The following is a 115,343-nucleotide window of genomic DNA, read 5'->3' on the forward strand; positions in this document are numbered from 1 at the left end:
ATCAGCGCGCTCTCAACAACCACCCAAATCATGGCACAGCCGACGCCCGCGACAAAACGCCAAGCCAACCAACTCCAGAATCCAATCATCAGGCCAAGGCCGGCACAGCCAGCGGCAAAAATGAAGGAGGCCAGATAATAGCTGCGGTTAAAGCCAATGCGCTTAATGACATACCCTGTCAGCAATGTACCGACAAGGTTGCCGGTAAAATAGGATGAGCTGACAACGCCTACCTGCCATGTGGACATGTGTTCCTGGGCGAGCCAAAGCGGCACGAGTGTATTTAACACCGCAATCGCCAGAGTCAACAAAAGCAGGCCAGACAGCAAAAGCATGACAGGCTGGGTATACGTGGACATGAATTAAAACCGTGAGGAAGTTCAAATTTCATGCGCATCATGCCACCGCCAAAAACATTGTCAATGGGTGAAAATACGCGATATCCCAGCGGCGGTATTATCGATTTATATTACTCATTCATAACGCTAATGCTGAAGAGATGATTAGTCTCATCTGATTGTTTTTATTGAACTAACACAAATTTCATACGCTTCGTTCAGTCGAAAAATTTCATGGTCACAGCAAACTCATATTTCCCGTCTATGCTTTCAGAGCAATGCATCGCGTCTGATCGATTTCAGACGTACCACTGACTCTCGAAAGGAGAAGAGGATGACCAAACCGTATGTTCGTCTTGATAAAAATGATGCTGCCGTTTTGCTTGTTGATCACCAGGCTGGTTTACTTTCCCTTGTACGGGATATCGAACCCGATAAGTTTAAAAATAACGTGCTGGCGCTGGGTGACCTGGCTAAGTATTTCAACTTACCAACTATTCTTACCACCAGTTTTGAAACCGGTCCTAACGGCCCATTAGTTCCAGAACTGAAAGCACAATTCCCCGATACACCTTACATTGCTCGCCCGGGAAATATTAACGCCTGGGATAACGAAGATTTTGTAAAAGCTGTCAAAGCGACAGGTAAAAAACAGTTAATTATTGCCGGTGTGGTAACCGAAGTTTGCGTGGCATTCCCGGCGCTTTCAGCCATTGAAGAAGGGTTTGACGTCTTTGTCGTGACTGACGCGTCAGGGACCTTTAATGAAATTACCCGGCATTCGGCATGGGATCGCTTGTCGCAAGCTGGTGCGCAATTGATGACATGGTTCGGCGTGGCGTGCGAGCTGCATCGCGACTGGCGTAATGATATTGAAGGACTGGCGACGTTGTTCTCTAACCACATTCCTGATTATCGTAATTTGATGACCAGTTATGACACGTTAACGAAGCAGAAATAAAAGAGAACCGGGGCCGAAACCCCGGTTGTTATGATTAGCTTGCGACGGCCATCCCCACGGTCATATGCAAACCATAGAATACGCCGCGACCGATTAATTCCCCTGCCAGAAGCAGAATGAATGATACAGAAAGTAGCGGAACCGCAGGCTGATAACCTTTTAGCTGTGGTGCAATCCACAAGCACAGGGCAACGGCCAAAAGCACGATCCGCCAGGACATCAGCGCACCATAGTCCGGCACCAGCGCTGCGGCCTGCTGCACAGAACTATGAATAGTCGCCAGCTCTGCGCCCTGCATCACTGACACCACGCCACTCACTACCAGTGCCAGTACAGAAATTGCTGGCAGCAGACGCATCGCCCAGCCATCGACGCCAGCCAGACTCAACAACAGGTAACCCAGTAACGGGCCGCCCATAAACATCGTCAGGAAGAAGCCCATCGGCGTCCAGATGCTGTACCAGGTCGGAACGGTATCAATGCTGTTATACACACGCACCATCATCCAGACAAAGATGACGCCAAGAACCATCGTCACTATCAGCCACAGCGTACGCAATGCCGGTGACAGCTTTTTCAGCATTGCCAGCAACCAGCCGATGCCGCCTACGGCAAAAAAGATCGAACCGCTGGCGATTTCGTTACTGAGTGCTGAAGCCCCTACCCGGTTGAGCGAGTTAAAAGCGCGCATTGGTGAACCAAGATGGAGCATAGAGGCGATAAAGCCAATGCCCATCAGCACCCATAAACCAAACATGCAGGCGATAACACGCTGCTGGGCTTCTGCTCGCAGGTCGCCTTTGAGCAGCGCCAAAGCCAGAACGATAAAACCACCTGCTACACATTGCCCGAAGACCGTGAAGATCATCAGCGGCCATTCATGCCATCCACTTCCCATCTCACACCTCCTTCGGGTTTGCCAGATAGCCAGTGGTATCCCCGGTCGGGCGGCTATTGGCATTGGGTTTGATCACAATATTCGGTTTGGTAAAGTGAGCTCGCGGCAACGGCGCAACGGCCGCCAGATCGCCATGTTTTTTACGCAGCTCGTCGATAGGGCCGAAATCCAGCGCCCGCAGCGGACAAGATTCAACACAGATCGGCTTTTTACCCTCCGCAACACGGTCATAACAACCATCGCATTTGGTCATATGGCCTTTCGTTTCGTTATATTGCGGTGCGCCATACGGGCAAGCCATATGGCAGTAGCGGCAGCCAATGCACACATCTTCATCGACCACAACAAAACCATCTTCACGTTTATGCATCGCACCGCTCGGGCAGACTTTAGTACAAGCCGGATCTTCGCAGTGGTTACATGAAATCGACAGATAGTAGGCAAACACGTTCTGGTGCCAGACACCGTTATCTTCCTGCCAGTCGCCGCCAGCATATTCATAAATGCGGCGGAAGCTGACTTCTGGCGTCAAATCTTTGTAGTCTTTACAGGCCAGCTCGCAGGTTTTGCAACCGGTGCAACGGCTGGAATCAATAAAAAATCCATACTGGGTTGTCATCGGTTACTCCTTACACCTTTTCAACCTGAACAAGGTTTGTATGTGACGGATTCCCCTTAGCGAGAGGAGACGGACGTTGAGTGGTCAGTACGTTAATACAACCACCCTTATCGACACGTTTTGCATCCGGGTCATACCAGGCACCTTCACCCAGTGCGACCACACCCGGCATCATTCGTGGCGTCACTTTCGCCTCAATATGAACCTCACCACGATCGTTAAAGATCCTGACTTTATCGCCGTTGTGGATACCGCGTTTTTGGGCATCAAGCGGGTTGATCCACATTTCCTGACGGCAAGCCGCTTTCAGCACATCAACGTTGCCGTAAGTTGAGTGAACGCGAGATTTATAGTGGAAACCTGTAAGCTGCAGCGGATACTGTTTGTTCAGCGGATCCTGATAACTTTCAAAGCCCGGCGTGTAGATCGGCAGTGGATCGATCACATCGCCTTCAGGCAATTCCCAGGTAGCGGCAATGTCAGCCAGCGCCTGCGAATAAATCTCAATTTTGCCCGATGGCGTAGTCAGTGGGTTTGCCTGCGGATCTTCACGGAAGGCTTTATAAGCAACGTGATGCCCTTGTGGGTCGCGCTTTTTAAAGATCCCCTGCTTGCGGAACTCTTCAAACGTTGGCAGTTCAGGAATCGCTTCCCGCGACTGGGCATACAGATGCCGCATCCACTCTTCCTGGGTACGGCCTTCAGTAAACTGTTGCTCAACGCCAAGACGTTTTGCCAGTTCGCTGGTCATTTCATAGATGGTCTTACATTCAAAGCGCGGTTTAATCACCTGATCGTTGAAAATCACGTAAGACATATTCCCGCAGGATGCATCCAGCGCAAAGTCCATCTGTTCGGAAGCGGTGCAGTCAGGCAGCAGGATGTCAGCATATTTCGCCGATGAGGTCATGTGGCAGTCGATAACCACAATCAGCTCGCACTTCTTATCATCCTGAAGGATTTCATGGGTACGGTTGATTTCAGAATGCTGGTTAATCAGGCAGTTACCGGCATAGTTCCAGATCATTTTGATCGGCACATCCAGCTTATCTTTCCCGCGTACACCATCACGCAGCGCCGTCATTTCCGGGCCACGTTCAATGGCATCGGTCCACATAAACATCGAAATGCTGGTCTGGATCGGGTTTTCCAAGGTCGGCATACGGACAAACGGTAAGCTGTATGAACCTTCACGCGCGCCGCTGTTGCCTCCGTTAATACCAACGTTACCGGTCAGAATCGCCAGCATCGAGATAGCACGGGTTGCGATTTCACCGTTAGCGTGACGCTGCGGGCCCCATCCCTGGCTGATAAACGCCGGTTTGGTACTACCGATTTCACGAGCCAATTTGATGATTTTGTCTGCCGGAACACCAGTGATTTGCGAGGCCCATTCCGGCGTTTTAGCCACGCCATCTGGCCCTTCACCCAGAATATAAGCTTTATAGTGGCCATTTTTCGGCGCACTGGCTGGCAGGGTTTTCTCATCGTAGCCAACGCAATATTTATCGAGGAATGCCTGATCCACCAGGTTTTCAGTGATCATGACGTACGCCAGACCGTTAACCAGTGCGGCATCTGTTCCCGGACGAATAGGGATCCACTCATCTTCGCGCCCGGCACCGGTGTCGGTATAGCGCGGATCGATGATGATCATGCGGGCATTAGATTTCTGGCGTGCCTGTTCAAGATAGTAAGTCACCCCACCGCCACTCATTCGCGTTTCGCCAGGGTTATTACCAAACAGCACTACCAGCTTACTGTTTTCGATATCCGACGGGCTGTTGCCATCTGCCCAGCCGCCGTAGGTATAGTTCAAACCTTCCGCAATTTGCGCGGAGGAGTAGTCGCCGTAATGGTTCAGATAGCCGCCGCAGCAGTTCATCAGCCGCGCGACCAGGGTATTTCCCGGCGGCCAGGAGCGGGTCATGGTGCCGCCCAGCGTACCGGTGCCATAGTTCAGATAGATAGACTCGTTGCCGTACTCTTTGATCAGGCGCTGCATATTGGTCGCGATGATGTCGTAGGCTTCTTCCCAGCTAATGCGCTCGAATTTGCCTTCACCGCGCGCCCCGACTCGTTTCATCGGATATTTCAGGCGGTCCGGATTGTAGACACGGCGACGCATGGAACGCCCACGCAGGCAGGCGCGAACCTGGTGCAGGCCGTCGTAATTGTCATCGCCGGTATTGTCCGTTTCGACATATTTGATTTCACCGTCCACGACGTGCATACGTAGCGGGCAGCGACTACCACAGTTAACTGTACAGGCGCTCCAGATAACCTTTTCGTCTGATTTTGTTGGAATGGCGCTATCGACAGCGTGCGCAATCCGACTAAAAGGTAATGTTAATGCGCTGCTGGCCATTGCCAGGCCGCCGATCGCTGTCGTTTTTACCAAACCACGGCGACTCACCTCAGCAGCCAATACCGCATCAGGGATTTTCGTTTTCATAATGGCTCACTCAAGCTTGCTCACGATTGATTCCAGTAACAAACCGTATTGTGTAATTATTTCTATAGCAGTTCGCTATATAGGCTTGTATACATCGAATAATTTGAAAATCAAAGAGATAGGTAGATTTTCACTCGAAAGTAGTATTACGTGTAAGTGAGGAGTAATTATTGTTCGGTATCAAAGGGAGACAAAAAAAGCGCCCGCAGGCGCTTTTTAGATTCAGAAAAATTGGGTATTAGCCAATATATTCCAGTCCGTTCATATACGGACGCAGAACTTCTGGTACTTCAATACGACCATCAGCCTGCTGATAGTTTTCCATTACTGCAACCAGCGTACGACCAACAGCCAGACCAGAACCGTTCAGGGTATGAACCAGACGGGTTTTCTTGTCCGACTTGCTGCGGCAACGTGCCTGCATACGACGTGCCTGGAAATCCCAAACGTTGGAGCAGGAAGAGATCTCACGGTAGGTGTTCTGTGCCGGGATCCATACTTCCAGGTCGTAAGTTTTGCAAGCGCCAAAGCCCATGTCGCCAGTGCAAAGGATGATTTTACGGTACGGCAGGCCCAGCAACTGCAGGACTTTTTCTGCATGACCAGTCATCTCTTCCAGCGCCGCCATTGAGTCTTCTGGGCGCACGATCTGCACCATTTCAACTTTGTCGAACTGGTGCATACGGATCAGACCACGGGTGTCACGACCATATGAACCGGCTTCAGAACGGAAGCATGGGGTGTGGGCGGTCATCTTAATTGGCAGATCATCTTCATCGATGATTTCACCGCGCACCAGGTTAGTCAGCGGAACTTCTGCCGTTGGGATCAGCGCATAGTTACTGGTGTCTGCTTCTTCTTCCAGCGGACGAGTATGGAACAGATCGCCAGCAAATTTCGGCAGTTGACCCGTACCGTACAGCGTGTCCTGGTTAACCAGGTACGGAACATAGTTCTCACTGTAGCCATGCTGTTCGGTATGCAGATCCAGCATAAACTGCGACAGTGCGCGGTGCATGCGAGCAATCTGCCCTTTCATTACCACAAAGCGGGAACCAGTCAGCTTAACTGCAGCTGCAAAGTCGAGGCCAGAGTGCATTTCACCCAGCGTCACGTGGTCACGAACTTCAAAGTCAAACTCACGCGGGGTACCCCAGCGGCTGACTTCAACGTTGTCATTTTCGTCTTTACCTACCGGCACTTCATCTGCAGGCAGGTTAGGGATGGTCAGCGCGATATCGCGAATTTCAGCCTGTAAAGCATCCAGCTCGGCTTTTGCTGCATCCAGCTCTTCGCCCAGTTTGTTCACTTCCAGACGTAAAGGCTCGATATCTTCCCCGCGCGCTTTCGCCTGGCCAATGGATTTCGATCGGGAGTTACGCTCCGCTTGCAGGTTTTCCGTTTTGACCTGCAATACTTTACGACGCTCTTCAAGAGCGCCCAGCTTATCTACATCCAGCTTAAAGCCCCGGCGTGCCAGTTTTTCAGCGACTGCGTCTGGCTCATTACGCAGCAGATTGGGATCGAGCATGCTTATCCTGTGCTTATCGAATTAAATGGGAGATGTGGCCACAGCCTGCGACCACAGGGATACAGTAACAACATTACCGCAACGATAACATTAACGGTAGCGTTTTATGGGGCTATTTTGATCCTGTTCAGCCAGCCAGGCGAGCTTTTCGCCAATCTTGCCTTCAAGGCCCCTGTTTGTCGGGAAATAATAGCGTGTTTGTGCTATTTCCGGCGGGAAGTAAACCTCACCGGCAGCATAAGCGTTTGCTTCATCATGAGCGTAACGATATTCCTGCCCGTAGCCCATTTCCTTCATTAATTTCGTCGGCGCATTACGCAAATGAACCGGCACGTCATAATCCGGGCGTTCGCGAGCATCGGCCAGCGCGGCTTTAAACGCAGTGTAGACAGCGTTGCTTTTTGGCGCGCAGGCCAGGTAAACAATCGCCTGAGCAATGGCGCGTTCACCTTCCGCCGGGCCAACGCGAGTAAAGCAATCCCAGGCCGCAATTGCCACCTGCATCGCCCGTGGATCGGCATTACCGACGTCTTCAGACGCAATCGCCAGACAGCGACGCGCGACATATAACGGATCGCCACCAGCGGTAATAATTCGCGCATACCAGTACAGCGCCGCATCGGGTGCGCTACCACGTACCGACTTATGCAGTGCGGAAATCAGATCGTAAAAGCGATCGCCTTTGTTATCAAAGCGGGCGCTACGTTCACCGGCGATTTCGGTCAGTAATTCAGGCTTCAGGACCCGCTTACCGCTATCATCGACTTCGGCCATATCCGCCATCATTTCCAGCGTATTTAACGCCCGGCGCGCGTCGCCATTCACCAGTTCAGCAATGGCGCGTCGTGTTTCATCTGGCAGAACAATATCCTGACCACCATAGCCACGGGTTTTGTCTTCCATCGCCTGAGTTAGTACTTGCTCAATATCCTCTGTACTCAGGGATTTCAACAGATAGACACGGGCACGGGAAAGCAGTGCCGAATTAAGCTCAAACGACGGGTTTTCAGTGGTTGCGCCAATAAAAGTGATGGTGCCGTCTTCAATATGTGGCAGAAATGCATCCTGCTGGCTTTTGTTGAAACGGTGAACTTCGTCAACAAAAAGAATAGTGCGGCGACCTGCATTGCGGTTTTGCCGGGCGCGCTCGATCGCCTCGCGAATCTCTTTCACGCCAGAGGTGACGGCAGAAATACGTTCCACATCAGCGTTCGCATAGCGGGCAATCACTTCAGCGAGAGTTGTTTTGCCGGTACCCGGCGGCCCCCAGAGGATCATAGAATGTAAATGCCCGGCTTCGATAGCGCGCGGCAACGGCTTCCCCGCAGCCAGCAAATGTTGCTGGCCGATATACTGTGCTAAATTTTCTGGCCGCATACGCGCGGCCAGAGGTTGAAAAGTATTATCCGAAAAATCGAGCGACAGATTGCTCACTCAGGTGCCTCTACTTACGTTGATCATCTACCGTGACGCCTTGCGGCGGGGTGAAGGTAAATTTCGCTGCATCCACAGCCCCATTTTGCTGGGATTTCAGTTGATAACTGCTGCGCTGATCGTCCTGCTCCACCGCGCTAAACTGATGGATTGTGCCATCACGTCCCACGTTAATGGTGAACTGCTTCAGATTGCCATTGCTGGCTTTCGGCGTCAGGACAAAGTCATCGCCATTCTGTTTGATATTGTACTGCTGCCAGTCGCTGGACTGGTTGCGGGCAATCAGCATAAACGGCGTATTACCGGTGGCATCTTTCAGCCAGGTTGCCGTAGCTTGCTCAACGAACGGGTTATAGAACCACAGTGTTTTACCGTCAGAAACCAGAATGCTTTCATCAGGTTGTGTCATATGCCAGTTGAATAAGTTTGGACGTTTCACCCACAGATCGCCCTGACCTTCCTGCACCGCCGCGCCGCTACCGTCAGTCACTTTTTGTGTGAAGCTGGCGTGGAAGCTGCTGACTTTATCCAGGCGGCTTTTCAGATCGCTTGCGGCATCAGCCCAAACGCTGCTTGCTACTAAGCTTGAGAGTAATGCACAGGTGATGGCAATTTTTTTCATCATTATTCCTCAAATTACGTCACTCCCGATCGGGAGTTCCCTCTACTCTCTATTCCAGGCTAATAATCAGCTTGAGGAAAGAAGAAAATACTGAATTTTCAGTTGATAGAGTGCCGGATGCGACGCTACCGCGCCTTATCCGGCATACGATGCATTAGTTAGTCAAACGGCGGTGGGGCCAGCACTTCACGATTACCGTTGTGCCCCTGTTCGCTGACAATCCCCTGCGCTTCCATCTGTTCGATAATACGCGCTGCACGGTTATAACCAATGCGGAACTGACGCTGTACGCCAGAAATTGACGCTTTGCGTTTTTCAGTGACAAACTGCACCGCCTGATCGAACAACGGATCCAGTTCTTCAGCGCCATCGAAACCACCCGCACCACCTTCGCTTTCGCTGTCGGAGGTGATGCCATCAACATACTGTGGGCGACCACGCGCTTTCCAGTCCTGCACCACGGCATGAACTTCCTGATCGCGAACAAAAGCACCATGGACACGTACCGGCAACGTGGAGTTCGGCCCAGAGTAGAGCATATCCCCCATACCCAGCAGTGATTCCGCGCCAGCCTGATCAAGAATGGTACGTGAGTCAATCTTACTGGATACGGTAAAGGCGATACGGGTCGGAATATTCGCTTTAATCAGACCAGTAATAACATCAACCGATGGACGCTGAGTTGCCAGTACGAGGTGGATACCCGCGGCACGGGCTTTTTGCGCCAGACGTGCTATCAGCTCTTCCACTTTTTTACCTACCGTCATCATCAGGTCGGCAAATTCGTCAACCAACACCACAATGTATGGTTCTTTTTTCAGCACCGGATGCTGGGCATCCATACTGTCACCCGGCTTCCAGTACGGGTCTGGAATCGGACGCATCATGCGATCGGCTTCAGCAATTTTTTCGTTATAACCCGCCAGATTACGCACACCCAGCGCAGACATCAGTTTATACCGACGCTCCATCTCGTTAACACACCAGCGCAGCGCGTTGGCGGCATCTTTCATATCAGTAACGACTTCCGTTAACAGATGCGGAATGCCTTCATAAACCGAAAGCTCCAGCATTTTCGGGTCGATCATGATGAAACGCACATCTTCTGGCTGTGCTTTATAAAGCATGCTCAGGATCATCGCGTTCACACCGACAGATTTACCGGAACCGGTAGTCCCCGCAACCAACAAGTGCGGCATTTTCGCCAGATCGGCAACCACCGGCTCACCGGCGATATCTTTACCCAGCACCACGGTTAATGGCGACGGATTATCGCGGAATTTGGCGTTATCCAAAACTTCGCGCAGATAAACGGTTTGTCGTTTTTTATTCGGTAACTCCAGACCTACATAGGGTTTGCCAGGAATAACTTCAACGACACGCACCGCCACCGTCGAAAGTGAACGGGCAAGGTCCCGTGACAAGTTAGAAATGCGCGCCGCTTTTACGCCCGGTGCCAGGTTCAATTCAAAGCGAGTGATAACCGGCCCCGGAGAGTAATTGACGACATCGGCTTTAATACGGAAATCAGCCAGACGCGCTTCCACCAGGCGAGCCATTTGTTCAAGCGCAAAGGTATCTACCGGCTCCACTTCGCTCGGCGGCGGTGTCAGCAAATCCAGAGAAGGCAGCGGCGTCGTCGGTTTATGCAACGGACGGCTGTCGCCATTACGCATCAACAGCGGATGAAGCAGGGTATCCTGCGGTTGTGGCGCAACTGGCTGTTGTGGCTGCTGATACTGCTGCTGCGGCGCAACCGGTTGTTGCGGCTGCTGATATTGCTGCTGTGGCGCAACCGGTTGTTGCGGCTGCTGATATTGTGGCTGCGGCGCAACCGGCTGTTGTGGCTGCTGATACTGCGGCTGCGGCGGAACTGGTTGTTGCGGCTGCTGATATTGCTGCTGCGGTGCAACCGGTTGTTGCGGCTGCTGTACAGGTTCAACAATTGGCGTAAACAACGGTTCGTGTGGACCATCATCCAGCAACGCTTTCATTGGCGAAAATTCAAAATCATCCAGCGAGAACGGATTCGCCCCAGCCGGTTGTTCGCCGGAATAACGTTGTTGTTGAGTTTGCGCAAACTGACGAGCCAGTTCAGCCTCTGCCGCAGCATCTGCATCTTCTGCGTTTACGGGCACATCATGTTGATACTGTTCGCCATAGCGTTGCTGCTGTGTCTGGGCGAACTGACGTGCCAGTTCATCCTGCTGCATCGCATCGATTTCATCATCGTTGTACTGATCGCCAGAATCGTACTGATTGCGCTGGGCTTCACGGGCTTTTTCTTCCGCCGCACGCTGTGAGGGCAGCTTAATACCGTAAGACGCCAGTTCACGACGAGTTGGCACGCGGATACGTTTCGGTCGTGGCAACTGCGGACCAATCCCCTCTTTGACCTGAGGACGCGGTCCACCGCTATTTGCCAGACTGAAGACTGGCGCGGCAACGGTTGCGGCAGCCCCCGTCGCCAGTGTCGCTTTTTTCACGCCAGATGCCAGCGGGGAAACAGCGGCAGCGGCTTCTACTGGAGGTACTGCTGCAACAGAAGGTGCTTTCAGCGAAGATTTGATCGGTTCTGGTTCTTTAACCGGTTCTGGAATCGGTTGATACCAGGCCGCAAGTTGTTCACGTTCACGGGCTCGCTTCTCTTCAACTTCTTCAAAGTAGTAAAGCGGCGGACGCGCGGGTTTTGTCTCTTCTACAACGGGTTCAGGCTCCACAACAGGCTGCTGTTCAACGGGTTGCGGCTGTTGGTACAACGGCTCCTGAGCGGCTGGCTGCTGATAAGTTTGCTCAGTCTGGTATGTAGACTGTGGAGCAAAAGTGGATTGCTGCTCTTCGGCTTGCCAGGCGTTACCTGCCACCGGTTGTTCTGGCGCAGGGGCATAATACGGCTGTTGCGCAGGTTGTTCAGCTGCAGGTGCATAATACGGCTGCTGCGGCTGTACTGGTTGTTGCAGCGGCTCATTATATTGCACTGCAGGCTGCGCATATTGTGACTGCTGTGGGTAACCTTCCGGTGCAGGAGCAATAACCGGCTCTCCCGTTTGTGGACCCGGTACAGGCTGCCAGGCTACTGTAGGTTGCGCAGGTGGAACATCAACAGAGGCAACAGGCGGCGTCTGAGTCACAGGTTCAACCGGCGCAGCCCAGCTTTGTGTCGCCGTGGTAGCAGCAGCTGCTACAGCGACAGGTTCGGTAATTGGCGCACCGTTTAATAATGGATCGTATTCGTCATATTCTGGCTGCGTTGCACGATTGCCCGAAAATAGGACGTCGTCCGGGTCGGCAGCCACACCGCGTGCAGTGTAGGTAATCTCTTCGTCATCATCCATCCGCTTACCGGAGAACAACGCAGCGTCTGTTTGCCGCCCCATCGGATTAATGAATTTTTCCGCCAACCGTTTACGACGCGCTAGCGCGCCGCGAAGAATACGGGCACGGCGTGATTCATGCTGTTTGCCGTGATTTTCATCTTCATACTCTTCGTCGTCTTCATACTCATCTTCATCGACCCAGGTATCATCGCGACGGGTACGATTACTGGCGAAGGTGAGAATGTTTAAAATCCAGCCGCCGAGTTTTTCAGCAATGGTCACCCATGACCAACCGGTGAACAACGTCAGGCCCGCTGCCCAAACGCAGAGCAGCGCAATAGTTCCCCCGCTACTGTGTAGCAGTGGTTGTAGCGTAGTGCTTAGTAAGCTGCCAATGACGCCACCGGAGGCAAAATACCAGATATCGTCAGCGTTGATTGCCGCCAGACCACAGGAGGTAAGGATGAGCGCCAAAACGCCAATGATGCGTAGCGAAACGGCAAAATAATCAATGTATTCGTCGCTGGACTGATGACGCCAGGCAAACCAACAACCGCCGACAATAATGACGGGAATGGTGTAAGCCATCACGCCAAAAATAAAGAACAGCGTATCTGCCAACCACGCACCGGGCATCCCACCTAAATTATGGATAGGTTCATGCCAGGCCGTTTGCGACCAGCTGGGGTCCGAAGGGTTAAAGCTTAGTAAGGCAGCCATCAACCAGACGGCAAACAGGACAATAAGGATCAGCAACGCCTCCAGAAGGCGGCGGCCGCTACTTAACTTTGTCAATGTGACTTCTTTGTCTTCAATGTATTCCTGGCTCAAGAAAGGCTCTCCAGGTTACAGGCTTTTCCTGCCCGATGCTAAAACGGACAACAGTACCAGGTTACCCCAGTACTGTTGCTGTATGGATTAACAGGAGTGTAATCAAAATACGCCGATTTTGCACCTGTTCCGTGTTAGCGCGTCTTAATAACCAGACGATTACTCTGCTTGACTTCTTCCATAACAACGTATGTCCGTGTGTCATTGACGCCAGGCAGACGCAGCAGGGTTTCCCCCAGCAACTTACGGTAGGCTGACATATCCGGCACGCGTGTTTTCAACAGGTAGTCGAAATCACCGGATACTAAATGACACTCCTGAATTTCTTCAAGTTTTTGTACAGCGGTATTGAATTGTTCAAACACATCCGGTGCGCCACGATTCAGAGTAATCTCAACGAATACCAGAAGTGATGCATCCAGATAATGGGGGTTAAGCAGCGCCGTATAGCCCTGAATAAACCCTTGTCTTTCCAGCCGACGCACACGCTCAAGGCACGGCGTTGGGGAAAGTCCCACACGTTTAGAAAGCTCGACGTTAGAAATACGCCCATCCTTTTGCAACTCATTAAGAATGTTACGATCGATACGGTCGAGATCTTTGCCAGGGCGCTTCTTGCTATCTACCATTATTATTGTCTCTCTGTATTCCTTCCCTACTCCTGTCTGACCCTGAAACATCACTGTTCAGAGTCGCTACCCGTCACGATAGACCGAAATCATGAAGATTCACGGCGCGCAATGCCTGGGTCTACGGTGAGAAGACCGTTGCCTTGTGGCAGCTATCGACATCACGAATGGCGTCTGTCCACGCCATACGTAGATTTCACTAGCACGGTAAACATGGTATTTACATGCATGGTTATGCGCATATAAGAATACTGTTTTTTTTCTTCCTCGAATGTTTTCGCAAAACACCAGGGGATTGTCAAAGCAAAACATCGATTTTTAGTACAACATGCCAGATATTCATTAACAGGGGCGTTTATTCATCATTTAATCGGCTTATAAAGCGGGAAATTTAAGTAGCAGAGGTGATAATGACGGGAGAATTTGACCTGCTTATCGATGCTGCCGATTGCACAAATTGTTAACAAAATCGTCATACTCTTTTTTTACGTCTGTAAATTCCCTACAATCCTGCCCATTGTCTGCCAACAACTATGGGGATCTCATGGGCACGACCAAACACAGTAAACTGCTTATCCTGGGTTCAGGCCCGGCGGGATACACCGCTGCTGTCTACGCGGCGCGCGCCAACCTGCAACCTGTGCTGATTACCGGCATGGAAAAAGGCGGCCAACTGACCACCACCACGGAAGTGGAAAACTGGCCTGGCGATCCAAACGATCTGACCGGTCCGTTATTAATGGAGCGCATGCACGAACATGCCACCAAGTTTGAAACTGAGATCATTTTTGATCATATCAACAAGGTGGATCTGCAAAACCGTCCGTTCCGTCTGAATGGCGATAACGGCGAATACACTTGCGACGCGCTGATTATTGCCACCGGAGCTTCTGCACGCTATCTCGGCCTGCCCTCTGAAGAAGCCTTTAAAGGCCGTGGGGTTTCTGCTTGTGCAACCTGCGACGGTTTCTTCTATCGCAACCAGAAAGTTGCGGTCATCGGCGGCGGCAATACCGCGGTTGAAGAGGCGCTGTATCTGTCTAACATCGCTTCGGAAGTGCATCTGATTCACCGCCGTGACGGTTTCCGCGCGGAAAAAATCCTCATTAAGCGCCTGATGGATAAAGTGGAGAACGGCAACATCATTCTGCACACCAACCGTACGCTGGAAGAAGTGACCGGCGATCAAATGGGTGTCACTGGCGTTCGTCTGCGCGATACGCAAAACAGCGATAACATCGAGTCACTCGACGTTGCCGGTCTGTTTGTTGCTATCGGTCACAGCCCGAATACTGCGATTTTCGAAGGGCAGCTGGAACTGGAAAACGGCTACATCAAAGTACAGTCGGGTATTCATGGTAATGCCACCCAGACCAGCATTCCTGGCGTCTTTGCCGCAGGCGACGTGATGGATCACATTTATCGCCAGGCCATTACTTCGGCCGGTACAGGCTGCATGGCAGCACTTGATGCGGAACGCTACCTCGATGGTTTAGCTGACGCAAAATAATTTTACAAATCAGTAACAAAAGTAAAGAAGGCGACACCATGCGACTATGGGTCGCCTTTATTTTTTCCCCGTTGTAACATTGCTCTGCAAATAATTCTGATAACTCACCTGCTAAGCGTGCAATGAATAAATCTCGTCAAAAAGAGTTAACCCGCTGGTTAAAACAGCAAAGCGTCATCTCCCAACGTTGGCTGAATATTTCTCGTCTGCTGGGCTTTGTGAGCGGCATATTGATCATTGCCCAGGCCTGGTTCATGGCGCGAATTCTGCAACATATGATTATGGAGAATATTCCCCGTGAAGCCCTGCTGCTTCCCTTTACGTTACTGGTTCTGACCTTTGTACTGCGCGCATGGGTGGTCTGGTTACGCGAACGGGTGGGTTATCACGCCGGGCAGCATATCCGCTTTGCCATCCGCCGTCAGGTTCTCGACCGTCTGCAACAAGCAGGGCCAGCGTGGATTCAGGGTAAACCTGCGGGGAGCTGGGCGACGCTGGTACTCGAGCAAATTGACGATATGCATGATTACTATGCACGCTATCTGCCGCAAATGGCGCTGGCAGTGTCGGTGCCGTTGCTGATTGTGGTGGCAATCTTCCCCTCTAACTGGGCTGCGGCGCTCATTCTGCTGGGCACTGCACCGTTAATTCCGTTGTTTATGGCGCTGGTTGGAATGGGGGCTGCCGATGCTAACCGACGTAACTTTCTCGCTCTTGCTCGCTTAAGTGGGCATTTCCTCGATCGCCTGCGCGGCATGGAAACATTGCGTATTTTTGGTCGTGGTGAAGCTGAAATTGAAAGTATTCGTTCTGCTTCGGAAGATTTCCGCCAACGGACAATGGAAGTGCTACGGCTGGCGTTTTTATCCTCCGGCATTCTCGAATTTTTTACCTCGCTGTCAATTGCTCTGGTGGCGGTCTACTTTGGTTTTTCCTATCTCGGCGAGCTGGATTTTGGTCACTACGATACCGGTGTGACGCTGGCTGCGGGTTTTCTGGCCCTGATCCTTGCGCCAGAGTTTTTCCAGCCATTACGCGATCTCGGTACGTTTTATCATGCTAAAGCCCAGGCTGTTGGCGCAGCTGACAGTCTGAAAACGTTTATGGAAACCCCGCTCGCCCATCCGCAACGTGGTGAGGCGGAATTAGCATCGACCGATCCGGTGACCATTGAGGCCGAGGAGCTGTTTATCACGTCGCCGGAAGGTAAAACGCTGGCCGGACCGCTGAACTTTACTTTGCCAGCAGGCCAACGTGCGGTGTTGGTTGGTCGCAGCGGTTCAGGTAAAAGCTCACTGCTGAACGCGCTTTCTGGTTTTCTCTCATATCAGGGATCGCTACGAATCAACGGGATAGAATTACGCGATTTATCACCAGAATCATGGCGTAAACATCTCTCCTGGGTTGGGCAAAACCCACAATTACCGGCAGCAACATTGCGGGATAACGTACTACTGGCGCGACCTGATGCCAGCGAACAAGAATTACAAGCAGCGCTGGATAACGCCTGGGTCAGCGAGTTTCTACCGCTCCTCCCACAAGGCGTTGATACGCCTGTTGGCGACCAGGCTGCCCGCCTTTCCGTGGGGCAGGCGCAGCGCGTGGCGGTGGCCCGTGCGTTACTAAATCCCTGTTCGCTATTACTGTTGGATGAACCCGCTGCCAGCCTTGATGCTCACAGTGAACAGCGCGTAATGGAGGCGCTGAATGCCGCCTCTCTGCGCCAGACAACGTTAATGGTCACCCACCAGTTAGAAGATCTTGCTGACTGGGATGTCATTTGGGTTATGCAGGATGGCCGGATTATTGAGCAAGGACGTTACGCGGAATTAAGTGTGGCTGGTGGCCCATTCGCCACATTACTGGCCCATCGTCAGGAGGAGATTTAAATGCGCGCTTTGCTACCCTATCTGGCACTGTATAAACGTCATAAATGGATGTTAAGTCTTGGTATTGTGCTGGCAATTGTGACGCTGCTCGCCAGTATCGGTCTGTTGACACTTTCCGGCTGGTTCCTCTCGGCCTCAGCGGTTGCGGGGGTTGCCGGACTGTACAGCTTCAACTATATGCTACCCGCTGCGGGCGTGCGTGGCGCAGCAATCACCCGTACTGCCGGGCGCTATTTTGAACGTCTGGTAAGTCACGACGCGACTTTCCGCGTGTTGCAGCATCTGCGCATTTACACCTTCAGCAAATTGCTGCCCCTCTCCCCTGCCGGACTGGCGCGCTATCGTCAGGGCGAATTGCTCAATCGCGTGGTGGCGGATGTTGATACGCTCGATCATCTTTACCTGCGCGTTATCTCGCCGCTGGTGGGCGCTTTTGTGGTGATTATGGTGGTGACAATCGGGTTAAGTTTCCTTGATTTCACCCTCGCCTTTACGCTGGGCGGCATTATGTTACTGACGCTTTTCCTGATGCCACCGCTGTTTTATCGTGCGGGAAAAAGCACCGGGCAAAATCTGACTCATCTTCGCGGACAGTATCGCCAACAACTGACGGCCTGGCTGCAAGGGCAAGCTGAGCTGACCATTTTTGGTGCCAGCGATCGTTATCGCACGCAACTAGAGAATACAGAAATTCAATGGCTGGAAGCGCAACGCCGTCAATCTGAACTGACCGCATTGTCGCAAGCGATAATGCTGCTCATTGGCGCGTTAGCGGTGATCCTGATGCTGTGGATGGCGTCTGGCGGCGTTGGCGGCAATGCTCAACCCGGCGCGTTAATTGCCCTGTTTGTCTTCTGCGCGTTAGCCGCGTTTGAAGCACTGGCACCAGTAACGGGTGCATTTCAGCATCTGGGGCAAGTCATTGCCTCTGCCGTACGTATCTCTGACTTAACGGATCAAAAACCGGAGGTCACCTTTCCTGATACCCAAACTCGTGTTGCCGATCGCGTTTCGCTGACGTTACGGGATGTTCAGTTCACTTATCCGGAGCAATCTCAACAGGCACTTAAAGGGATTTCTCTTCAGGTAAACGCCGGGGAACATATAGCGATTCTCGGGCGAACCGGATGCGGCAAATCAACACTGTTACAACAGCTGACCCGCGCATGGGACCCGCAACAGGGCGAGATTTTGCTTAACGATAGCCCCATAGCCAGCCTGAATGAAGCGGCTCTACGACAGACCATCAGCGTTGTTCCTCAGCGAGTGCATCTGTTTAGCGCCACGCTGCGTGATAATCTTTTACTCGCCTCGCCTGGCAGTAGTGATGAGGCTCTGTCGGAGATCTTGCGTCGCGTTGGCCTGGAAAAGCTGCTCGAGGATGCAGGTCTCAACAGTTGGTTAGGTGAAGGCGGACGCCAGCTCTCCGGTGGTGAACTGCGCCGTCTGGCTATCGCCCGTGCGCTGTTACATGATGCGCCACTGGTGTTGCTGGATGAACCTACCGAAGGCTTAGATGCCACAACCGAAAGCCAGATCCTTGAATTGCTTGCAGAAATGATGCGTGAGAAAACGGTGTTAATGGTCACCCATCGACTTCGCGGACTCTCTCGTTTCCAACAAATAATAGTGATGGACAACGGGCAAATTATTGAGCAAGGTACTCACGCAGAACTGCTTGCCAGACAGGGGCGTTATTACCAGTTCAAGCAGGGTTTGTAAGCTATTATTGAACGATCCGACTTGCGTGGAGTTTTGCGGTCATGCGCCTGGTTCAGCTTTCTCGCCATTCAATAGCCTTCCCTTCCCCGGAAGGCGCATTACGTGAGCCTAACGGCCTGCTGGCACTTGGGGGCGATCTTAGCCCTGCGCGCCTGTTAATGGCTTACCAGCGTGGTATTTTTCCGTGGTTTTCTCCAGGCGACCCCATCCTCTGGTGGTCGCCCGATCCCCGCGCGGTGCTATGGCCAGAATCACTGCATATCAGCCGTAGTATGAAGCGATTTCATAAACGCTCGCCCTATCGTGTCACGATGAATTACGCTTTTGGTCAGGTCATTGAAGGCTGTGCCAGCGATCGCGAAGAAGGAACCTGGATCACGCGTGGCGTGGTCGAAGCCTACCATCGCCTTCACGAACTCGGCCATGCCCACTCCATTGAAGTCTGGCGTGAAGATGAGCTTGTCGGCGGTATGTACGGCGTGGCCCAGGGAACGCTATTTTGTGGCGAGTCCATGTTCAGCCGGATGGAAAATGCGTCTAAAACGGCGCTTCTGGTATTCTGTGAGGAATTTATCGGTCATGGCGGTAAGCTTATCGACTGCCAGGTCCTTAACGATCACACAGCATCGCTTGGTGCCTGCGAAATTCCCCGCCGGGATTACCTTAATTATCTCAATCAAATGCGCCTCGGACGATTGCCGAATAATTTCTGGGTACCACGATGCTTGTTTTCACCACAAGAATGAATGTTTTCGGCACATTTCTCCCCAGAGTGTTATAATTGCGGTCGCAGAGTTGGTTACGCTCATTACCCCGCTGCCGATAAGGAATTTTTCGCGTCAGGTAACGCCCATCGTTTATCTCACCGCTCCCTTATACGTTGCGCTTTTGGTGCGGCTTAGCCGTGTGTTTTCGGAGTAATGTGCCGAACCTGTTTGTTGCGATTTAGCGCGCAAATCTTTACTTATTTACAGAACTTCGGCATTATCTTGCCGGTTCAAATTACGGTAGTGATACCCCAGAGGATTAGATGGCCAAAGAAGACAATATTGAAATGCAAGGTACCGTTCTTGAAACGTTGCCTAATACCATGTTCCGCGTAGAGTTAGAAAACGGTCACGTGGTTACTGCACACATCTCCGGTAAAATGCGCAAAAACTACATCCGCATCCTGACGGGCGACAAAGTGACTGTTGAACTGACCCCGTACGACCTGAGCAAAGGCCGCATTGTCTTCCGTAGTCGCTGATTGTTTTACCGCCTGATGGGCGAAGAGAAAGAACGAGTAAAAGGTCGGTTTAACCGGCCTTTTTATTTTGTGATATGTATGAAGTACTTTGGAAGTATAAGTCCGTAACTTGTCTCGATGTAGATATACTGCACAACTTGTTTACAGTATGAGCAAACAATAATTATCATTAAAATTCTTCTTGACCGTTTTACTCCAACTCCCTATAGTAGCGCCCCGTTGCCACCCATGAGGTTTGGTAGCAAAACAATTTGGTGAGGTGTCCGAGTGGCTGAAGGAGCACGCCTGGAAAGTGTGTATACGGCAACGTATCGGGGGTTCGAATCCCCCCCTCACCGCCATATTTAAAGAAGAGCTCGTACGAAAGTGCGAGCTTTTTTTTCGCATTTTATCTGTCTGTACGGCAGTGAACATGGTGGGCGGGTGGAGTATGTTACCTGTGAATTTCTAAGCTGCCTGTACGGCAGTGAACTCAAATACTACACGTTTAGCCCGTTGTTAATAAAGCAAAACCATCCCATTCTCCTGCAGCACCCTTTTTTATCCTTACCTTCCCGCAGCACTAATTATCAACAACTTACCATCATCATTAAAAAAAGGGTCTGAACCTCCTCCACCCCATAAACAAAAAGTCCGTAACCTCTTTCGAGATTACGGACTTGACCAACCTACCTAACAATCAGATTAATGCGCTGCTTCCGCCTTGTGCTTTTGTGCACTCTGGAATCCGTAAGTCAGCTCATTTTTCTCTTTATCCAGCGCGACGGTGACCTGACCGCCGTCCACCAGCGAACCAAACAGCAGTTCGTTGGCGAGCGGTTTTTTCAGGTTGTCCTGGATGACACGCGCCATCGGACGAGCGCCCATTGCCCGGTCGTAACCTTTCTCGGCCAGCCAGTTACGCGCTTCCTGGCTCACTTCCAGAGAAACACCTTTCTGATCCAGCTGAACCTGCAACTCGACGATGAATTTATCCACCACCTGATGGATCACGTCGGTTGACAGATGATCAAACCAGATAATGTTGTCGAGACGGTTACGGAATTCCGGTGTAAAGATCTTCTTGATCTCTTCCATCGCATCGGTGCTGTTATCCTGGTGGATAAGACCAATGGATTTGCGCTCAGTTTCCCGTACCCCGGCGTTGGTGGTCATCACCAGCACCACGTTACGGAAGTCTGCTTTGCGTCCGTTGTTATCGGTCAGCGTACCGTTATCCATCACCTGCAACAGAATATTGAACACGTCCGGGTGCGCTTTCTCGATTTCGTCCAGCAGCAGCACCGCATGTGGATGCTTGATGACCGCATCAGTCAGCAAACCGCCCTGATCAAAACCAACGTATCCCGGAGGCGCACCAATAAGACGGCTGACGGTATGGCGTTCCATATACTCGGACATATCAAAGCGCAGAAGCTCAATGCCCAAAGCTTTCGAAAGCTGTACCGTCACCTCTGTTTTCCCGACCCCGGTAGGGCCGGCAAACAGGAACGAACCAACCGGTTTATGTTCGTGACCTAAACCTGCACGCGCCATCTTAATGGCTTCAGTCAGCGCCTCAATGGCTTTATCCTGACCGAAGACCAGCATTTTCAAGCGATCGCCGAGGTTTTTCAGGGTATCACGATCACTCTGAGAAACACTCTTCTCTGGAATGCGTGCAATACGGGCCACCACGGACTCAATATCCGCCACATTAACGGTTTTCTTGCGTTTGCTTACCGGCATCAGGCGTGCGCGAGCGCCCGCTTCGTCGATAACATCAATGGCTTTATCCGGCAGATGACGATCGTTAATGTATTTCACCGCCAGCTCTACCGCCGCACGCACCGCTTTTGCGGTATAACGCACGTCGTGGTGCGCTTCATACTTCGGTTTCAGGCCATTGATGATTTGAACAGTTTCTTCGATCGACGGTTCAGTAATATCAATTTTCTGGAAGCGACGCGCCAGAGCACGGTCTTTCTCGAAAATGTTGCTGAACTCCTGATAGGTTGTCGAACCAATTACACGAATTTTACCGCTGGAGAGCAACGGTTTGATTAGGTTAGCCGCATCGACCTGACCACCAGACGCTGCACCCGCACCGATAATGGTGTGGATCTCATCAATAAACAGGATGCTGTTAGTGTCCTGCTCCAGCTGCTTGAGCAACGCTTTAAAACGTTTTTCAAAGTCGCCGCGATATTTTGTGCCCGCTAACAGAGAACCGATATCGAGAGAGTAAATCGTACAGTCAGCCATCACTTCCGGCACATCGCCCTGAACAATTCGCCAGGCAAGACCTTCCGCAATCGCGGTTTTACCGACACCAGATTCCCCCACCAGCAGCGGGTTGTTTTTACGGCGACGGCAGAGAACCTGAATAGCACGCTCCAGCTCCTTCTCACGACCAATCAGTGGGTCGATTCCGCCCACGCGCGCAAGCTGATTCAGGTTCGTCGTGAAATTCTCCATACGTTCCTCCCCACCAGCTTGTTCTTCGCTGTTTGGCTGGCTGCCAGGATCAGAAGACTGTGTCGGCTCGTCTTTACGCGTGCCATGAGAGATAAAGTTCACCACATCGAGACGGCTGACTTCATGTTTACGCAACAGATATGCCGCCTGCGACTCCTGTTCGCTAAAGATAGCGACCAGAACGTTTGCACCGGTAACCTCATTGCGACCGGAGGACTGGACATGGAAGACCGCACGTTGCAGTACACGCTGAAAACTCAGCGTCGGCTGTGTGTCGCGCTCCTCTTCACTGGCAGGCAGAACGGGTGTGGTTTGTTCAATAAAGGCTTCCAGTTCCTGACGGAGCGCAACCAAATCCACAGAACACGCTTCCAGCGCCTCCCGGGCAGATGGGTTACTGAGCAGCGCCAGTAACAAGTGCTCGACGGTCATAAACTCATGACGGTGCTCGCGCGCTCTGGCGAAAGCCATATTTAAACTGAGTTCCAGTTCTTGATTGAGCATAGGCACCTCCCCCAATTTTTATGCCTGCATTCAGGCTTTTTCTAGCGTACACAGCAATGGATGCTCATTCTCCCTCGCGTACTTGTTCACCATCGCCACTTTGGTTTCTGCAACCTCGGCGGTAAAGACTCCGCAAATGGCCTTCCCCTGGTAGTGAACAGCGAGCATCAATTGCGTTGCACGTTCTACATCATAAGAAAAGAATTTTTGTAACACGTCAATAACAAACTCCATCGGAGTGTAATCATCATTGACTAATATCACTTTATACATAGATGGCGGTTTTAGCGCGTCGCGAACTTTTTCTTCCGCCAGTTGATCAAAGTCCAGCCAGTCGTTCGTTTTACCCATTGTCAGTTATCATCTTCGGTTACGGTTATCGGCAGAACGCCCTGCCGCTGACAAGAGCTTATTTGCCTGACCAATCTACTCCACATGATAGATAACTATCATCTATCGTTGGCATCAGCGACATCTGTCACATTCCTGTCAATAGCGTTAACTGCTTCAAATTTTTGATTCATACCTGCCCCTTGTCCCCTGTCAAATGCTTGACGGCTCGCCCTAATTCTCTAAATTGTATTTCTAGAGTTGGCGAGGTTTTGAACAGCCCCCTCTCTGACCCCGGTTTATTCCATCTTACTTGTATAAGATTTGCGAAGGATGTCGAAGCATGGAAAAGGGTACTGTTAAGTGGTTCAACAATGCCAAAGGGTTTGGTTTCATCTGCCCTGAAGGCGGCGGCGAAGATATTTTCGCTCATTATTCCACCATTCAGATGGATGGTTACAGAACGCTAAAAGCTGGACAATCCGTTCAGTTTGATGTCCACCAGGGGCCAAAAGGCAATCACGCCAGTGTTATTGTGCCCGTCGAAGTAGAAGCGGCAGTCGCATAGCTCTTCTGTCTCATTGTGTACATCCTAAAGGCAAAATGCCAGCCCGATCGGCTGGCATTTTTATCTCAAAAATTACTCTCGTGCCAGAGCATCTACTGGATCCAGTCGTGCCGCATTTCGTGCGGGTAACCAGCCAAATAAAATCCCGGTGACCGTCGAGCAGAGAAACGCCAGCAGCAGCGCCAACGGTGAAAAACCAATCTCCCAGCCGGGTAAGAAAAGCTGCAAGGTGAAAGCAATTAACAGTGACAGTGTTATTCCCAACGCGCCACCGACCAGGCAAACCAGTACGGCTTCGATCAGGAACTGTTGCAAAACATCGCTTGCTCGCGCACCTACAGCCATGCGAATGCCAATTTCCCGCGTCCGCTCGGTCACTGACACCAGCATAATATTCATTACACCAATACCGCCCACCACCAGCGAAATCACCGCCACCAGCGTCAGAAACAGTTGTAAAGTACGTGTGGTCTTTTCAACAGTTTTCAAGACGCCGTCCATGTTCCAGGTAAAGAAATCCTTCTTTCCGTGGCGCAGTGAAAGTAAACGCGTGAGTTGCTGTTCCGCCTCGGCGCTGTCAAATCCTTCTTTCACCCTGACAGTAATGGAGTTAAGCCACGACTGGCCCATAACTCGCCCGGACATCGTGCTGTAAGGTAGCCAGACACGCAGCACTTTACTGCTACCAAACATCGACTGTTTTTCTTCCGCCACACCAATGACTCTGGCGGGCATATTGCCGACCAGAATCACCTCGCCAACCACATCTGCTTTATGGGGGAAAAGCTGGCGGCGAGTATTACTGTCGAGAACCACGACCTGCGCACGACCGTTCAGCTGCTCCTGATTAAAGGTGTTTCCTTCACTGAAGGTCATGCCATAGACATTAAAATAATCGCCGCTCACGCCATTGGCACTGGCAGCAACATCAACATTGTTATAACGCAGGCGCAGGTTTTGCGAGACGGCAGGTGTGGCTGAGGCGACCCACGGTTGTTTTTGGATGGCGATTAAGTCGTCGTACTTCAGCGCCTGCTGATATTGCGGATCGTCATCGCCAAAATCTTTCCCGGGATAGACATCAATAGTATTCGTACCAATAGAACGAATATCCGCCAGCACCATTTGTTTGGCGGCGTCACCCACCACGACAATGGAAACCACCGACGCAATACCGATAATAATCCCCAGCATGGTCAGTAAAGTACGCATTTTATTCGCTGCCAGCGCCCGCCATGCCATCGTCAGCGCCTCGTTAAAACCGCTGACAAACTGCCGCCAGCCAGACACCGTGTTGACAACAGGTTCCGTCCCGCCAGTAACATTCACTTTTTCAATGGCGGGAGGATTGCGCACAATTTCGCCGTCGCGAATTTCGATCACCCGCTCGGCCTGAGCAGCGACCTGCGGATCGTGGGTGACGATAATCACCGTATGCCCACGATCGCGCAGCTGATGCAGGATCGCCATCACCTCTTCGCCAGAATGGCTGTCCAGTGCGCCGGTTGGTTCATCGGCAAGAATTACCTGACCACCGTTCATCAATGCCCGCGCGATGCTGACGCGCTGTTGCTGACCACCCGAAAGCTGTGCCGGATAATACTCTGTACGGTCTTCCAGCCCCAGCCGTTGCAGCAACTCCTGGGCACGAAGCAGTCGCTGTTTCCGCTCAAGACCAGCATAGACGGCGGGTACTTCAACGTTCTGCTCGGCGGTTAAATGCGAAAGCAAATGGTAACGCTGGAAAATAAAGCCGAAATGCTCGCGGCGCAGTTGCGCCAGCGCATCGGCGTCCAGCGTGGCAACATCCTGACCGGCGACGCGATAGGTGCCGCTGGTGGCCTTATCCAGACAGCCGAGAATATTCATCAGGGTCGATTTACCGGAACCCGAAGCGCCAACAATCGCGACCATCTCACCCGCATAAATATCGAGGCTGATGCCCTTCAGCACCTCAACCTGCTCATCACCGGCAGGATAGCTGCGACGAATATCCTTTAATTCGAGCAAAGGCGTCATTGTGCAGCTCCTGGTTTGGCCTCACCAATCACCACTTCATCGCCCGCTTCAAGCCCTTTGACAATCTCAACATCGGTATCGTTACGTGCGCCAATCGTCACTTCACGCTCGCGTGTTTCACCATTACGCAACAATTTGACTTTATAACGATTATCGCCAACCGGATCGCCTAACGCCGACAGAGGGATCGTCAGCACATTTTTCACATCGGTGAGCTGAATATGCACTTGCGCAGTCATATCCAGCCGCAGCAAACCATTGGGGTTGGGGACTTCAAAACGGGCGTAATAGAAAATAGCGTCGTTAACCTTTTCCGGCGTCGGTAGTACATCCTTGATTTGCCCCTCGTAGCGCGTCAGTGGATCGCCAAGCACCGTAAACCAGGCTTTTTGCCCCGGCTTCAGGTGGATTACATCCGCTTCAGAAACCTGCGCTTTTACCAGCATGGCGCTCATATCTGCCAGCGTCAGAATGTTCGGTGCTTGTTGTGCGGCAATCACCGTCTGGCCTTGCAGAGTGGTGATTTGCGTGACTTCCCCGGCCATCGGGGCAACGATGCGAGTGTAATCGAGATTGGTTTTAGCCGTATCGAGAGAAGCCTGATTGCGCTTGATTTGCGCGTCAATGGTGCCAATTTGCGCCTGTTTCACAGCCATCTCCGTCGCGGCGGTGTCGAGATCCTGCTGTGAAACAGCCTTCGTTTGTGCCAGACGTTGCTGACGGGAATACGTCACCCGCGCCAGTTTCAGCTCCGCTTCCGCCTGCTGCCGCTGCGCACGTAGCTCCATCAGCGTTGCTTCGACCTCCTTAATCTGGTTTTCAGCCTGTTCAGGATCAATAACCCCTAAAAGCTGGTCTTTTTTTACTTTATCGCCAATCGCCACCGACAGAGTTTTCAACTGACCGCTGACCTGCGCGCCCACATCAACCTTACGCAGCGCGTCCAGCTTTCCGGTCGCCAGCACGCTTTGCTGTAAATCACCGGGGCGCACAATCAGCGTCTGATAAGTCGGCACGGGTGCGTTAAGAATTCTCCATAACGTAATCAGTCCGGCGATGACTATCACCAGCGCAATAACGTAACGCTTCTTCACGGTTTTCCGCTTTTTCATAAATTTTCTGAATACTCCATATGCCAATCCGGGTCATTAACTTCAACGAAATATCAACAAAACCCTAAAATTTACGTTAGTAATCACACTATTGATGTTTGGTTAAGATACGCAATGGTGAAATCGACGCCATGTATAACCATTGATTTCATGAATATGTCGCAGCTAACTGAACGGACCTTTACGCCATCTGAATCTCTCAGCAGCCTGTCACTTTTTCTTAGTCTGGCACGTGGACAGTGTCGGCCGGGTAAATTCTGGCATCGCCGTAGTTTTCGCCAGAAATTTTTGCTGCGCTCGTTGATTATGCCGCGTTTAAGCGTTGAGTGGATGAACGAACTTTCCCACTGGCCTAATCTCAATGTATTGTTAACGCGCCAGCCGCGACTGCCTGTGCGTCTGCATCGCCCTTACCTTGCGGCGAATCTTAGCCGTAAGCAATTGCTGGAGGCGTTACGTTACCATTATGCGTTACTCCGCGAATGTATGTCGGCGGAAGAATTCAGCTTATATTTGAATACCCCCGGGCTGCAACTGGCGAAGCTGGAAGGCAAAAACGGCGAGCAGTTCACGCTTGAGCTGACCATGATGATCTCAATGGATAAAGAAGGTGACAGCACAATCCTGTTCCGCAACAGCGAAGGTATTCCTCTGGCAGAGATCACGTTTACCCTGTGTGAATATCAGGGGAAAAGAACGATGTTTATTGGCGGACTGCAAGGCGCAAAATGGGAAATTCCACATCAGGAAATCCAGAATGCGACGAAAGCCTGCCACGGGCTATTTCCCAAACGCCTCGTGATGGAAGCGGCCTGTCTGTTTGCCCAACGTTTGCAGGTAGAGCAGATTATTGCCGTCAGCAATGAAACGCATATTTACCGCAGCCTGCGTTATCGCGATAAAGAAGGCAAGATCCACGCTGATTACAACGCTTTCTGGGAATCGGTTGGCGGCGTATGTGATGCTGAACGCCATTACCGCCTTCCAGCACAGATAGCACGAAAAGAGATTGCCGAAATCGCCAGTAAAAAACGGGCTGAATACCGTCGGCGCTATGAGATGCTCGACGCTATTCAGCCACAAATGGCCACGATGTTTCGCGGTTAATCCGCGCGACCGCGCGCCAGCCACAGCACGCGTGAGAACATTTTTTTCAGCAGCGTCGGTACGGAGTCCACACCACGACGTCCTGCCTCCATTGCCACTTCAATGGCAAGATCGGGTTTGGAAGAGCGATGGATCGCTTTCGAGATAATTTTGCGTAGATTCATCGGTACATTTTCCGGGATTTGCGCCATGCGGTGGAACACATCGGAAAATCCCTGGCGATACATAAAATGTTCCATATCCAGCGCCGGTAACGCCGTTAAATGTTCTCGTTCGGCTTCCCGATCGTTATTCAACAGGCTGCGTACCGTAGCGGCATATTTCTTCCCTGCTTCATCGCCATCGACCAGTACATGCCATTCAATCCCCATTCGGCGGGCAAATTTAACCAGTGGCTTTAGCCCGGACTGGGCAAACTCAATGACCTTGATCCCTTCGGCATCAAAATGATGTCCGCACTGACGCGCCAGTTCATTGATAACCCAGGTTTCCGTTTCCCCTTCCACCAGCAACCAGCAGCGTGCAAACAGCGATGACGGACGGTTAAAACGAATGTGAAAGGATATGCGTCGGCTATCTTCGGTACTCAAGCCACTCGGCCCCAGACGCCAGGCGGCAACGCGCGAGGACTCACGTACCAGTCGGCAAACATGCTCTACCGGCGTTAACGAAAGCAACTCACCCGAGTTGGTGGTGGCAATGCGCTGCAATGGCAGAAGATTCAACAGATGCCAGGCAACTGAAAGCATAATGGGGTGTAAACGGGTTTCTGGATCTTCGATCAGCAACAATGGACGGGCGTCTTTATCCAGTCGCAATGTGCCTTTTGCCTGCAACAAAGTAGCAAATAGGCCGAGCAAAATAACCCGATACGAGCGCCCACCAGGTCGGTCAATCATCCGGTTGATGATATCCAGATAGCGCCAGCTTCGTTGCTCATTGCTGGCTCGCCGCCGCATTAAACGATATCGCGCCTGTCCGGCCCCCTGCTCAGAGAAATAATGCTCAAGCAGCTGTACCATTGCGGAAAGTCCCTGACGAATCTGCCCATCAGAGAGATTTTGCGGATGTGAGGATAACTCACGGGCGAGGAAATCGAGCTGGCGCGCGGTGACTTCCACATTAGGGACATTTGGCACCGTGCCGTTACGAATACGGCGCATAAAACGGGCATCACGCAAGCGCAGCACCGGCATTAAACGCACCAGATGGCGTGCCTGATCGTTAATATCCTCGACATCAATCGGATGTCCGTCTTTATCGAGAAAACTGCGCAGTGTCATCACGCTGCCGTCTTCCGCACTCTCCCCTTCCAGACGATAAAAAATACGGTGATAGCCATCGGTGCATGGCGTCCAGCACGCTTCCAGCGGCCGATAACGGCGAACCCGATGTCGGCCTGGCAGCGATTCGCGGAAGGTCAAAATAATATGCAGATGATGTTCTCGCCCGTTGATATCTCCCGGCGGGAACCAGAAATCGTCGCGCTCAAAATGGTAGAGATCTGATTCTGGCGATAGCAGCAGAGTTAAGGCGTCCAGCAAGCTGGATTTACCCCACGCGTTCTCCCCAATCAGGACGTTGTTTTGTTCCAGCATCAACGACAAACGGTTGATACCGCGAAAACCCACAATTTCAACGCGCTCAAGAATCATATCCCCTCCAGAAATATGTGACTTATCCTTTACGCTGGCAGTATAACGGGAAAGGCCTTGCTAATACGTGATGACATCACATTTAAGCATGGCAAATGTCTGAAAAATGAGCGAATAATCGCGTTATACTCCCTCTTGCTGATAAGTCTGCAAAAACAACAAAATCAAATAATTAGCATGATAAATTATTTTTTATTACGCCTAAAGGATTAAATCTTTTGCGTGCACTACACTGTCAATCAGACAAATGACTATATGGGGCAACCCGCTGTTGCCCTAAATCAAATTTACTGGATTTATTTATCTGGTGAATGACTCGCCTTCGTTTTTAAAATAGCCGCGCATTATTTCCGTCGTCACTTTTTTACGACGACCCTATAAAACGACCATATTTTTCACAGGGTCAATTTTTAATTGTGGTGGATATGTTCAGAAAATTAGCAGCTGAATGTTTTGGTACTTTCTGGCTTGTTTTTGGTGGCTGTGGTAGTGCTGTACTGGCCGCAGGCTTCCCGGAATTAGGCATTGGTTTTGCCGGCGTGGCGTTGGCGTTCGGTCTGACCGTTCTGACGATGGCCTTTGCTGTTGGTCATATTTCTGGTGGTCATTTTAACCCGGCGGTCACTATTGGTTTATGGGCTGGCGGACGTTTTCCGGCAAAAGAAGTCGTTGGCTACGTAATTGCCCAGGTTGTCGGCGGTATTGTTGCAGCGGCGCTGCTGTATTTAATTGCCAGTGGTAAAACGGGTTTTGACGCGGCAGCCAGCGGTTTTGCTTCTAACGGTTATGGCGAGCATTCACCAGGCGGTTATTCCATGCTTTCCGCGCTGGTAGTTGAACTGGTATTGAGTGCAGGTTTCCTGTTGGTGATCCACGGCGCAACCGACAAATTCGCGCCGGCAGGTTTTGCGCCGATCGCTATTGGTCTGGCCTTAACCCTGATTCACTTAATTAGTATTCCGGTGACTAACACTTCTGTTAACCCGGCGCGCAGCACCGCGGTTGCTATCTTCCAGGGCGGCTGGGCATTAGAACAACTGTGGTTCTTCTGGGTGGTGCCAATTGTCGGCGGCATTATCGGTGGTCTGATTTACCGGACCCTGCTGGAAAAGCGTGATTAATTAACGCAGAAGGCCTGGCGTAATGTCAGGCCTTTTTTTAAGATGTTGTTATATGTTGATTCATCATCTTGTTGCGCTCCTTTCATGAGCTAAGCAACATATTGCCACTGGCGCAAGGAGCGCGCAGGGGGCGGCCAATCGCCGCCGCCCCCTGCACCCCCGGGCTCTGGCGAACAAAATCGCCGCTGCGCGGTGCCCTCGACTTATCCCTTACGGCTACCGGGTCGGGCGCGAGGTAACATCCCTGTAAAACGCGCCCTCAGCCCACATCCATGTGGGCTGCCCCGGCCTTCAGGGAACGCCTCGGCGATTTTGACGCCACCAACATCGGTGCAGTTTGTAATTAAAGCGCAAGAATATCTTTAAATGAAAACGAATACTCTACTGCTCCTTATGCATAACATTTCCTTTTAATTGCAACTTTACTCGTCCTTCCGCTTTCAGTAGTGTGTCATCGCGCATTTCGACTTCATCTTTGCAAGGACTGGGTTTTCATGTTTTCTGGGCTGTTAATCATTCTGGTTCCCCTGATTGTGGGTTACCTCATTCCGCTTCGCCAACAAGCTGCGTTAAAAGTTATTAATCAGCTATTAAGCTGGATGGTTTACCTTATTCTCTTTTTTATGGGTATCAGTCTGGCGTTTCTCGATAACCTCGCCAGTAACCTGTTGGCGATTCTGCATTATTCTGCCGTCAGTATTACCGTTATTTTACTGTGTAATATTGCCGCCCTGATGTGGCTGGAGCGAGGCCTGCCGTGGCGCAACCACCATCAGCAAGAAAAACTCCCGTCGCGTATTGCGATGGCGCTGGAGTCGCTAAAACTGTGCGGCGTAGTAGTGATTGGTTTTGCCATTGGTCTAAGTGGACTGGCTTTCTTACAACACGCGACCGAAGCCAGTGAATACACGTTAATTTTGCTACTTTTCCTCGTTGGTATTCAGTTGCGCAATAATGGCATGACCTTAAAGCAGATTGTCCTTAATCGCCGGGGAATGATTGTCGCCGTGGTGGTGGTTGTCAGTTCATTAATTGGTGGTTTAATTAACGCCTTTATTCTTGATCTCCCCATCAATACCGCGCTGGCAATGGCCTCCGGTTTCGGCTGGTATTCTCTTTCCGGTATTTTATTGACCGAATCTTTTGGTCCGGTAATCGGGAGCGCGGCGTTTTTTAATGATCTGGCCCGTGAACTGATTGCTATTATGTTGATCCCTGGGCTGATTCGCCGCAGCCGCTCTACTGCACTGGGCTTATGCGGTGCCACATCAATGGATTTCACCCTGCCCGTTCTTCAACGTACTGGCGGGCTGGATATGGTCCCGGCGGCAATTGTTCACGGTTTTATTCTTAGCCTGTTAGTGCCGATCCTCATCGCCTTTTTCTCTGCGTAATACCTCTCTGGCGGTAGATCCCTGCCGCCAAAATTGCGCTAAATCAATCTCCCTTAAAGTTGCATGAAAAATCCCTTTTATCCCCGCGTTAAGCGTCTTAACCTTAAACATGTATATTAAATATAACTTTAAAAGGTGTGATCATGTTTTGTGTGCAATGTGAACAAACTATCCGTACTCCGGCAGGAAACGGCTGCTCATACGCGCAGGGGATGTGTGGTAAAACGGCGGAAACTTCTGACCTTCAGGATTTACTCATCGCGGCGCTGCAAGGGCTTTCTGCCTGGGCGGTAAAAGCGCGTGAATACGGCATCATCAACCACGATGTTGACAGCTTCGCGCCACGTGCCTTTTTCTCAACCCTGACCAACGTTAACTTCGATTCTCCGCGTATTGTCGGCTACGCTCGTGAAGCGATTGCCCTGCGCGAGGCGCTGAAAGCGCAATGCCTGGCTGTAGATGCCAACGCGCGCGTCGATAACCCGATGGCTGACCTGCAACTGGTGAGCGACGATCTCGGCGAGCTGCAACGTCAGGCAGCAGAATTTACCCCTAACAAAGATAAAGCGGCGATTGGCGAAAACATTCTCGGCCTGCGTCTGCTGTGCCTGTATGGCCTGAAAGGTGCGGCGGCCTATATGGAACACGCGCATGTTCTCGGTCAATACGACAACGATATTTATGCCCAGTACCATAAAATCATGGCGTGGCTGGGGACCTGGCCTGCCGATATGAACGCGCTTCTTGAGTGTTCAATGGAAATCGGCCAGATGAACTTCAAAGTGATGAGCATTCTGGATGCAGGCGAAACCGGTAAATACGGTCACCCGACGCCAACCCAGGTCAACGTCAAAGCGACGGCGGGTAAATGCATTCTGATTTCCGGTCACGATCTCAAAGATCTCTACAACCTGCTGGAACAGACCGAAGGCACGGGCGTTAATGTCTACACCCACGGCGAAATGCTGCCTGCGCATGGCTACCCGGAGCTGCGTAAATTCAAGCATCTGGTCGGTAACTACGGCAGCGGCTGGCAGAATCAGCAAGTGGAGTTCGCTCGTTTCCCTGGCCCCATCGTGATGACCTCGAACTGCATCATCGACCCAACCGTAGGCGCTTATGACGATCGTATCTGGACCCGCAGCATTGTTGGCTGGCCTGGCGTGCGTCATCTGGACGGTGATGATTTCTCTGCGGTTATCACCCAGGCGCAACAGATGGCAGGCTTCCCGTACAGCGAAATTCCGCACCTTATCACCGTGGGTTTTGGTCGCCAGACGCTGCTTGGCGCTGCTGATACGCTGATTGATCTGGTGAGCCGTGAAAAACTGCGTCATATCTTCCTGCTTGGTGGCTGTGACGGCGCACGCGGCGAGCGCCACTACTTCACCGATTTCGCCACCAGCGTGCCGGATGACTGCCTGATCCTGACCCTCGCCTGTGGTAAATATCGCTTTAACAAACTTGAGTTTGGCGATATCGAAGGTCTGCCGCGTCTGGTAGATGCAGGTCAATGTAACGATGCTTACTCAGCGATTATTCTGGCTGTCACTCTGGCAGAGAAACTGGGCTGCGGTGTCAACGATCTGCCGCTGTCGCTGGTGCTCTCCTGGTTTGAACAGAAAGCGATCGTCATTCTGCTGACGCTGCTTTCTCTGGGCGTGAAAAATATCGTCACCGGCCCGACTGCACCTGGTTTCCTGACACCAGACCTGCTGGCGGTGCTGAACGAGAAATTCGGCCTGCGTTCTATCACCACTGTTGAAGAAGACATGAAGCAACTGTTGAGCGCGTAAGGAGTTTGTCGATGACGATGCCAACGAATCAATGCCCGTGGCGGATGCAGGTTCATCACATTACGCAAGAAACGCCGGATGTGTGGACGATTTCCCTGATTTGCCACGATTACTACCCATATCGCGCCGGGCAATATGCACTGGTCAGCGTGCGAAACTCAGCGGAAACGCTGCGTGCTTACACCATTTCCTCCACGCCAGGCGTGAGTGAATATATCACCCTGACCGTGCGGCGGATTGATGACGGTGTCGGCTCCCAGTGGCTGACGCGCGATGTAAAACGCGGTGATTATCTCTGGCTTTCGGACGCGATGGGGGAATTTACCTGCGACGATAAAGCAGAAGATAAATTCCTGTTGCTGGCGGCAGGCTGCGGCGTCACGCCGATTATGTCGATGCGTCGCTGGCTTGCGAAGAACCGTCCACAGGCCGATGTGCGGGTGATCTACAACGTGCGTACGCCGCAGGATGTTATTTTCGCCGATGAGTGGCGTAACTATCCGGTAACGCTGGTGGCAGAAAATAACGTTACCGAAGGCTTTATCGCTGGTCGTCTCACTCGCGAACTGCTGGCAGGTGTACCTGACTTAGCTTCACGTACCGTGATGACCTGCGGCCCGGCTCCGTATATGGATTGGGTAGAGCAGGAAGTGAAAGCGCTCGGCGTGACGCGTTTCTTTAAAGAGAAATTCTTCACCCCAGTAGCAGAAGCGGCGACCAGCGGTCTGAAATTCACCAAACTGCAACCGGCACGAGAATTTTACGCCCCGGTTGGCACCACGCTACTGGAGGCGCTGGAAAGCAATAACGTTCCGGTTGTCGCTGCCTGCCGTGCGGGTGTTTGCGGCTGCTGTAAGACAAAAGTGGTTTCCGGTGAATATACGGTGAGCAGCACAATGACGCTGACCGACGCCGAAATCGCTGAAGGTTACGTACTGGCCTGCTCCTGCCATCCGCAGGGGGATTTGGTTCTCGCATAATCGCCTTATGCCCGATGATATTCCTTTCATCGGGCTATTTAACCGTTAGTGCCTCCTTTCTCTCCCATCCCTTCCCCCTCCGTCAGATGAACTAAACTTGTTACCGTTATCACATTCAGGAGATGGAGAACCATGAAACAAACGGTTGCAGCTTATATCGCCAAAACACTCGAATCGGCAGGGGTGAAACGCATCTGGGGAGTCACAGGCGACTCTCTGAACGGTCTTAGTGACAGTCTTAATCGCATGGGCACCATCGAGTGGATGTCCACCCGCCACGAAGAAGTGGCGGCCTTTGCCGCTGGCGCTGAAGCACAACTTAGCGGAGAACTGGCGGTCTGCGCCGGATCGTGCGGCCCCGGCAACCTGCACTTAATCAACGGCCTGTTCGATTGCCACCGCAATCACGTTCCGGTACTGGCGATTGCCGCTCATATTCCCTCCAGCGAAATTGGCAGCGGCTATTTCCAGGAAACCCACCCACAAGAGCTATTCCGCGAATGTAGTCACTATTGCGAGCTGGTTTCCAGCCCGGAGCAGATCCCACAAGTACTGGCGATTGCCATGCGCAAAGCGGTGCTTAACCGTGGCGTTTCGGTTGTCGTGTTACCAGGCGACGTGGCGTTAAAACCTGCGCCAGAAGGGGCAACCATGCACTGGTATCATGCGCCACAACCAGTCGTGACGCCGGAAGAAGAAGAGTTACGCAAACTGGCGCAACTGCTGCGTTATTCCAGCAATATCGCCCTGATGTGTGGCAGCGGCTGCGCGGGGGCGCATAAAGAGTTAGTTGAGTTTGCCGGGAAAATTAAAGCGCCTATTGTTCATGCCCTGCGCGGTAAAGAACATGTCGAATACGATAATCCGTATGATGTTGGAATGACCGGGTTAATCGGCTTCTCGTCAGGTTTCCATACCATGATGAACGCCGACACGTTAGTGCTACTCGGCACGCAATTTCCCTACCGCGCCTTCTACCCGACCGATGCCAAAATCATTCAGATTGATATCAACCCAGCCAGCATCGGCGCTCACAGCAAGGTGGATATGGCACTGGTCGGCGATATCAAGTCGACTCTGCGTGCATTGCTTCCATTGGTGGAAGAAAAAGCCGATCGCAAGTTTCTGGATAAAGCGCTGGAAGATTACCGCGACGCCCGCAAAGGGCTGGACGATTTAGCTAAACCGAGCGAGAAAGCCATTCACCCGCAATATCTGGCGCAGCAAATTAGTCATTTTGCCGCCGATGACGCTATTTTCACCTGTGACGTTGGTACGCCAACGGTGTGGGCGGCACGTTATCTAAAAATGAACGGCAAGCGTCGCCTGTTAGGTTCGTTTAACCACGGTTCGATGGCTAACGCCATGCCGCAGGCGCTGGGTGCGCAGGCGACAGAGCCAGAACGTCAGGTGGTCGCCATGTGCGGCGATGGCGGTTTTAGCATGTTGATGGGCGATTTCCTCTCAGTAGTGCAGATGAAACTGCCAGTGAAAATTGTCGTCTTTAACAACAGCGTGCTGGGCTTTGTGGCGATGGAGATGAAAGCTGGTGGCTATTTGACTGACGGCACCGAACTACACGACACAAACTTTGCCCGCATTGCCGAAGCGTGCGGCATTACGGGTATCCGTGTAGAAAAAGCGTCTGAAGTTGATGAAGCCCTGCAACGCGCCTTCTCCATCGACGGTCCGGTGTTGGTGGATGTGGTGGTCGCCAAAGAAGAGTTAGCCATTCCACCGCAGATCAAACTCGAACAGGCCAAAGGTTTCAGCCTGTATATGCTGCGCGCAATCATCAGCGGACGCGGTGATGAAGTGATCGAACTGGCGAAAACAAACTGGCTAAGGTAAAAAGGGTGGCATTTCCCGTCATAATAAGGACATGCCATGATTGATTTACGCAGTGATACCGTTACCCGACCAAGCCGCGCCATGCTCGAAGCGATGATGGCCGCCCCGGTTGGGGACGACGTTTACGGAGACGACCCTACCGTTAATGCTCTGCAGGACTACGCAGCAGAGCTTTCCGGTAAAGAAGCCGCCATTTTTCTGCCTACCGGCACTCAGGCCAACCTGGTCGCTCTGCTCAGTCACTGCGAACGCGGCGAAGAGTATATTGTCGGTCAGGCCGCGCATAACTATCTGTTTGAAGCCGGTGGCGCGGCGGTGCTGGGCAGTATTCAACCGCAACCCATAGACGCGGCTGCCGACGGCACGCTACCGCTGGATAAAGTGGCGATGAAAATCAAACCCGACGATATCCATTTCGCCCGCACCAAATTACTCAGTCTGGAAAACACCCACAACGGCAAAGTGTTGCCGCGGGAATACCTGAAAGAAGCATGGGAATTTACCCGCGAGCGCAATCTGGCGCTGCATGTTGACGGTGCGCGCATCTTTAATGCCGTGGTGGCTTACGGCTGCGAACTGAAAGAGATCACGCAATATTGTGATTCGTTCACCATTTGCCTGTCGAAAGGTCTTGGGACGCCAGTCGGTTCATTACTCGTCGGTAATCGTGATTACATTAAACGTGCCATTCGCTGGCGGAAAATGACAGGTGGCGGGATGCGCCAGTCCGGCATTCTGGCTGCCGCCGGGATATATGCCCTGAAAAATAACGTTGCGCGCTTGCAGGAAGACCACGACAACGCTGCCTGGATGGCGGAGCAGCTGCGTGAAGCAGGCGCGGATGTGATGCGTCAGGACACCAATATGCTGTTTGTTCGCGTCGGGGAAGAAAATGCTGCCGCGTTAGGCGAATACATGAAAGCGAGAAACGTGCTGATTAACGCCTCGCCGATTGTCCGCCTGGTGACGCATCTTGACGTCTCGCGCGAACAACTGGCGGAAGTCGCCGCCCACTGGCGTGCATTCCTGGCGCGTTAAGGAGAGAGACGTGCCGCAACGCATTTTAGTTCTCGGTGCCAGTGGCTACATTGGTCAGCATCTGGTGCGCACACTCAGCCAGCAAGGGCATCAGATCCTGGCGGCGGCACGTCATGTCGACAGGCTTGCAAAGCTGCAACTGGCAAACGTCAGTTGCCATAAAGTCGATCTCAGCTGGCCGGATAACCTACCGGCCCTGTTGCAGGATATCGATACGGTCTATTTTCTGGTGCACAGCATGGGCGAAGGCGGCGATTTTATCGCTCAGGAGCGCCAGGTGGCTCTCAACGTCCGCGATGCGCTACGTGAAGTACCAGTTAAGCAATTAATCTTTCTTAGTTCGTTGCAGGCCCCGCCACATGAGCAGTCGGATCATCTGCGTGCTCGTCAGGCTACGGCGGACATTCTGCGTGAAGCGAATGTACCCGTGACCGAACTGCGGGCCGGAATTATCGTTGGCGCAGGTTCCGCGGCGTTCGAAGTCATGCGCGATATGGTCTACAACCTGCCAGTCTTAACGCCTCCGCGCTGGGTTCGTTCACGCACCACGCCCATTGCGCTGGAAAACTTGCTGCACTATCTGGTTGCGTTGTTAGATCATCCGGCCAGCGAACACCGCATCTTCGAAGCCGCCGGACCAGAGGTGCTCAGTTATCAGCAACAGTTTGAACATTTTATGGCGGTGAGCGGTAAGCGCCGCTGGTTGATCCCCATCCCCCTCCCCACCCGCTGGATTTCGGTGTGGTTTCTCAATGTGATTACTTCCGTACCGCCCACCACCGCCAGGGCGTTGATTCAGGGGCTGAAACACGATCTGCTGGCGGATGATACCGCGCTACGTGCACTCATCCCACAACGGCTGATCGCTTTCGATGACGCGGTACGTAGCACGTTGAAAGAGGAGGAAAAACTGGTCAACTCCAGCGACTGGGGCTACGACGCTCAGGCCTTTGCCCGCTGGCGACCGGAGTACGGTTATTTTGCCAAACAGGCGGGGTTTACCGTTAAAACGTCCGCCAGCCTTGCTGCTTTATGGCAGGTAGTGAACCAAATCGGCGGTAAAGAGCGTTATTTCTTTGGCAATATTTTGTGGCAGACACGGGCGTTGATGGACCGCGCGATCGGTCATAAGCTGGCGAAAGGCCGCCCGGAGCGCGAATATTTACAGACTGGCGATGCGGTGGATAGCTGGAAAGTGATTGTCGTTGAACCGGAAAAACAACTTACGTTGTTATTTGGCATGAAAGCGCCGGGGCTGGGACGACTGTGTTTTAGCCTGGAAGATAAAGGCGACTATCGTACTATCGATGTCCGCGCTTTCTGGCATCCGCACGGTATGCCGGGGCTGTTTTACTGGTTATTGATGATCCCCGCGCATCTGTTTATTTTTCGCGGAATGGCAAAACAAATCGCCAGACTGGCAGAACAAAGCACAGATTAATCGACAAAACCTGCGTTATTCTTTCATGTTTCCCATTGCATCATGGGGGAAATCACGGAAGAATGCGCACGTTATTTTCTCAACAACAGTGGATTGATATGAAGGTACTGGTTACCGGCGCCACCAGCGGCTTAGGTCGAAACGCGGTAGAGTTTTTATGCCAGAAAGGCATCAGCGTGCGAGCGACCGGTCGCAACGAGGCAATGGGCAAATTGCTGGAAAAAATGGGCGCAGAGTTTGTTCCGGCGGATCTGACCGAGCTGGTTTCATCACAAGCTAAAGTGATGCTCGCGGGCATTGATACGCTGTGGCACTGCTCCAGCTTTACCTCACCCTGGGGGACACAACAGGCTTTCGATCTGGCTAACGTTCGCGCCACTCGCCGCCTGGGTGAATGGGCTGTCGCCTGGGGTGTGCGTAACTTTATTCATATCTCTTCCCCCTCCCTGTACTTCGATTATCACCACCATCGCGATATTAAAGAAGATTTTCGCCCTCACCGCTTCGCCAACGAGTTTGCCCGCAGCAAAGCAGCCAGCGAAGAAGTGATCAATATGCTTTCGCAGGCGAATCCACAAACGCGCTTTACTATTCTGCGCCCACAAAGTCTGTTCGGACCGCACGATAAAGTCTTTATTCCCCGTCTGGCGCATATGATGCACCACTACGGCAGTATTCTGTTACCGCATGGCGGCAGTGCGCTGGTCGATATGACCTACTATGAAAATGCCGTGCACGCAATGTGGCTGGCAAGCCAGGAAGCCTGCGATAAGCTACCTTCCGGGCGTGTGTACAACATCACCAACGGCGAGCATCGCACACTGCGCAGCATCGTGCAGAAGCTGATCGACGAGTTGAATATTGACTGTCGTATTCGTTCCGTCCCCTACCCGATGCTGGATATGATCGCCCGCAGCATGGAGCGTTTAGGCCGCAAGTCAGCAAAAGAGCCGCCGCTGACCCACTACGGCGTCTCCAAGTTGAATTTTGACTTTACGCTGGATATTACGCGTGCGCAGGAAGAGTTAGGTTATCAGCCGGTCATCACCCTGGATGAAGGTATCGAGAAAACTGCCGCCTGGCTACGCGACCACGGAAAACTGCCGCGCTAATCCTGCCCGTATTTCTCCAGCAATGCTTCGGCAATCGCCTGAGTTTCTGCATCCGCTTCGCCGTTATATAACGTCGGGCGGAAATGCATCTGGAATGCCATAATCACGCGCCGCTGCTCGCGCGGTGTCATATCAGGTTTAACGTCATAACCGTAGCGCGCCAAAAGCTCCAGCAATGACGCGGTATCTACCGGTGTGTGCGGCGCGCGCCCGGCAAGGTAAAAGTTAACCCGCTGCGCATCCGGCCAGGCACCAATCCCCTGCTGCGCCAGTTGCTGCCAGGGAAATAATGGCCCCGGATCGTCTTTGCGCTGCGGTGCGATATCCGCATGTGCCACTACGTTTTCCGGCTTGATGTGATAACGGGCAATAATATCTTTCGCCAGTGGAATAAGCGCCTGAATCTGTGCCGGTTCAAACGGGGCAAAATATTTCACTCCGGCCGATTTTTGCCAGCCACGGTTTTCCAGCTCAATGCCAATAGAGGTGTCGTTAAGGCGCGTTGCCCCGCGCCAGGCGCTAATCCCCGCATGCCAGGCCAGTTCTTGTTCCGGCACCAGTTGCCAGATGCGCGGTTTACCGTTGTATCGCGGTGGTACCGCAGGGACCAGATAATGCGAGCTGACCTGCTTATCGGTCAGTGTCGCCAGCGAGCTATCAAAATCATCTGCGGTGTAGTGGATCACCAGCACTTTAATGCGCGGATACGCCGCCTGCGCCTGGCGTCGGGTATCAAGCTGATATCCCTCTTTCTCGACAATGCCTTTTTCGCCTGCACACCCTGCCAATAACAGAGCGGCAGCGACCAGCCAGAAGAATCTTCTCATCGACGCGTTTTCACCGCCGTACCGCTGACGCTAACCATCAGCATACTGCCGTTTTGCCCGACCGTTTCGTAGTCGATATCAATACCGACGACGGCATCGGCCCCCAGCGCCCGCGCCTGGGAGCCTAATTCCTCAAAGGCGATCTCCCGTGCTTTACGCAGTTCTTTTTCATACGCACCGGAACGTCCGCCAACGATATCGCGGATACCGGCAAAGAAATCACGGAAAATATTGGCACCTAAAATCGCTTCGCCGGTCACCACACCGCAATATTCAACGATGGTCTGGCCTTCCAGAGTTGGGGTTGTAGAAAATTGCATGATCGATCTCCTTGTTTGCTAAGCCTTCGATCTCAAAAGCATTATCAGACTGATACGCTATTATTGAAAGGATATCATTATTATCGTAGAACGCTTTCAGAGCGATCGCTTATAAGGAAATCATTATGCGCTACAGCAAATTGACAATGCTTATCCCCTGCGCACTGCTCCTCAGTGCCTGCACCACAGTCACTCCAGCTTATAAAGATAACGGCACACGCAGTGGTCCTTGCGTTGAAGGAGGCCCGGATAACGTGGCCCAGCAATTTTATGACTACCGCATTTTGCACCGCAGCAACGACATCACCGCCTTGCGCCCTTATCTGAGCGACAAACTGGCGACACTGCTTAGCGATGCCTCCCGGGATAATAACCATCGGGAACTACTGACCAACGATCCATTCTCCAGTCGAACCACCTTGCCAGATAGCGCCCACGTTGCCAGTGCATCGACTATCCCTAATCGTGATGCCCGTAACATTCCATTGCGCGTGGATCTCAAACAGGGTGACCAGGGTTGGCAGGATGAAGTGTTAATGATTCAGGAAGGCCAGTGTTGGGTCATCGACGATGTGCGTTACTTAGGCGGTAGCGTTCATGCCACGGCGGGTACGCTCCGTCAGTCCATCGAGAATCGCTAACGCCTTGATCAACCAATAAACCCCGTAAATTGTCCGGCATTTCGTGAGGAATGCCGACATTTATGCTCGCCGACCACCGCCCCCGTTATTTTGTGCTATGTTTATTGAATAATGCGCTTTGCTTTTAACTTTTAAAGCAGAAATATTGCATAATTATTCTGTCAAAGGTACTATCTTCGACCTCAATAGCTATCAGACTGCCAGTATACGAGTGTCAATGAGTATTCAATTAAACGGCATTAATTGCTTCTACGGCGCGCATCAGGCGCTGTTCGATATCACGCTGGATTGCCCACAGGGCGAAACGCTGGTGTTACTTGGCCCCAGCGGCGCGGGTAAAAGCTCGCTGCTGCGTGTACTCAATCTGCTTGAGATGCCGCGCTCCGGTACGCTCAACATTGCAGGCAACCATTTCGATTTCACCAAAACACCCTCTGACAAAGCGATTCGCGATTTGCGTCGTAACGTTGGCATGGTGTTTCAGCAATACAACCTGTGGCCGCATCTGACCGTGCAGCAAAACCTGATTGAAGCGCCCTGCCGTGTACTGGGGTTGAGTAAAGATCAGGCGCTGGCCCGTGCAGAAAAACTGCTGGAACGTCTGCGTCTCAAACCTTATAGCGATCGTTACCCGCTGCATCTTTCTGGTGGTCAGCAGCAGCGTGTTGCTATTGCCCGTGCGTTGATGATGGAACCGCAGGTACTGCTGTTCGATGAACCGACCGCCGCACTGGACCCGGAAATTACGGCACAAATCGTCAGCATCATTCGTGAGCTGGCAGAAACGAATATTACCCAGGTGATCGTCACCCACGAAGTTGAAGTGGCGCGTAAAACCGCCAGCCGAGTGGTGTATATGGAAAATGGTCATATCGTAGAACAAGGCGACGCGAGCTGCTTTACCGAGCCGCAAACCGAAGCATTTAAAAACTATCTCTCTCACTAAGATTCGGGATAACAACAATGAAAAAAGTTCTGATTGCCGCGTTAATTGCAGGTTTTAGTCTTTCCGCCACAGCTGCCGAAACCATTCGTTTTGCTACCGAAGCCTCCTATCCTCCGTTTGAATCGATTGATGCAAACAACCAGATCGTTGGTTTTGACGTCGACCTGGCACAAGCGCTGTGTAAAGAGATTGATGCAACCTGCACTTTCTCTAACCAGGCGTTTGACAGCCTGATCCCAAGCCTGAAATTCCGTCGCGTAGAAGCCGTGATGGCGGGCATGGATATCACTCCGGAGCGTGAAAAGCAGGTGCTGTTTACCACCCCGTACTATGACAACTCTGCCCTGTTTGTGGGTCAGCAAGGCAAATACACCAGTGTTGATCAGCTGAAAGGCAAAAAAGTCGGCGTACAGAACGGGACGACACACCAGAAATTCATTATGGATAAGCACCCGGAAATCACTACCGTTCCGTATGACAGCTACCAGAACGCAAAACTGGATCTGCAAAACGGGCGTATCGACGGCGTCTTCGGTGACACCGCAGTGGTCACTGAGTGGCTGAAAGATAACCCGAAACTGGCGGCGGTGGGCGACAAAGTGACCGATAAAGATTACTTCGGCACTGGCCTCGGCATCGCGGTACGTCAGGGCAACACTGAGCTGCAGCAGAAACTCAACACTGCGCTGGAAAAAGTGAAGAAAGATGGCACTTACGAAACCATCTACAACAAATGGTTCCAGAAGTAATTCCTGATGAATGAATTTTTTCCTTTAGCAAGCGCCGCCGGGATGACCGTCGGCCTTGCCGTTTGTGCATTGATTGTCGGGCTGGCGCTGGCGATGTTCTTTGCGGTATGGGAGTCGGCAAAATGGCGTCCTGTCGCGTGGGCAGGTTCAGCGCTGGTAACCATTCTGCGTGGCCTGCCAGAAATTCTGGTGGTGCTGTTTATCTATTTTGGCTCCTCGCAGCTGCTGCTGACGCTTTCGGATGGCTTCACTATCAATCTTGGGTTCGTGCAGATCCCAGTGCAGATGGACATTGAGAACTTCGACGTTAGCCCGTTCCTTTGTGGTGTCATCGCTCTGTCACTGCTGTATGCCGCCTATGCCTCGCAAACGCTTCGGGGCGCGTTGAAAGCGGTGCCGGTGGGTCAGTGGGAGTCTGGTCAGGCGCTGGGGCTGTCGAAATCGGCTATCTTTTTCCGTCTGGTGATGCCGCAGATGTGGCGTCATGCGCTGCCTGGCCTCGGTAACCAGTGGCTGGTGCTGCTGAAAGATACCGCGCTGGTCAGTTTGATTAGTGTGAATGATTTAATGCTGCAAACAAAAAGCATCGCTACTCGTACCCAGGAACCATTTACCTGGTACATTGTGGCGGCGGCGATTTACCTGGTGATCACCCTGCTCAGTCAGTACATTCTCAAACGCATTGACCTGCGCGCGACACGTTTTGAGCGGAGGCCCAGCTAATGTTTGAGTATTTACCCGAACTGATGAAAGGGCTACACACCAGCCTGACGCTAACCGTTGCCTCGCTGATTGTGGCACTGATTCTGGCATTGATTTTTACCATCATCCTGACGCTGAAAACGCCGGTGCTGGTGTGGCTGGTGCGGGGTTATATCACGCTGTTTACCGGTACGCCGCTGCTGGTGCAGATCTTCCTGATTTATTACGGGCCGGGCCAGTTTCCGACTTTGCAGGAGTATCCGGCACTGTGGCATTTGTTGTCAGAACCGTGGTTATGTGCGCTGATTGCGTTGTCGCTGAATAGTGCGGCGTATACCACGCAGCTGTTTTACGGTGCAATTCGTGCGATCCCGGAAGGTCAGTGGCAGTCCTGTAGCGCCCTGGGAATGAGCAAAAAAGATACGCTGGCGATCCTGCTGCCGTATGCCTTTAAACGCTCGCTCTCTTCTTATTCCAACGAAGTGGTGCTGGTATTCAAAAGTACCTCTCTGGCATACACCATTACGCTGATGGAAGTGATGGGATACAGCCAGTTGTTGTACGGACGCACCTACGATGTAATGGTGTTCGGTGCGGCAGGGATTATTTACCTGGTCGTTAACGGCCTGCTGACGCTGATGATGCGTCTGATCGAGCGCAAAGCGCTGGCATTCGAACGGCGAAATTAATGTGGCTGCGTACATTCGCCGGGGGGTTTTGTAGGTCTGATAAGACGCGCCAGCGTCGCATCAGACATCAGCACGGTGCCTGTGCCGGATGCGGCGGGGACGCCTTATCCGGCCTACATAGTGCATAAATTCTTATAATGAAGACGGACAACCCACTAAGTTGTCCGTCTTTTTTATTTCATTTAAATTATTTAATCATGTTTATTGCATATAAATTCACTTGATGGCATTGTTATCCCATGCCGCAGACACGGCCAAAAATCATAAGATTGACAGACGGGAGTTCCATCATGAAAAAGTTAGTTCTTGCCGCTTTACTTGCTTCCTTTACTTTCGGTGCTTCTGCCGCAGAGAAAATCAATTTTGGCGTTTCAGCCACCTATCCACCCTTTGAATCTATAGGTGCTAATAATGAGATTGTCGGCTTTGATATCGATCTGGCAAAAGCCTTGTGCAAACAAATGCAGGCAGAATGTACTTTTACTAATCACGCGTTCGACAGCCTGATCCCGTCCCTGAAATTCAGAAAATATGACGCCGTAATCTCCGGTATGGATATCACCCCGGAGCGTAGCAAACAGGTATCGTTTACCACGCCCTACTATGAAAACTCAGCCGTCGTGATTGCCAAAAAAGATACCTACAAAACGTTTGCCGATCTGAAAGGCAAACGTATTGGGATGGAAAACGGTACTACGCACCAGAAATATATTCAGGATCAGCACCCGGAAGTGAAAACTGTCTCTTATGACAGTTATCAGAATGCCTTTATCGATCTGAAAAATGGTCGTATTGATGGGGTATTTGGTGACACAGCGGTGGTAAACGAATGGCTGAAAACCAATCCACAACTTGGTGTTGCTACTGAGAAAGTGACCGATCCGCAATATTTTGGCACCGGCCTGGGCATCGCTGTACGTCCGGATAACAAAGCCCTGCTGGAAAAACTGAATAACGCGCTGGCAGCAATTAAAGCTGACGGTACTTATCAAAAAATCAGTGACCAGTGGTTCCCACAGTAAGATTCAGAAAGCCGCAACCGCGGCTTGAGACTGATGACAAAGGTAAAATTGCCTGATGCGCTACGCTTATCAGGCCTACATGGCCCATGCAATGTATTGAATTTGCACGCTTTTGTAGGCCGGATAAGGCGTTTACGCCGCATCCGGCATAAACAACGCGCACTTTGTCAGCAATCTGAAGCCGCACATGCGGCTTTTTTATTGCTTCACCAGCAGCGTCAGCACTTCATAGTGCGCGGTATGCGGGAACATATCGAAAAGCTGCACCCGTTCAATACGAAACCCAGGCAGTTCGCGGATATCTTTCGCCATAGTTTGGGCGTTACAGCTGGAGTAGATGATAAAACGCGGTGCCATCGTTGAGAGATAATCACACAGCGGTTTACCAATGCCGCGGCGCGGCGGGTTAACCAGCACCAGCTCCGGCACATCCCCCTGAGCGGTGGCAAACTGAGTGGAGTCCAGCGCCTGAAATTGCAAACGCGTTAAGCCCAGTTCAGCGGCTGACTGCTTTGCACAGGCAATGGCCTCTGATGCAATTTCGATCCCGGTTAACTGCATGTCAGGCGTCGCGCAGTGTAAACCAAAGCCCCCCACACCGCAGAACAGATCCCACATATGTTTAACCGGCAGCTGTCGTACCCAGTCGCGCGCGGTGGCGTACAACTGGCTGGCGACCGCCGGATTAGTCTGGAAGAAACTTTGCGGACGGATCCACAGCGGTACGTCATTAAAACGCTCCGCCAGTGCCTGTTGTTCGGTCAGGTAGATCTCCGTCTCCCCTTCCATAATCGCCATATGTACCGGCTGAATATTGACGGTAATAACTTTCAGCTGCGGTAGTTGTTCGTGTAACCACGGCAGCGCCTTACGCAGTTGCGCCAGCTTGGTATCAGAACGCAGTACAAAGCGCAGCATCATGCCTCCATCACTCTGGCTTTCAGTCAGCAGAATGTATTTCAGTTCGCCACGCTTACGCGCCACGTTGTAGGGCGTTAACCCCGCTCGGGCGATAAACGGTTTTAGCGCCGCAAAAACGGGCGCAAATGAGGCAGGATAAAGCGGGCAGTCACAAAGGTCTTCTGGTGTGCCATCGCGATGCAGCATACCGAGCAGTGGTTTTTCAACGCTACCACTCACCACCATTTTGGCTTTATTACGAAACCCTTGTTCCGGGCCTGACACCGGCGCGCACCATTCCTCAACCGGAAAGTCGGCGAGCAGATTTTTAAGATCGGCGGTTTTAGCGGAGAGTTGCTCTGGAATCGGCTGCATTATCCACTGACAGGAACGACAGCGACCCGCGTCGTAAAGTGCGCACTGCATACATTGACCTTCACATCATCAGGGGCGACGATTATACACATTATTGCAACTGGAAGAACCGCCGACTGGTCGAGGGAACGAACAGCAGCATCAGGATGAGCATATCCGGCAGCTTCTGCAGCATCAGGCTATGGAAGATTTCACGTTTTGATTCACCGGGAATGCTGAACAGCTCCGGATAACCGTACCCCAGCGAAGCCGCCCACAAGTAACTTGCGGCGGTGATTTGTGTCAGCAGATATAGCCAGCGCGCCCAGCGACGCCCTTTCACCAGTGAAAACGCACACCAGATCTCAATGAAAACCAGCACCAGACTGCTTAAAAAGACCAGCGTTAAACTCCAGGTTTGTACGCTGCGATGAATGAACTCGCCAATACCGCGCACGCCCAGCGTATTGAAAATCATCAGCACGTCGAGGCCACGGATCATAATAATGGCGAGCGCCGCCACCTGCACCAGCGCAGGCACATTCAGGCGAGCATGAGATGAAGATGTTTTCTTAAAAAATCCCAACGTTTCGTCTTCCATGAAAACAATGCCGCGACATGCGCGGCATTATGTAGCCAGGTTGGCAAATTTTAGTGTCTTCAGCCACGTCTTGCACGCTGGATGTCGCGTATCCGCTGTTTTTCTGCGCGAGCCATCAGATACCAGGCGATAAATCCGACAATTCCGACCGCGCCGAGGATCAATGTTGCCAGGGCGTTGATTTCCGGATTCACCCCCATCCGCACGCTGGAAAAGACCAGCATCGGTAACGTGGTGGCTCCCGGCCCGGAAACAAAGCTGGCGATCACCAGATCATCAAGCGACAAAGTAAAAGCCAGTAACCAGCCAGAAATGATCGCGGGCATGATCATCGGTAGCGTAATGACGAAAAACACTTTCAGCGGCGTCGCACCGAGATCCATCGCTGCTTCTTCTATCGAGCGATCCAGTTCCCGCAATCTTGAAGAAATAACGACCGCCACATAAGCCGTACAAAAAGTGACATGCGCCAGCCAGATGGTGAGCATACCGCGGTCCGCAGGCCAGCCAATGGCATGAGCAAGCGCGACGAATAATAACAACAGCGACAAGCCCGTGATGACATCTGGCATTACCAGCGGCGCGGTGATCATAAAGGCAAAGCCATTTGATCCGCGAAACCTGCCAAAGCGCACCAGCACCACCGCCGCAATAGTTCCGAGGATCGCCGCCGCCGTCGCCGCACAGGCCGCAATTGTCAGACTTAAACCAACCGCACTCATCATCGCGTCATCGCGCAATAACTCACCATACCAGCGCGTTGACCAGCCGGCCCACACCGTCACCAGCTTCGAGCTGTTAAACGAATAGATAACCAGCATCAGCATTGGCGCGTAGAGAAAGGTAAAGCCCAGCAGCAAAATCACAATCCGCCAGGGCGAACGAACTACCGGTAAATTATTCATCCGTGTTCTCCCACGCTTTTTTGCTGGTGTTTGTGGAACCACATTATCGGCACAATTAGCAGCAGCAACATGATGATCGCTACCGCCGAGGCCACCGGCCAGTCGCGGTTATTGAAAAACTCTTGCCATAGCACGCGCCCGATCATGATGCTGTCCGGGCCACCGAGCAGTTCCGGGATCACAAACTCGCCCACAGCCGGGATAAACACCAGCATCGATCCGGCAATAATCCCACCTTTAGTCAGCGGCACGATCACAGTAAAGAACGTTTTCAGCGGTCGTGCACCGAGATCCAGCGCTGCTTCCACCAGCGAATAATCAATACGAATCAACGCGGTATAAATCGGCAGTACCATAAACGGCACGTAAGCGTAAACAATGCCGATATAAACGGCCAGATTGGTATGCAGAATGGTCAGCGGTTGATCGATAACCCCCAGCCACAGCAGAAAATTATTCAGCACACCGTTGTTTTTTAATATTCCCATCCAGGCATAAACGCGGATCAGAAACGAGGTCCACGACGGCAGGATCACCAGTAGTAATAAAATATTACGGGTCGAAGGCTTACTGTGCGCCACCGCCCACGCCAGCGGATAGCCGATCAGTAAACAGCAAAATGTCGAAATCGCAGCCACCTGTAGCGACTGGAGATAAGCATCGAAATAGAGCGGATCGTCGGTCAGTTGCAGAAAATTACCGAGATTAAGAGTGATGGACAGTTGCCCGTCAGCCCACTCCATCAGTTCGGTATAAGGTGGAATAGCGCGCGCCATCTCCGCCAGGCTTATTTTAAAGACAATCAGAAATGGCAGCAGAAACAGCAAGATCAACCAGATATATGGCAACGCAATGACCAGTTTGCGCCCATGCTTCATTTGCAGCTGCGACAACCACAGCTTAAATCCGCCCGGCGGTTTCGACTGGGCAGCAGGTTCAAGTGTACTCATCTTTGCTCCTTAAACCGTCAGCACCACACAGCTGTCCACTTCCCAGCACAAACGCACTTCGTCGCCCCAGGTCGGTAACCCTTTACGATGACGATGGGCGTTTTGTAGCTGGGCGCTAATCATCTGCCCACTTTTCAGACGAACGTGATACACCGAAAGATCGCCGAGATAGGCAATGTGTATCACCTCCCCCACCGCGAAGTTACAACCATTGGCGGGCGGCTCTTCGCAAAGCATGATTTTTTCCGGGCGCAGCGCCACATGTACCGGCACGTTATCGACCACCGAGGCATCCGCGTCGACTTTCAGTGGATGCACCAGCCCCGGCGAATCAAGCACCAGGCCATCTTCCTGACGCTCTTTGAGTACGCCTTCAAAGACGTTTACCGAGCCAATAAATTCGGCGCTATAGCGGGTAGTCGGATGCTCGTAGATCTCTTCCGGTTCGCCAATCTGGACAAATTTCCCACGATTCATAATGGCGATGCGCCCCGCCATGGTCATCGCCTCTTCCTGATCGTGGGTGACCATCACACAAGTCACACCGACGCGCTCCAGAATATCCACCACTTCAAGCTGCATCCTGTCACGCAGCTTTTTATCCAGCGCGCCCATCGGCTCATCGAGCAGTAATAGTTTCGGGCGCTTCGCAAGGCTTCGGGCCAGGGCCACACGTTGTCGCTGACCACCGGAAAGCTGATGCGGTTTGCGTTTGGCGAACTCCTGCATATGCACCAGGCCGAGCATCTCATTGACCCGGCTGGCAATTTCCGCTTTCGGTAGTTTGTCCTGTTTCAGGCCAAAAGCGATGTTCTGTTCCACGGTCATATGCGGAAACAGCGCGTAAGACTGAAACATCATATTGATGGGGCGCAGGTAAGGCGGAACCTGTGACAAATCGACGCCATCAAGCATTATCTGTCCGGCAGAAGGTTGTTCGAAACCTGCCAGCATACGCAGCAGCGTGGACTTGCCACAGCCGGATGCGCCCAGCAGCGCGAAGATTTCACCTTTGTAGATGGTCAGGCTGACATCATCCACCGCATGTTGACCATCGTAGGATTTGGTCAGGTTGCGGATTTCTAATAGCGGCGTCAGCGCCTTACGGGTTTTCGCCTGCGGGCGAGGGATAGCGTCATTCACGGCTGCTCTCCGGCATTGAATGTGTGCAAGCGCACCATAATGGTGCGAATTGCCGGCGGGTGTGGTGCGCCCCTCCGGCATCTACGACTGCGGATTATTTTCCGCTCTTCACTTTGGTCCACGCGCGGGTGCGCACACGGTCGATTTTCGGATCCTGCACTTTCAGAGTGAACAGCTTCGCACGAACATCCGCAGGCGGATAAATACCTGGGTTCTCACGGACTTCCGCACTCACCAGCGGCGTGGCTGCTTTATTGGCGTTGGCATAGAACACATGGTCGGAAATATGCGCTACTACATCCGGGCGCAGCAGGTAATTCAGGAACTGATAGGCTTCGTCTTTGTTTTTGGCATCCGCAGGCATGGCGAATACATCAAAGAACGCCATCGCCCCTTCTTTTGGAATCGAGAACGAGACATTCACGCCATTCTTCGCTTCCTTCGCGCGGTTTGACGCCTGCCAGACATCACCTGCCCAGCCGATAGCGACGCAAATATCGCCGTTTGCCAGGTCGTTAATGTATTGAGATGAATGGAAATAACGAATGTTCGGGCGCAGCTTTAACAGCAGATCTGTTGCCGGTCCGGTGTAATCATCCGCTTTAGTGCTGTTGGGATCTTTGCCGAGATAATTCAACACGGTAGCAAAAACTTCTTCTGGCGCATCCAGGAAAGAGACACCGCAGCTTTTCAGTTTTTCCAGATTTTCAGGTTTGAGGATCAAGTCCCAGCTATCGACGGGCGCGTTTTCGCCCAGCACCGCTTTAACTTTATCAACGTTATAGCCAATCCCGGTCGTCGCCCACATATAGGGCATAGCAAATTTATTGTCGGGATCGTGTTTGGCGACCAGCTTCAGCAGTTCCGGGTCGAGATTCTTCCACTCCGGCAATTTGCTTTTGTCCAGCGGCTGGAAAACTCCCGCAGTCAACTGGCGCTCCAGAAAGCTGGCAGATGGAACCACCAGATCAAAGCCGGTACTCCCGGCCATTAATTTGCCTTCCAGTACTTCGTTAGAGTCGAAAACATCGTAGACGACTTTAATACCGGTTTCTTTTTCAAAATTGGCCACCGTGTCCGGGGCGATATAATCAGACCAGTTATAAATGTGGAGTGTTTTTTGTTCAGCCGCGAGCGTGCCGACAGAGACGGCCATCAGAGCACCCGCAACCAGACCCGATAGCCATTTTTTATTTAAGGCGGTCATATCTCTTTCCTTCTGAAAGTTCGTTAACAAACGAACAAAAGTTGTCACACTGAAAGATATGCAATAAACGTGCATATTTTTTATCGGCGCGGTGTAAGAAAAGAGAACTTTCTCCCGGCCAGCACTGCTCGCTATATAAAAGCATCGCAAGAATAACTTTAGCCAGGGTTTGAGACTATAGCTCGGATTAAAAAACGGTATTTAACAAATTTTTATGCATATTTGCTCTATGTGATAAAGCCAAATCGACACAAGAGAAGTGAAATAATCTTTAAGAAAAGGTTAAAAACAGCAGATAATTTTGCAGCGCGCAGCCACTGCACCAGCGACTGCGTGCTCGAAAGGAGTTATCAGTGGAGGAAATAGTTTTCGGTAACGTTGTTTTGCCCTTCATCATCAGTCGGTAACAGCAGTTGATGGGCATTAGCTTCAAGAATGACCATCGAAATCTGCTCTTCGCTCTGACGCACGAACCATGCAAACTGCTCATAGGTTACGCCCTGCATAACGGATAAAGACTGGCAAACCACCAGCTTTGGCAGATTATCATCCTGCATATCAAGAAATGCTTTCACGGTCAGCGAACTGGCATTGATGGCAGATAAATCCGCCGCCAGCGGCAATACGGCTGAAGGTCGGACTTCCGCCATGGCAGAAAACAGGATCGTGTTATCGATCAGATCGATTTTGGCATCAAAGACACCGTCGAAATTCTGCATATGGGGCAGATGCAGAGCCTGACAGTTATCACATTCAAAAAAACTCATCCCCAGGTCATCGAGCCATTGACGCAGCGTATCCAGACCAGGAACGACCAGCGATGTCATAATTTTGTACAACCTCTTTCGATAAAAAGACCGGCACAGCTTACGCAAAAAGCGCAGGCAAAACCATGATCAGTAATGTGATTGCGACTAACCACCCGTTTTCAGGCAATATTCTGTCGTAGCGTGGCGTTCGATCCAGCGGATCATTTTACCCGCGATGTCGATACCGGTGGTTTTTTCTATTCCTTCCAGCCCCGGCGACGCATTCACCTCCATCACCAACGGCCCGCGATTAGCACGCAGAATATCCACACCAGCAACGTCCAGCGCCATCGTTCGCGCGGCTTTTATCGCGATTTCACGCTCCTGTGGTGTGATACTGGCGACGCTTGCCGCGCCGCCACGATGCAAATTGGAACGAAAATCGCCCTCTTTCGCCCGCCGTTCAATCGCAGCGACCACTTCATCGCCAACAACCAGACAGCGGATATCGCACCCTTGCGCCTCTTTGATATATTCCTGCACCAGAATATGCGCGTTCAGACCGCGGAAAGCGTCAATCACGCTTTCCGCCGCCTGACGCGTCTCCGCCAGCACGACGCCAATTCCCTGCGTGCCTTCAACCAACTTGACCACCAGCGGCGCACCACCGACCATGTCGATTAAATCGCTGGTATCATCCGGCGAATGCGCAATGCCCGTGACAGGCAGGTCGATGCCCTGACGCGCCAGCAGTTGCATGGAACGCAATTTGTCACGCGCCCGGGCAATGGCGACCGACTCATTGAGCGGATAGCTCCCCAGCATCTCGAACTGGCGCAGTGCCGCCGTCCCATAAAAGGTAATGGCGGTGCCAATACGCGGGATCACTGCGTCAAAATGGGGTAACTTGCGGCCTTTGTAGTGAATAGAAGACGCCGCAGGATTTATGTTCATGTAGCAAGAAAGCGGATCAAGAATTTCAACCAGGTGACCGCGCTGTATAGCGGCTTCACGCAGCCGCTTACACGAATAGAGCGTTCCATCCCGGGACAATATGGCAATTTTCACCCTGCACCTCTCTGTCAGACCTGGTCAAAAGCCCGCGTATCATACATCGACGTGGCGGTTTTAGCGCGTCGCCCAACCCTGTTTGTGCAAATAATCCAGAATAAATGGGCGGCTTTCTTTAATGATTGTTCGGCGGATATGATCGCTCCAGGTATCCCGGCGATTATTGCTGCCACGGGTGAGGTAATATTCCGCCAGTTGCTCGTCATACTGCGCCAGTGCGCCTTTATCCAGCGGTTGATAGCTGTTTTCATGCACCAAAATGGAGGCCGGTAAACGCGGCTTAAGATCCGGATTATCCGCAGGCCAGCCAAGGCACAGCCCAAACAGCGGCAGAACATGCTGCGGTAATTTAAGCAGTTTCGTCACCGCTTCAATATTATTGCGCAGGCCGCCGATATATACCCCGCCCAATCCCAGCGATTCCGCTGCGATTAATGCATTCTGCGCCATCATTGCCGTATCAACGACACCGAGCAACAGTTGTTCCGCCAGGCCGAGCTGAGCATCCGGACAGATCTGTAAATGGCGGTTAAAGTCGGCACAGAACACCCAGAACTCCGCCGCTTGCGCTACGTGTTTTTGCCCGCCGGTCAGCGTCACCAGTTCTTCACGTAACGCTTTGTCGGTAATGCGAATAATGCTACTGCACTGCAAAAAACTGGAACTGGACGTCGCACGGGCGCTGTTAATAATCGCCTCACGCTGCGCTTCGGAAATGGGTTCATCAGTGAAATGGCGAATGGAGCGATGGCCACAAATAAGTTCAATGGTTGGCGTCATTATCTTTTTCTCTTTCTGAACGTGAATATTGCGGTGGACGGTTCATCAGCTGTGGGGCAAGACGTTTTGCCACCTGAAGAATAACCACCACCGCAGCGGGAAGCATGAGCAAAACACCGAGAAAAATCATCAGAATCTGCACTTCTGGCCGAGAAAATGGCTCAGGCAGCGACAGGGAGTCGCTTACCGACAGCAGCGCCACCGCCAGTAGCATCATTCCGATAAATTCCAGTATCAACACGCCTTTAGGCAATTTACCGATCGCGCGCATACGCTTCCCTCTGCAAAGTGAGCCTTCAGTCTAAAACTTTTCACTGTATTGTGTTTAACAGTTATAGCTTTTAGCAATTAATGCAACAGGTTAAACCTACTTTCAGCGAATACATTTTAGCGTGATCATTACAGGCATAAATCTATGAGGAGAGAAATAATGCAAACCGTTATTTTTGGTCGTTCGGGTTGCCCTTACTGTGTGCGTGCAAAAGATCTGGCTGAGAAATTGAGCAATGAACGCGATGATTTTCAGTATCAGTATGTAGATATTCGTGCGGAAGGGATCACTAAAGAAGATCTACAACAAAAGGCAGGTAAACCCGTAGAAACCGTGCCGCAGATTTTTGTCGATCAGCAACATATCGGCGGCTATACCGATTTTGCTGCATGGGTGAAAGAAAATCTGGACGCCTGATCGTCTGACAAGCCCTCGCGTTGAGGGCTTTACTGATTTTTTCTGTGCTGTGGTTTAAACAAACTACTGATAAATAAGAAACACAGTGCCCCCAGCGCACACCAGAACACCGCGCTTAGTAACCATGCCAGCTCTTGCCAGAATGAGCGCGTCGGTGAAAAAAACAGCCGCATAATGAGCATCGAACAGGGTGCCGCCAGCATTGCGCCAAACAGAGGTTTCAGGACTTCTCTACGCTGTGAAAAGAAGCTGGCGACTGCTCCAGGAAGAATGAAAAATAGCAAGCCGATTTCAGGATGCCCGGCAGCCCGAAAAGCGCCTTTCATGTGCGTCGCCAGAAAAAGGCACACCACAATGAAGAGGACAAAACAGCAGATTGCCCCCGCCCAACGTTGTTTATGTTTCACTCGTTCCTCCTGACACTGCGTCTATCGAACACATTTTTCGCCAGTGTGGCGTTCAGTAAGATAAAGCCGCTTCGCATTCCATGCTAATATAGGCCAACGCAATTCATATAGCCGTTGATACCTAATGTGATTACACTAGTAAAATATATTGTTACTTTACTATCGTTTAGGTGCGCTGAATGAATCTGCGCCCTGAATTCTGGTAAAAAACATTATCGTAAATTACCATTTCTTTCAACAGCTTACTAGTAAACAAGAAGTTAGCCTCCGTGAATATAAACGTCGCCGAATTGTTAAATGGGAATTACATTCTGTTATTATTTGTGGTCCTCGCGCTTGGGCTATGTCTCGGAAAGTTACGACTTGGTTCGATCCAACTGGGTAATTCCATTGGCGTTTTAGTCGTATCGCTGTTATTAGGCCAACAACATTTCAGCATTAACACCGATGCGCTTAATCTTGGCTTTATGCTGTTTATTTTCTGCGTCGGGGTCGAAGCCGGACCGAACTTTTTTTCCATTTTTTTTCGCGATGGGAAAAATTACCTAATGTTAGCACTGGTGATGGTTGGCAGTGCGCTGGTGATCGCCTTAGGGTTAGGTAAGCTGTTTGGCTGGGATATTGGCCTGACGGCCGGTATGTTAGCAGGCTCTATGACGTCGACACCGGTTCTGGTCGGTGCTGGCGATACACTGCGTCATTCCGGCATGGAAAGCAGGCAGCTCTCACTGGCACTGGATAATCTGAGCCTCGGGTATGCCTTAACCTATTTAATCGGTCTGGTGAGTTTGATTGTTGGTGCGCGTTACTTGCCGAAATTGCAGCATCAGGACTTACAGACCAGCGCCCAGCAAATCGCCCGCGAACGTGGCCTGGACACTGATGCCAACCGTAAGGTTTATTTACCGGTGATCCGCGCCTATCGCGTCGGCCCGGAACTGGTGGCCTGGACCGACGGCAAAAATCTGCGTGAACTGGGTATTTATCGACAAACCGGCTGCTACATTGAACGTATTCGACGTAACGGGATTCTGGCAAATCCAGACGGTGATGCCGTGCTACAAATGGGCGATGAAATAGCGTTGGTAGGCTATCCCGACGCCCATGCCCGACTCGATCCCAGCTTCCGTAACGGTAAAGAAGTTTTCGATCGTGACCTTCTCGACATGCGTATCGTCACTGAAGAAGTGGTCGTTAAAAACCATAACGCTGTAGGTAAACGTCTCGCACAACTGAAGTTGACCGATCACGGTTGCTTCCTTAACCGCGTCATTCGTAGCCAGATTGAGATGCCGATAGATGACAACGTCGTGCTTAACAAAGGTGACGTTTTACAAGTCAGCGGCGATGCCCGCCGCGTAAAAACCATCGCCGATCGCATCGGCTTTATCTCGATTCACAGCCAGGTCACTGACCTGCTGGCATTCTGCGCCTTCTTTGTTATTGGGCTGATGATCGGGATGATCACCTTCCAGTTCAGCACATTCAGTTTCGGCATGGGGAACGCTGCCGGGTTGTTATTCGCCGGAATTATGCTGGGCTTTATGCGTGCTAACCACCCGACCTTCGGTTACATTCCGCAGGGTGCATTAAGCATGGTGAAAGAGTTCGGCTTGATGGTGTTTATGGCAGGCGTTGGTCTGAGCGCCGGTAGCGGTATTAATAACGGCCTGGGCGCGATTGGCGGTCAGATGTTGATTGCCGGATTGATTGTCAGTCTGGTGCCCGTGGTTATCTGTTTCTTGTTCGGTGCTTATGTATTGCGAATGAACCGCGCGCTGTTGTTCGGCGCAATGATGGGCGCACGTACCTGCGCGCCGGCAATGGAGATCATCAGTGATACAGCTCGCAGTAACATCCCGGCGCTGGGCTATGCGGGCACCTATGCAATCGCCAACGTCCTGCTGACGCTGGCAGGGACAATCATCGTCATGGTATGGCCAGGATTAGGATAAAACTGAAGTTGCCCTGAAAATGAAATTTTTTTGCACAACCGCAGAACTTTTCCGCAGGGCATCAGTCTTAATTAGTGCCACTGCTTTTCTTTGATGTCCCCATTTTGTGGAGCCCATCAACCCCGCCATTTCGGTTCAAGGTTGATGGGTTTTTTGTTATCTAAAACTTATCTACTACCCTGCAACCCTCTCAACCATCCTCAAAATCTCCTCGCGCGATAGCGGCTTACGGTCGGTGACAAAATGCAGCGTCATCCCCTCAATAAACGCATCAAGCGCGCGGGCGGTTCCGGGTTCAAACCATTGTTCGAGCGTTTGCTGACTGCGCTGCATCCAGTTTTGCATTACCGTTTTTAATAGCGGTTTTCGGCTAGCCAGCGCGTAGAGCTGGTACATCAGCTCCATGTTATCCGGCGTTGCAACCTGTGAGCTGTAGATCATATCGGTGATAGCCTGGCATGCGCCCGGAGCATCACTAACATCGCTAAAAAATGCCTGATATTGCCGGGACATGATCTCAGTAAAACTGCTGAACGCCTCCAGTAACAACTCATCAATTCCTGAAAAATAGTAGGTCATCGATCCCAACGGTACCCCGGCAAGGGTAGCAATTTTGCGGTGCGTAACAGCATGTATTCCGTAAAGTTTCACCGCCTCCAGCGTGGCCTGGATAATTTTTTCTCGCCGTTGCGGATCGTTAGCGCGACGCATGTCATTTCCTCTCTCTGCAATTGTGTACAAATGTACACAACCTTGCTAATGTTGTCTTCCCTCTTCTTATTTTGACGTGATCTATGACCGTAAATTCTTCACGTAATGCATTGAAACGCCGAACCTGGGCGCTGTTTATGTTCTTCTTTTTGCCAGGCCTGTTAATGGCGTCCTGGGCAACCCGTACGCCTGCTATCCGCGATATTCTCTCTGTCTCGATCGCTGAAATGGGCGGTGTTCTCTTTGGTCTGTCGATCGGTTCGATGAGCGGTATTCTCTGCTCGGCGTGGTTAGTGAAACGCTTTGGGACACGTAATGTCATCCTGGTCACGATGTCCTGCGCATTGATCGGGATGATGATATTAAGTCTGGCACTCTGGCTGACATCGCCCCTGCTCTTTGCCGTTGGTCTCGGCGTCTTTGGGGCAAGTTTTGGTTCTGCGGAAGTGGCGATAAACGTTGAAGGTGCTGCCGTTGAGCGAGAAATGAATAAGACGGTTTTGCCGATGATGCACGGTTTTTATAGCCTGGGCACGCTGGCAGGCGCAGGTGTCGGGATGGCACTGACGGCCTTTGGCGTTCCGGCAACGGTGCACATTTTATTGGCGGCGCTGGTAGGTATCGCACCTATTTATATCGCCATTCAGGCAATCCCTGACGGTACGGGCAAAAATGCTGCCGATGGCACCCAGCATGGCGAAAAAGGCGTACCTTTTTATCGCGATATCCAGTTGCTGCTGATAGGTGTTGTGGTGCTGGCGATGGCCTTTGCCGAAGGTTCTGCCAACGACTGGTTACCCTTATTAATGGTTGACGGTCACGGTTTTAGCCCTACTTCCGGCTCGCTGATTTATGCCGGTTTTACCCTGGGGATGACCGTTGGACGCTTCACCGGCGGTTGGTTCATCGACCGTTACAGTCGCGTTGCCGTGGTTCGGGCCAGTGCACTAATGGGGGCGTTGGGTATTGGGCTGATTATTTTTGTCGATAGCGCCTGGGTCGCTGGGGTGTCTGTTGTACTCTGGGGACTGGGTGCCTCGCTGGGCTTCCCGCTGACCATTTCTGCCGCCAGCGATACCGGCCCCGATGCACCAACCCGCGTCAGTGTGGTAGCAACGACCGGTTATCTGGCTTTCCTCGTCGGGCCGCCGCTGCTGGGCTATCTCGGCGAACATTATGGATTACGTAGTGCAATGCTGGTTGTACTGGCGCTGGTTATTCTCGCGGCTATTGTCGCGAAAGCCGTCGCCAAACCCGATACCAAAACGCAGACGGCGATGGAGAATAGTTGATGAGCATTAAATTAATTGCGGTAGACATGGATGGTACTTTCTTAAGCGATCAAAAAACCTATAACCGTGAGCGGTTTATGGCTCAGTATCAGCAAATGAAAGCACAAGGAATTCGCTTTGTAGTCGCCAGCGGGAATCAATATTATCAGTTGATCTCTTTCTTCCCTGAAATTGCTAATGAAATTGCCTTTGTGGCTGAAAACGGCGGCTGGGTAGTGAGCGAAGGCAAAGATGTTTTTAATGGCGAGCTATCGAAGGATGCGTTTGCTACTGTCGTGGAACATTTGCTGACGCGCCCGGAAGTGGAAATTATTGCCTGCGGAAAAAATAGTGCCTATACACTCAAAAAATATGACGATGCCATGAAAACGGTGGCGGAAATGTATTATCACCGTCTGGAATACGTCGATAACTTTGACAACTTAGAGGATATCTTCTTTAAGTTTGGCCTGAATCTTTCCGATGAACTGATTCCACAAGTACAAAAAGCATTACATGAGGCCATCGGCGATATTATGGTGTCGGTCCACACCGGCAACGGCAGCATCGATCTGATTATCCCCGGCGTACATAAAGCCAATGGCCTTCGCCAACTGCAGAAATTATGGGGAATAGACGACAGCGAAGTGGTGGTCTTTGGCGATGGCGGTAACGATATTGAGATGCTGCGTCAGGCAGGCTTTAGTTTTGCAATGGAAAATGCCGGTAGCGCGGTCGTCGCAGCGGCAAAATACCGCGCAGGCTCCAATAACCGTGAAGGCGTACTGGATGTGATCGATAAAGTTCTTAAACACGAAGCGCCATTTGACCAATAAAACCGGCAGCACGCCCGGCAACACAATGCCTGAATGAAGGCTGCATAATTCGCGGAAATTAACCCGCTGCATTATTTCAGGCGAAATGATTATGAAAAATTGTCTACTGTTGGGCGCGCTTTTAATGGGCTTTACTGGTGTGGCGATGGCGCAAAGTGTCACCGTCGATGTGCCGAGTGGATACAAAGTGGTTGTGGTTCCTGATTCAGTCAGCGTTCCACAAGCGGTCAGCGTCGCGACTGTGCCGCAAACCGTCTATGTGGCTCCTGCGCCAGCTCCGGCTTACCGCCCGCATCCTTATGTTCGCCATCTTGCCAGCGTAGGTGAAGGGATGGTTATCGAACACCAGATTGACGACCATCACCATTAATTCGAGAATGCCTGATCGCACAAAGCAGTCAGGCATTTTTTTACCCTTCGTGAGAATTTCCCATCTGTTTATCTTTTAAAAAGATAACCATCAGCGACAGCCACAAAATTCCGTTGACAAGGTTGAAGAGATTAAACAGTCCGTTGCCCCCGTTCAGCCAGGCATGTTTGCTGATTTCAATACCAACGGTAAAGATCAGCATTTGCAGCATTCCCATCGCGGCAGAAACCGTACCTTTACTCATATCGCTGGCAAACAGGGTTAATCGCACCAGTCCCGCATTCGCCAGACCAATACCGAAAGCATAAATACTTAACCCGGCAGTCATCCATAAATACGCGTGCGATGAGATAACCGTTGCCGCAGCAGCGACCAATAGACCAATCATAATCGGCCAGCCGCCCATAATAATCAGCGAACGTACGGTGCGGCGCGAGGTCAGACGCGCTAACAGCAAGTTACCCGCAATTAACGCCCCGAAAATAGGCACTTGCAGCAAGCCATATTCATAGCTGCTCAACTGCTCGCCGGTAATGATGATAATCGGCGACTGGGCGATCCACGCCAGCAACGGCAGACTAACGAATCCCAGCGCCAGCGCCCCCGCCACAAAGCGGCCGTTCTTCAGCACCAGCTTATAGTCACGACCGAGTTCTTTCAGTGACAGTTTCTCGCCTATACGCGTGGCGGTTTCAGGCATGGCTCGTTGCAGACCGAAAAAGGAGATCGCTGCCAATGCGGCAAACAAAACAAACATCCCCTCCCAGGGCAGCACATGGATCCACGCCGCGCCCACCAGCGGACCAAGTAGCGGAGCAATCAGCGCCACGTTCGCCATCAGCGCGGTGATCTTGATACAAACCGCCTCTTCGAAGGATTCCTGAATTGCGGCGTATCCCACAGCGCCAATGAAACAGAGGCTTATGCCCTGCAAGAAGCGCAACAGGGTGAATTGTTCAATGTTTTGCGCCAGCAATATTGCCAGACAGGTGACGATAAACCACACCACTCCCGCCAGCATCACCGGACGGCGACCAATACGATCCGACAGCGGCCCCAGCAGCCATTGTAAAAACATCCCGCCCGCCAGATACGCGGTCATCGAAGTAGGAACCCAATCAATGCCCGCCTGATATTGTTCCACCACGGCCAACATACCGGGTTGAATCATATCGTTGCCGATATAGGTTGAAAATTCGTAAAGCACCAGACAGAGAGGGAAAAGTAACGCCTGACGTCCAAGCCTGGCACCGGAAGCTAATTTATTTTGCATGCAATTTCTTCGCCAATAATAATCGCGCAGAGTTTAATAAAAGCGCAGCTAACGAGAAAGCGAATTTTGTAGCTGAAACCACGGTTAAGCACATTCTTACATTATTACGAGTATAGCTACGCTTTCTTTAAGTTTTATTTAACCTATGCCCGTTACAATCACCCACCGTAAACAGGCCGCTTGAGGGAAATAAGACGATGCCGCTTTACCCAGTTTAACCTGCACTTTATTCTCAACGACTTGCCTGTATTGGCTCCCTTTTAATCACTTTGCGTCGGGAAGTTATGCTGGAAAATTTGAATCTCTCTCTATTCTCTCTTATTAACGCGACGCCAGACTCGGCTCCGTGGATGATCTCGTTGGCGATTTTTATTGCTAAAGATTTGATTACCGTGGTGCCGTTGCTGGCCGTGGTACTTTGGTTGTGGGGGCTTACAGCACAACGGCAACTGGTGATAAAAATCGCTATCGCGCTGGCGGTCAGCCTGTTTGTGTCCTGGACGATGGGACATCTTTTTCCGCACGACCGACCCTTTGTCGAAAATATCGGCTATAACTTCCTGCATCATGCGGCGGATGACTCATTCCCAAGCGATCACGGTACGGTGATTTTCACCTTTGCACTGGCATTTTTATGCTGGCATCGCCTGTGGTCCGGCTCACTTTTAATGGTGCTGGCCGTCGTCATTGCCTGGTCGCGCGTTTATCTTGGCGTCCACTGGCCGCTGGATATGCTCGGTGGATTGCTGGCAGGTATGATTGGCTGCCTTAGTGCCCAGATTATCTGGCAAGCGATGGGGCATAAACTCTATCAACGTCTGCAATCGTGGTATCGCGTCTGTTTTGCATTACCGATCCGCAAAGGCTGGGTGCGTGACTGATCTCTGCTAAAAAGTGTAGTATTGAGCGGCTCGCTTCAATAACTATTCAGAGGGATTATGGAAACACGTCGCGAAGAGCGTATCGGGCAGCTGCTGCAAGAATTAAAACGCAGCGATAAGTTACATCTTAAAGACGCCGCCGCCCTGCTTGGGGTTTCGGAGATGACGATTCGTCGCGATCTGAACAACCACAGTGCGCCCGTCGTTTTGCTCGGCGGCTATATTGTTCTGGAACCGCGCAGTGCCAGCCATTACCTGTTAAGCGATCAAAAATCCCGCCTGGTGGAAGAAAAACGCCGGGCGGCAAAACTGGCTGCGACGCTGGTAGAACCCGATCAGACCCTCTTTTTTGACTGTGGCACCACCACGCCGTGGATTATTGAAGCGATTGATAATGAAATCCCTTTTACCGCCGTTTGTTATTCGCTAAATACCTTTCTGGCGCTGAAAGAGAAACCCCATTGCCGCGCGTTTCTTTGCGGTGGTGAATTTCACGCCAGCAACGCCATTTTCAAACCCATCGATTTTCAGCAAACGCTGAATAATTTTTGCCCGGATATCGCTTTTTATTCTGCGGCGGGCGTGCATGTCAGTAAAGGCGCTACCTGTTTTAATCTTGAAGAGTTGCCGGTAAAACACTGGGCCATGTCGATGGCGCAAAAGCATGTGCTGGTTGTCGACCACAGTAAATTTGGCAAGGTGCGTCCGGCGCGCATGGGTGACCTGAAACGCTTTGATATTGTGGTGAGCGATTGTTGCCCGGAAGATGAGTATGTGAAGTACGCGCAGACGCAGCGCATTAAGTTGATGTATTAATGACGTATAACCGGATGACGTTTCGCGCCATCCGGTTATCAGAAGATTAAGAGAACCAGCTGCCGAACCACTGATGGAATTTCATCATCACGAAATCCCACACCCGACCAAAGAATCCGCCCTCTTCCACATTTTCCATCACGATCAGCGGACGCTGCTCAATGGATTTACCGTTAAGCTGGAAATCAATGGTCCCGACAACCTGACCTTTTTTCAGCGGTGCGGTAAGCTGCGGTTCCGTTAACGTATAACTCGCTTTCAGGTTTTTCAGCTGCCCACGCGGTATGGTCACTGAGCCCGCTTCACCTGCCCCGAGATTCACTTCGCTCTTATCACCAAACCAGACGCGCTGAGTCACAAAGGTGGCATCAGGTTTAATTGGCGTCACGGTTTCAAAGAAGCGGAAACCCCAGGTCAATAATTTCTCAGACTCATTAAAACGGATACGGTCGGTTTTCGCCCCCAACACTACGGAGATTAAACGCATATCGCCCTGGGTAGCCGAAGCAACCAGATTATATCCCGCGCCTGCCGTGGTTCCTGTCTTCATGCCATCAACATTCAGATTGCTGCTCCACAGCAGACGGTTACGGTTAGGCTGACGAATTTTGTTGAAGGTGAACTCTTTCTCTTTATGAATGGCGTACTCTTCCGGCACATCGTGGATCAATGCTTTACCCAGCAATGCCATATCGCGCGCGGTGCTGAACTGCCCCGGCGCATCCAGGCCGTGCACCGTCTGGAAGGTAGTGTTGGTCAGACCCAGTTTTTTGGCATAACCATTCATCAGACCAATAAATGACTCCTGGCTCCCGGCAACGTAATCAGCCAGCGCAATACAGGCGTCATTACCGGACTGGATAATCACACCTTTGTTCAAGTCTGCCACCGAAACCTGATCGCCCGGTTTGAGGAACATTACCGATGAACCACGCAGTGCCGGATTTCCCGTCGCCCAGGCATCTTTACCGACCGTCACCATATCGGTGAGTTTAATCTTATCGGCCTTAAGCGCCTGCCCAACCACATAGCTGGTCATGATTTTAGTCAGGCTCGCGGGATCCAGTTTCTCATCCGCATTGCCTTCTGCCAGCACTTTACCGCTGGCGTAATCCATTAAAATCCATGCACGCGCATCCACGCTCGGCGCTTCAACGGTTTGTTCCGCCGCGAATGCCGTTGGGGCAAAAAGGAATAAAAATGCAGAACCCGCTGCAAGACCACGAAGGAGAGAGGAGTATTGCGTCATAAATGCCACCCGAGTATCCATTCAAAAAAAATACGTTATATCGCCGTATGATAAGTTTGGTGATTAATAACGCACACACAAACTTAAAGAAACCGTAAGTTGGTAAAGTTTTTAAAGTTTATGCAATATCCTGCCGCTTCGCTGCTTCTGGTGTCATTTTTTTGCCAGCTGTTGCTTAAAAGTTAACTTTACTTCACCATCGGAGTCCTGTTCAGCCTGTGGCTGCCTGTCGGAAAAGGGGTGAGTATGATTACGCTGTGGGGTCGGAATAATTCAACTAACGTAAAAAAAGTATTGCTGACGCTCGAAGAACTGGAACTACCTTATGAGCAAATTCTCGCGGGCCGTGAGTTTGGGATAAATCACGATGCTGATTTTCTGGCGATGAACCCTAACGGGCTGGTGCCGTTGTTGCGTGACGACGAAAGTGATCTCATTCTTTGGGAATCAAACGCCATTGTCCGCTATCTGGCGGCACAGTACGGGCAAAAACGCCTGTGGATCGACTCACCGGCACGTCGTGCGGAAGCGGAAAAATGGATGGACTGGGCAAACCAGACGCTCAGTAATGCTCATCGCGGGATCCTGATGGGATTAGTCAGAACACCACCGGAAGAGCGCGATCAGGCCGCCATTGATGCCAGTTGCAAAGAGTGCGACGCCCTGTTTGCCCTGCTCGATGCGGAACTGGCAAAAGTAAAATGGTTCTCTGGCGACGAGTTTGGTGTGGGCGATATCGCTATCGCACCGTTCATCTACAATTTGTTTAACGTTGGCCTGACCTGGACACCGCGTCCAAATCTGCAACGCTGGTATCAGCAACTCACTGAACGCCCCGCAGTGCGCAAAGTGGTGATGATTCCCGTTAGCTAATTGCGTGGGCTAACTTTAAGTAATTCCCCACTGGACTCGTCGGTGAGAACGTATAAATAACCGTCGGGTCCAGTGCGAACATCACGAATTCGCTGCCCTCTGTCCGTTAAAATACGGCCATCTTCTGTCACTTTGTCGCCGTTGACGCTCATCACAATGACATCTTTATCTTTCAGCGCGCCAATAAATAATTTTTGCTGCCACTGGGGGAATTTATCGCTGTTATAGAAGGCCATGCCGCTCACAGCGGGCGAATCTTTCCAGTAAAAAACAGGTTGCTCGGTCCCGGCGACGATCTCCCCTTTCGCTTCCGGTATCTTAAAGCCTGAATAGTTGATTCCCCAGGTTGCCAGCGGCCAGCCGTAGTTTTTGCCTTTTTGCGGGATATTAATTTCATCACCACCGCGCGGGCCATGTTCATTCAGCCACAGTGCATTACTCCACGGATTCATCGCCATTCCTTGCGGATTACGAATGCCATAAGACCAGATCTCGGCGCGCGCACCGGATTCCTTTATAAAAGGATTATCATCCGGGATTTCGCCCTGGTCGGTCAGACGCACCAGTTTGCCCTGTAATTTATCCAGATCCTGCGCCGTCGGGCGCTGATTGTTTTCGCCCAGAGCAATAAAAAGATAACCTTTACCGTCGAATACCAGCCGCCCGCCAAAATGGTTGCCGGTAGACAGTTTTGGCATCTGGCGAAAGACGGTGCGGAAGTCGGTCACTTTTGAGAGATCATCACTTAAGCGGCCATAACCCACAGCAGTTCCGGCTTTGCCATCATCGCCAACTTCGGAATAACTTAACCAGATGCGGCGAGACTGAGCAAAATCAGGCGCTAAAACCACGTCCAGCAGGCCGCCCTGCCCGTGCGCCCAAACGTCCGGAACTCCGGAAAGCGGCGCAGATAATCCTTTTCCTGCTTGCCAGTGACGCAACTCGCCGCCGCGCAGAGTGATTAACATACCGTGATTATCGGGTAAAAAGGCCAGTGCCCAGGGATGGTCGAGTTTGTCTTGCAGTACTTCGACATTTACCGTTGCAGGAGCCGCCCAGAGAGCGGAAGAAAGACAAATAAGGGGCACAAGGAAAAAGGATTGTCGATGCATAACGCCTCCGGATTGACTCTGGCTTAAAGCGTAGTCAGTGGAGGAGATAACAAATTCATTTTTACAAAAACTTAAACATGAAGGGGGAGACGCTTTCTCCCCCTTAGTTTTCAGGCCTTCTCAAGCATGGCGTGCTTCTGCAGGCTCTGGATACTCAGCGTTAAGCTCATCAGACAATTTTCAAGCTTATCGGCGTTGACGGTAATAACAGTCGGGCAATCATGGTGCCCACTCATCAAACATACTGCGGCTGTCGCTAATGCTTCTTCAGCATGATGAAGAGCACTCCACTCTTCCTGATCCAGATGAAGATTCAACCGCAGCGATTTATCGTGCAGTTCGCGATTCAGTTTAAAAAAGTTATCTCGTAGATGATTGCTTTCGCTGACGGACATGTATCCTTTTGCCTTCCTCAGTTGCACGTATGCGGCGAGGTCAACGCGTGCGTCGATCAACCGGTTCAGCAGATCGATTCGCTGTCTGTCAACGAACATACTTCGATCCTCCTCTTCCCAGCCTTGTTGCAATTAAATAGTATGGCTATTTTTTGAGCAAAATGCTGTCCAGGATCAATTCTTCACGCCGAATTAACAAAATTTACATTTCCTTCGCCTCCGCCAGCGAATGAGATTGCGATACAAATTTTATCCAGAACTCTGTAGAATCCCTGCCCTGACCTTTCCTGTAACTGAATATTTTTTAAGCTATGAGCAAAGTAACTCCCCAGCCGAAAATCGGCTTTGTTTCCCTTGGCTGTCCGAAAAACCTTGTTGATTCAGAGCGTATTCTCACCGAACTCCGCACTGAAGGTTATGACGTGGTACCGAGCTATGACGATGCGGACATGGTGATCGTCAACACCTGCGGCTTTATTGACAGCGCGGTACAAGAATCACTGGAAGCCATTGGTGAAGCGTTGAATGAAAACGGCAAGGTTATTGTGACCGGTTGTCTGGGGGCAAAAGAAGATCAGATCCGCGAAGTCCACCCGAAAGTGCTGGAAATCACCGGGCCTCATAGCTATGAGCAGGTTCTGGAGCACGTTCATCACTACGTGCCAAAACCGAAACACAACCCATTCCTGAGCCTGGTGCCAGAACAAGGTGTGAAACTGACGCCGCGTCATTATGCCTATCTGAAAATTTCTGAAGGCTGTAATCACCGCTGCACCTTCTGCATTATTCCGTCTATGCGCGGCGACCTGGTGAGCCGTCCGATTGGCGAAGTGTTAAGTGAAGCGAAACGTCTGGTAGATGCGGGCGTTAAAGAGATTCTGGTGATCTCGCAGGATACTTCCGCCTATGGCGTTGATGTTAAACATCGTACTGGCTTCCACAACGGCGAGCCGGTAAAAACCAGCATGGTCAGCCTGTGCGAACAGTTATCGAAACTGGGGATCTGGACACGTCTGCACTACGTTTACCCTTATCCGCATGTGGACGACGTCATCCCACTGATGGCAGAAGGCAAAATCCTGCCGTATCTGGACATTCCGTTGCAGCACGCCAGCCCGCGCATTCTCAAACTGATGAAGCGTCCGGGTTCTGTAGATCGCCAACTGGCGCGCATCAAACAGTGGCGCGAAATCTGCCCGGAACTGACCCTACGCTCAACCTTTATTGTCGGCTTCCCTGGCGAGACAGAAGAAGATTTCCAGATGCTACTCGACTTCCTGAAAGAAGCGCGTCTGGATCGCGTTGGCTGCTTTAAATACAGCCCGGTTGAAGGTGCAGACGCCAATGCCCTGCCTGACCAGGTTCCGGAAGAAGTTAAAGAAGAACGCTGGAACCGTTTCATGCAGCTGCAGCAGCAGATTTCCGCCGAGCGCCTGCAAGAGAAAGTGGGCCGTGAAATTCTGGTGATTATCGACGAAGTGGACGAAGAAGGCGCGATTGGTCGCAGCATGGCAGATGCACCGGAAATCGACGGCGCGGTTTATCTCAATGGTGAAACCAACGTTAAGCCGGGTGATATCCTGCGTGTGAAAGTCGAGCACGCCGATGAGTACGATTTGTGGGGTAGCCGGGTTTAATTAATTCAGGCCGGGCAAAATCATTTGTCCGGCCTGCGAATAATGATTACTGCCAGCTAATCTGTGCCCTGCCGTTTTTCTTACTCTTATACAGCCGCTCATCCGCCAGCATTTTCAAGCGTTCGACGGTAGGACATTCATTTGAATGTGCTACACCGATACTGGTACTTAAATTAATGCTTCCCACCTGGAAATGAACGATTTCTTTTAGAATCGATAGCAACTCTTCCAGCGTTCCACCCGTATAAATCACCGCAAATTCGTCACCGCCGAAGCGGTAGACTTTACCTTTATCTACCGGGATCTGTGATTTAAGGATTTTCACCACTTTCATCAACACTTCATCGCCCAGCAAATGACCGAAGGTGTCGTTAATGTTTTTGAATTTATCGACGTCAAACAGGCACAAATAACCGCCTTTTTCCGGCAGCGCTTTTAAATCTTCGTCAAAGGATTTTCTGCCCATTGCTTTGGTCAGGTCGTCCAGGAACGCCGAGTTATACATACTGTAGAGTTTTTTGACATCGGCAGCCGAAAAGAAAAGCCCGCCATCCAGTACGCGTTCAAAATGGTTATTAATGATGGCTTCTTTCTCCACAATACCACGATTAATCACTCTGCGTACCAGATAGAGGCAACTGGCACCCGATATCACTGCCACCAATGCGGCAAAGAAAATAATCAATGTACAAACCCGCAAATAAACATCTTTTTTATACGCAAATACATACAATCCGGTCGGCAAATAGGCGAAGTGCTCCATCGCTTCCGAAACGGTGAAGATGGCGTTTTTAGCATTATATTCATCACCGGTCACCGGTTTACCGTTCTTAAATAGAGAGAACATCAGGTTCTCGCTGTCCATCGCCAGCGATTTTGACAGTAAAGAAAAACGCTCCAGACCAAGCAAAAATATCAGACTACGATTGTGAGTTACCGGATAGAGGTAATAGACGAAGGTTTTACCGTCAAAAGAGATAAACCCTGTATTTTTGACATGTCGATACTTCACAACCTGCATAATATCTGCACAATAATTTTTCTCGAACTCCTTTACCTGAATACATTCGTCACTGGAAATCAGATAAGGACCGACATCGTACAAATAAGAGGGGGAAACCGAGTCGGCGTAAGCTGTGCGCAAACCAACCAACAGCTGTTCCTCCGTGGGATTTAGCGTGTTGATAAGATCAATTGCCACGCTACGCCGATATTCAGCAATATTTGCCACCGCAAAAGCAGTATCAATAACGGACTGTTTCAGGCTATACACCCGTTCCTTTACCATTTGAGTGTAGATCCCGCAGGCAACTGCTGAAATCATGATAAAAATCAGCAGACTGACTGTAAGTACGAACTTATTGATTCTGGACATACGTAAACTACTCTTTTACTAATTTTCCACTTTTATCCCAGGCGGAGAATGGCATGGGTTTCTGGTACAGATACCCCTGAGCCTGAACACATCCTAATTTGATTAATTCGCGCGCAACGTCTTCGCTCTCTACGCCTTCCGCAATCACCGGGATCCGGTTATAGCGTGCCAGGTCGAAAATAATGCGCACAATTTTTCCCGCAGTACCGAAAATATCGCCGGTGAATTGCGAGTCCACCTTTATGCTGTCTGGATTAATTTCATAAAAACGTTTCAGGTTTGACAAACCGGTGCCAAAGTCATCAATCGATATCCGTACCCCTTGTTTACGCAGTTGTTCAATATTGAGATAAAAATGTTCATTAATTCGCTCGATCACGGTTTCAGTGATCTCAACACAGAGGCTGTTCGCCTTCAGGCCATTTTCTTTCATGATGGTGGTAAAACGCTCATGAAAGTGTGGTTCGTTTAACTGCCAGGGCGAAACATTAATATGCAGTAAGAAATCATCCTTCAGCGACGCACGCTGACTAAAATGTCTGAATTCACCCATTGCCGTTTTAATAATCTGATAACCCAGCTCATTGATAAACCCGATATCTTCAGCAATGGTAATGAACTTCAGCGGTGAAATGATCCCCCGCTCCGCAGACACCCAACGGCACAACGCCTCCGCGCCCAGAATGGCGCGGGTGTTAATATCAACGATCGGTTGATAGACGAGGAATAGTTCGCCAATTTCCATTGCATGGCGAATATTACGCGCAATCCAGATATTCTCTTCTATTTCGTTGAGTTTCGCGTCATCACAGAAAATAAACTCTGAGAACATATGGTCACGGATACTGGAAATCGCCAGTTTCAGTTTTTCTGCGTAACTCCAGGCGTTTTCCCCCTGCAAAGGTTCACAAATGGCAGACTTATGGATGCGCAGATTGCGGTAGCCAAAGCTGCTGTCAAAATCGTTTACCATCGCTATTTTACGGGTAAATGTCTGTACATTTTCCCGACACAGAAGTAAATAGAGATCGGCATTGAATGTCACGATATCGCAGCATTGCGCATATTTCTCGGCAATTCGCTGACACAATTTCCTGACGATTTTATTGCGCTCATCAACACCAAACACCGCTTCCACGGCTTCCAGACCACACAGTTTGATGATCCCCACAGCCAGATACTGATTATTGTTAGACTCAATAATCGCCATATTTTTAATAAAACCACTTTCCTGATCGTAAGAGATCAGTGAGAGCAATTTATTTGACCGTTCAATTTCGGCATCTTTCATTTCCGCGATCGAATTTTTGATGCTGATAATCTCTTTCGCATCGCCTTCACGAATTTTCAGAGCCTCGATTTGATCCGTTGAGTCAGGCAAAAACGCCAGCGTATTAACCAGCTCTGTCATTTCAGAAAATTGCCGACGGAACACACGAGTGGTCATTAAATAAACCACCAGCAATACGATAATAATGAACGCAAACGGCAGATAAAAAAGTTTATCTGATGCGTTCAATAAATTACCGCCAGGATAATAAAAATAGATTTCGAATAATGCGTTGTTTGGCACCGCTGATGTTTTTTCGATATATTCAGTATCGACAGAATCAATAATATTATAATTACCTTCGCTATTATAAATAATCAGTTTTTCACGAGCGAGTTGATTCTTGGCAATGATCTCATGGCCTTGTTTCAAAAATAGAACTTCATCATTAGCGCTGATTTGATCAAGATACTCGTTCAGATATCGCCAGTTTAAATCGACATGAATTTTATCCACCGCTAACAAATCGTGATCTTTGCCGTTGATGTGTAGCGTAAAAGAGATACATTTTTTACCCGGACGATCAAAGCAATTGTATGCCGGATTCCAGCTGTTGTTAGAGTCATCTGAAGCCACCGACCACGGTCGTTTCGATGGGTTAAAATCGGCAAAAATAACCCGCCCTGACTCGTCGACAAGCGGTCCATTTACTTGTTCCTGATGATAAACAACGATTTTATCATTCGCCCTCCGCGAAAAAAGATAATATTTATTATCATCAAGTACCAGTCCCACCGAGTCTAAAAATGGCATCATTTCCATTTTAAGAATCACGGCGCGTTGAATCTCCTCTGTATTTTTTAATAAATACAGTGAGTCCTTTAATGTCAGGGCCGAACGTTCAATATCTTTAAAGAAATAGCCAACGTTTTTCTGAATAAGTTCAAAGCGGCTATCGGCACGTTTTACCGCGCGCTCCGATACCAGTTGATAGTTAATGATGAAAAAAAGACCAATAAATGACAGTGCTGCCAATAAAAATAAAATTATCAGCCTTATCTTTATCTTTTCGTATAAACTCAGCATGTTAATACATTTAACAAAATAACTATCTGAACGCTGTGCCGCTGCAAAAATTGTCCCTTGCTGCGGCTTTTTAACCAAATTACCCGATTCTACAAAATCAGCAGAAAGTTACAACACTTGCTTAGGGCAATAATTTCCTGTGAGGTGATTACCCTTTCAAGCAATATTCAAACGTAACTATCCTTTAATTTTCGGATCCAGCGCATCGCGTAAACCATCGCCCAACAAATTGAACGCCAGTACGGTCAGAAAAATAGCCAGGGCCGGAAAAACAGCGACATGCGGCGCGATAACCATATCCGCTCGAGCCTCATTGAGCATTGCTCCCCACTCTGGTGTCGGCGGCTGCGCACCGAGGCCGAGAAATGAGAGGCTGGCGGCAGAGATAATCGAGGTACCAATGCGCATGGTGAAAAACACCACGATAGAAGAGACGGTCCCAGGCAGGATATGACGCAACAAAACGGTCATATCGCTGGCACCAATACTGCGTGCTGACTCAATAAAGGTTTGCTGTTTCAACACCAGCGTGTTGCCGCGCACCAGGCGGGCAAACGCGGGGATGGAAAAAATGGCGACTGCAATAATCACGTTAGCAATGCCGCTTCCCAACACCGCAACAACAGCGATCGCCAGTAAAATACCCGGGAAGGCAAACAGCACATCGCAAATGCGCATGATCAGCCGATCCCACCAGCCTTCATAATATCCAGCGAGCAAGCCCAGCAACGTCCCGATCGCCGCACCGATAAACACGGCAAACACGCCCGCCGCCAGCGAGATTTGCGCACCAACCAGGACACGGCTGAAAATGTCACGCCCCAGTGAATCGACGCCAAACCAGTGCTGCAAAGAAGGTCCGTTATTCAGATTGTCATAATCAAAATAATTTTCGGCGTCATAGGGAGCGATCCAGCGTGCAAAAATGGCCACCACAATCAATAAAATAACGAATAATGCGGCGGTCATCGCCATATGCTGACGGCGAAATCGTCGCCAGAATTCATGCCACGGTGTACGTACCTGGTCAGGTTTGACCAGTGGCATGGCGTTTAACACCGCCTGACGTCGCCAGTTAAATAGTCGCATCCTTACTTGTACCTGATAGCCGGGTTAATGGCGGCGTAAAGCACATCCACCACTAAGTTGATAAGAATAAATTCCAGCGAGAAAAGCAGAATTTCCGCCTGAATCACCGGGTAATCACGCATTTCTACGGAGTCAACGAGTAAGCGTCCAAGTCCCGGCCAGTTGAAAACTTTCTCCACAACGATGGAACCACCGAGCAAAAAGCCAAACTGTAAGCCCATCATGGTCACTACCGGGATCATCGCGTTACGTAGCCCGTGTTTGAGGACAACCCAGGTTTCGCTCACCCCTTTCGCCCTCGCGGTACGCATATAATCTTCGCTTAAAACATCGACAAACGACGCGCGGGTAAAGCGCGCCATCACGGCGGCCACTGCCGCGCCGAGCGTCAGGGAGGGTAAAATGTAGTGCTGCCAACTGTCTGCTCCCACGGTAGGCAGCCAGCCCAGTTCAACGGAGAATACCTGAATTAAAAGCATCCCCAGAGCAAATGCCGGAAACGAGATCCCCGACACCGCAATGGTCATACTCAATCGATCCGGCCAACGGTTACGCCAGACGGCGGCGATAATTCCCGCCGCCATACCAAATATAACCGCCCAGACCATACTGGTTATGGTCAGCCACAGCGTTGGCATAAAGCGGCTGGCAATCTCATCGGCAACCGGACGACGCGACACCATCGACAGGCCAAAATCCCCCTGCACAGCATTGCTGATATAGTGCCAGAACTGGTGATACAGCGGCTGATCCAACCCCAGCTGCTGACGCACCAGTTCTATAACCTGCGCATCAGCTTCGGGCCCGGCAATCAATCGCGCCGGATCGCCGGGCAGCATATGGACAAATAAAAACACCAGCACCGAGACGATAAACAGCGTCGGAATCAACCCCAGTAAGCGTTTGATAACGTAATTAAGCATTCCACTCCCTGCGTTGCTTATTGCAAATCCGCGTCTTCAAAGCTGAAGCCGGTGTCTGGCATGATCCAAAAACCGGTCAGGTTTTTACTGTGTGCCGACACCAGTTTTTCTACCACCAGCGGGATCCACGGCGATTCTTGCCAGATGATATCCTGCGCCGCCTTATATAAGCGGGTCTTTTCCGCCGGATCATTAGTTTTCAGTGCCTGAGCCAGGAAGTCATCCACCTGTTTATTGCTGTAAAACGCGGTATTAAACAGCGTCGGTGGCCAGTTCTGCGAGGCAAACAGCGGCGATAGTGCCCAGTCCGCTTCGCCGGTTGAAGCCGACCAGCCAGTGTAGAACATCCGCACGCCGCTCTCTTTTTGCCCTTTACCTTCAACTTCTGCCGCCCGCTGTCCGGCATCCATCGCAGTCACCTGGGCTTTAATCCCGACCTGCGCTAACTGCTGCTGGGTAAATTGCAGCACTTTCTGCGCGGTGCTGTGGTTATGTGACGACCACAGCGTGGTACTGAAACCGTTGGGATATCCCGCCTCTTTCAGTAATTCGCGCGCTTTCACTGGATCGTAAGGCCACGGTTTATAACTTTGCGCGTAGGCGATACTTGGCGGTACCACACCAGTAGCTGGCGTTGCATAGCCCGCAAAGGCAACTTTCACCAGCGCCGGACGGTTAATGGCGTAATTCAGCGCCTCACGGACCTTCGGGTTATCGAACGGCTTTTGCGTCACGTTCATACTGATATAACGCTGCATAATTGACGGACTGGCCATCAACTCGATATTTTTGTTTTTCTCCAGCAGTGTGGCCTGCTCGTAAGGAATGGGGAAAGCAAACTGCGCTTCACCGGTTTGCAGCATTGCCGCGCGGGTGTTGTTATCCGCCACCGGACGCCAGGTTATGCTGTCCAGTTTGGGCAATCCTGGCTGCCAGTAACCCGCGAATTTTTTCACCTTCACAAAATCGGTCTGATTCCAGGTATCCAGTTCATACGGTCCGGTTCCCACCGGATAAAAACCAATCTCCTTGCCATATTTTTCCAGCGCTGCCGGTGAAATCATCGCGGTCGCCGGATGGGCAAGAATATTAATAAACGCTGAGAACGGCTGTTTGAGGGTAATCTTTACCGTTGTCGGATCGATCGCTTCCGTTTTAGCAATATTCTTATACAGGTTATAGCGTTTAAGATGATTCGCCGGATCGCTGGCCCGGTCCAGATTCGCTTTCACCGCCGCGGCGTTGAAATCGGTGCCATCCTGGAATTTAATGCCTTCCCGCAATTTCACGGTGTAAGTAATGCCGTCATCGGAAACGGTATAACTCTCCGCCAGCACGTTTTTCAGTTTCATCTCTTTATCCAGACCGAACAGCCCCTGGTAAAACGATTTCGCTACGGCCTGAGATAACGTGTCATTTGCGTCATACGGATCGAGCGTGGTGAAATTCGATCCTACCGCCACCACCACATCTTTGGCAGCGAATGCACAAGATGCCATCAACGCTGTCGCAATGCCCAGCGCCACTAACCCACTACGGTGTACAGCTCTTGCCATTTTATTCTCCGCCTGAATGTTATCTACGCATGAATGCGTATTCTGATTGTGGTTGTGCGACGTAATGCCCCGGCCCGACGCATTGCAACGAGACGGCTGCCACCTCTTCGCCACGCAGATGAATATTGCTGGGAAGATCGTCCGACAGCAGTACACGCTGCGGTCGTTGTCGGGACGGTTCAGCGACCGGAACTGCCGCCAGTAATTTACGCGTATAAGGATGCTGCGGGTTTTCGAAGACCGCGCGCCGTGGACCAATTTCAACAATTTGCCCGAGATACATCACCGCCACACGATGACTAATCCGCTCTACCACCGCCATATCGTGGGAGATAAACAGATACGCAATGCCGAAATCACGCTGGAGATCGAGCAACAAGTTGATAATCTGCCCGCGAATAGAAACATCCAGCGCCGAAACGGCTTCGTCGGCAATGATCACTTTTGGATTCAATGCCAACGCGCGAGCAATGCAGATGCGCTGGCGCTGACCGCCGGAAAACTCATGCGGGTAACGCCAGGCATGTTCAGGTAACAGGCCCACGCGCTCCAGCAACCACGCAACGCGTGCAGCCGCGTCTTTACCTGGCAATAAACCGTGTACACGCAGCGGTTCGATAATCGAATCACCGATGGTCTGACGTGGGTCCAGCGAAGCGTAAGGGTCCTGAAAAATAAACTGAATATCCCGGCGTAATGCCTGAAGTTTGCCGGGTGACAAGGTATCGATTCGCTGACCGTTAAAGATAATTTCGCCGCCCTGCGATTCGACCAGGCGCAGCAACGCCCGCCCGGTAGTGGATTTACCGCTGCCAGACTCGCCCACCAGCGATAGCGTTTCGCCAGGCCAGAGATCAAAACTGACTTTCTCAACGGCATGCACTTCCCGCGTTACGCGATTCAACAAACCGCTGCGCAAAGGGAAACGGGTGACAAGATTACGCACTCGTAAAACAGGTTCGCCATCCACCACCGTTTTCTGCTCGATGGGGGGGGCCTGTTTCGCTGGATGTTCAAGCGATATCAACGGGAAACGTCGGGGATAATCTAACCCTTTCATCGCACCAAGTTGCGGAACAGCAGCTAACAGCGCACGGGTGTAAGGATGTTGCGGTGCATGAAAAATCTGTTCGACGGTACCCGTTTCCACCGCCTCGCCCTGATACATCACCAGTACCCGATCGGCAATCTCTGCCACCACGCCCATATCGTGAGTGATAAAGATAACGCCCATCGACATCTCTTTTTGCAATACTTTGATTAATTGCAGGATCTGCGCCTGAATAGTGACATCCAGCGCGGTGGTTGGCTCATCGGCAATCAGCACCGCCGGGCGGCATGACAGCGCCATCGCAATCATCACTCGCTGGCGCATCCCGCCAGAGAGTTGATGCGGATAACGTGAAAGAATGGTTTGTGCCTCAGGAATGCGTACCTGATCCAGCATCCGCTTCGCCTCGACCATCGCTTCTTCACGACTGGCGTTCTGATGCAGACGAATTGATTCGGCAATCTGTTCACCCACAGTAAATACCGGGTTCAGCGATGTCATCGGCTCCTGAAATATCATCGCCATATCCGCACCGCGAACATGGCGCATTTGTGCAGCGTTCTGCTCGCTAAGTTCAATCACTTCGCGACTGCGCCGCTGCAACAGCATTTTATCGCACTGTACTAAACCGCCCGCCTGTTCCAACAGGCGCATCAATGCCAACGCAGTCACTGACTTACCGGAGCCGGATTCGCCAACAATTGCCAGCGTCTCACCGCGTTGCAGACTAAAAGAGAGATTGCGGACCGCAGCTATTTTCTGCTGGTCCTGCATAAAGGCAATATTCAGATTTTCAACCGCCAGCACATTACCGGCATCAAGTTCATCACTGTGTGGCAACGGTGTCCCCTTTTTCACGGTAGATACCGGTGGTTGGCGTATCGCCTGCGTAGCCCCAGGCGCGATACATTCCTTCGGTGTTAAACGGTAGCGCGACATTCCCTTCATGGTCGATAGCGATTAAGCCACCGCTACCGCCAAGCGCAGGGAGTTTTTCCATTACTACCCGCTCGCAGGCTTCCGCGAGACTTAATCCGCCGTAATCCATTAACGCGGCGATGTCATATGCCGCCAGCGCGCGGATGAAGACTTCGCCCGTGCCGGTACAAGAAACCGCCACACTGGCGTTATTGGCGTAGCATCCGGCACCCACTAAGGGACTATCGCCAACTCGTCCGGGTAATTTATTGGTCATTCCGCCTGTGGACGTGGCTGCCGCCAAATTGCCGTCTAAATCCAACGCCACGGCCCCCACGGTGCCCATTTTCTGTTTTTCATCCAGTGGCGCACCGCTATGGTCGAGGACGGTTGCCCCTTCCTTGCGCGCTGCCAGTAGTTGTTCATAACGCAAAGACGTGGAGAAAATCTCCGGCGAGACGCGCTCCATGCCACGAGCAAACGCAAAATTTTCTGCCCCTTCGCCAATCATCATCACATGCGGGCTTTGCTCCATCACCAGCCGGGCGGCAAGAACCGGATTACGCAGATGACTAACGCCCGCCACCGCACCGGCTTTCAGGGTGTTACCATCCATCACACAGGCGTCCAGTTCATGGGTTTCATCACGCGTAAAGACAGCGCCAATTCCGGCGTTAAACAGTGGACACTCTTCCAGCAGACGCACCGCTTCCGTCACCACATCCAGCGCACTTTCGCCCGCTTCCAGCATTTTCTGCCCGGTTTCAACAATGGCAGACAACGCCTCGATGTAGCGTAATTCCTGTTGCAGACTCATCTGCGCGCGGCTAATTGCACCTGCGCCACCATGAATTGCAATGACTGCTTTGCCCATAGTATTCGTCCATTAAGGGTGGTTCGCCACTTTTGCTATAAATATCAGAATTTTTATGAATTACTCATTCAATTTTTGAATATAGAAAGATGGATATGGCATGTAAAGGCAGGACCCAGCGCTACGCCCGAGGTGGCATACAGTCTGTGGCGTTTTTCTGACATAATAGGCAAATTCGATTTTGCCTCCGCAGGAGTGTTTTCATGGAATTTACCACCGGATTGATGTCGCTCGACACCGCGCTTAATGAGATGCTTTCTCGCGTCACCCCACTGACCGCCCAGGAAACGCTGCCACTGGTACAGTGTTTTGGTCGTATTCTGGCGAGCGATGTCGTTTCGCCGCTTGATGTTCCGGGGTTTGATAACTCCGCAATGGACGGCTACGCGGTGCGTTTAGCCGATATTGCCTCCGGGCAACCGCTGCCCGTTGCCGGTAAATCCTTTGCCGGTCAGCCATACCATGGTGAATGGCCTGCGGGTACCTGCATTCGTATTATGACCGGTGCGCCGGTGCCGGAAGGCTGCGAAGCGGTGGTGATGCAGGAGCAGACTGAACAAATGGACAATGGCGTGCGTTTTACTGCTGAAGTGCGTAGCGGGCAAAATATTCGCCGTCGCGGTGAAGATATCTCTGCAGGTGCGGTTGTTTTCCCGGCGGGAACTCGCCTGACTACCGCAGAGCTGCCAGTAATTGCTTCACTGGGGATTGCCGAAGTTCCGGTGATTCGTAAAGTGCGTGTAGCGCTTTTTTCTACCGGTGATGAACTCCAGTTGCCCGGTCAGCCGCTGGGCGACGGCCAAATCTACGATACCAACCGTCTCGCCGTACACCTGATGTTAGAACAGTTGGGATGCGAGGTAATTAACTTAGGGATTATCCGCGACGATCCCCATGCCCTGCGCGCCGCATTTATTGAAGCCGACAGCCAGGCGGATGTGGTGATCAGTTCCGGCGGTGTTTCAGTGGGTGAGGCGGATTACACCAAAACGATTCTTGAAGAGCTGGGGGAGATCGCCTTCTGGAAGCTGGCGATTAAACCAGGTAAACCGTTCGCGTTCGGTAAACTCAGCAATAGCTGGTTCTGCGGCCTGCCGGGCAACCCGGTTTCAGCGACGCTGACCTTCTATCAACTGGTACAGCCTTTGCTGGCAAAACTAAGCGGTAACACCGCCAGCGGCCTGCCCGCGCGCCAGCGCGTACGCACAGCGTCCCGCCTGAAAAAAACGCCAGGACGTCTTGATTTCCAGCGCGGCGTGCTGCAACGCAACGCCGATGGCGAACTGGAAGTGACGACCACCGGACATCAGGGTTCACATATATTTAGCTCCTTTAGCCTCGGCAACTGCTTTATCGTGCTGGAACGCGATCGCGGCAATGTGGAAGTGGGCGAATGGGTGGAAGTAGAACCGTTTAACGCGTTGTTCGGAGGCCTGTAATGGCGGAACTCAGCGATCAGGAGATGCTGCGCTACAACCGGCAAATCATTCTGCGCGGCTTTGATTTTGACGGCCAGGAGGCGCTGAAAGATTCTCGCGTGCTGATAGTGGGCCTGGGCGGCCTCGGCTGTGCAGCCTCGCAGTATCTGGCAAGCGCCGGTGTCGGTAACCTGACGCTGCTCGACTTCGACACGGTTTCGCTCTCGAATCTGCAACGCCAGACACTGCACAGTGATGCCACGGTCGGGCAACCGAAGGTGGAATCCGCCCGTGACGCCCTGACGCGGATCAACCCACATATCGCGATTACGCCAGTCAATGCACTGCTGGATGACGCAGAACTTGCAGCATTGATTGCTGAACACGATCTGGTGCTCGACTGTACGGATAACGTTGCGGTACGTAATCAACTGAACGCAGGCTGTTTTGCCGCGAAGGTACCGCTGGTTTCCGGCGCGGCAATTCGTATGGAAGGTCAAATCACCGTCTTTACTTATCAGGACGGTGAACCGTGCTATCGCTGCCTTAGCCGTTTGTTTGGTGAAAATGCATTAACCTGCGTGGAAGCAGGCGTAATGGCACCGTTGATCGGCGTAATTGGTTCGTTGCAGGCAATGGAAGCGATCAAAATGCTGGCAGGTTATGGCAAACCGGCCAGCGGGAAAATCGTCATGTACGATGCGATGACCTGTCAGTTTCGCGAAATGAAACTGATGCGTAATCCGGGGTGTGAGGTGTGTGGGCAGTAATTGCCACCTCCAGGCCTGATAAGACGCGGCACTCCGCCACGTCATCAGCAATTTATGAGGATGCAGAACGTCCGGTTAAATCGACGTTCTGCCAAACGCTCCCTGCCAGTCCTGCTCAAACTTCGCCACAGCGGCATCAACCGCCGGATAGCTAATCATCTGTTGTGCCACATCCAGTGGCAGAGTAATTGATTCACATCCTGCCAGTAAGCAGTCCAGCGCCTGACGCGGGGTTTTGAAACTCGCTGCCAGCACTTTCGCCTGCGGCGCATGCATTTTCAATAACTGGTGTAAGTCGGTCACAGTCTGAATGCCGCTACCGCCCTGAGCATCAATACGATTAACGTAAGGCGCAACATATTCCGCACCTGCCAGCGCCGACAGCAGCCCTTGTGCTGCGCCATATACCGCGGTTCCCAGCGTCGGAATCCCTTCCGCTTTTAACATCTTAATAGCTGCCAGCCCCTCGGCGGTCACCGGAACTTTCACCACGATATCCGCAATAATAGAACGCAGCTTAAGCGCGTCATTAACCATCCCTTCGGCAGTGGTAGCCATTACCTGGGCAAACAGACGCCCCTGACCGCCCATCGCTTCATGAAGTTGCGGAAGCACAACATCCAGCGGTTTTTTACCCGCGGCGATAATGCTTGGGTTAGTGGTCACACCCGCCAGCGGAAAAATACGTGACAGCGCCTTCACCGCAACAACGTCTGAAGTATCCAGATACAGTTCCATAACCATCCTCAAAATGTACTTTTTGTCTGAATGTAGACTATCACGGGAAAACTCTCTGAACAGTTGACGCACATCAATCTAACTTTCATTCGAAAGTATTTTAATGCTTGAACGAAATAGAGAGGCAACTATGATTTTCAATATTCAGCGCTACTCGACCCATGATGGCCCCGGTATCCGCACGGTCGTATTTCTTAAAGGCTGTTCGCTGGGCTGCCGCTGGTGTCAGAACCCGGAAAGCCGCGCCCGCACGCAGGATCTGCTGTATGACGCACGACTGTGTCTGGAAGGCTGCGAGCTGTGCGCTAAGGCCGCGCCGGAAGTGATTGAGCGCGCGCTGAATGGTTTGCTTATTCATCGGGAAAAGTTAACCCCGGAGCATCTGACGGCGTTAACCGACTGCTGTCCGACACAGGCATTAACCGTGTGTGGTGAAGTGAAAAGCGTTGAGGAGATCATGACGACCGTTCTGCGCGATAAACCGTTTTACGATCGCAGCGGCGGCGGTTTAACGCTTTCGGGTGGTGAGCCCTTTATGCAGCCGGAAATGGCGATGGCGCTACTGCAAGCCAGCCACGAGGCAGGCATTCATACTGCGGTAGAAACCTGTCTGCATGTGCCGTGGAAATATATCGCCCCTTCTCTGCCCTATATCGATCTGTTTCTTGCCGATTTAAAACACGTTGCCGACGCGCCGTTTAAACAGTGGACCGACGGTAACGCCGCCAGAGTGCTGGATAACCTGAAAAAACTCGCCGCAGCGGGCAAAAAAATCATTATCCGCGTGCCGCTGATTCAGGGCTTTAATGCCGACGAAACCTCTGTAAAAGCCATTACCGATTTTGCCGCCGACGAGCTGCACGTTGGCGAAATTCATTTTCTGCCCTACCACACGCTGGGCATCAACAAATATCACTTACTTAATCTGCCCTATGACGCCCCGGAAAAACCGCTTGATGCGCCAGAACTGCTCGACTTTGCCCAGCAGTATGCCTGCCAGAAAGGGTTAACCGCGACCTTACGAGGATAACAACCATGACCACACTGAAACTGGACACGCTCAGCGACCGCATTAAAGCGCACAAAAATGCGCTGGTGCATATTGTGAAACCGCCAGTCTGTACCGAGCGCGCGCAGCACTATACCGAGATGTATCAACAACATCTCGATAAGCCGATCCCGGTACGTCGCGCGCTGGCACTGGCGCATCACCTGGCGAATCGCACCATCTGGATCAAACACGATGAGTTGATCATTGGCAACCAGGCAAGCGAAGTTCGCGCCGCGCCGATCTTCCCGGAATATACTGTCTCGTGGATCGAAAAAGAGATTGATGATCTGGCAGATCGTCCCGGTGCTGGCTTTGCGGTGAGCGAAGAGAACAAACGCGTTCTGCATGAAGTGTGCCCGTGGTGGCGCGGTCAGACCGTACAGGATCGCTGCTACGGCATGTTTACCGATGAGCAAAAAGGTCTGCTGGCGACCGGAATCATTAAAGCGGAAGGCAATATGACCTCCGGCGATGCGCACCTGGCGGTGAATTTCCCGCTGCTGCTGGAAAAAGGGCTTGATGGTCTGCGCGAGGAAGTAGCGGAACGTCGCTCGCGCATCAACCTGACGGTGCTGGAAGATTTACACGGTGAGCAATTCCTGAAAGCGATTGATATCGTGCTGGTGGCAGTCAGTGAACACATTGAACGTTTCGCTGCCCTGGCGCGTGAAATGGCCGCGACCGAAACCCGCGAAAGCCGTCGCGATGAACTGCTGGCGATGGCAGAAAACTGCGATCTTATCGCCCACCAGCCGCCGCAGACTTTCTGGCAGGCGCTGCAACTGTGTTACTTCATCCAGTTGATTTTGCAGATCGAATCTAACGGTCACTCAGTATCGTTTGGTCGTATGGACCAGTATCTCTACCCGTACTATCGCCGCGACGTTGAACTCAACCAGACGCTGGATCGCGAACACGCCATCGAGATGCTGCATAGCTGCTGGCTGAAACTGCTGGAAGTGAACAAGATCCGCTCCGGCTCACACTCAAAAGCCTCTGCGGGAAGTCCGCTGTATCAGAACGTCACTATTGGCGGGCAAAATCTGGTTGATGGTCAACCAATGGACGCGGTGAATCCACTCTCTTACGCGATCCTCGAATCCTGCGGTCGCCTGCGTTCCACTCAGCCTAACCTCAGCGTGCGTTACCATGCAGGAATGAGCAACGATTTCCTCGACGCCTGCGTACAGGTGATCCGTTGCGGCTTCGGGATGCCGGCGTTCAACAACGACGAAATCGTGATCCCGGAATTTATTAAACTCGGTATTGAACCGCAGGACGCTTATGACTACGCAGCGATTGGTTGTATAGAAACCGCCGTCGGTGGCAAATGGGGCTATCGCTGTACCGGCATGAGCTTTATCAACTTCGCCCGCGTGATGCTGGCGGCGCTGGAAGGCGGGCATGATGCCACCAGCGGCAAAGTGTTCCTGCCACAAGAAAAAGCGTTGTCGGCAGGTAACTTCAACAACTTCGATGAAGTGATGGACGCGTGGGATACGCAAATCCGTTACTACACCCGCAAATCAATCGAAATCGAATATGTCGTCGACACCATGCTGGAAGAGAACGTGCACGATATTCTCTGCTCGGCGCTGGTGGATGACTGTATTGAGCGAGCGAAAAGTATCAAGCAAGGCGGCGCGAAATATGACTGGGTTTCTGGCCTGCAGGTCGGCATTGCCAACCTCGGCAACAGCCTGGCGGCAGTGAAGAAACTGGTGTTTGAACAAGGTGCGATTGGTCAGCAACAGCTTGCTGCCGCACTGGCAGATGACTTCGACGGCCTGACTCACGAGCAGCTGCGTCAGCGGCTGATTAACGGTGCGCCGAAGTACGGCAACGACGATGATACTGTCGATACGCTGCTGGCTCGCGCTTATCAGACCTATATCGACGAACTGAAACAGTACCATAATCCGCGCTACGGTCGTGGTCCGGTTGGCGGCAACTATTACGCGGGTACGTCATCAATCTCCGCTAACGTACCGTTTGGCGCGCAGACTATGGCAACACCGGACGGGCGTAAAGCCCACACCCCGCTGGCAGAAGGCGCAAGCCCGGCCTCCGGTACTGACCATCTTGGCCCTACTGCGGTCATTGGCTCAGTGGGTAAACTGCCTACGGCAGCGATTCTCGGCGGCGTGTTGCTCAACCAGAAACTGAATCCGGCAACGCTGGAGAACGAATCTGACAAGCAGAAACTGATGATCCTGCTGCGTACCTTCTTTGAAGTGCATAAAGGCTGGCATATTCAGTACAACATCGTTTCCCGCGAAACGCTGCTGGATGCGAAAAAACATCCCGATCAGTATCGCGATCTGGTAGTGCGTGTCGCGGGCTATTCCGCGTTCTTCACCGCGCTCTCTCCAGACGCTCAGGACGATATCATCGCCCGTACTGAACATATGCTGTAATCTCCTCGGCCCGGCGGCGTCGTCGCCGGGCTAAATCATTCACATCATCAATTTCATCCTTACTTTCATTCGAAATATAATTTGTGCTCTGCGTCACATTGTTATTACACTGTTACGGTTTCATTTTCGAGCCAGGAGCACACCTATGAGCGTAAAAGTTATCGTCACAGACATGGACGGTACTTTTCTTAACGACGCCAAAACGTACAACCAACCACGTTTTATGGCGCAATATCAGGAACTGAAAAAGCGCGGCATTAAGTTCGTTGTTGCCAGCGGTAATCAGTATTACCAGCTTATTTCATTCTTTCCTGAGCTAAAGGATGAGATCTCTTTTGTCGCGGAAAACGGCGCACTGGTTTACGAACATGGCAAGCAGTTGTTCCACGGCGAACTGACCCGACATGAATCGCGGATTGTTATTGGCGAGTTGCTAAAAGATAAGCAACTCAATTTTGTCGCCTGCGGTCTGCAAAGTGCATATGTCAGCGAAAATGCCCCCGAAGCATTTGTCGCACTGATGGCAAAACACTACCATCGCCTGAAACCTGTAAAAGATTATCAGGAGATTGACGACGTACTGTTCAAGTTTTCGCTCAACCTGCCGGATGAACAAATCCCGTTAGTGATCGACAAACTGCACGTAGCGCTCGATGGCATTATGAAACCCGTTACCAGTGGTTTTGGCTTTATCGACCTGATTATTCCCGGTCTACATAAAGCAAACGGTATTTCGCGGTTACTGAAACGCTGGGATCTGTCACCGCAAAATGTGGTAGCGATTGGCGACAGCGGTAACGATGCGGAGATGCTGAAAATGGCGCGTTATTCCTTTGCGATGGGCAATGCTGCGGAAAACATTAAACAAATCGCCCGTTACGCTACCGATGATAATAATCATGAAGGCGCGCTGAATGTGATTCAGGCGGTGCTGGATAACACATCCCCTTTTAACAGCTGACCTCTCTACCGGAGCCGTGCGCTCCGGTTTTCCCTTCTTTTTACATCCTGTACATCACATCAAATCATTAAACTTGCATTAACTTATTTATAACTTATATTGTCATATGCAAATCAGAATGGTTTCGAATGAAAGTTAATGAGAGGTGGTTATGGCTTCTACTTTTACCAGCGACACATTGCCTGCCGATCACAAAGCAGCTATCCGTCAGATGAAGCACGCGCTGCGGGCGCAGCTTGGCGACGTCCAGCAGATCTTTAATCAGCTAAGCGATGACATTGCCACGCGAGTGGCTGAAATCAACGCACTCAAAGCACAGGGCGATGCCGTCTGGCCGGTGCTGTCTTATGCCGATATCAAAGCAGGTCATGTTACTGCAGAGCAGCGCGAACAGATTAAACGTCGCGGTTGTGCGGTGATAAAAGGCCATTTCCCCCGCGAACAAGCGCTAGGCTGGGATCAGTCGATGCTGGACTATCTGGACCGCAACCGCTTTGACGAGGTCTACAAAGGCCCCGGCGATAATTTCTTCGGGACGCTCAGCGCTTCACGTCCCGAGATTTACCCCATCTACTGGTCGCAGGCGCAAATGCAGGCCCGCCAGAGTGAAGAAATGGCGAATGCGCAGTCGTTTCTCAATCGTCTGTGGACATTTGAAAGTGATGGAAAGCAATGGTTTAACCCGGATGTGAGCGTCATCTACCCTGACCGTATCCGCCGCCGTCCGCCCGGAACGACCTCCAAAGGTCTTGGAGCGCATACCGACTCCGGGGCACTGGAACGCTGGCTGCTTCCAGCGTATCAGCGCGTTTTCGCCAACGTCTTTAATGGCAATCTGGCGCAATATGATCCCTGGCATGCGGCACATCGTACGGAAGTTGAAGAGTACACGGTGGACAACACCACCAAATGTTCCGTGTTTCGGACATTCCAGGGCTGGACAGCGCTCTCTGATATGCTGCCTGGTCAGGGGCTGCTGCACGTCGTGCCCATTCCTGAAGCTATGGCGTACGTACTGTTACGTCCGCTGCTTGATGATGTGCCGGAGGATGAACTGTGCGGCGTAGCGCCCGGAAGAGTATTGCCGGTATCAGAGCAATGGCATCCACTGTTGATTGAGGCGTTAACCAGCATTCCAAAACTCGAAGCCGGAGACTCCGTCTGGTGGCACTGCGACGTCATCCATTCCGTTGCCCCCGTTGAAAATCAACAAGGTTGGGGCAACGTGATGTACATTCCTGCGGCACCGATGTGCGAGAAAAATCTTGCCTACGCGCACAAGGTGAAGGCCGCACTGGAAAAAGGCGCATCGCCGGGCGACTTCCCGCGCGAGGACTATGAAACAAACTGGGAAGGACGCTTTACGCTTGCCGACCTCAACATTCACGGTAAGCGAGCGTTGGGCATGGATGTTTGAGAATTAATGGAAGTGAATTGATGTGGGATTAAGAAAATCGATTCGACGTTACTCAGATTGCTGACAAATGCGCTTTGTTAATGCCTGATGCGGCGTTAACGCCTTATCCGGCCTACAAAGTCCTGCAGATTCAATATATTGCAGGTACTGCGTAGGCCTGATAAGCGTAGCGCATCAGGCTATTTTGCATTTGTCATCAGCCGCCGTCACCCCGACAGTATCGGGGTGACGGATAATCACTTACTCGATCCCTTTACTACGCAGGTAATCTTCGTAATTACCGCTAAAGTCGATCACGCGTTCCGGGGTGATTTCCAGAATGCGGGTCGCCAGGGAGCTTACGAACTCACGGTCGTGTGAAACAAAGATCAGCGTGCCCTGATACAGTTCCAGTGCCATGTTCAGCGACTCAATGGATTCCATATCCAGGTGGTTGGTCGGTTCGTCCATGATCAGAATGTTCGGCTTCTGCATCATTAACTTACCAAACAGCATCCGCCCTTTTTCCCCACCGGAAAGCACTTTAGCTGGCTTTTTGATGTCGTCCTGGCTGAACAGCAAACGACCGAGAATACTGCGTACCGCCTGCTCGTCATCGCCTTCCTGCTTCCACTGGCTCATCCATTCGAACACGGTCAGATCATTTTCAAACTCATATTCGTGGTCCTGAGCATAGTAACCAATGCGCGCGTTCTCAGACCATTTTACGGTGCCGCTGTCCGGTTGCAGATCGCCCACCAGCGTTTTCAGCAGCGTTGATTTACCGACGCCGTTGGTACCCAGTACCGCCAGTTTTTCACCCACTTCCAGCAGCAGGTTGAGATTTTTAAACAGCGGACCGTTATCAAACCCTTTGGTCAGACCTTCCACTTCCAGCGCGTTACGGAACAGTTTCTTATCCTGTTCAAAACGGATGAACGGGTTCTGACGGCTGGAGGCTTTCACCTCTTCCAGTTTGATTTTATCAATCTGGCGCGCGCGCGAAGTTGCCTGGCGAGATTTCGAGGCGTTGGCGCTAAAGCGGCTAACGAAAGATTGCAACTCAGCAATCTGCGCTTTCTTCTTGGCGTTATCGGCCAGCAGACGTTCACGCGCCTGGGTCGCCGCCGTCATGTACTCATCGTAGTTACCCGGATAAACGCGCAGCTCGCCGTAATCCAGATCCGCCATGTGGGTACAGACCATGTTAAGGAAGTGACGGTCGTGCGAGATGATGATCATGGTGCTGTCACGCTCGTTCAGCACCTGTTCCAGCCAGCGAATGGTGTCGATGTCGAGGTTGTTGGTCGGTTCGTCGAGCAGGAGAATATCCGGATCAGCAAACAGCGCCTGCGCCAGAAGCACACGCAGCTTCCAGCCAGGAGCAACTTCACTCATCGGGCCGTAGTGCTGTTCCACTGGAATTCCCACGCCAAGCAACAGTTCACCGGCGCGAGCTTCCGCAGAGTAACCGTCCATTTCGCCGTATTTAACTTCCAGATCGGCCACTTTATAGCCGTCTTCTTCACTCATTTCCGGCAAAGCATAGATGCGGTCGCGCTCCTGCTTCACTTCCCACAACTCTTTATGCCCCATGATCACCGTATCCAGCACAGTGAACTCTTCAAAGGCAAACTGATCCTGACGCAGTTTACCAATGCGCTCGTTGGGATCGAGGGAAACGTTACCCAGCGTCGGCTCAAGGTCGCCGCCGAGGATCTTCATAAAGGTGGATTTACCACTACCGTTCGCGCCAATCAGGCCGTAACGGTTGCCGCCGCCAAATTTGACGGAAATGTTTTCAAACAACGGCTTACTGCCGAACTGCATGGTGACGTTACTGGAAACTAACACAGGCGTATCCTGAAAAGAGATATGACAAACCGCGCATTATGCCATAAGTCTGAAAGAAGATCCTGCTCCTCGCTTAAGGTCTACACTCAAGCCAAAGGCAAAAAATGTGATTTCGTACACATCTGATTTCACTGTGAGCTGGAATGAACTTATAATGCGCTTCCAATACTCTAATATTCTCAACCCAATGGCCTGCCAGGCACAAAATCTCGCTTAACATGAATATGAAATTGAAAACATTATTCGCAGCGGCCTTCGCTGTTGTCGGCTTTTGCAGTACCGCCTCTGCGGTAACTTATCCTCTGCCAACCGACGGGAGTCGCCTGGTTGGTCAGAATCAGGTGATCACCATTCCTGAAGGTAACACTCAGCCGCTGGAGTATTTTGCCGCCGAGTACCAGATGGGGCTTTCCAATATGATGGAAGCGAACCCGGGTGTGGATACCTTCCTGCCGAAAGGCGGTACTGTACTGAACATTCCGCAGCAGCTGATCCTGCCGGATACCGTTCATGAAGGCATCGTCATTAACAGTGCTGAGATGCGTCTTTATTACTATCCGAAAGGGACCAACACCGTTATCGTGCTGCCGATCGGCATTGGTCAGTTAGGCAAAGATACGCCTATCAACTGGACCACCAAAGTTGAGCGTAAAAAAGCAGGCCCGACCTGGACGCCGACCGCCAAAATGCACGCAGAGTACCGCGCTGCGGGCGAACCGCTTCCGGCTGTCGTTCCGGCAGGTCCGGATAACCCGATGGGGCTGTATGCACTCTATATCGGTCGCCTGTATGCTATCCATGGCACCAACGCCAACTTCGGTATCGGCCTGCGTGTAAGTCATGGTTGTGTGCGTCTGCGTAACGAAGACATCAAATTCCTGTTCGAGAAAGTACCGGTCGGTACCCGCGTACAGTTTATTGATGAGCCGGTAAAAGCGACCACCGAGCCAGACGGCAGCCGTTATATTGAAGTCCATAACCCGCTGTCTACCACCGAAGCCCAGTTTGAAGGTCAGGAAATTGTGCCAATTACCCTGACGAAGAGCGTGCAGACAGTGACCGGTCAGCCAGATGTTGACCAGGTTGTTCTTGATGAAGCGATTAAAAACCGCTCCGGGATGCCGGTTCGTCTGAATTAATCTTCAAAACTTAAAGCAAAAGGCGGACTCATAATCCGCCTTTTTTATTTGCCAGACCCTAGTTGGCCGGGAGTATAACTAACAAAACATATCCCACCAACGCCGCCCACAACAGCATCGGTATTGAATAGAGATGGAAACGCCACCAGATGCGGCGATCGTTCGCCATACGTAGCGCAATCAAATTTGCCAGCGATCCGGGTAATAACCCAAAGCCACCTACGTTTACCGCCCATACCAGTAATAAAGACGGCGGCACATAGTTCAGCAACAATATGGTACTCGGCACGTTACTGATCACCTGCGATAAACCGATTGCCGTTAACCATAACCCGGGTTCAGATAGATGACTCACGTTACCCAACACGCCTTGCAACGCTGGAAGCTGGGTCAGTAAATGGACGTCGATAAACATCGCCATAAACACCAGCAGCAGCGTCCAGTCCACACTGAGCACCACGCGACGTGCCAGCAGCGCAAAGCCTGCCGCCACAATCACCAGTCCCCACAGCTCTTGTTTGAACTCCAGCGCCGTCAGAAAGACGATATACAGCCCCAGACAACTCCACACCAGCCGCGGTTTCCACTCCGGTGTTTGCACCCCCGTATGGTATTGCATCGCCTTTCCAGGGAAACAACACCAGCACAGGAGCAGGAGCGTCAGCATCATTGCGCCAGCCAGCGGTGCCATTTGGGCAATAAATCCGGCAAACGAAAGACCAGAACGTCCCCAGATAAGAATATTTTGCGGGTTGCCAATTGGCGTCAGTAGCGAACCAGCGTTGACTGCCAGCGCCTCAAAAATAATCAGCCGATTAACCGGGATCTCACACAGTCTTTTTAGCGTGATAGTCAGCGGAACAACAATAAACAGCGCGACATCGTTGGTCAGAAAGGTAGAAAGCAGCGCCGCCGCCAGCACCATAAACATCGCCAGCCGACGCTCCGTAGCAAAGCGGCGCACCATTTTGCGCCCCAGCACATCAAAATAACCGCTTAACTCCACACCTTTGGTCAGCAGCATCAGGCCGCTTAAGGTGATGATGGTGTGCCAGTCGATAGCAGCAGGCCAGGATTTCGGTGCAAAGGGCACGAAAAAGCTTAATCCGATACCAACAAGAATTAATAACTGAAAAAAACGATCGCCTTGCAGCGTGCGTAAAAAAGGCAGGCTCATTTGGCACCGTGTTTCTGGGTAAACAAACGAAAAGCGTCGAGCGTCTCTTCACTAACATGGTGCTCCATGCCTTCCGCGTCGCGACGGGCGATTTCCGGACTGACGCCCAACACCAACAAGAAATTTTCGACTATCTGATGTCGCTCGCGGCTTTCCTGCGCCAGCTTCTCTCCTTCTGCCGTTAAAAACACGCCACGCCAGGGGATCATTTCAATCAGCCCCATGGTTGCCAGCCGCTTAAGCATTTTAGCCACCGTCGGTTGCGAAACTCCCAGACGAGCAGCCATGTCCACCTGACGAGCTTCCCCCACTTCCCTGATCAAGTCAGAAATCAGCTCAACGTAATCATCAATAAGCTCGCGCCGATGCGCCTCTCTGACCTGGCGGAACCCTTCAACGTGCTCTTCCACGTTCACTAACTGCGTCACTTTTTTTGCTGTTGGCGTACCTGCGCGACGACTCATTGTGCTTCCTCATTATGGTGACGCATACATAGCGTTCTCATTTCGTGCGCACATTGTAAACCAGAGTTGCGAAGGTACAAAAAATTAACGTTTTAGCAATAGCTATATAATATAGCCTGTGCTATATCTGTATGTAATGCAATCATCCCTCAAGGATCGACGGGATTAGCAAGTCAGGAGGTCTTATGAATGAGTTCAAGAGGTGTATGCGCGTGTTTAGTCATTCTCCCTTTAAAGTACGGTTAATGCTGCTCTCTATGTTGTGCGATATGGTCAACAACAAACCGCAGCAAGATAAACCTTCCGATAAATAGCGGCGTCGCGGTACGCCGCTTCACTCCTGCTTTCATGCAGGCATAACGCGTTTTGGTCTGAAAAACCCCACTTTTTGTCGGATTTGCAATCCCCTTCGCAAAAGATTTGTTCGTCAGTAGTTGACCTGAACGGCGGCTCGCTCTATCTTCTTGCAGCCCTGCGTATATTGCGGCTCGCGGATGCGGACCCCTTTCCACTCTTCACGCACTCTTGCAGGTATTGACCCTTGACGCCAGGGTAAGCACATGGCGTTTGTTACGATAGTGGCATATGAATTTAACCCTCAAAGAATCGCTTGTTACCCGTAGCCGGGTATTTAGCCCGTGGACTGCGTTCTACTTTTTACAGTCGCTATTAATTAACCTCGGCTTAGGTTACCCCTTCAGTTTGCTCTACACCGCTGCGTTTACGGCTATTTTGCTTTTGCTATGGCGAACATTGCCTCGCGTACAAAAAGTTCTGGTCGGTGTCAGTTCGCTGGTGGCGGCTTGTTATTTCCCTTTTGCTCAGGCCTACGGCGCGCCTAATTTCAATACATTGCTGGCATTGCACTCCACCAATATGGAAGAGTCGACCGAAATCCTGACGATTTTTCCGTGGTACAGCTACCTGGTCGGCTTATTTATTTTTGCGCTCGGCGTAATAGCAATCAGGCGAAAAAAAGAGAATGAAAAAGCGCGCTGGAATACCTTCGACAGCCTGTGTCTGGTATTCAGTGTGGCGACATTTTTTGTTGCTCCCGTGCAAAACCTGGCCTGGGGTGGCGTATTTAAACTGAAAGATACTGGCTATCCGGTATTTCGTTTTGCTAAGGATGTCATCGTCAATAATAACGAGGTGATTGAAGAGCAAGAACGGATGGCAAAACTTTCCGGAATGAAAGATACCTGGACGGTCACTGCCGTTAAGCCGAAGTATCAGACCTATGTGGTGGTGATCGGTGAAAGCGCGCGTCGCGATGCCCTCGGTGCCTTTGGCGGTCACTGGGACAATACCCCGTTTGCCAGCAGCGTTAACGGTTTGATATTTGCTGACTACATTGCCGCCAGTGGCTCCACGCAGAAATCGCTTGGCTTAACGCTCAATCGCGTTGTCGATGGCAAACCACAGTTTCAGGATAACTTTGTCACCCTGGCAAATCGCGCGGGCTTCCAGACCTGGTGGTTTTCCAACCAGGGTCAAATCGGCGAATACGATACCGCTATCGCCAGCATCGCCAAACGAGCAGATGAAGTGTACTTCCTGAAAGAAGGTAATTTTGAAGCAGATAAAAACACCAAAGACGAAGCGTTACTGGATATGACCGCTCAAGTGCTGGCGCAAGAGCACTCGCAACCGCAGCTGATTGTTCTACATCTGATGGGCTCACATCCGCAGGCCTGCGACAGGACACAAGGAAAATACGAAACCTTTGTGCAATCGAAAGAAACGTCGTGCTATCTCTATACCATGACGCAAACGGACGATTTACTGCGCAAGCTGTACGATCAGTTACGCAACAGCGGCAGCAGCTTCTCGCTGGTTTACTTTTCTGACCACGGTCTGGCCTTTAAAGAGCGCGGTAAAGACGTGCAATACCTTGCCCATGATGATAAATATCAGCAAAATTTCCAGGTGCCTTTTATGGTCATTTCCAGCGACGATAAAGCGCATCGTGTGATTAAAGCCCGCCGCTCAGCCAATGACTTCTTAGGCTTTTTCTCCCAGTGGACGGGGATTAAAGCGAAGGAAATTAACATCAAATACCCGTTTATATCTGAGAAGAAAGCCGGGCCGATATACATCACCAACTTCCAGTTACAGAAGGTGGATTACAACCATCTCGGAACCGATATTTTCGACCCGAAACCTTAAAAACAAAAATCCGCCCCGAGAGGCGGATTTTTTATATCACCAAAGTGATTAGAAGCGGTAACCAACACCGGCAATCCAGGTGCCTACGTCAACGCTACGAATACGGCTCTGCTCGTAAGAGAAGTCCAGAGCAACGTTTTCCATCGGGTTGAACTGCAGACCCGCACCGTAGGAGAAACCGTAGTCGCTGGTGTCGTGTTTGTAGGTCGGGTATTCAGTGGTCTGGAATTTACCATAACCCACACCCACTACACCGTAGATGCTTGCCCAGTCGTTAATGCGGTAAGCCGGACCAGCAGTGATGCCGTAGTACTGGTTTTTGTTGTAGTCACCAGAGCTTGCAGTACGGCTTTTCTCGGTGTAAGTGAAAGAACCGATCACACCCAGCGGGCTGTTGTCTTCTTCATAGCGGTATTTCAGGTTGAAACCGCCCATTTTGTTCATTTGGCCCTGAGCGTCGCTCTGTGCGTAACCGCCAGTTACAGTAGAAGTCGCAGCTACGGAAGTACCTGCGGTGAAAGCCAGAACTGCGGCCAGTGCTGAAAGACATGCAATTTTTTTCATAACCACCTCAAATGTGATTCAAATAAGTCCTAAGTTTTAAATATATCAAAAATTAATGGGAAACTCTTCGCGATTTGTGATGTCTAACGGGCCATTTCATGTAACAGAACGTTTCCATACACCGCTATCCATCTAAATTTAAATCACTTTTTCAGAGAACTGCGTAAGTATTACGCATGTTTTCCCTGTCATTCATCCAGATTATTCCTAATCACCAGACTAATGATTCCATCAATCCTGGCGCATTTTAGTCAAAACGGGGGAAAATTTTTTCAACAAATGCTCAACCAGCATTGGGTATATCCAGTACACTCCACGCTTTACTTAAGTCTAGATATTTGTGGGAGAAAGGATGCCTGGTTCATTACGTAAAATGCCGGTCTGGTTACCAATAGTCATATTGCTCGTTGCCATGGCGTCTATTCAGGGTGGAGCCTCGTTAGCTAAGTCACTTTTTCCTCTGGTGGGCGCACCGGGTGTCACTGCGCTGCGTCTGGCATTAGGAACGCTGATCCTCATCGCGTTCTTTAAGCCATGGCGACTGCGCTTTGCCAAAGAGCAACGGTTACCGCTGTTGTTTTACGGCGTTTCGCTGGGTGGGATGAATTATCTTTTTTATCTTTCTATTCAGACAGTACCGCTGGGTATTGCGGTGGCGCTGGAGTTCACCGGACCACTGGCGGTGGCGCTGTTCTCTTCTCGTCGCCCGGTAGATTTCGTCTGGGTTGTGCTGGCGGTTCTTGGTCTGTGGTTCCTGCTACCGCTGGGGCAAGACGTTTCCCATGTCGATTTAACCGGCTGTGCGCTGGCACTGGGGGCCGGGGCTTGTTGGGCTATTTACATTTTAAGTGGGCAACGCGCAGGAGCGGAACATGGCCCTGCGACGGTGGCAATTGGTTCGTTGATTGCAGCGTTAATTTTCGTGCCAATTGGAGCGCTTCAGGCTGGTGAAGCACTCTGGCACTGGTCGGTTATTCCATTGGGTCTGGCTGTCGCTATTCTCTCGACCGCTCTGCCTTATTCGCTGGAAATGATTGCCCTCACCCGTTTGCCAACACGGACATTTGGTACGCTGATGAGCATGGAACCGGCGCTGGCTGCCGTTTCCGGGATGATTTTCCTCGGAGAAACACTGACACCCATACAGCTACTGGCGCTCGGCGCTATCATCGCCGCTTCAATGGGGTCTACGCTGACAGTACGCAAAGAGAGCAAAATAAAAGAATTAGACATTAATTAAATTTACATTTCTGCATGGTTATGCATAACCATGCAGAATTTCTCGCTACTTTTCCTCTACACCGTCTTTATATATCGAATTATGCAAAAGCATATTTATTCCGAAAATTCCTGGCGAGCAGATAAATAAGAATTGTTCTTATCAATATATCTAACTCATTGAATCTTTATTAGTTTTGTTTTTCACGCTTGTTACCACTATTAGTGTGATAGGAACAGCCAGAATAGCGGAACACATAGCCGGTGCTATACTTAATCTCGTTAATTACTGGGACATAACATCAAGAGGATATGAAATTATGAGTACCGCTAAATTAGTTAAATCAAAAGCGACCAATCTGCTTTATACCCGCAACGATGTCTCCGACAGCGAGAAAAAAGCAACAGTAGAGTTGCTGAATCGCCAGGTTATCCAGTTTATTGATCTTTCTTTGATTACCAAACAAGCGCACTGGAACATGCGCGGCGCTAACTTCATTGCCGTACATGAAATGCTGGATGGCTTCCGCACCGCACTGATCGATCATCTGGATACCATGGCAGAACGTGCAGTGCAGCTGGGCGGTGTAGCTCTGGGGACCACTCAAGTTATCAACAGCAAAACCCCGCTGAAAAGTTACCCGCTGGACATCCACAACGTTCAGGATCACCTGAAAGAACTGGCTGACCGTTACGCAATCGTCGCTAATGACGTACGCAAAGCGATTGGCGAAGCGAAAGATGACGACACCGCAGATATCCTGACCGCCGCGTCTCGCGACCTGGATAAATTCCTGTGGTTTATCGAGTCTAACATCGAATAAATCCATCGCTGATGGTGCAGAACTTTAGTACCCGATAAAAGCGGCTTCCTGACAGGAGGCCGTTTTGTTTTGCAGCCCACCTCAACGCACTTATTTAGTGCATCCATCTGCTATCTCCAGCTGATTAAGTAAATTTTTTGTATCCACATCATCACACAATCGTTACATAAAGATTGTTTTTTCATCAGGTTTTACGCTAAATAATCACTGTGTTGAGTGCACAATTTTAGCGCACCAGATTGGTGCCCCAGAATGGTGCATCTTCAGGGTATTGCCCTATAAATCGTGCATCACGTTTTTGCCGCATCTCGAAAAATCAAGGAGTTGCAAAACTGGCACGATTTTTTCATATATGTGAATGTCACGCAGGGGATCGTCCCGTGGATAGAAAAAAGGAAATGCTATGAAGTCTGTATTAAAAGTTTCACTGGCTGCACTGACCCTGGCTTTTGCGGTTTCTTCTCATGCCGCGGATAAAAAATTAGTTGTCGCGACGGATACCGCCTTCGTTCCGTTTGAATTTAAACAGGGCGATAAATATGTGGGCTTTGACGTTGATCTGTGGGCTGCCATCGCTAAAGAGCTGAAGCTGGATTACGAACTGAAGCCGATGGATTTCAGTGGGATCATTCCGGCACTGCAAACCAAAAACGTCGATCTGGCGCTGGCGGGCATTACCATCACCGACGAGCGTAAAAAAGCGATCGATTTCTCTGACGGCTACTACAAAAGCGGCCTGTTAGTGATGGTGAAAGCTAACAATAACGATGTGAAAAGCGTGAAAGATCTCGACGGGAAAGTGGTTGCTGTGAAGAGCGGTACTGGCTCCGTTGATTACGCGAAAGCAAACATCAAAACTAAAGATCTGCGTCAGTTCCCGAACATCGATAACGCCTATATGGAACTGGGCACCAACCGCGCAGACGCCGTTCTGCACGATACGCCAAACATTCTGTACTTCATCAAAACCGCCGGTAACGGTCAGTTCAAAGCGGTAGGTGACTCTCTGGAAGCGCAGCAATACGGTATTGCGTTCCCGAAAGGTAGCGACGAGCTGCGTGACAAAGTCAACGGCGCGTTGAAAACCCTGCGCGAGAACGGAACTTACAACGAAATCTACAAAAAATGGTTCGGTACTGAACCGAAATAATAACGCTACACCTGTAAAACGCACTGGCAGTTCCCTCTCCCCTATGGGGAGAGGATTAGGGTGAGGGGCGCAAACCCGCTCCGGGGCCATTAATTACCCTGAATTTGATTATTTACACCACGGTAACAGGAACAACATATGCAGTTTGACTGGAGTGCCATCTGGCCTGCCATTCCGCTTCTGATTGAAGGTGCCAAAATGACCCTGTGGATTTCGGTCCTCGGTCTGGCAGGCGGTCTGGTAATCGGATTGCTGGCAGGTTTTGCACGCACCTTCGGAGGTTGGATAGCCAACCACGTCGCGCTGGTCTTTATTGAAGTGATCCGCGGCACACCTATCGTCGTCCAGGTGATGTTTATTTATTTCGCCCTGCCGATGGCGTTTAACGACTTACGCATCGACCCATTTACTGCGGCGGTGGTCACCATCATGATCAACTCCGGCGCGTATATTGCGGAAATCACGCGTGGTGCGGTGCTGTCTATCCACAAAGGTTTTCGTGAAGCAGGACTGGCGCTCGGTCTTTCACGTTGGGAAACCATTCGCTACGTCATTTTACCGCTGGCACTGCGTCGTATGCTGCCGCCGCTGGGTAACCAGTGGATCATCAGCATTAAAGACACCTCGCTGTTTATTGTGATCGGCGTGGCGGAACTGACCCGTCAGGGGCAAGAAATTATTGCCGGTAACTTCCGCGCCCTTGAGATCTGGAGCGCCGTGGCGGTGTTCTATCTGATTATTACCCTGGTGCTGAGCTTTATTCTGCGTCGTCTGGAAAGAAGGATGAAAATCCTGTGATTGAATTTAAAAACGTCTCCAAGCACTTTGGCCCAACCCAGGTGCTGCACAATATCGATTTGAACATTGCCCAGGGCGAAGTCGTGGTGATTATCGGGCCGTCCGGTTCCGGTAAATCGACCCTGCTGCGCTGCATCAACAAACTGGAAGAAATCACCTCCGGCGATCTGATTGTCGATGGCCTGAAGGTTAACGATCCGAAAGTTGACGAGCGCCTGATTCGCCAGGAAGCAGGTATGGTGTTCCAGCAGTTTTACCTCTTCCCGCATCTGACAGCGCTGGAAAACGTCATGTTTGGCCCGCTACGCGTGCGTGGCGCGAACAAAGAAGAGGCGGAAAAACTGGCACGTGAGCTGCTGGCGAAAGTCGGTCTGGCAGAACGTGCACATCACTACCCTTCCGAACTTTCTGGTGGTCAACAGCAGCGTGTGGCGATTGCCCGCGCGCTGGCGGTGAAGCCGAAAATGATGCTGTTTGATGAACCGACTTCCGCTCTTGACCCGGAACTGCGCCATGAAGTGCTGAAGGTTATGCAGGATCTGGCTGAAGAAGGGATGACGATGGTGATCGTGACCCACGAAATCGGTTTTGCCGAGAAAGTAGCTTCGCGGCTGATCTTTATCGACAAAGGCCGGATTGCGGAAGATGGCAATCCGCAGGTGTTGATCAAGAACCCGCCGAGCCAGCGCTTGCAGGAATTTTTGCAGCACGTCTCTTAATAAGACACATTGCCTGATGCGCTACGCTTATCAGGCCTACAGGATATCTGGCAACTTATTAAAATTGCATGAACTTGTAGGACGGATAAGGCGTTCACGCCGCATCCGGCAAAAAAGCCCGCACGTTGTCAGCAACCTGCTTAATATCCCTTCCTCCCTTTCACCCGAAAGGGAGGCACACCAGATTCCTCTCATTTAAAATCGCCCCTCCTCCAGCATCTATACTTATCTTTTTGCTCTATTTTCTCACTGGAGGAGTCATGCGGTGGATCCTGTTCATCCTCTTCTGCCTGCTGGGCGCACCTGCCCACGCGGTATCCATACCCGGCGTTACAACCACAACGACAACGGACTCAACGACTGAACCGGCCCCGGAACCGGATATCGAACAAAAAAAAGCGGCCTATGGCGCACTGGCGGATGTGCTGGATAATGACACCTCGCGTAAAGAGTTGATCGACCAGTTGCGCACCGTTGCCGCTACGCCCCCTGCTGAACCGGTACCAAAAATAGTGCCGCCGACGCTGGTCGAAGAGCAAACCGTGCTGCAAAAGGTCACCGAAGTCAGCCGCCATTATGGTGAAGCCCTTTCCGCCCGCTTCGGGCAACTTTATCGCAATATCACCGGCTCCCCGCATAAGCCGTTTAATCCACAAACCTTCAGCAATGCGCTGACCCATTTTTCAATGTTAGCGGTATTAGTGTTTGGTTTTTACTGGCTGATTCGCCTGTGCGCACTGCCGCTGTATCGCAAAATGGGTCAGTGGGCGCGGCAAAAAAATCGTGAGCGCAGCAACTGGTTGCAGCTTCCGGCGATGATTATCGGGGCGTTTATTATCGACCTGCTGTTACTGGCCCTGACATTATTTGTCGGCCAGGTATTAAGCGACAACCTGAATGCAGGCAGTCGCACCATCGCTTTCCAACAAAGTTTGTTTCTCAACGCCTTTGCCCTCATTGAATTTTTCAAAGCCGTACTACGCCTGATTTTTTGCCCAAACGTGGCGGAGCTGCGCCCGTTCACGATTCAGGACGAGAGCGCCCGTTACTGGAGTCGTCGCCTGAGCTGGTTAAGCAGTTTGATAGGTTATGGCCTGATTGTGGCCGTGCCGATTATCTCTAATCAGGTGAATGTACAGATAGGTGCGCTGGCGAACGTCATCATTATGCTGTGCATGACCGTCTGGGCGTTGTACCTGATCTTTCGTAATAAAAAAGAGATTACCCAGCATTTGCTCAACTTCGCGGAGCATTCGCTGGCCTTTTTCAGCCTGTTTATCCGCGCCTTTGCGCTGGTGTGGCACTGGCTGGCAAGCGCCTATTTTATCGTGCTGTTTTTCTTTTCGTTGTTCGATCCGGGCAACAGCCTGAAATTTATGATGGGTGCAACGGTGCGCAGCCTGGCGATTATTGGTATCGCAGCGTTTGTTTCCGGTATGTTTTCCCGCTGGCTGGCGAAAACCATCACTCTCTCGCCACATACTCAGCGTAACTATCCGGAGCTGCAAAAACGGTTGAATGGCTGGCTGTCGGCGGCGCTGAAAACGGCGCGTATTCTGACAGTCTGCGTGGCGGTAATGTTGCTGTTGAGCGCATGGGGATTGTTCGATTTCTGGAACTGGCTGCAAAACGGCGCGGGGCAGAAAACCGTAGATATCCTGATCCGTATCGCACTCATTCTTTTCTTCTCGGCGGTTGGCTGGACGGTGCTCGCCAGTTTGATCGAAAACCGGCTGGCTTCGGATATTCATGGCCGCCCGCTACCCAGCGCCCGCACGCGTACCCTGCTTACGCTGTTTCGTAACGCGCTGGCGGTGATTATCAGTACCATCACCATCATGATTGTGTTGTCGGAAATCGGCGTCAATATCGCGCCATTGCTGGCAGGTGCCGGGGCATTAGGTCTGGCTATCTCGTTTGGTTCGCAAACGCTGGTGAAAGATATTATCACCGGGGTATTTATTCAGTTTGAAAACGGCATGAACACTGGAGATTTGGTGACTATCGGGCCGTTGACCGGCACAGTGGAACGGATGTCGATTCGCTCCGTGGGCGTACGACAGGATACCGGGGCGTATCACATCATTCCGTGGTCTTCGATAACCACCTTTGCTAACTTTGTCCGCGGCATTGGTTCGGTGGTGGCAAATTATGATGTTGATCGCCATGAAGATGCTGATAAAGCCAATCAGGCACTGAAAGATGCGGTAGCGGAATTAATGGAAAACGAAGAAATTCGCGGGCTGATTATTGGTGAACCGAATTTTGCCGGGATTGTCGGCTTAAGCAATACCGCGTTTACACTGCGTGTTTCGTTCACCACGCTGCCACTCAAACAGTGGACGGTACGCTTTGCCCTCGACAGCCAGGTGAAAAAACATTTCGACCTGGCGGGCGTTCGCGCGCCAGTGCAGACTTATCAGGTGCTGCCTGCTCCGGGCGCGACCCCGGCTGAACCGTTACCGCCGGGGGAACCAACGCTTTAACGCTGGCGATTGACAAAACGGCGGCGCTGCTCGTCGTTCATAAAGGTCCAGGCAATAAAGCGACTCTGCTTTTGCCCCTGGGCCATCTCTTTTTTAACCACCTTCACCGCGCCCACGTCCGTCAGGGCACGATACAACGGCGGTAAGTTTTCACCACGAGATACCAGTGATGTAAACCACATCACCTGCTTCGCGAAGCCTTTGCTCTCTTCAATCATCTTTTTGATAAAGGTGACTTCACCGCCTTCACACCACAACTCCTGTTGCTGGCCGCCAAAGTTCAGTGCATCGTCTTTGTTCAGCCCCAGGTTACGGCGTTTACGCTCACTACCTGCCCGTGCCGCAGCGGCGGAATCGTGGAATGGCGGGTTACACAAGGTCGCGTCGTATTGCTCGTTTTTATGGATGATGCCGTTAAAAATCGCCCCACTCTCTTTTTGCCGACGCAGACGAATGGCGCGGTTAAGCCCCGGATTAGAACTGATAATCGCCTGCGCACTGCTTAACGCCTGGCTGCTGGTTTCACTACCGGTAAAACGCCAGCCATATTCATGTACGCCAATCAGCGGATAAATACAGTTCGCACCAACGCCGATATCCAGAATGCTGGCATTCGCTGGAATTGTTCCGCTTGCTTCTGCCAGTAAATCGGCAAGGTGATGAATATAATCCGCCCGGCCCGGTACTGGTGGGCAGAGAAAACCGTCGGGGATATCCCAGTTCGCTACGGCGTAAAAATGGGCCAGCAACGCCTTATTGAGCGCCTTCACCGCCAGCGGATTGGCAAAGTCTACGCTTTGCTCCCCGGCGGGTGTAAGCGTGAGGAATTGCCTGAGTTCAGGATTGACCTGACAAAGCGTGGCGAGATCGTAGCGGCTGTGATGACGGTTGCGCGGATGCAACCCCGGTTTCTGGGCGGACATAGCATTCTCCTTTAAGCAGCGGCGTAAGATACCCGCATAACGCGACAGGGTAAATATCTGGCTGCGTTTATCATTCCCCAAAACCTTAACATGGCTATGGTTTATGGCAATTCATCATAAAAATCAGCATTATGCATGTCATTGATTTGTCTTATTTTGTAAAAATATATCGTTCAAAAAATAAGCACATCTCTGTCAATTTTTTGCGTCATTTGCATCGCGCAGGCGACCTACACTTATCAGGCACTACCCGTTGTATTTATGAGGATGTCATTATGAAAAAGTGCCTCACACTACTGATTGCCACCGTCCTGAGCGGAATCTCTCTCACGGCTTATGCCGCGCAACCGATGAGTAACCTGGACAGCGGTCAGCTACGGCCCGCCGGTACCGTTTCGGCAACTGGCGCATCAAACCTAAGCGATCTGGAGGATAAACTGGCAGAAAAAGCGCGCGAACAAGGCGCGAAAGGTTATGTCATTAATTCCGCAGGCGGAAATGACCAGATGTTCGGTACTGCAACCATCTACAAATAACCCCACCAACGTAACTGCATTCGCCTCTGGATGCAGTTTTCGTCTGTTTTGTAATCAAAAAACATCAAATATGAACTCAATGTAAATAAATGTATTTCTTTTTCGCGCAATGGGTGATAGAAAATCGCTCCAAGTGATAATGCTTATCAAAATTATTATCACTTTCACGAGCACTATCACGGGATTAACAGTGGCATCGCATCCGCAGAGAGGCTTTCTCGTGGCAGTGAAAATTTCAACATATAAGAAAAAGTCACCTGCAAAATGGAAAACAATCGCAATTTCCCTGCCAGACAATTTCATTCGCTCACGTTCTTTGCCGGTCTTTGTATTGGCATCACGCCTGTGGCTCAGGCACTCGCCGCCGAAGGGCAAACTAACGCGGATGACACGCTGGTTGTCGAAGCATCAACGCCTTCGCTTTATGCGCCACAACAATCTGCCGATCCGAAATTCTCGCGTCCGGTAGCGGATACTACCCGCACGATGACGGTAATTTCTGAACAAGTGATTAAAGATCAGGGCGCAACCAACCTTACCGACGCGCTCAAAAACGTCCCCGGCGTGGGTGCGTTTTTTGCGGGTGAGAACGGTAACTCCACCACTGGCGACGCCATTTATATGCGTGGTGCCGATACCTCTAACAGTATTTATATTGATGGCATTCGCGATATCGGCAGCGTCTCGCGCGACACCTTCAATACCGAGCAGGTCGAAGTGATTAAAGGGCCGTCCGGCACCGACTACGGGCGCAGCGCACCGACAGGCTCGATCAATATGATCAGCAAGCAGCCGCGCAATGATTCCGGCATTGACGCCTCCGCCAGTATTGGCAGCGCCTGGTTCCGCCGCGGCACGCTGGACGTCAATCAGGTCATTGGTGATACCACCGCGGTGCGCCTGAATGTAATGGGCGAAAAAACGCACGATGCCGGACGCGACAAAGTCAAAAATGAGCGTTACGGCGTCGCCCCTTCTGTCGCTTTTGGCCTTGGTACAGCGAATCGTTTGTATCTTAATTATCTGCATGTCACCCAGCACAACACGCCAGACGGCGGCATTCCGACCATCGGTTTGCCGGGCTATTCTGCCCCATCTGCGGGAACGGCGGCCCTGAATCATTCCGGAAAAGTTGATACTCATAACTTTTACGGCACGGATTCCGATTACGACGATTCGACCACCGACACCGCCACCATGCGTTTTGAGCACGACATCAACGATAACACCACCATTCGCAATACTACCCGTTGGTCGCGCGTAAAGCAGGATTACCTGATGACGGCGATTATGGGCGGGGCGTCGAATATTACTCAGCCCACCAGCGATGTGAATAGCTGGACCTGGTCACGCACGGCGAATACCAAAGATGTGAGTAATAAAATTCTCACCAACCAGACCAACCTGACCTCGACGTTCTATACCGGTTCTATCGGTCATGATGTCAGTACCGGCGTGGAATTTACCCGTGAAACGCAGACTAACTACGGCGTTAATCCGGTGACGTTACCCGCGGTAAATATTTATCATCCTGACAGCAGCATTCATCCCGGCGGCCTGACGCGCAACGGCGCAAACGCCAATGGTCAGACGGATACCTTCGCAATTTACGCCTTTGATACGCTGCAAATCACCCGTGATTTTGAGCTGAACGGCGGGATCCGTCTGGATAATTATCATACTGAATATGACAGTGCCACCGCCTGCGGCGGCAGCGGACGCGGTGCCATCACCTGCCCAACTGGTGTGGCAAAAGGTTCTCCGGTCACCACCGTCGACACCGCCAAGTCGGGCAATCTGATGAACTGGAAAGCCGGGGCGCTGTATCACCTGACGGAAAACGGCAATGTCTATATTAACTATGCCGTTTCCCAGCAGCCTCCGGGCGGCAACAACTTCGCCCTTGCGCAGTCTGGCAGCGGTAACAGTGCCAACCGCACCGATTTTAAACCGCAAAAAGCCAACACCAGCGAGATTGGCACCAAATGGCAGGTTCTGGATAAACGTCTGTTGCTCACCGCCGCGCTGTTCCGCACTGATATCGAAAATGAAGTTGAGCAAAATGATGACGGAACTTACTCGCAATACGGTAAGAAACGCGTCGAAGGCTATGAGATATCCGTGGCCGGGAATATCACTCCCGCGTGGCAGGTGATTGGCGGCTATACCCAGCAAAAAGCAACCATCAAAAACGGCAAAGATGTTGCCCAGGATGGTTCCTCATCGCTGCCGTATACCCCGGAGCACGCCTTCACCTTATGGAGCCAATATCAGGCAACCGACGATATCTCTGTTGGCGCGGGCGCACGCTATATCGGCAGTATGCATAAAGGTTCAGACGGCGCGGTGGGAACGCCAGCGTTTACCGAAGGTTACTGGGTCGCCGATGCCAAACTGGGGTATCGAGTTAATCGCAATCTCGACTTCCAGCTAAACGTTTACAACCTGTTTGATACCGATTACGTCGCCTCAATCAACAAGAGCGGCTACCGTTATCACCCGGGCGAGCCAAGAACCTTCTTGCTCACAGCCAATATGCATTTCTGATTCAGATGTGGGGCGCAGGCCCCACTTTTTGGAGAAATTGTATGATGTACCACATTCCCGGCGTGTTATCGCCACAGGACGTCGCTCGTTTTCGCGAACAACTGGAACAAGCCGAATGGGTGGATGGACGCGTCACCACCGGCGCACAAGGTGCGCAAGTTAAGAACAATCAACAGGTCGACACCCGCAGCACGTTATACGCCGCCCTGCAAAATGAGGTGCTGAACGCGGTTAACCAACATGCTTTATTCTTTGCCGCGGCCTTGCCGCGTACCCTTTCCACGCCGCTGTTTAATCGCTATCAGAACAATGAAACCTATGGTTTCCATGTGGATGGCGCAGTACGCAGCCATCCACAAAACGGCTGGATGCGTACTGACCTTTCTGCCACGCTGTTTTTAAGCGATCCACAAAGCTACGACGGCGGCGAACTGGTCGTTAATGACACCTTCGGACAACATCGGGTAAAACTCCCGGCAGGCGATCTCGTGTTGTATCCCTCCAGCAGCCTGCATTGCGTGACACCCGTAACCCGCGGCGTACGAGTGGCATCATTTATGTGGATCCAGTCGATGATCCGCGATGATAAAAAGCGCGCCATGCTGTTTGAACTGGACAACAATATTCAGTCGCTGAAAAGCCGCTACGGCGAAAGTGAAGAGATCCTGTCGCTGCTTAATCTTTATCATAATCTGCTGCGGGAATGGTCGGAGATCTGATGCTTGAACTGCCCGAGTTCGTCCCTGGATTAGCTACACTTAACTGTACAAGTATTGATATGGGGAGGTCGATATGGCATCCGGTTGGGCTAACGATGACGCCGTCAACGAACAGATCAACAGTACAATTGAAGATGCGATTGCCCGCGCTCGGGGTGAAATTCCGCGCGGCGAAAGCCTGGATGAATGTGAAGAGTGCGGTGCCCCCATCCCGCAGGCCCGTCGGGAAGCCATTCCTGGCGTGCGCTTATGTATTCATTGTCAGCAGGAGAAAGATTTACAAAAACCAGCTTATACAGGATATAATCGCAGAGGTTCGAAAGACAGCCAGTTACGTTAACTACAACTGGCGAGATGCATAGCGAGTATAATTTGTATTTTGCGTGTCATTCCGTGCCTTTAACGCTGCTGTGACTGCCACGCGGTATAAAACAAGTTCATAAGTACAACAAATAAATGGTTTATCAGTAGGTTAGATATCAATCAATTTATTTGAACAAGGCGGTCAATTCTCTTCGATTTTATCTCTCGTAAAAAAACGTGATACTCATCACATCGACGAAACAACGTCACTTATACAAAAATCACCTGCGAGAGATTAATTATGAAAACTATCAATACTGTTGTTGCTGCTATGGCTCTTTCAACTCTGTCATTTGGCGTGTTCGCGGCGGAACCGGTAACGGCATCCCAGGCACAGAACATGAATAAAATCGGCGTGGTTTCTGCCGATGGCGCATCCACCCTCGATGCCCTGGAAGCGAAACTGGCTGAGAAAGCCGCGGCAGCCGGTGCCAGTGGATACAGCATCACTTCCGCCACCAACAACAATAAATTAAGCGGTACTGCGGTAATTTATAAGTAATTCGTAGGACGGATAAGGCGTTTACGCCGCATCCGGCAACAGATGCCTGATGCGACGCTACCGCGTCTTATCAGGCCTACAAAATCCGAACCGTTGGACGGATCAGGCGTTTACGCTACGTCCAGCACAAGTATTTCCCTGTCTGTTTGCCGACAGACGCATATGCTCTAACCCTCATTGATCCTATGTTACCCTTGTTTGCCCGTCCGCCACTGGACGGGCTTTTTTTTAGCTGGCTAACTGCTGACAGAAAGCCTGCAACGTCTCTTCCGGCATACCAATCTGCCGCGCTGCATCACAAATGGCCTGCCAGCTTCCCGCATCCAGTGGAATCCCCTGCTTCTGCCGTTCGCGACGCGTGTTCACTTCCCACTCGCCCGGTAGCAAAATCGGCTTATCATCATCATGCGGCGAGGCTTTCACCCACTCGGCAAAGGCTTCGGTCTGCGCGTTACAATCCGGCGCGCCGAAGAGTTCCGGGTTGATGATGATAGTGGTCATGCAGTTAAGAATGGCATCGGGACTGGTTTGTAACGTTTCCTGATGCGTCGTTTTACCGCCGGAAAGCGCCCCGCCAAGAATTTCACACATCGCTGCAAGGGCGTAGCCTTTATGTTCGGCAAAGGTCAACAGCGAACCCAACGGCGACTCCTGCATTACCGCCGGATTGGTCGTCGGCACGCCGTTAACGTCAATCAGGCAACCTGGCGGCACGGGGACGCCTTTATGCCAGGCGACGCGGGTTTTGCCAAATGCAATGGCGCTGGTGGCGTAATCAAGCAACAGCGGGAAATTATCTTTACGAGGGAAAACCACACAGAACGGATTGGTGCCAAAGCGGCTGTCGCGACCGTGGAACGGCGCGACCATTGGAATACCGACCACGCTAACAAAGTGGATAGAGACAAACCCCGCCGCTGCACACTGCTCCGCCCAGTAACCGATACGGCCGATATGATGCGAGTTATGTAGCGCCACGGCGGCAATACCGTGCTGATGCGCTTTCTCAATCCCCAGCGCCATCGCTTCATGTGCCGCGACCTGACCAAATGCGCGATCGCCATCGAGCGTGACCGCCGCCCCCGCCTCTTTAACGGTTTTGGCATGATGGTTAATTTGCAGGTGCCCCTGACTCCAGGAGCGTACATAGCTTGGGATCATGCCAATACCATGTGAATCATGCCCTGCCAGGTTTGCCGCGATTAAATGATCGGCAACTAATTTCGCTTCTTGTTCCTCGCTACCCATCTGACGAAATACAGCCTGAATAAAACTGTGCAGCGTCTGAGCATCAAAGCGATGACCACTTTCCATGGTTAACTCCTGTTTATGTTATGTGTTTGTTGTATTTTTATGCTGCACGCCGGGCGTGGGAAGGTCAATAAAGATGCAGGAATTTCATATTGCGGTGGGGTAAAAGCCGGATGACATGGCTCATCCGGCTGAGAAAAGAATTAAAATGCCTGATTAACGCGCGCCAGGCCGTCGCTGATAGTTGCCGCTTCACCCGTAGCCACCAGGCAGCAAGCCATCTGGATTTTCAGCGATTCGGGAATCGGTTCGCTGCCAGCAAGGCAACGCTCAATCCACTGCGCCGTGGTTTCCGGATCTTTTGCTTGTGGCAGTAACTCGCTACCAGCAGTGTCCTGTTTTTCATACAGCACCCGCATCCCTTCACGGTCAATGAGATTGATCTGCGGGCAGCGCTGCGGATTAGCATACACTTCACCTTCAGTACCATGCATTAGTAGCGCCCGCCCGCCGATATCGCTAAAGAACTTCGCGACGCGTCCAATGTATTCCGGATGCGAAACGCTGGAAAGACGCAGCGCCTCACCTTCGGCAAATGGCGTCGCCAGTTTCGCCAGGGTATGTGCACTGTTACGCACGCCCATCCGCCAGCGCATCGCCAGTTGTTTTTCCAGCGGCGGGCAAAACGCGCCGACTGGCATAAACACCGGTTGATGTTCGTCGAGCTTCGCCTGCGCCTGCCCGCCGTGCAACGTTGGCGTAATACCCATCAATTCAAAAATGGTTTCAGTCAGCACGCGGGTTGGATCTTCGCTAACCCCGTGAACCACCACAGGAAAACCGAGTTTGTGCAGGAGAATCGCCAACAACGGCGTCAGGTTGGCCTGTTTACGCGCGCCGTTGTAACTGGGGATGACAATCGGCATCGGCTTGCCTGCTGGCGGCGTCAGCTTGATGGTGTGATTTTGCATGGCTTCGTAAAAGCCGAGCATCTCTGCTTCCCCTTCTCCTTTGATACGCAGCGCAATCAATACGCCGCCCAACTCAAGGTCAGGGACTTCACCATTGAGCATATGAGCATACAGACCGCGCGCAGTATCCCGGTCTAAATCGCGCGCGTGGTTTTTCCCGCGCCCGATCTCTTTAATGATTTTGCGATAGTCCATTTACGACTCCTTACCTGACTCACATCATTAACGCCGCCGACGGCGTGGGGATTTCGTTTTTTCTTTCTTTTTAACTATACCTTCAGGGACTTCCGGTTGCTCTATCGGAAATACCGGTAATGCATCCAGTAGTCGCTTGCCATAATTTTTGGTCAGCAAGCGTTTGTCGTAGATAACCACTTCGCCCCAGCAACCGTGGCTTCGAATCAGTCGCCCAACCTGCTGAATCAGGTTAAACGAGGCGCTCGGCAGGCTTTGCACCTCAAACGGATAGCGGTTGAGGCTTTTCAGCCATTCCCCTTCGGTGATCACCACCGGGCTGTCGATGGGCGGAAAAGCGATTTTGTGGATATGCACCTGGCTGAGCAGATCACCTTTCAAATCAAGCCCTTCGGCAAATGACTGTAAGCCCACCAGCACGCTGCGCTCACCGTTGGCGACGCGTTTGCGGTGCAGTTCAACTAAACGGTAACGCGGCTGATCGCCCTGAACCAGCAACATCAGACGTAAATCCGTCACATAGTCGAGAAAGCGCTGCATCGCCCGTCCGCTGGCAAACAGTACCAACATACCGAGATGTTTTTTGCTCTCCACCTGCTTACGGAAAAAGGCCGCCATTTCGGCAATATGCTGCTCTTCGTTGTCGATGGAAGGCTCAACGCGCATCCGGGGAATAACAATTTTGCCCTGTTCGCAGTGGTTAAAGGGGGAATCCAGCGCCACAAAACGGTCGCCCGCTTTCTCTTTCAGACCACTCATCTCCTGCAAACGCGAAAAACTGTTCAGCGAACGCAAGGTTGCGGAGGTGACAATAATGTGCGGAATACTGCGCCACAGCAGCCTTTCCAGCTGATCGCTGACACGTATTCCCACGCAGTGAAACCAGAGGTGTAGCTGCCCTTCGCGCTCTTCCCGCGTCGCCCATTTGGTCACCGGTGCACCGGAAGATTGCGCCAGCGAAGCCAGCCGCCAGAGTTTGCTTTGCGCCTCGAACATCCCCAACGCGCGGTTCATCTGCAAAATCAACCGATGCAGACGTACAATGTCATGGCTGCCGGTTTTCTCACTTAAATCGTTAAGAAATAACTCCGCCAGGCCACGCAGCATCTCGGTGAGTTTTGCCAGCCGCTGGCAGATCTCCAGCACTTCATCTGGCAGTTCGCCCATCGCAAAACGGTGCTCTGCCTCCTGCCCGGCAGGCATGTAGAGATTGAGAATGTTGTTTAACGAGGCGATAAGCTCATACAACTCTTCACAATGCGCATTCAAACGTTCAGGGATCGCCAGCGGTGGGATGGTCTTCGGGCGAAACTGCTCCATGCAGGTAGCGACCAGTTTCGTGAACAAGTCCAGCTGTAGCCGATACCACGGCGCGGTGATTTCGGCGCTCATCTCAAGCGCATCCCGCGCCACATCCGGCAGGTGATGGCCTTCGTCCAGCACCAGCAGTAAATTTTTCGGGTCAGGCAATACCGCTTCGCTTTCCATCGCCGCCATCACCAGCGCATGGTTTGCCACCACCACTTCCGCTTCCTGAATCTCCCGACGAGCGACAAAAAACGGGCATTCACGATAGTAGTAACAATTGCGGTTGAGGCAGCTGGCTTTGTCGGTACTTAAACGACGCCAGAGATCGTCATCTATAGCGATATCAGTATGATCGCGCAGACCATCCCATTTATAAGTATCGAGATCGCCCTTCAGCTTCGCACAACGTTTTTGCTCTTCCTGATTGTTCGGCGTCAGTTCGTCGTCAAGAAACGCCAGCAGATCCTGTTGCGTGGGTTCAGTACTGGCGAGCGCCGTCAGATTACGCGGACAAACGTAGCGCCCACGCCCAAAAGCGGCAGTGAATTTAAGATCGGGAATGATCTTTTTCAGCAGCGGTAAATCTTTGCTGTAAATCTGATCCTGCAATGCCACGTTGGCGGTACTCACCACCAGCGTTTTTTGCTCTTCGCGGGCAATGGCGATGCCGGGAATCAAATAAGAGAGCGTTTTCCCAACGCCGGTGGGGGCTTCAATCGCCAGATGTCGCCCTTCTTCTCCGGCCAGCGTTTTGGCGACGTCCGCAATCATCTGCCGCTGCGGCGCACGGGGAATAAAGTCGGGGATCTGTTCCTGAAGCGCCTTATACCAGGCGGCAATTTGCGCTTTAAGCGCGGCGGTTAATGCCATGAGAAAACCTGAAATACTGTATAAACAGCCAATATTGTGGCATTTTTCGGTTTTCAGGGGTAATGGTTTTTCTGTTTCTGGAAAGCGGCTCGCAATAACCACCAACATAATGCGGTTTAATGCCCGTTCGAGCACAAAGGATCCAACACGTCATGCAAGACACCATCATAAATTTCTACAGCACCAGCGATGACTACGGTGATTTTTCTAACTTTGCCGCCTGGCCCATCAAGGTTGACGGGAAAACCTGGCCTACCTCAGAACACTATTTTCAGGCACAAAAATTCCTTGATGAAAAATACCGCGAAGAGATCCGTCGGGTTTCTTCCCCTATGGTCGCCGCACGCATGGGGCGCGATCGTTCTAAGCCTCTGCGTAAAAACTGGGAGTCGGTCAAAGAACAGGTGATGCGAAAAGCACTTCGCGCTAAATTCGAACAGCATGCAGAACTGCGTGCGCTCTTGCTGGCAACCGCGCCCGCAAAACTGGTTGAGCATACGGAAAACGATGCTTACTGGGGAGACGGTGGTCATGGTAAGGGCAAGAATCGACTGGGCTACCTTTTAATGGAGTTGCGCGAACAATTGGCTATAGAGAAGTAACGTCTCGGTGGCTTATGGGCGGTAAAACAGATAAATTTTTTCCCGTGTTCTCAAATTGCTGACAAGTGCTTGTTGTGAAATGCCGGATGCGGCGTAAACGCCTTATCCGGCCTACAAAAGCATGCAAATTCAATATATTGCAGAGTTCACGTAGGCCTGATAAGCGTAGCGCATCAGGCAGTTTTGCGTTTGTTCATCAGCCTGATGCCGGGCATAGCCCGGCATAAAAGATTACTGCGCAGCGGCAGGTTTACGCGGACGGCGGCGACGTTGTTGTTCGCCTGCCGGTTTGGCATCGCCGAGGCGGCGAGACGGTTTTTCTGCAGGTTTCGCGCTTGCAGATTTTGCGCCACCTTCCCCACGGCGTGGTTGCTGTTGACCGCGACCACCACCTTGCCCACGACCGCCGCCGCCACGTTGCTGGCGACCGTTCTGGATCGGTTCGGCTTTGATTGACGGGTCCGGCTCATAGCCCGGAATCGCAATGCGCGGGATCTCTTTTTTCAGCAGTTTTTCGATATCACGCAGCAGTTTGTGTTCATCAACACACACCAGCGACAACGCTTCACCGGTAGCAGCCGCACGACCGGTACGCCCGATACGGTGGACATAATCTTCAGGTACGTTTGGCAGTTCATAGTTGACGACGTGCGGCAGCTCTTCAATATCCAGGCCGCGCGCAGCGATGTCAGTTGCCACCAGTACACGAATATCGCCCGATTTAAAATCAGCCAGCGCACGAGTACGCGCACCTTGCGATTTATTGCCGTGGATCGCCGCACTACGGATGCCATCTTTATTGAGCTGTTCAGCCAGATGGTTAGCGCCGTGTTTGGTACGGGTAAACACCAGCACCTGCTGCCAGTTCCCTTTCCCAATCATGTGCGACAGCAATTCGCGTTTGCGTTTCTTATCGACAAAGTGAACGTGCTGGGTCACCTGATCAGACGCGGTATTGCGGCGTGCCACTTCGATTTCCAGCGGGTTGTGCAACAGTTTTTCCGCCAGGGCTTTAATATCGTCAGAGAAGGTCGCGGAGAATAACAGGTTCTGGCGCTTCGCAGGTAGTTTTGTTAACACGCGACGGATATCGTGGATAAAGCCCATGTCGAGCATGCGGTCAGCTTCATCGAGGACGAGGATTTCAACCTGATCCAGCTTCACTGCATTCTGATGTTCCAGGTCCAGCAAACGTCCCGGGGTTGCCACCAGCACATCAACGCCGCCACGCAGTTTCATCATCTGCGGGTTAATACTCACACCACCAAACACCACCAGCGAACGAATGTTCAGGTATTTGCTGTAATCACGGACGTTTTCGCCAATCTGCGCCGCCAGTTCACGGGTCGGGGTAAGAATGAGCGCACGTACCGGACGACGCCCTTTGGCGTGCGGCTGGCGAGTGATCAGGTGTTGCAACAGCGGCAGCGTAAAGCCCGCTGTTTTGCCGGTGCCGGTCTGGGCGCTAGCCATCAGGTCGCGGCCTTCCAGCACCGCAGGGATCGCCTGCTGCTGAATAGGGGTGGGTTCACGGTAACCCTGCTCGGCAACGGCGCGCAGGATATCAGGGCTTAAACCCAA

104 protein-coding genes, 1 tRNA gene and 2 pseudogenes (2 of these 107 cut by a window edge) are annotated in these 115,343 nt (G+C 51.5%); 55 read left to right on the forward strand and 52 right to left on the reverse strand.

The genetic code is table 11. The annotated features are described in order from the left end of the window. A protein-coding gene (locus KXD89_RS14295; RefSeq protein ID WP_000109259.1) for an MFS transporter crosses the window boundary here: on the reverse strand, positions 1 to 359 show its beginning. The gene continues 790 nt to the left of window position 1, outside the view; only the first 359 of its 1,149 coding nucleotides appear in the window; its start codon is at positions 357 to 359; its stop codon lies beyond the left edge, outside the window. A 313-nt stretch (positions 360 to 672) separates the two neighbouring features. Between KXD89_RS14295 and ycaC the strand changes: the two genes are divergently transcribed. After that, the gene (ycaC, locus tag KXD89_RS14300) at positions 673 to 1,299 is read left to right on the forward strand and encodes an isochorismate family cysteine hydrolase YcaC (RefSeq protein ID WP_000165879.1); all 627 of its coding nucleotides are present in this window, start codon (positions 673 to 675) and stop codon (positions 1,297 to 1,299) included. A gap of 34 nt (positions 1,300 to 1,333) precedes the next feature. On the opposite strand, the gene dmsC is transcribed toward ycaC, so the two are convergent. From dmsC to lrp, 8 genes are all read right to left on the reverse strand, one after another. Beyond that, positions 1,334 to 2,197 carry a dimethyl sulfoxide reductase anchor subunit DmsC gene (gene dmsC / locus KXD89_RS14305; RefSeq protein ID WP_000534637.1) on the reverse strand — a complete coding sequence of 288 codons (864 nt, stop codon included), beginning with the start codon at positions 2,195 to 2,197 and terminating at the stop codon, positions 1,334 to 1,336. A gap of 1 nt (position 2,198) precedes the next feature. Continuing rightward, positions 2,199 to 2,816, reverse strand: coding sequence for a dimethylsulfoxide reductase iron-sulfur subunit DmsB (gene dmsB, locus KXD89_RS14310; RefSeq protein ID WP_000213098.1), 618 nt, complete (start codon positions 2,814 to 2,816; stop codon positions 2,199 to 2,201). A 10-nt stretch (positions 2,817 to 2,826) separates the two neighbouring features. Further along, entirely contained in the window at positions 2,827 to 5,271 is a 2,445-nt protein-coding gene (gene dmsA, locus KXD89_RS14315) for a dimethylsulfoxide reductase subunit A (protein WP_000850303.1), read from the reverse strand. A gap of 238 nt (positions 5,272 to 5,509) precedes the next feature. Continuing rightward, positions 5,510 to 6,802, reverse strand: coding sequence for a serine--tRNA ligase (gene serS / locus KXD89_RS14320; RefSeq protein WP_000886683.1), 1,293 nt, complete (start codon positions 6,800 to 6,802; stop codon positions 5,510 to 5,512). Between the two features lie 90 nt (positions 6,803 to 6,892). After that, on the reverse strand, positions 6,893 to 8,236 hold the full coding sequence (gene rarA / locus KXD89_RS14325; RefSeq protein ID WP_000067755.1) for a replication-associated recombination protein RarA: 1,344 nt from the start codon (positions 8,234 to 8,236) through the stop codon (positions 6,893 to 6,895). 10 nt (positions 8,237 to 8,246) lie between these two features. Continuing rightward, entirely contained in the window at positions 8,247 to 8,858 is a 612-nt protein-coding gene (lolA, locus tag KXD89_RS14330) for an outer membrane lipoprotein chaperone LolA (protein ID WP_001295343.1), read from the reverse strand. Between the two features lie 158 nt (positions 8,859 to 9,016). Further along, complete coding sequence (gene ftsK, locus KXD89_RS14335) at positions 9,017 to 13,006, reverse strand: DNA translocase FtsK (RefSeq protein ID WP_000076967.1); 3,990 nt, start codon at positions 13,004 to 13,006, stop codon at positions 9,017 to 9,019. 134 nt (positions 13,007 to 13,140) lie between these two features. Next, a complete protein-coding gene (lrp, locus tag KXD89_RS14340) occupies positions 13,141 to 13,635 on the reverse strand; it encodes a leucine-responsive transcriptional regulator Lrp (RefSeq protein WP_000228473.1) in 495 nt (164 codons plus the stop codon). Between the two features lie 544 nt (positions 13,636 to 14,179). Here lrp and trxB point away from each other — a divergent pair. The 8 genes and pseudogenes from trxB (at position 14,180) to KXD89_RS14370 (ending at position 20,346) form a co-directional block, all read left to right on the forward strand. Further along, positions 14,180 to 15,145, forward strand: coding sequence for a thioredoxin-disulfide reductase (gene trxB / locus KXD89_RS14345; protein ID WP_000537418.1), 966 nt, complete (start codon positions 14,180 to 14,182; stop codon positions 15,143 to 15,145). A gap of 122 nt (positions 15,146 to 15,267) precedes the next feature. Beyond that, on the forward strand, positions 15,268 to 17,034 hold the full coding sequence (gene cydD, locus KXD89_RS14350) for a cysteine/glutathione ABC transporter permease/ATP-binding protein CydD (protein ID WP_001043598.1): 1,767 nt from the start codon (positions 15,268 to 15,270) through the stop codon (positions 17,032 to 17,034). After that, entirely contained in the window at positions 17,035 to 18,756 is a 1,722-nt protein-coding gene (cydC, locus tag KXD89_RS14355) for a cysteine/glutathione ABC transporter ATP-binding protein/permease CydC (protein ID WP_001202177.1), read from the forward strand. Positions 18,757 to 18,797: 41 nt separating this feature from the next. Continuing rightward, the gene (gene aat, locus KXD89_RS14360; RefSeq protein ID WP_001241678.1) at positions 18,798 to 19,502 is read left to right on the forward strand and encodes a leucyl/phenylalanyl-tRNA--protein transferase; all 705 of its coding nucleotides are present in this window, start codon (positions 18,798 to 18,800) and stop codon (positions 19,500 to 19,502) included. Then, positions 19,503 to 19,647, forward strand: a pseudogene (locus KXD89_RS22570) (hypothetical protein); the annotation flags it as partial. 59 nt (positions 19,648 to 19,706) lie between these two features. Further along, positions 19,707 to 19,859 (forward strand): annotated as a pseudogene (locus KXD89_RS22575) (hypothetical protein); the annotation flags it as partial. Next, positions 19,787 to 20,005, forward strand: coding sequence for a translation initiation factor IF-1 (gene infA / locus KXD89_RS14365; RefSeq protein WP_001040187.1), 219 nt, complete (start codon positions 19,787 to 19,789; stop codon positions 20,003 to 20,005). The pseudogene KXD89_RS22575 and the gene infA, both read left to right, overlap by 73 nt. A gap of 253 nt (positions 20,006 to 20,258) precedes the next feature. Beyond that, positions 20,259 to 20,346, forward strand: a tRNA-Ser gene (locus KXD89_RS14370). Positions 20,347 to 20,689: 343 nt separating this feature from the next. On the opposite strand, the gene clpA is transcribed toward KXD89_RS14370, so the two are convergent. The 3 genes from clpA to yljB all read right to left on the reverse strand — a co-directional run bounded on the left by clpA (position 20,690) and on the right by yljB (position 23,490). Then, entirely contained in the window at positions 20,690 to 22,966 is a 2,277-nt protein-coding gene (clpA, locus tag KXD89_RS14375; RefSeq protein WP_000934041.1) for an ATP-dependent Clp protease ATP-binding subunit ClpA, read from the reverse strand. A gap of 30 nt (positions 22,967 to 22,996) precedes the next feature. Further along, positions 22,997 to 23,317 carry an ATP-dependent Clp protease adapter ClpS gene (gene clpS / locus KXD89_RS14380; RefSeq protein ID WP_000520781.1) on the reverse strand — a complete coding sequence of 107 codons (321 nt, stop codon included), beginning with the start codon at positions 23,315 to 23,317 and terminating at the stop codon, positions 22,997 to 22,999. 98 nt (positions 23,318 to 23,415) lie between these two features. Continuing rightward, the gene (yljB, locus tag KXD89_RS14385; protein ID WP_001406719.1) at positions 23,416 to 23,490 is read right to left on the reverse strand and encodes a protein YljB; all 75 of its coding nucleotides are present in this window, start codon (positions 23,488 to 23,490) and stop codon (positions 23,416 to 23,418) included. A gap of 149 nt (positions 23,491 to 23,639) precedes the next feature. On the opposite strand from yljB, the gene cspD reads away from it, so the two are divergent. Continuing rightward, the gene (gene cspD / locus KXD89_RS14390; protein WP_000410785.1) at positions 23,640 to 23,864 is read left to right on the forward strand and encodes a cold shock-like protein CspD; all 225 of its coding nucleotides are present in this window, start codon (positions 23,640 to 23,642) and stop codon (positions 23,862 to 23,864) included. Positions 23,865 to 23,936: 72 nt separating this feature from the next. On the opposite strand, the gene macB is transcribed toward cspD, so the two are convergent. Both macB and macA read right to left on the reverse strand, forming a co-directional pair. Continuing rightward, a complete protein-coding gene (gene macB / locus KXD89_RS14395; RefSeq protein WP_000188144.1) occupies positions 23,937 to 25,883 on the reverse strand; it encodes a macrolide ABC transporter ATP-binding protein/permease MacB in 1,947 nt (648 codons plus the stop codon). Then, positions 25,880 to 26,995, reverse strand: a complete 1,116-nt coding sequence (gene macA / locus KXD89_RS14400; protein ID WP_000746442.1) for a macrolide transporter subunit MacA — start codon at positions 26,993 to 26,995, stop codon at positions 25,880 to 25,882. The genes macB and macA overlap by 4 nt, the downstream gene beginning before the upstream one ends. Positions 26,996 to 27,145: 150 nt before the next feature. Here macA and KXD89_RS14405 point away from each other — a divergent pair, with 150 nt between their 5' ends. Further along, complete coding sequence (locus KXD89_RS14405; RefSeq protein ID WP_001380339.1) at positions 27,146 to 28,102, forward strand: VirK/YbjX family protein; 957 nt, start codon at positions 27,146 to 27,148, stop codon at positions 28,100 to 28,102. Here KXD89_RS14405 and KXD89_RS14410 read toward each other — a convergent pair. Then, positions 28,099 to 29,757, reverse strand: coding sequence for an ATP-dependent endonuclease (locus tag KXD89_RS14410; protein WP_000599802.1), 1,659 nt, complete (start codon positions 29,755 to 29,757; stop codon positions 28,099 to 28,101). The genes KXD89_RS14405 and KXD89_RS14410 overlap by 4 nt on opposite strands. A gap of 425 nt (positions 29,758 to 30,182) precedes the next feature. Between KXD89_RS14410 and aqpZ the strand changes: the two genes are divergently transcribed. The 8 genes from aqpZ to KXD89_RS14450 all read left to right on the forward strand — a co-directional run bounded on the left by aqpZ (position 30,183) and on the right by KXD89_RS14450 (position 40,490). After that, positions 30,183 to 30,878 (forward strand): aquaporin Z, encoded by a 696-nt coding sequence (gene aqpZ / locus KXD89_RS14415; RefSeq protein WP_001298299.1) that lies wholly within the window; start codon positions 30,183 to 30,185, stop codon positions 30,876 to 30,878. A 494-nt stretch (positions 30,879 to 31,372) separates the two neighbouring features. Next, positions 31,373 to 32,272 carry an L-lysine exporter LysO gene (gene lysO / locus KXD89_RS14420; RefSeq protein WP_000491142.1) on the forward strand — a complete coding sequence of 300 codons (900 nt, stop codon included), beginning with the start codon at positions 31,373 to 31,375 and terminating at the stop codon, positions 32,270 to 32,272. Between the two features lie 143 nt (positions 32,273 to 32,415). Beyond that, the gene (gene hcp / locus KXD89_RS14425) at positions 32,416 to 34,068 is read left to right on the forward strand and encodes a hydroxylamine reductase (RefSeq protein WP_000458809.1); all 1,653 of its coding nucleotides are present in this window, start codon (positions 32,416 to 32,418) and stop codon (positions 34,066 to 34,068) included. An 11-nt stretch (positions 34,069 to 34,079) separates the two neighbouring features. Next, on the forward strand, positions 34,080 to 35,048 hold the full coding sequence (gene hcr, locus KXD89_RS14430; RefSeq protein WP_000178677.1) for an NADH oxidoreductase: 969 nt from the start codon (positions 34,080 to 34,082) through the stop codon (positions 35,046 to 35,048). A gap of 132 nt (positions 35,049 to 35,180) precedes the next feature. Continuing rightward, complete coding sequence (gene poxB, locus KXD89_RS14435) at positions 35,181 to 36,899, forward strand: ubiquinone-dependent pyruvate dehydrogenase (protein WP_000815337.1); 1,719 nt, start codon at positions 35,181 to 35,183, stop codon at positions 36,897 to 36,899. Positions 36,900 to 36,935: 36 nt separating this feature from the next. Then, positions 36,936 to 37,937: a low-specificity L-threonine aldolase gene (ltaE, locus tag KXD89_RS14440; protein ID WP_000566376.1), complete on the forward strand. Its 1,002-nt coding sequence runs from the start codon at positions 36,936 to 36,938 to the stop codon at positions 37,935 to 37,937. A 10-nt stretch (positions 37,938 to 37,947) separates the two neighbouring features. Further along, complete coding sequence (locus tag KXD89_RS14445; RefSeq protein ID WP_001136554.1) at positions 37,948 to 39,378, forward strand: SDR family oxidoreductase; 1,431 nt, start codon at positions 37,948 to 37,950, stop codon at positions 39,376 to 39,378. Between the two features lie 98 nt (positions 39,379 to 39,476). Continuing rightward, entirely contained in the window at positions 39,477 to 40,490 is a 1,014-nt protein-coding gene (locus tag KXD89_RS14450; RefSeq protein ID WP_001338420.1) for an NAD(P)-dependent oxidoreductase, read from the forward strand. On the opposite strand, the gene amiD is transcribed toward KXD89_RS14450, so the two are convergent. Both amiD and KXD89_RS14460 read right to left on the reverse strand, forming a co-directional pair. Next, entirely contained in the window at positions 40,487 to 41,317 is an 831-nt protein-coding gene (amiD, locus tag KXD89_RS14455; protein ID WP_001252135.1) for an N-acetylmuramoyl-L-alanine amidase AmiD, read from the reverse strand. The genes KXD89_RS14450 and amiD overlap by 4 nt on opposite strands. Then, positions 41,314 to 41,637, reverse strand: coding sequence for a heavy metal-binding domain-containing protein (locus KXD89_RS14460; protein WP_001160737.1), 324 nt, complete (start codon positions 41,635 to 41,637; stop codon positions 41,314 to 41,316). The genes amiD and KXD89_RS14460 overlap by 4 nt, the downstream gene beginning before the upstream one ends. 125 nt (positions 41,638 to 41,762) lie before the next feature. Here KXD89_RS14460 and KXD89_RS14465 point away from each other — a divergent pair, with 125 nt between their 5' ends. The 6 genes from KXD89_RS14465 (at position 41,763) to artJ (ending at position 46,386) form a co-directional block, all read left to right on the forward strand. Continuing rightward, positions 41,763 to 42,278 carry a lipoprotein gene (locus KXD89_RS14465; protein ID WP_001270734.1) on the forward strand — a complete coding sequence of 172 codons (516 nt, stop codon included), beginning with the start codon at positions 41,763 to 41,765 and terminating at the stop codon, positions 42,276 to 42,278. Between the two features lie 217 nt (positions 42,279 to 42,495). After that, positions 42,496 to 43,224: an arginine ABC transporter ATP-binding protein ArtP gene (gene artP, locus KXD89_RS14470; protein WP_000027205.1), complete on the forward strand. Its 729-nt coding sequence runs from the start codon at positions 42,496 to 42,498 to the stop codon at positions 43,222 to 43,224. A gap of 17 nt (positions 43,225 to 43,241) precedes the next feature. Then, the gene (gene artI / locus KXD89_RS14475; RefSeq protein WP_000756569.1) at positions 43,242 to 43,973 is read left to right on the forward strand and encodes an arginine ABC transporter substrate-binding protein ArtI; all 732 of its coding nucleotides are present in this window, start codon (positions 43,242 to 43,244) and stop codon (positions 43,971 to 43,973) included. A gap of 6 nt (positions 43,974 to 43,979) precedes the next feature. Next, a complete protein-coding gene (gene artQ / locus KXD89_RS14480) occupies positions 43,980 to 44,696 on the forward strand; it encodes an arginine ABC transporter permease ArtQ (protein ID WP_001001691.1) in 717 nt (238 codons plus the stop codon). After that, a complete protein-coding gene (gene artM / locus KXD89_RS14485; protein WP_000464491.1) occupies positions 44,696 to 45,364 on the forward strand; it encodes an arginine ABC transporter permease ArtM in 669 nt (222 codons plus the stop codon). Before artQ ends, artM begins: the two co-directional genes overlap by 1 nt. Before the next feature lie 290 nt (positions 45,365 to 45,654). Continuing rightward, entirely contained in the window at positions 45,655 to 46,386 is a 732-nt protein-coding gene (gene artJ / locus KXD89_RS14490; RefSeq protein WP_001295339.1) for an arginine ABC transporter substrate-binding protein ArtJ, read from the forward strand. 198 nt (positions 46,387 to 46,584) lie between these two features. Here the strand turns inward: artJ and rlmC are convergent, their stop codons facing one another. The 10 genes from rlmC to KXD89_RS14540 all read right to left on the reverse strand — a co-directional run bounded on the left by rlmC (position 46,585) and on the right by KXD89_RS14540 (position 55,317). Then, the gene (gene rlmC, locus KXD89_RS14495; RefSeq protein ID WP_001149682.1) at positions 46,585 to 47,712 is read right to left on the reverse strand and encodes a 23S rRNA (uracil(747)-C(5))-methyltransferase RlmC; all 1,128 of its coding nucleotides are present in this window, start codon (positions 47,710 to 47,712) and stop codon (positions 46,585 to 46,587) included. Between the two features lie 40 nt (positions 47,713 to 47,752). Continuing rightward, on the reverse strand, positions 47,753 to 48,241 hold the full coding sequence (locus tag KXD89_RS14500) for a YbjO family protein (RefSeq protein ID WP_000389260.1): 489 nt from the start codon (positions 48,239 to 48,241) through the stop codon (positions 47,753 to 47,755). 59 nt (positions 48,242 to 48,300) lie between these two features. Next, the gene (potI, locus tag KXD89_RS14505; RefSeq protein WP_001061658.1) at positions 48,301 to 49,146 is read right to left on the reverse strand and encodes a putrescine ABC transporter permease PotI; all 846 of its coding nucleotides are present in this window, start codon (positions 49,144 to 49,146) and stop codon (positions 48,301 to 48,303) included. Next, on the reverse strand, positions 49,143 to 50,096 hold the full coding sequence (potH, locus tag KXD89_RS14510) for a putrescine ABC transporter permease PotH (RefSeq protein ID WP_000105430.1): 954 nt from the start codon (positions 50,094 to 50,096) through the stop codon (positions 49,143 to 49,145). Before potH ends, potI begins: the two co-directional genes overlap by 4 nt. Positions 50,097 to 50,105: 9 nt before the next feature. Continuing rightward, on the reverse strand, positions 50,106 to 51,239 hold the full coding sequence (gene potG / locus KXD89_RS14515) for a putrescine ABC transporter ATP-binding subunit PotG (RefSeq protein WP_000996005.1): 1,134 nt from the start codon (positions 51,237 to 51,239) through the stop codon (positions 50,106 to 50,108). Between the two features lie 94 nt (positions 51,240 to 51,333). Beyond that, positions 51,334 to 52,446 (reverse strand): spermidine/putrescine ABC transporter substrate-binding protein PotF, encoded by a 1,113-nt coding sequence (gene potF / locus KXD89_RS14520; RefSeq protein WP_000126072.1) that lies wholly within the window; start codon positions 52,444 to 52,446, stop codon positions 51,334 to 51,336. 350 nt (positions 52,447 to 52,796) lie between these two features. Then, positions 52,797 to 53,273 (reverse strand): YbjN domain-containing protein, encoded by a 477-nt coding sequence (locus KXD89_RS14525; RefSeq protein WP_000203025.1) that lies wholly within the window; start codon positions 53,271 to 53,273, stop codon positions 52,797 to 52,799. A gap of 87 nt (positions 53,274 to 53,360) precedes the next feature. Then, positions 53,361 to 54,263, reverse strand: coding sequence for a 30S ribosomal protein S6--L-glutamate ligase (gene rimK / locus KXD89_RS14530; RefSeq protein ID WP_000684321.1), 903 nt, complete (start codon positions 54,261 to 54,263; stop codon positions 53,361 to 53,363). 60 nt (positions 54,264 to 54,323) lie between these two features. Further along, entirely contained in the window at positions 54,324 to 55,046 is a 723-nt protein-coding gene (gene nfsA, locus KXD89_RS14535) for a nitroreductase NfsA (RefSeq protein ID WP_000189159.1), read from the reverse strand. Beyond that, positions 55,030 to 55,317: a DUF1418 family protein gene (locus KXD89_RS14540; protein WP_001201560.1), complete on the reverse strand. Its 288-nt coding sequence runs from the start codon at positions 55,315 to 55,317 to the stop codon at positions 55,030 to 55,032. The genes nfsA and KXD89_RS14540 overlap by 17 nt, the downstream gene beginning before the upstream one ends. 159 nt (positions 55,318 to 55,476) lie before the next feature. On the opposite strand from KXD89_RS14540, the gene grxA reads away from it, so the two are divergent. Next, the gene (gene grxA / locus KXD89_RS14545; protein ID WP_001195240.1) at positions 55,477 to 55,734 is read left to right on the forward strand and encodes a glutaredoxin 1; all 258 of its coding nucleotides are present in this window, start codon (positions 55,477 to 55,479) and stop codon (positions 55,732 to 55,734) included. A 29-nt stretch (positions 55,735 to 55,763) separates the two neighbouring features. Here grxA and KXD89_RS14550 read toward each other — a convergent pair whose 3' ends face one another. Further along, positions 55,764 to 56,141: an inner membrane protein YbjM gene (locus KXD89_RS14550; RefSeq protein WP_000681108.1), complete on the reverse strand. Its 378-nt coding sequence runs from the start codon at positions 56,139 to 56,141 to the stop codon at positions 55,764 to 55,766. A gap of 269 nt (positions 56,142 to 56,410) precedes the next feature. Between KXD89_RS14550 and KXD89_RS14555 the strand changes: the two genes are divergently transcribed. Then, entirely contained in the window at positions 56,411 to 58,096 is a 1,686-nt protein-coding gene (locus tag KXD89_RS14555) for an aspartate:alanine antiporter (protein ID WP_001024876.1), read from the forward strand. 174 nt (positions 58,097 to 58,270) lie between these two features. Here KXD89_RS14555 and rcdA read toward each other — a convergent pair whose 3' ends face one another. Beyond that, positions 58,271 to 58,807: a DNA-binding transcriptional regulator RcdA gene (gene rcdA, locus KXD89_RS14560; protein ID WP_001295289.1), complete on the reverse strand. Its 537-nt coding sequence runs from the start codon at positions 58,805 to 58,807 to the stop codon at positions 58,271 to 58,273. Positions 58,808 to 58,890: 83 nt separating this feature from the next. Here rcdA and KXD89_RS14565 point away from each other — a divergent pair, with 83 nt between their 5' ends. The 3 genes from KXD89_RS14565 (at position 58,891) to ybjH (ending at position 61,284) form a co-directional block, all read left to right on the forward strand. Continuing rightward, a complete protein-coding gene (locus KXD89_RS14565; RefSeq protein WP_000217859.1) occupies positions 58,891 to 60,099 on the forward strand; it encodes an MFS transporter in 1,209 nt (402 codons plus the stop codon). Then, positions 60,099 to 60,914 carry a 5-amino-6-(5-phospho-D-ribitylamino)uracil phosphatase gene (gene ybjI / locus KXD89_RS14570; protein ID WP_000023565.1) on the forward strand — a complete coding sequence of 272 codons (816 nt, stop codon included), beginning with the start codon at positions 60,099 to 60,101 and terminating at the stop codon, positions 60,912 to 60,914. The genes KXD89_RS14565 and ybjI overlap by 1 nt, the downstream gene beginning before the upstream one ends. An 85-nt stretch (positions 60,915 to 60,999) precedes the next feature. Further along, on the forward strand, positions 61,000 to 61,284 hold the full coding sequence (gene ybjH, locus KXD89_RS14575; protein ID WP_000605480.1) for a protein YbjH: 285 nt from the start codon (positions 61,000 to 61,002) through the stop codon (positions 61,282 to 61,284). 40 nt (positions 61,285 to 61,324) lie between these two features. Here the strand turns inward: ybjH and mdfA are convergent, their stop codons facing one another. Continuing rightward, positions 61,325 to 62,557 carry a multidrug efflux MFS transporter MdfA gene (mdfA, locus tag KXD89_RS14580; RefSeq protein ID WP_001180089.1) on the reverse strand — a complete coding sequence of 411 codons (1,233 nt, stop codon included), beginning with the start codon at positions 62,555 to 62,557 and terminating at the stop codon, positions 61,325 to 61,327. A 284-nt stretch (positions 62,558 to 62,841) separates the two neighbouring features. On the opposite strand from mdfA, the gene ybjG reads away from it, so the two are divergent. After that, a complete protein-coding gene (gene ybjG / locus KXD89_RS14585; RefSeq protein WP_001295291.1) occupies positions 62,842 to 63,438 on the forward strand; it encodes an undecaprenyl-diphosphate phosphatase in 597 nt (198 codons plus the stop codon). Between the two features lie 57 nt (positions 63,439 to 63,495). Next, positions 63,496 to 64,254: a DNA-binding transcriptional repressor DeoR gene (deoR, locus tag KXD89_RS14590; protein ID WP_000450121.1), complete on the forward strand. Its 759-nt coding sequence runs from the start codon at positions 63,496 to 63,498 to the stop codon at positions 64,252 to 64,254. Positions 64,255 to 64,300: 46 nt separating this feature from the next. Here the strand turns inward: deoR and dacC are convergent, their stop codons facing one another. After that, entirely contained in the window at positions 64,301 to 65,503 is a 1,203-nt protein-coding gene (gene dacC, locus KXD89_RS14595) for a serine-type D-Ala-D-Ala carboxypeptidase (protein ID WP_001300708.1), read from the reverse strand. A 246-nt stretch (positions 65,504 to 65,749) separates the two neighbouring features. Between dacC and gstB the strand changes: the two genes are divergently transcribed. After that, positions 65,750 to 66,376: a glutathione S-transferase GstB gene (gene gstB / locus KXD89_RS14600; RefSeq protein WP_001295292.1), complete on the forward strand. Its 627-nt coding sequence runs from the start codon at positions 65,750 to 65,752 to the stop codon at positions 66,374 to 66,376. Here gstB and yliI read toward each other — a convergent pair. Both yliI and bssR read right to left on the reverse strand, forming a co-directional pair. Continuing rightward, complete coding sequence (gene yliI, locus KXD89_RS14605; RefSeq protein WP_000555031.1) at positions 66,373 to 67,488, reverse strand: aldose sugar dehydrogenase YliI; 1,116 nt, start codon at positions 67,486 to 67,488, stop codon at positions 66,373 to 66,375. The two genes, gstB and yliI, sit on opposite strands and share 4 nt — an antisense overlap. 110 nt (positions 67,489 to 67,598) lie before the next feature. After that, positions 67,599 to 67,982: a biofilm formation regulator BssR gene (gene bssR, locus KXD89_RS14610; protein ID WP_000497137.1), complete on the reverse strand. Its 384-nt coding sequence runs from the start codon at positions 67,980 to 67,982 to the stop codon at positions 67,599 to 67,601. A 212-nt stretch (positions 67,983 to 68,194) separates the two neighbouring features. On the opposite strand from bssR, the gene rimO reads away from it, so the two are divergent. Further along, complete coding sequence (gene rimO, locus KXD89_RS14615) at positions 68,195 to 69,520, forward strand: 30S ribosomal protein S12 methylthiotransferase RimO (protein ID WP_000049367.1); 1,326 nt, start codon at positions 68,195 to 68,197, stop codon at positions 69,518 to 69,520. Between the two features lie 46 nt (positions 69,521 to 69,566). Here rimO and KXD89_RS14620 read toward each other — a convergent pair whose 3' ends face one another. The 7 genes from KXD89_RS14620 to iaaA all read right to left on the reverse strand — a co-directional run bounded on the left by KXD89_RS14620 (position 69,567) and on the right by iaaA (position 79,662). Further along, positions 69,567 to 70,895 carry a GGDEF domain-containing protein gene (locus KXD89_RS14620; protein WP_000086904.1) on the reverse strand — a complete coding sequence of 443 codons (1,329 nt, stop codon included), beginning with the start codon at positions 70,893 to 70,895 and terminating at the stop codon, positions 69,567 to 69,569. Between the two features lie 7 nt (positions 70,896 to 70,902). Further along, positions 70,903 to 73,251, reverse strand: coding sequence for an EAL domain-containing protein (locus KXD89_RS14625; RefSeq protein ID WP_001360263.1), 2,349 nt, complete (start codon positions 73,249 to 73,251; stop codon positions 70,903 to 70,905). Positions 73,252 to 73,428: 177 nt separating this feature from the next. Further along, on the reverse strand, positions 73,429 to 74,340 hold the full coding sequence (gene gsiD, locus KXD89_RS14630; protein WP_001236051.1) for a glutathione ABC transporter permease GsiD: 912 nt from the start codon (positions 74,338 to 74,340) through the stop codon (positions 73,429 to 73,431). A gap of 2 nt (positions 74,341 to 74,342) precedes the next feature. Further along, entirely contained in the window at positions 74,343 to 75,263 is a 921-nt protein-coding gene (gsiC, locus tag KXD89_RS14635; RefSeq protein ID WP_000936043.1) for a glutathione ABC transporter permease GsiC, read from the reverse strand. 17 nt (positions 75,264 to 75,280) lie between these two features. Next, positions 75,281 to 76,819: a glutathione ABC transporter substrate-binding protein GsiB gene (gene gsiB / locus KXD89_RS14640; protein ID WP_000090140.1), complete on the reverse strand. Its 1,539-nt coding sequence runs from the start codon at positions 76,817 to 76,819 to the stop codon at positions 75,281 to 75,283. Between the two features lie 19 nt (positions 76,820 to 76,838). Beyond that, complete coding sequence (gene gsiA, locus KXD89_RS14645) at positions 76,839 to 78,710, reverse strand: glutathione ABC transporter ATP-binding protein GsiA (protein ID WP_001301279.1); 1,872 nt, start codon at positions 78,708 to 78,710, stop codon at positions 76,839 to 76,841. Next, entirely contained in the window at positions 78,697 to 79,662 is a 966-nt protein-coding gene (iaaA, locus tag KXD89_RS14650) for a beta-aspartyl-peptidase (protein WP_000513781.1), read from the reverse strand. The genes gsiA and iaaA overlap by 14 nt, the downstream gene beginning before the upstream one ends. Positions 79,663 to 79,865: 203 nt before the next feature. On the opposite strand from iaaA, the gene moeA reads away from it, so the two are divergent. Both moeA and moeB read left to right on the forward strand, forming a co-directional pair. Beyond that, positions 79,866 to 81,101: a molybdopterin molybdotransferase MoeA gene (gene moeA, locus KXD89_RS14655; protein WP_000397340.1), complete on the forward strand. Its 1,236-nt coding sequence runs from the start codon at positions 79,866 to 79,868 to the stop codon at positions 81,099 to 81,101. Beyond that, positions 81,101 to 81,850 (forward strand): molybdopterin-synthase adenylyltransferase MoeB, encoded by a 750-nt coding sequence (gene moeB, locus KXD89_RS14660; protein ID WP_000829217.1) that lies wholly within the window; start codon positions 81,101 to 81,103, stop codon positions 81,848 to 81,850. The genes moeA and moeB overlap by 1 nt, the downstream gene beginning before the upstream one ends. Positions 81,851 to 81,925: 75 nt before the next feature. On the opposite strand, the gene fsa is transcribed toward moeB, so the two are convergent. Beyond that, a complete protein-coding gene (fsa, locus tag KXD89_RS14665; protein WP_001336208.1) occupies positions 81,926 to 82,588 on the reverse strand; it encodes a fructose-6-phosphate aldolase in 663 nt (220 codons plus the stop codon). A gap of 130 nt (positions 82,589 to 82,718) precedes the next feature. Between fsa and KXD89_RS14670 the strand changes: the two genes are divergently transcribed. The 4 genes from KXD89_RS14670 (at position 82,719) to KXD89_RS14685 (ending at position 88,434) form a co-directional block, all read left to right on the forward strand. After that, the gene (locus KXD89_RS14670) at positions 82,719 to 83,618 is read left to right on the forward strand and encodes a glycyl-radical enzyme activating protein (protein WP_001295295.1); all 900 of its coding nucleotides are present in this window, start codon (positions 82,719 to 82,721) and stop codon (positions 83,616 to 83,618) included. A 5-nt stretch (positions 83,619 to 83,623) separates the two neighbouring features. Further along, on the forward strand, positions 83,624 to 86,056 hold the full coding sequence (locus KXD89_RS14675; protein WP_000209309.1) for a glycyl radical protein: 2,433 nt from the start codon (positions 83,624 to 83,626) through the stop codon (positions 86,054 to 86,056). A 145-nt stretch (positions 86,057 to 86,201) separates the two neighbouring features. Next, positions 86,202 to 87,017: a sugar-phosphatase YbiV gene (gene ybiV, locus KXD89_RS14680; protein WP_000114272.1), complete on the forward strand. Its 816-nt coding sequence runs from the start codon at positions 86,202 to 86,204 to the stop codon at positions 87,015 to 87,017. 151 nt (positions 87,018 to 87,168) lie between these two features. Beyond that, positions 87,169 to 88,434 (forward strand): DUF1479 domain-containing protein, encoded by a 1,266-nt coding sequence (locus tag KXD89_RS14685; protein WP_000168797.1) that lies wholly within the window; start codon positions 87,169 to 87,171, stop codon positions 88,432 to 88,434. Positions 88,435 to 88,674: 240 nt separating this feature from the next. Here KXD89_RS14685 and KXD89_RS14690 read toward each other — a convergent pair whose 3' ends face one another. Then, the gene (locus tag KXD89_RS14690) at positions 88,675 to 90,267 is read right to left on the reverse strand and encodes an ABC-F family ATPase (RefSeq protein WP_000961458.1); all 1,593 of its coding nucleotides are present in this window, start codon (positions 90,265 to 90,267) and stop codon (positions 88,675 to 88,677) included. A 218-nt stretch (positions 90,268 to 90,485) separates the two neighbouring features. Between KXD89_RS14690 and ldtB the strand changes: the two genes are divergently transcribed. Continuing rightward, positions 90,486 to 91,406: a L,D-transpeptidase gene (gene ldtB / locus KXD89_RS14695; protein WP_001056384.1), complete on the forward strand. Its 921-nt coding sequence runs from the start codon at positions 90,486 to 90,488 to the stop codon at positions 91,404 to 91,406. A gap of 58 nt (positions 91,407 to 91,464) precedes the next feature. On the opposite strand, the gene KXD89_RS14700 is transcribed toward ldtB, so the two are convergent. Further along, positions 91,465 to 92,583: an anion transporter gene (locus KXD89_RS14700; RefSeq protein ID WP_000056457.1), complete on the reverse strand. Its 1,119-nt coding sequence runs from the start codon at positions 92,581 to 92,583 to the stop codon at positions 91,465 to 91,467. Beyond that, positions 92,580 to 93,047, reverse strand: coding sequence for a manganese-binding transcriptional regulator MntR (gene mntR, locus KXD89_RS14705; RefSeq protein ID WP_000091016.1), 468 nt, complete (start codon positions 93,045 to 93,047; stop codon positions 92,580 to 92,582). Before mntR ends, KXD89_RS14700 begins: the two co-directional genes overlap by 4 nt. Before the next feature lie 185 nt (positions 93,048 to 93,232). On the opposite strand from mntR, the gene mntS reads away from it, so the two are divergent. After that, positions 93,233 to 93,361, forward strand: a complete 129-nt coding sequence (mntS, locus tag KXD89_RS14710; protein ID WP_001001761.1) for a manganase accumulation protein MntS — start codon at positions 93,233 to 93,235, stop codon at positions 93,359 to 93,361. 271 nt (positions 93,362 to 93,632) lie between these two features. Further along, complete coding sequence (gene opgE / locus KXD89_RS14715; RefSeq protein ID WP_001054678.1) at positions 93,633 to 95,216, forward strand: phosphoethanolamine transferase; 1,584 nt, start codon at positions 93,633 to 93,635, stop codon at positions 95,214 to 95,216. Between the two features lie 48 nt (positions 95,217 to 95,264). Here opgE and ompX read toward each other — a convergent pair whose 3' ends face one another. Both ompX and KXD89_RS14725 read right to left on the reverse strand, forming a co-directional pair. Next, complete coding sequence (ompX, locus tag KXD89_RS14720) at positions 95,265 to 95,780, reverse strand: outer membrane protein OmpX (protein WP_001295296.1); 516 nt, start codon at positions 95,778 to 95,780, stop codon at positions 95,265 to 95,267. Between the two features lie 52 nt (positions 95,781 to 95,832). Next, entirely contained in the window at positions 95,833 to 95,898 is a 66-nt protein-coding gene (locus tag KXD89_RS14725; protein WP_120795379.1) for a protein YliM, read from the reverse strand. A gap of 234 nt (positions 95,899 to 96,132) precedes the next feature. Here KXD89_RS14725 and rhtA point away from each other — a divergent pair, with 234 nt between their 5' ends. From rhtA to ybiO, 6 genes are all read left to right on the forward strand, one after another. Next, on the forward strand, positions 96,133 to 97,020 hold the full coding sequence (gene rhtA, locus KXD89_RS14730) for a threonine/homoserine exporter RhtA (protein ID WP_001295297.1): 888 nt from the start codon (positions 96,133 to 96,135) through the stop codon (positions 97,018 to 97,020). 298 nt (positions 97,021 to 97,318) lie between these two features. Next, positions 97,319 to 97,822: a DNA starvation/stationary phase protection protein Dps gene (gene dps, locus KXD89_RS14735; RefSeq protein WP_000100800.1), complete on the forward strand. Its 504-nt coding sequence runs from the start codon at positions 97,319 to 97,321 to the stop codon at positions 97,820 to 97,822. 403 nt (positions 97,823 to 98,225) lie between these two features. After that, complete coding sequence (gene glnH / locus KXD89_RS14740; RefSeq protein ID WP_000843866.1) at positions 98,226 to 98,972, forward strand: glutamine ABC transporter substrate-binding protein GlnH; 747 nt, start codon at positions 98,226 to 98,228, stop codon at positions 98,970 to 98,972. Between the two features lie 138 nt (positions 98,973 to 99,110). Then, positions 99,111 to 99,770 (forward strand): glutamine ABC transporter permease GlnP, encoded by a 660-nt coding sequence (gene glnP, locus KXD89_RS14745; protein WP_001159065.1) that lies wholly within the window; start codon positions 99,111 to 99,113, stop codon positions 99,768 to 99,770. Then, positions 99,767 to 100,489, forward strand: coding sequence for a glutamine ABC transporter ATP-binding protein GlnQ (gene glnQ, locus KXD89_RS14750; RefSeq protein WP_000569083.1), 723 nt, complete (start codon positions 99,767 to 99,769; stop codon positions 100,487 to 100,489). The genes glnP and glnQ overlap by 4 nt, the downstream gene beginning before the upstream one ends. A 260-nt stretch (positions 100,490 to 100,749) precedes the next feature. Next, positions 100,750 to 102,975, forward strand: a complete 2,226-nt coding sequence (gene ybiO, locus KXD89_RS14755) for a mechanosensitive channel protein (protein ID WP_001267253.1) — start codon at positions 100,750 to 100,752, stop codon at positions 102,973 to 102,975. Here ybiO and rlmF read toward each other — a convergent pair. Continuing rightward, positions 102,972 to 103,898 (reverse strand): 23S rRNA (adenine(1618)-N(6))-methyltransferase RlmF, encoded by a 927-nt coding sequence (rlmF, locus tag KXD89_RS14760; RefSeq protein ID WP_001295299.1) that lies wholly within the window; start codon positions 103,896 to 103,898, stop codon positions 102,972 to 102,974. The genes ybiO and rlmF overlap by 4 nt on opposite strands. Before the next feature lie 275 nt (positions 103,899 to 104,173). Here rlmF and mcbA point away from each other — a divergent pair, with 275 nt between their 5' ends. The 5 genes from mcbA (at position 104,174) to ybiJ (ending at position 108,565) form a co-directional block, all read left to right on the forward strand. Continuing rightward, positions 104,174 to 104,434, forward strand: a complete 261-nt coding sequence (mcbA, locus tag KXD89_RS14765; protein ID WP_000710619.1) for a DUF1471 family periplasmic protein McbA — start codon at positions 104,174 to 104,176, stop codon at positions 104,432 to 104,434. A 264-nt stretch (positions 104,435 to 104,698) separates the two neighbouring features. Then, a complete protein-coding gene (locus tag KXD89_RS14770; protein WP_000430057.1) occupies positions 104,699 to 106,981 on the forward strand; it encodes a catecholate siderophore receptor Fiu in 2,283 nt (760 codons plus the stop codon). Positions 106,982 to 107,022: 41 nt separating this feature from the next. Then, complete coding sequence (gene ybiX, locus KXD89_RS14775; protein WP_000990177.1) at positions 107,023 to 107,700, forward strand: PKHD-type hydroxylase YbiX; 678 nt, start codon at positions 107,023 to 107,025, stop codon at positions 107,698 to 107,700. Between the two features lie 73 nt (positions 107,701 to 107,773). Then, entirely contained in the window at positions 107,774 to 108,040 is a 267-nt protein-coding gene (ybiI, locus tag KXD89_RS14780; protein ID WP_000146343.1) for a C4-type zinc finger protein YbiI, read from the forward strand. Between the two features lie 264 nt (positions 108,041 to 108,304). Beyond that, on the forward strand, positions 108,305 to 108,565 hold the full coding sequence (gene ybiJ, locus KXD89_RS14785) for a DUF1471 family protein YbiJ (RefSeq protein ID WP_000849301.1): 261 nt from the start codon (positions 108,305 to 108,307) through the stop codon (positions 108,563 to 108,565). Positions 108,566 to 108,667: 102 nt separating this feature from the next. Here the strand turns inward: ybiJ and ybiE are convergent, their stop codons facing one another. The 4 genes from ybiE to dinG all read right to left on the reverse strand — a co-directional run bounded on the left by ybiE (position 108,668) and on the right by dinG (position 113,160). Continuing rightward, positions 108,668 to 108,727 carry a protein YbiE gene (gene ybiE, locus KXD89_RS14790; RefSeq protein ID WP_211180490.1) on the reverse strand — a complete coding sequence of 20 codons (60 nt, stop codon included), beginning with the start codon at positions 108,725 to 108,727 and terminating at the stop codon, positions 108,668 to 108,670. Between the two features lie 66 nt (positions 108,728 to 108,793). Beyond that, positions 108,794 to 109,879 carry a hydroxycarboxylate dehydrogenase HcXB gene (gene hcxB, locus KXD89_RS14795; protein ID WP_000443530.1) on the reverse strand — a complete coding sequence of 362 codons (1,086 nt, stop codon included), beginning with the start codon at positions 109,877 to 109,879 and terminating at the stop codon, positions 108,794 to 108,796. A gap of 140 nt (positions 109,880 to 110,019) precedes the next feature. Continuing rightward, positions 110,020 to 110,982: a DNA-binding protein YbiB gene (gene ybiB, locus KXD89_RS14800; protein WP_000386551.1), complete on the reverse strand. Its 963-nt coding sequence runs from the start codon at positions 110,980 to 110,982 to the stop codon at positions 110,020 to 110,022. A 27-nt stretch (positions 110,983 to 111,009) separates the two neighbouring features. After that, entirely contained in the window at positions 111,010 to 113,160 is a 2,151-nt protein-coding gene (gene dinG, locus KXD89_RS14805) for an ATP-dependent DNA helicase DinG (protein WP_001340191.1), read from the reverse strand. Between the two features lie 119 nt (positions 113,161 to 113,279). Between dinG and ybiA the strand changes: the two genes are divergently transcribed. Continuing rightward, positions 113,280 to 113,762: an N-glycosidase YbiA gene (gene ybiA, locus KXD89_RS14810; protein WP_001145126.1), complete on the forward strand. Its 483-nt coding sequence runs from the start codon at positions 113,280 to 113,282 to the stop codon at positions 113,760 to 113,762. Between the two features lie 231 nt (positions 113,763 to 113,993). On the opposite strand, the gene rhlE is transcribed toward ybiA, so the two are convergent. Beyond that, positions 113,994 to 115,343 carry the 3' portion of an ATP-dependent RNA helicase RhlE gene (gene rhlE, locus KXD89_RS14815; RefSeq protein WP_000007101.1) on the reverse strand. 15 nt of this gene lie beyond the right edge of the window, so 1,350 of the gene's 1,365 nt are visible here — the last part of the coding sequence; its start codon lies beyond the right edge, outside the window — the gene reads right to left on this strand; its stop codon occupies positions 113,994 to 113,996.

It is taken from the genome of Escherichia sp. TC-EC600-tetX4 (assembly GCF_019356055.1).
GTDB lineage: Bacteria > Pseudomonadota > Gammaproteobacteria > Enterobacterales > Enterobacteriaceae.

What these genes read in the sequence shown, in the direction of transcription:
- gsiC (WP_000936043.1), bottom strand. Translation starts at nt 75,263, where the DNA reads ATGCTTAATTACGTTATCAAACGCTTACTGGGGTTGATTCCGACGCTG.
- mdfA (WP_001180089.1), bottom strand. Translation starts at nt 62,557, where the DNA reads ATGCAAAATAAATTAGCTTCCGGTGCCAGGCTTGGACGTCAGGCGTTA.
- rcdA (WP_001295289.1), bottom strand. Translation starts at nt 58,807, where the DNA reads ATGCGTCGCGCTAACGATCCGCAACGGCGAGAAAAAATTATCCAGGCC.
- KXD89_RS14410 (WP_000599802.1), bottom strand. Translation starts at nt 29,757, where the DNA reads ATGATTCTTGAGCGCGTTGAAATTGTGGGTTTTCGCGGTATCAACCGT.
- rimO (WP_000049367.1), top strand. Translation starts at nt 68,195, where the DNA reads ATGAGCAAAGTAACTCCCCAGCCGAAAATCGGCTTTGTTTCCCTTGGC.
- bssR (WP_000497137.1), bottom strand. Translation starts at nt 67,982, where the DNA reads ATGTTCGTTGACAGACAGCGAATCGATCTGCTGAACCGGTTGATCGAC.
- rlmF (WP_001295299.1), bottom strand. Translation starts at nt 103,898, where the DNA reads ATGTCCGCCCAGAAACCGGGGTTGCATCCGCGCAACCGTCATCACAGC.
- gstB (WP_001295292.1), top strand. Translation starts at nt 65,750, where the DNA reads ATGATTACGCTGTGGGGTCGGAATAATTCAACTAACGTAAAAAAAGTA.
- ybiJ (WP_000849301.1), top strand. Translation starts at nt 108,305, where the DNA reads ATGAAAACTATCAATACTGTTGTTGCTGCTATGGCTCTTTCAACTCTG.
- infA (WP_001040187.1), top strand. Translation starts at nt 19,787, where the DNA reads ATGGCCAAAGAAGACAATATTGAAATGCAAGGTACCGTTCTTGAAACG.
- grxA (WP_001195240.1), top strand. Translation starts at nt 55,477, where the DNA reads ATGCAAACCGTTATTTTTGGTCGTTCGGGTTGCCCTTACTGTGTGCGT.
- yliI (WP_000555031.1), bottom strand. Translation starts at nt 67,488, where the DNA reads ATGCATCGACAATCCTTTTTCCTTGTGCCCCTTATTTGTCTTTCTTCC.
- ltaE (WP_000566376.1), top strand. Translation starts at nt 36,936, where the DNA reads ATGATTGATTTACGCAGTGATACCGTTACCCGACCAAGCCGCGCCATG.
- mntS (WP_001001761.1), top strand. Translation starts at nt 93,233, where the DNA reads ATGAATGAGTTCAAGAGGTGTATGCGCGTGTTTAGTCATTCTCCCTTT.
- mntR (WP_000091016.1), bottom strand. Translation starts at nt 93,047, where the DNA reads ATGAGTCGTCGCGCAGGTACGCCAACAGCAAAAAAAGTGACGCAGTTA.
- clpA (WP_000934041.1), bottom strand. Translation starts at nt 22,966, where the DNA reads ATGCTCAATCAAGAACTGGAACTCAGTTTAAATATGGCTTTCGCCAGA.
- cydC (WP_001202177.1), top strand. Translation starts at nt 17,035, where the DNA reads ATGCGCGCTTTGCTACCCTATCTGGCACTGTATAAACGTCATAAATGG.
- artJ (WP_001295339.1), top strand. Translation starts at nt 45,655, where the DNA reads ATGAAAAAGTTAGTTCTTGCCGCTTTACTTGCTTCCTTTACTTTCGGT.
- glnH (WP_000843866.1), top strand. Translation starts at nt 98,226, where the DNA reads ATGAAGTCTGTATTAAAAGTTTCACTGGCTGCACTGACCCTGGCTTTT.
- KXD89_RS14465 (WP_001270734.1), top strand. Translation starts at nt 41,763, where the DNA reads ATGCGCTACAGCAAATTGACAATGCTTATCCCCTGCGCACTGCTCCTC.
- trxB (WP_000537418.1), top strand. Translation starts at nt 14,180, where the DNA reads ATGGGCACGACCAAACACAGTAAACTGCTTATCCTGGGTTCAGGCCCG.
- ybiO (WP_001267253.1), top strand. Translation starts at nt 100,750, where the DNA reads ATGCGGTGGATCCTGTTCATCCTCTTCTGCCTGCTGGGCGCACCTGCC.
- dmsA (WP_000850303.1), bottom strand. Translation starts at nt 5,271, where the DNA reads ATGAAAACGAAAATCCCTGATGCGGTATTGGCTGCTGAGGTGAGTCGC.
- serS (WP_000886683.1), bottom strand. Translation starts at nt 6,802, where the DNA reads ATGCTCGATCCCAATCTGCTGCGTAATGAGCCAGACGCAGTCGCTGAA.
- KXD89_RS14685 (WP_000168797.1), top strand. Translation starts at nt 87,169, where the DNA reads ATGGCTTCTACTTTTACCAGCGACACATTGCCTGCCGATCACAAAGCA.
- cspD (WP_000410785.1), top strand. Translation starts at nt 23,640, where the DNA reads ATGGAAAAGGGTACTGTTAAGTGGTTCAACAATGCCAAAGGGTTTGGT.
- cydD (WP_001043598.1), top strand. Translation starts at nt 15,268, where the DNA reads ATGAATAAATCTCGTCAAAAAGAGTTAACCCGCTGGTTAAAACAGCAA.
- moeB (WP_000829217.1), top strand. Translation starts at nt 81,101, where the DNA reads ATGGCGGAACTCAGCGATCAGGAGATGCTGCGCTACAACCGGCAAATC.
- KXD89_RS14405 (WP_001380339.1), top strand. Translation starts at nt 27,146, where the DNA reads ATGAATATGTCGCAGCTAACTGAACGGACCTTTACGCCATCTGAATCT.
- dps (WP_000100800.1), top strand. Translation starts at nt 97,319, where the DNA reads ATGAGTACCGCTAAATTAGTTAAATCAAAAGCGACCAATCTGCTTTAT.
- macB (WP_000188144.1), bottom strand. Translation starts at nt 25,883, where the DNA reads ATGACGCCTTTGCTCGAATTAAAGGATATTCGTCGCAGCTATCCTGCC.
- ybjH (WP_000605480.1), top strand. Translation starts at nt 61,000, where the DNA reads ATGATTATGAAAAATTGTCTACTGTTGGGCGCGCTTTTAATGGGCTTT.
- KXD89_RS14700 (WP_000056457.1), bottom strand. Translation starts at nt 92,583, where the DNA reads ATGAGCCTGCCTTTTTTACGCACGCTGCAAGGCGATCGTTTTTTTCAG.
- ybiB (WP_000386551.1), bottom strand. Translation starts at nt 110,982, where the DNA reads ATGGACTATCGCAAAATCATTAAAGAGATCGGGCGCGGGAAAAACCAC.
- KXD89_RS14450 (WP_001338420.1), top strand. Translation starts at nt 39,477, where the DNA reads ATGAAGGTACTGGTTACCGGCGCCACCAGCGGCTTAGGTCGAAACGCG.
- KXD89_RS14500 (WP_000389260.1), bottom strand. Translation starts at nt 48,241, where the DNA reads ATGGAAGACGAAACGTTGGGATTTTTTAAGAAAACATCTTCATCTCAT.
- deoR (WP_000450121.1), top strand. Translation starts at nt 63,496, where the DNA reads ATGGAAACACGTCGCGAAGAGCGTATCGGGCAGCTGCTGCAAGAATTA.
- lolA (WP_001295343.1), bottom strand. Translation starts at nt 8,858, where the DNA reads ATGAAAAAAATTGCCATCACCTGTGCATTACTCTCAAGCTTAGTAGCA.
- aat (WP_001241678.1), top strand. Translation starts at nt 18,798, where the DNA reads ATGCGCCTGGTTCAGCTTTCTCGCCATTCAATAGCCTTCCCTTCCCCG.
- glnP (WP_001159065.1), top strand. Translation starts at nt 99,111, where the DNA reads ATGCAGTTTGACTGGAGTGCCATCTGGCCTGCCATTCCGCTTCTGATT.
- hcxB (WP_000443530.1), bottom strand. Translation starts at nt 109,879, where the DNA reads ATGGAAAGTGGTCATCGCTTTGATGCTCAGACGCTGCACAGTTTTATT.
- lrp (WP_000228473.1), bottom strand. Translation starts at nt 13,635, where the DNA reads ATGGTAGATAGCAAGAAGCGCCCTGGCAAAGATCTCGACCGTATCGAT.
- aqpZ (WP_001298299.1), top strand. Translation starts at nt 30,183, where the DNA reads ATGTTCAGAAAATTAGCAGCTGAATGTTTTGGTACTTTCTGGCTTGTT.
- ybjI (WP_000023565.1), top strand. Translation starts at nt 60,099, where the DNA reads ATGAGCATTAAATTAATTGCGGTAGACATGGATGGTACTTTCTTAAGC.
- gsiD (WP_001236051.1), bottom strand. Translation starts at nt 74,340, where the DNA reads ATGCGACTATTTAACTGGCGACGTCAGGCGGTGTTAAACGCCATGCCA.
- ldtB (WP_001056384.1), top strand. Translation starts at nt 90,486, where the DNA reads ATGAATATGAAATTGAAAACATTATTCGCAGCGGCCTTCGCTGTTGTC.
- ompX (WP_001295296.1), bottom strand. Translation starts at nt 95,780, where the DNA reads ATGAAAAAAATTGCATGTCTTTCAGCACTGGCCGCAGTTCTGGCTTTC.
- hcp (WP_000458809.1), top strand. Translation starts at nt 32,416, where the DNA reads ATGTTTTGTGTGCAATGTGAACAAACTATCCGTACTCCGGCAGGAAAC.
- artM (WP_000464491.1), top strand. Translation starts at nt 44,696, where the DNA reads ATGTTTGAGTATTTACCCGAACTGATGAAAGGGCTACACACCAGCCTG.
- moeA (WP_000397340.1), top strand. Translation starts at nt 79,866, where the DNA reads ATGGAATTTACCACCGGATTGATGTCGCTCGACACCGCGCTTAATGAG.
- artQ (WP_001001691.1), top strand. Translation starts at nt 43,980, where the DNA reads ATGAATGAATTTTTTCCTTTAGCAAGCGCCGCCGGGATGACCGTCGGC.
- KXD89_RS14460 (WP_001160737.1), bottom strand. Translation starts at nt 41,637, where the DNA reads ATGCAATTTTCTACAACCCCAACTCTGGAAGGCCAGACCATCGTTGAA.
- artP (WP_000027205.1), top strand. Translation starts at nt 42,496, where the DNA reads ATGAGTATTCAATTAAACGGCATTAATTGCTTCTACGGCGCGCATCAG.
- ybiV (WP_000114272.1), top strand. Translation starts at nt 86,202, where the DNA reads ATGAGCGTAAAAGTTATCGTCACAGACATGGACGGTACTTTTCTTAAC.
- KXD89_RS14670 (WP_001295295.1), top strand. Translation starts at nt 82,719, where the DNA reads ATGATTTTCAATATTCAGCGCTACTCGACCCATGATGGCCCCGGTATC.
- gsiB (WP_000090140.1), bottom strand. Translation starts at nt 76,819, where the DNA reads ATGGCAAGAGCTGTACACCGTAGTGGGTTAGTGGCGCTGGGCATTGCG.
- dinG (WP_001340191.1), bottom strand. Translation starts at nt 113,160, where the DNA reads ATGGCATTAACCGCCGCGCTTAAAGCGCAAATTGCCGCCTGGTATAAG.
- dacC (WP_001300708.1), bottom strand. Translation starts at nt 65,503, where the DNA reads ATGACGCAATACTCCTCTCTCCTTCGTGGTCTTGCAGCGGGTTCTGCA.
- dmsC (WP_000534637.1), bottom strand. Translation starts at nt 2,197, where the DNA reads ATGGGAAGTGGATGGCATGAATGGCCGCTGATGATCTTCACGGTCTTC.
- KXD89_RS14525 (WP_000203025.1), bottom strand. Translation starts at nt 53,273, where the DNA reads ATGACATCGCTGGTCGTTCCTGGTCTGGATACGCTGCGTCAATGGCTC.
- iaaA (WP_000513781.1), bottom strand. Translation starts at nt 79,662, where the DNA reads ATGGGCAAAGCAGTCATTGCAATTCATGGTGGCGCAGGTGCAATTAGC.
- ybjG (WP_001295291.1), top strand. Translation starts at nt 62,842, where the DNA reads ATGCTGGAAAATTTGAATCTCTCTCTATTCTCTCTTATTAACGCGACG.
- KXD89_RS14770 (WP_000430057.1), top strand. Translation starts at nt 104,699, where the DNA reads ATGGAAAACAATCGCAATTTCCCTGCCAGACAATTTCATTCGCTCACG.
- potI (WP_001061658.1), bottom strand. Translation starts at nt 49,146, where the DNA reads ATGAATAATTTACCGGTAGTTCGTTCGCCCTGGCGGATTGTGATTTTG.
- KXD89_RS14540 (WP_001201560.1), bottom strand. Translation starts at nt 55,317, where the DNA reads ATGCGCGCGATCGGTAAATTGCCTAAAGGCGTGTTGATACTGGAATTT.
- macA (WP_000746442.1), bottom strand. Translation starts at nt 26,995, where the DNA reads ATGAAAAAGCGGAAAACCGTGAAGAAGCGTTACGTTATTGCGCTGGTG.
- opgE (WP_001054678.1), top strand. Translation starts at nt 93,633, where the DNA reads ATGAATTTAACCCTCAAAGAATCGCTTGTTACCCGTAGCCGGGTATTT.
- KXD89_RS14625 (WP_001360263.1), bottom strand. Translation starts at nt 73,251, where the DNA reads ATGCTGAGTTTATACGAAAAGATAAAGATAAGGCTGATAATTTTATTT.
- lysO (WP_000491142.1), top strand. Translation starts at nt 31,373, where the DNA reads ATGTTTTCTGGGCTGTTAATCATTCTGGTTCCCCTGATTGTGGGTTAC.
- potF (WP_000126072.1), bottom strand. Translation starts at nt 52,446, where the DNA reads ATGACCGCCTTAAATAAAAAATGGCTATCGGGTCTGGTTGCGGGTGCT.
- potH (WP_000105430.1), bottom strand. Translation starts at nt 50,096, where the DNA reads ATGAGTACACTTGAACCTGCTGCCCAGTCGAAACCGCCGGGCGGATTT.
- rhtA (WP_001295297.1), top strand. Translation starts at nt 96,133, where the DNA reads ATGCCTGGTTCATTACGTAAAATGCCGGTCTGGTTACCAATAGTCATA.
- KXD89_RS14565 (WP_000217859.1), top strand. Translation starts at nt 58,891, where the DNA reads ATGACCGTAAATTCTTCACGTAATGCATTGAAACGCCGAACCTGGGCG.
- ycaC (WP_000165879.1), top strand. Translation starts at nt 673, where the DNA reads ATGACCAAACCGTATGTTCGTCTTGATAAAAATGATGCTGCCGTTTTG.
- fsa (WP_001336208.1), bottom strand. Translation starts at nt 82,588, where the DNA reads ATGGAACTGTATCTGGATACTTCAGACGTTGTTGCGGTGAAGGCGCTG.
- hcr (WP_000178677.1), top strand. Translation starts at nt 34,080, where the DNA reads ATGACGATGCCAACGAATCAATGCCCGTGGCGGATGCAGGTTCATCAC.
- ybiI (WP_000146343.1), top strand. Translation starts at nt 107,774, where the DNA reads ATGGCATCCGGTTGGGCTAACGATGACGCCGTCAACGAACAGATCAAC.
- ybiA (WP_001145126.1), top strand. Translation starts at nt 113,280, where the DNA reads ATGCCCGTTCGAGCACAAAGGATCCAACACGTCATGCAAGACACCATC.
- poxB (WP_000815337.1), top strand. Translation starts at nt 35,181, where the DNA reads ATGAAACAAACGGTTGCAGCTTATATCGCCAAAACACTCGAATCGGCA.
- ybiX (WP_000990177.1), top strand. Translation starts at nt 107,023, where the DNA reads ATGATGTACCACATTCCCGGCGTGTTATCGCCACAGGACGTCGCTCGT.
- rlmC (WP_001149682.1), bottom strand. Translation starts at nt 47,712, where the DNA reads ATGCAGTGCGCACTTTACGACGCGGGTCGCTGTCGTTCCTGTCAGTGG.
- amiD (WP_001252135.1), bottom strand. Translation starts at nt 41,317, where the DNA reads ATGAGAAGATTCTTCTGGCTGGTCGCTGCCGCTCTGTTATTGGCAGGG.
- dmsB (WP_000213098.1), bottom strand. Translation starts at nt 2,816, where the DNA reads ATGACAACCCAGTATGGATTTTTTATTGATTCCAGCCGTTGCACCGGT.
- KXD89_RS14675 (WP_000209309.1), top strand. Translation starts at nt 83,624, where the DNA reads ATGACCACACTGAAACTGGACACGCTCAGCGACCGCATTAAAGCGCAC.
- KXD89_RS14620 (WP_000086904.1), bottom strand. Translation starts at nt 70,895, where the DNA reads ATGTCCAGAATCAATAAGTTCGTACTTACAGTCAGTCTGCTGATTTTT.
- nfsA (WP_000189159.1), bottom strand. Translation starts at nt 55,046, where the DNA reads ATGACGCCAACCATTGAACTTATTTGTGGCCATCGCTCCATTCGCCAT.
- artI (WP_000756569.1), top strand. Translation starts at nt 43,242, where the DNA reads ATGAAAAAAGTTCTGATTGCCGCGTTAATTGCAGGTTTTAGTCTTTCC.
- mcbA (WP_000710619.1), top strand. Translation starts at nt 104,174, where the DNA reads ATGAAAAAGTGCCTCACACTACTGATTGCCACCGTCCTGAGCGGAATC.
- clpS (WP_000520781.1), bottom strand. Translation starts at nt 23,317, where the DNA reads ATGGGTAAAACGAACGACTGGCTGGACTTTGATCAACTGGCGGAAGAA.